Source organism: Achromobacter denitrificans NBRC 15125 (assembly GCF_001571365.1).
GTDB classification, from domain to species: domain Bacteria; phylum Pseudomonadota; class Gammaproteobacteria; order Burkholderiales; family Burkholderiaceae_B; genus Achromobacter; species Achromobacter denitrificans.
The window spans coordinates 53,947-163,413 of sequence record NZ_BCTQ01000005.1 but is presented as its reverse complement, the minus strand read 5'-3'; the positions used below and the strand labels follow the sequence as shown (position 1 = coordinate 163,413).

Below are 109,467 nucleotides of genomic sequence, written 5' to 3'. Positions count from 1 at the left end.
AAAAAGCCGTGGCGGGCAAGGCCGCGGCCTGAACCCCAGGACTTCGTCATGACCACGGGTATCGTCATCGTCGTGCACGCGCCTTTGGGCGCGGCGATGCGGGAATGCGCCAGCCACGTCATGGGCAACCTCGACGGCATGCTGGCCATCCACGATATCCAGCCCGCGGACCGGCCTGACGACCTGGCCCCCGACGTCCTGAAGGACATCCTGGAACAGGAGCACGGGGGCGGGGTGCTGGTGCTGACCGACCTGATCGGCGCCACGCCCGCGAACATCGCCAAACGGGCCGTCGCCGACGCCCAGGCGCAGGGTATCCAGTGCTGCGTGCTGGCGGGGCTGAATACCCCGATGTTGCTGCGCGCCTTGACCTATCGCGGCCTGCCCTTGGCCGAAACGCGCGAAAAGGCCTTGGCCGGCGGAGTGCAGGGCGTCTTGCGTGTAGACTGACGGGCGGAAAATTGCCCTATTATGTCGGCTGATATTTTTCAAGCCGGTGAGCGGTTCGACGTTTTGCTGCAAACCATACCGGGGCGCCCAGCCGCGGTCATAATATTTCCTATGCCTAATACAGACATCGTCATCAGCAATAAACTGGGCCTGCACGCCCGGGCGGCCGCCAAGCTGACGCAACTGGCCAGCAAGTTCTCCAGCGAGATCTTCATCTCGCGCGGCGCGCAGCGCGTGAACGCCAAGAGCATCATGGGCGTCATGATGCTGGCAGCCGGGCTGGGCGTGACGGTCAGGCTGGAGGCTTCGGGCAACGATGCCGAGCAAGCCCTTTCCGAAATTGAAACTCTGTTCGACAGCAAATTCGGTGAGCAGGAATAGAACGACTTCTGAATCCGCCGGCCTGAGCGCTCCCCAGGCCGGTTCGTCTACGACCCTCATGGACACACACGACGGGGCTGGCGGTGCCAGCCCCGTCGTGTGTCTTTACGGCAAAGGCGTCGCCAAGGGATATGCCATCGGGCGCGCCGTCGTCATGGGCGCCGCGGCCCTGGAGGTCGCGCACTACCGCATTTCGCCCGAGGACGTGCCGGCCGAAAGCAGCCGCCTGACCGAGGCCCTGGCCTCGGCCCAGCAGGAACTGCTGCAGCTGGCCGATACCTTGCCGGCCGACGCGCCGCGCGAGCTGGGCGCGATGCTGAACGTCCACAGCCTGTTGCTGGGCGATCCGCTGCTGGCCGAGCAAACGCTGGCCCTCATTGCCGATCGGCACTACAACGCCGAATGGGCGCTGACCACGCAGGGCCAGATCCTGGGGCAGCAGTTCGACGCCATGGAGGACGAGTACCTGCGCGAGCGCGGGGCCGACGTGCGCCAGGTCATCGAACGGGTGCTGCACGTGCTGGCGGGCTCCTCGGCGATCCTGCCGGACATGTCCCACATGGGGGGCGACGACGCGCTGGTGGTCGTGGCTCACGACATCTCGCCCGCCGACATGCTGCGGCTGCGCGGCGGCCGTTTCGCGGCCTTCGTGACCGACCTGGGCGGCCCCACCTCGCATACCGCGATCGTGGCGCGCAGCATGGGCGTGCCCGCCGTCGTGGCCATGGGCAACGTGCGCGAGCTGGTGCGCGACGGGGACATGCTGATCATCGACGGCGGGGCCGGCGCGGTGATCGTCAACCCGTCCGACCGCATCCTGCAGGAATACCGCCGCCGCCAGTCCGCCTACGCGGACGAGCGCGCCGAACTCAGCCTGCTGCGCGACGAGCCGTCGGTTACCCTGGACGGCATCGACATCGTGCTGCATGCCAATATCGAGCTGCCGGAAGAGGCCGCCCTGGCGCTGGCCTCCGGCGCCCACGGGATCGGGTTGTTCCGCAGCGAATTCCTGTTCATGGGGCGGCCGGACCTGCCGGGCGAGGAAGAGCAGTACGAAGCCTATTCCTCCGTCGTCAAGGTGATGGCGGGCCGTCCCGTCACGATCCGCACCCTGGACATCGGCTCGGACAAGACGCTGGACGGCGAGGCCACCGTGGCCACCAATCCCGCGCTGGGGCAGCGCGCCATCCGCTATTGCCTGGCGCGCCCGGAAATGTTCGCGACCCAGCTGCGCGCCATCCTGCGGGCTTCCGCCCACGGACCGGTGCGCCTGCTGATTCCCATGATCGCGCACATGCACGAGGTCGTGGCGACCAAGGCGGCCATCGAGTCCGCGCGCCGCGAACTCGACGCCCGCGGCCAGGCCTATGCGCCGCACATGGAAGTGGGCGCCATGGTCGAAGTGCCGGCCATCGCCATCGCGATCGAGCCTTTCGCCCAGGCGCTGGACTTCCTCTCCATCGGCACCAACGACCTGATCCAGTACACGCTGGCGATCGACCGCGGCGACCACGACGTGGCGTCCCTGTACGACCCGCTGCATCCGGCGGTGCTGCGCCTGGTCGCGCACACCATCAACGCGGGCGAGCGGGCCGGCAAGCCGGTAGCCGTGTGCGGGGAAATGGCGGGCGATTCGCGCATGACGCGATTGCTGCTGGGCCTGGGCCTCACCGAGTTCTCCATGCACCCGCAGCAGTTGCTGGACGTGAAGCGCGAAGTGCGCCGCGCGCATTCCAACGCCTTGCGCGTCAAGGTGGCCGCCGCCCTGAACCGCGCCTTGCCGGTGGACCTGGACGCGCTGGGTCCAGGCTGAAGCGCGCTTCGGCCGGGGAATGGAAAAAGCCCGAGACCATAAAGGTCTCGGGCTTTTTTACCGCTTCGCAACCACTCGCTGCCGCCCGGTCCAGGCCGCGATGGATCCGGCTCTGCCGGTCCATACGCGGCGCCCCCTTGAGGGGGAGGCGCCAGAGGCGCCTCGGGGGGGCTCAACTGTGATACGCCGATTCGCCGTGGCTCGTGACATCCAGGCCTTCGCGTTCCTGGTCTTCCGGCACGCGCATGCCGCACAGCGCATTGGCGATCTTGTAGGCGATCCAGGCCACCACGCCGGACCAGACGATGGTCAGCAGCACGCCTTCCAGCTGGACCCACAGTTGGTGGCCGATCATGCCGGGTTCGGCCAGGCCGGGGCCGCCGAGGATCTGGGCGTTGAACACGCCGGTCAGCAGGGCGCCGACGATGCCGCCCACGCCGTGCACGCCGAACACGTCCAGCGCGTCGTCGGCGCGCAGCAGGCGCTTCAGGCCATTCACGCCCCAGACGCAGACCGCGCCGGCAATCACGCCGATGACCAGCGCGCCCACCGGGCCGACCAGGCCGGCCGCGGGAGTGATGCCCACCAGGCCGGCAACCGCGCCGGAGGCCGCGCCCAGCATCGAGGGCTTGCCCTTGATGGCCCATTCCGTGAACAGCCAGGCCAGGACAGCGCCCGCGGTTGCGATCATGGTGTTGAAGAAGGCCAGCGTGGCGTTTTCATTGGCGGCCAGCGCCGAGCCAGCGTTGAAGCCGAACCAGCCCACCCACAGCAAGGCCGCGCCGACGAAGGTCATGGGCAGGTTGTGGGGCTGCATCGCTTCGCGGCCATAGCCCACGCGCTTGCCCACCACGTAGGCGCCCACCAGGCCGGCCACGCCGGCGTTGATGTGCACCACGGTGCCGCCGGCGAAGTCCAGGGCGCCCTTGGCGTTGAGCAGGCCGGGCGCCGTTTCGGACGCGAACCACACCATGTGGGCGATCGGCACGTAGGCGAACGTGAACCAGATCACGGTGAACACCAGCACGGCCGAGAAGCGGGCGCGTTCGGCGAAGCTGCCGACGATCAGCGCGCAGGTGATGCCGGCGAACGTGGCCTGGAACGAGGCGAAGAGCAGCTCGGTCAGGGTGTTCGACATGGAATACGCGCCGTCGGCCGGATTGAACATGCCGGAGAAGAAGGCGCGCGACAGGCCGCCGAAGAAAGCGTTGCCCTCGGTGAACGCGAGGGAATATCCGTAGATGAACCAGAGCACCAGGCCCAGCACGAACGTGCACAACACTTGCAGCAGCACCGACAGCACGTTCTTGCTGCGTACCAGGCCGCCATAGAACATCGCCAGACCAGGTACGGCCATCATCAATACGAGCAGGGTAGAGACGAGCAACCAGGAAATATCCGCTTTATCCATTTTCAGGCTCCAATGAGTCTTTCTTTATTCGTTCAGAGCGCCGCTTCGCCGGCTTCGCCTGTTCTGATCCGGATGACTTGTTCCAGCGGCGCGGCGAAGATCTTGCCGTCGCCGATCTTGCCGGTGCGGGCGGCCATTTCGATCGCCTCGATGACCTGGTCGACGAGGTGGTCGGGCACGGCGGCTTCGACTCGCAGCTTGGGCAGGAAATCGACGGCGTATTCGGCGCCGCGATACAGCTCGGTATGGCCTTTCTGGCGGCCGAATCCCTTGACTTCGGTAACGGTCAGGCCCTGGACCCCGATCCCGGATAGAGCCACCCGCACTTCGTCGAGCTTGAAGGGCTTGATGATGGCGATGATGAGTTTCATGGCATTTCCTCTCATGGTTGCACGTTGGCCCTGGCTATCAAGCAAAATCCATGCCATGTTGCGCAGCGCCGGGAGGAAAGCGGCGAGGCCCCTGAGTTGTGCGGTCTCGCACCGTGTTGGTGCGGCATGCACCGCGGCGCGGCGTCAAAGTGGTGCGGCCATGCGATGCGCAACATCTGCAACCAAATATGAGCCAAGCCCGCCATGTGTTGCGAATTGATGCGTCCACTATTTCGATTCATATCGGCAAATGCCCGTAAATCGCCTTTCGTCATGAACCCGGAAATCGGCCGCAAAGCCTTGTCGCACGGGGCTTTGGCGTGAAAGTCGCACGCCCGCGATTGCGTGCCGGAGCGGTCCCGAACCGCCCTCGTGTGCGCCTATGGCTGATACGAGGGTTTACACCCATCGGCTTGTTGCGCCGGGGCGGCTGAAGAAGAATCGACAACAGTTCATGCCGTTTCGGCGAATGGTCGGGGCCGCAGGCCGCGGTCCGACGCGTACCGGTGTTGGTAGGGGGTTGCCGCCATGGCAGCCCGGTTTTCTCCTGTGCTTTGAAGGGCGGTCACCGCATGCGGCCCGCCCTTTTTTTTGCCCGTCGCCTGGAGAGCCGCGAACCCTTGCGGGAGATGAGAGCGCATTGACATATCGGGAAATTCCGATATTATCGCTTCATGGACCTGCTCGAAGTATTCAAAGCCCTCTCGAACCGCACGCGCCTTGAAATCCTGAAAGGGTTGAAGGATCCCGTGAACAGCTTCCCGCCGCAGGACGAAGGGGACGTGCTGACGGTGGGCGTTTGCGTCAGCAGCATCCAGGAAGGCGTCGGGCTATCGCAGTCGACGGTGTCCGATTACCTCGCAACGCTGCAACGGGCGGGCCTGGTGGAAGCCAGGCGCATCGGCCAGTGGACCTACTACAAGCGGAACGAAGCAGCCATCAGCGCGCTTGCCGAGATCATCGGGAAAGAGCTGTAGATTTTTTTGCCCCTATATATCTGGAATTCCCGATATCCCTTTTTATCGAAATTAGGATCAACCATGAAAGCGATCGTATTGAAGTCATTTGGCGGCCCGGAATCGTTCGAGCTGCGCGACGTGCCCAAGCCCGTGCCGCGCGCGGGGCAAGTCCTGGTCCGGGTGCATGCCACCTCCATCAATCCCCTGGATTACCAGGTCCGGCGTGGCGACTATCCCGACCTGGTGCCGCTGCCGGCCATTACCGGCCACGACGTATCCGGCGTCGTCGAGGCGGTCGGACCGGGCGTGACGGCCTTCGTGCCTGGAGACGAAGTCTGGTACACCCCGCAAATATTCGAGGGGCCGGGTAGCTATGCCGAGTACCACGTCGCTGCCGAAAGCATCGTCGGGAAGAAGCCTGCGTCCCTGAGCCATCTTGAGGCGGCGAGCCTGACCCTGGTCGGCGGGACGGCGTGGGAAGCGCTGGTCGTGCGCGCGGCGCTGCGGGTGGGGGAGAGCATCCTGGTGCACGGCGGCGCGGGAGGCGTCGGCCACGTGGCGATCCAGCTCGCGAAAGCGATCGGTGCAAGGGCGTTCACCACCGTGCGCGACTCAAACATCGAATTCGCGCGCAGCGTGGGCGCCGATGTCGTCATCGACTACGAAAAAGAAGATTATGTCGACGCCGTCTTGCGGGAAACCGGGGGCCGCGGCGTCGATGTCGTGTTCGACACCATAGGCGGCAACGCCTTGTCGCGCAGCCCCGACGCGCTTGCGCAGTTGGGCCGGGTCGTCTCGATCGTGGACACCGCGCAACCGCAAAACGTTCTTCAGGCCTGGGGCAAGAACGCGAGCTATCACTTCGTGTTCACCAGGCAGAACCGCGGCAAGCTCGACGAATTGAGCGCATTGGTGGCGCGCGGCCAGCTACGGCCGCATGTGGGCGCGGTCTATCCGCTTGCCGACATTCCGCTCGCCCATGCCCGGCTGGAGCGTCCCAACAACGGCATCCAGGGAAAAATCGCGATTGCGGTCGAGCCGTAAGCGCGCGTCCTTATCTCTTCTTGCGCGACCGGAATGCCGCCACTTTCATCCGGTTGCCGCACACCGCCATGCTGCACCAGCGGCGCCGGTGCGACTTCGTCCTGTCGTGAAACATGAGCGTGCAGTCGTGCGCTTCACATTGCCGGACGAGATCCAGCGGCGCGTCGGTCAGCAGCATGACGACGGCCTGGGCAACGGGTTCGAGCAGGCTGGCGGCGTCCTCCTGGAGGCGCCGCCTTACCACTTTGAACGCGTTGCTCGCGCTGTCCCACTCCAATTCCTTCGAGCGACGGCCGGCCCTGAGAACGTGGTTGACGACGCTGGCGTCGGCCTCTCCCCCCAGCTTGGCCGCGTTCAGCAAGCATTTTGCGCTTTCACGCAATTGAAGGGCGAGCTTCATCAGGCCCTCGGGGGGCGCCTCGATGCCTTGAGGAAGCACGCCGGCCAGCTTCAACCATGCCAGCACGGCATGGTCGTCGGTGAAGCACTCGTGATGGGCCGGCCCCACGCCGAATTCACTGTTGATGAAGTCGAGCGCGAGGTCGTCACCCACGAACAGCGGGGCCTTCTGGGCGGTTGCGTTCTCAAGCATTCCGTCAATGTAACCCAAAAAAATGCATTTACCAGTTACCTATGGGTGATGTAACCTCTAAAACTCAATTTTAAGGTTACACGGAGATTTTACGATGGCTACGAATGAACTGCAGGGAGCGGCCGGCGCGGCCGCGGCGTCGTTGACGGGCGAAGCGCTTGCGGCGGGCCGCCAGGTCCACCACCGGTTCGAGCAGGTGGGGGATGTGAAGGTGTTCTATCGGGTGGCGGGCGACCGCCGGGCGCCGGCGGTGCTCTTGCTGCACGGGTACGCGGCATCGTCGTTCATGTACCGCAACCTCATTCCGCTGCTTGCGGACAGGTACTACGTGATCGCGCCGGATCTGCCGGGCTTCGGATTCACCGAGGCGCCCGCCCGCGGGCAATATGCCTACACGTTTGACCAGCTCGCCAGGACCATCGGGCAGTTCACCGAACAGTTGCGGCTGGAGCGCTACGCCATGCAAGTCTTCGACTACGGCGCTCCCGTGGGCTGGCGCCTCGCGGCGGCGAATCCGTCTCGCGTCAGCGCCATCGTTTCGCAGAATGGGAACGCCTATGAGGAAGGGCTGGGTCCGGGCTGGGCGCAGATCCAGGAGTATTGGAAGAAGCCGTCGCAAGCGAACCGCGATGCGCTGCGCGAGTTCTCCACGCCCGCCTCCATCGAGTGGCAGTATCTGGAAGGCGTCCCGGACGCCACCCTGGTCGCGCCCGATGCCATCGCGCTGGAGAGCTTCCTGGTGTCCCGGCCGGGCAATGCCGAGGTCCAGCTCGATCTGCTCCTGGACTACGCGTCCAACGTGGAGAAGTACCCGGAATTCCAAGCCTACTTCCGCAAGCACCAGCCGCCCCTGCTGGCGGTCTGGGGCAAGAACGATCCGTTCTTCCTGCCCGCGGGCGCCGAGGCCTGGAAGCGCGACATCCCTGGCGCCGACGTGCGCTTCTACGACACCGGCCACCTGGCGCTGGAAACGCACGGCGTCGAAATCGGGGCGGCCATCCGCGCGTTCCTGGACGAAAACGTGAAATGAAGCGCGGCAACGCTTGCGAGGCGTGGGGGGGCAAGACAAAAAGCGCCCCCTCGGGGGGCAGCAAGCAAGCGAAGCTTGCGCGGCGTGGGGGCTTTTTTTTTATTTTGCACCGGGTAGCGGCGGCCCGACGCACTACACTTGAGGCATCAAGAACATAGTGAGGCCGTCATGAACAATCGCACCCAGTGGATGGAAGACATCCAGAAGAACCTTTCCGACCTGATCGCCCGCAGCCCGGCCGCGGACGTGGAGCGCAACGTCCGCGCGATGATGACGCAGGCGTTCTCCAAGCTGGATCTGGTGACCCGCGAGGAATTCGACGTCCAGGCCGACCTGCTGGCCCGCACCCGCGCCCGCGTGGATCAGCTGGCCGCCCAGGTCCAGCAGCTGGAATCGCGCCTGTCCGCGCTGGACAAGTAGGCATGCCGCCGGCCGCGTGGCGGCCGGCCCGGCTCCGTTTTCCACGGTCGCCACGAGCGGCCGTTTTCTTTGGCGCGGGCCGCGGGCGCGGGACGCTTTTGTCCCTGCCGCGGCGGCAGCCTCGCGTTCTTTGCGGATACTGGCGGTTTCCGTCCGTCCCTGGAGACCGCCTTGACGCTAGCCGTTCTAGCCAGCCGTGCCCTTTGCGGCCTGGACACCCACGCGGTGCGCGTGGAGACGCATCTGGGGCCCGGGCTGCCCGGCTTCAACGTGGTGGGCTTGCCGGACACCGAGGTGCGCGAGAGCCGCGAGCGAGTGCGTGCCGCCATCCTCAATAGCGGCTTCGAATTTCCGCCGGGCCGCATCACCGTCAATCTCTCGCCGGCCGACCTGCCCAAGGAGTCCGGCCGCTTCGACCTGCCCATCGCCCTGGGCGTGTTGCTGGCGTCGGGGCAATTGGCCGCCCAGGCGGAGGGCGCCCCGGATGCGCGCGCGCCGGCTCCGGCGCTGGCCGACCTGGTGCTGGCCGGCGAGCTGTCGTTGACGGGGGCGCTGGTGCCGGTGGCCGCGCCGCTGGTCATCGCGCTGGGCGTGGCGCGCGAGGCGCCTGGCGCCACGCTCATCCTGCCGGCCGGCAGCGCCGAGCAGGCGGCCTGGGTGCCGGACCTGCGGGTGTTGTCCGCGCGCAGTCTGGCCGACGTGGCCGCGCACGCGGCCGGAGCCTGCCGGCTGCCCGATGCCATTCCCAGGCCCTGGCCGGCGGCGCCGCCGGCGGCGTGCCTGTCGGACGTGCGCGGCCAGCCGGGGGCGCGGCGGGCGCTGGAGGTCGCGGCGGCGGGAGCGCACAGCCTGCTGATGATCGGTCCGCCGGGCGCGGGCAAGAGCATGCTGGCCGCGCGCCTGCCGGGCTTGCTGCCGCCCCTGGCGCGGCGGGAGGCGCTGGAAGCCGCTGCGGTGGCGGCCCTGGCGGGCCTGCCCGACGCGCCGATGGGGCAGCCGCCGTTCCGGGCGCCGCACCATTCCGCGTCCGTCGCGGCGCTGGTGGGCGGGGGCAGCCGGCCGCGCCCGGGCGAAATCAGTCTGGCGCATCGAGGGGTGCTGTTCCTGGACGAGCTGCCGGAATTCAACCGCCGAACGCTCGAAGCCCTGCGCGAACCGCTGGAAGCGGGCAGGGTGATCATCGCCCGGGCGCTGCATTCGGCGCGGTTCCCCGCCCGGTTCCAGCTGGTCGCGGCCATGAACCCATGCCCTTGCGGCTGGCGCGGCCATCCGGCCCGGGCCTGCGCCTGCTCTCCCGACCAGGCGGCGCGCTATGTGGGCAGGGTGTCCGGCCCCTTGCTGGATCGCATCGATCTGCACGTGGCCCTGCCGCCCTCCGACCCGGATTGGATGAGCGGCCCGCCGGGCGAGCCCTCGGAGCCCGTGCGCGAGCGCGTGGCGCGTTGCCGCGAGCGCCAACTGGCCCGCCAGGGCAAGCCGAACGCCGCCCTGGAGGGCGCCGAACTGGACGAGCATTGCCGCATGGATGGCGAGGCCCGGGCCCTGCTGTCGCAGGCCATGCGCCGGCTGGCCGGGTCGGCCCGGGCCCTGCACCGGGCGCTGCGGGTTGCCCGGACTATTGCCGACCTGGACGGCGAGGAGCGGCTGGCGGCGTCCCACGTCGCCCAGGCCGTGCAATACCGGCGGCCGGGAGTATGATTGCCCGGGTCCCCGGGGCATGTCCCGCCCGGGAAGCGGCATCGCCGGCCGAGTCGGCCTGCCTGCTCGACAAACTCAGGGAAATCACCATATAATCAAAGGCTTTCCCGGATCTGGGCCGCTTTGGCGGCCTTTTTCGGGTGAAGCCGGCAGCGATGCCGGCGGGCAGCGCCCTTAGCCGGCGCGGGCCCAGGGTATATGCCCGAGGCGTCGGCCCCAAAGGCGCGATGCTCCGGTGATGTCCCCGGCAACAGCCCTGGAAGTACCTCAGAAGTGGCAACAGGTAGACCAAGTTTTGCCGTGGCGCCTGGCTTTCATCGGCCTTGCGCGCGTCAAGCACCTCGCGTCATATAAATCAACAATGCGTGTTTTAGTTTAGGGAATCAACATGCCCAAGATGAAAACCAAGAAAAGCGCCTCCAAGCGCTTTAAGGTTCGCGGCAGCGGCTCCATCAAGCGCGGTCAGGCGTTCAAGCGTCACATCCTGACCAAGAAGACCACCAAGGCCAAGCGTCAACTGCGCGGCTCGACGGCGGTCCATGAGTCCAACGTGGCCTCCGTCAAGGCCATGATGCCTTTCGCTTGATAAAGGAGATCTAATATGCCTCGCGTCAAACGCGGCGTAACCGCCCGCGCCCGTCACAAAAAAGTCATTGCCGCCGCCAAGGGTTATCGTGGTCGCCGCGGTAATGTGTTCCGTATTGCCAAGCAAGCGGTCATGCGCGCTGGCCAATACGCCTACCGCGATCGTCGCAACAAGAAGCGCACGTTCCGCGCTCTGTGGATCACGCGTATCAACGCCGCCGTCCGTGAGCATGGCGTCAGCTACAGCGTGTTCATCGCCGGCCTGAAGAAGGCTTCGATCGAACTCGACCGCAAGGTCCTGGCCGATCTGGCCGTGCGCGACAAGGCCGGCTTCGCCGCCATCGTGCAGCAAGCCAAGGCTGCCTTGGCTGCCTGATCGCGCGCTTTAACTCATCGCGCATCGCTGCAAACGGGGCTGTAATGGCCCCGTTTGCGTTTTGAAGGCTGGATTTCATGACTCAAACGGTTGACGACCTGGTCTCCCAGGCGCAAGAACGGTTCGCCGCGGCTCCTGACGCCGCCGCGCTGGAAAACGCAAAGGCTCGTTTCCTGGGCAAGGAAGGCGCGCTGACGGTGCTGCTGAAGGCCCTCGGCAAGCTCGATCCCGAGCAGAAGCGCGAGATGGGCGCCCGGATCAATCAGGCCAAGCAGAAGGTCGAAGAGCTCCTGAATTTGCGCCGCGCCGCGCTGGCGCAGGCGGAACTGGATGCCCGTCTGGCATCCGAAACCATTGACGTCACCCTCCCGGGCCGCGGCCGCGCGCCTGGCGGCATCCATCCGGTGATCCGCACCTGGGAACGAGTGGAAGAGATCTTCCGCTCCATCGGCTTCGACGTGGCCGACGGCCCCGAAGTCGAAAACGACTGGACCAATTTCACCGCGCTGAACAATCCGCTGGACCATCCGGCGCGGTCCATGCAGGACACGTTTTACGTCGACATGAACGACGCCGACGGCCTGCCGCTGCTGCTGCGCACGCACACCAGCCCCATGCAGGTGCGTTATGCCCGCATGAACAAGCCGCCCATCAAGGTCATCGCGCCGGGGCGCACCTACCGCGTCGACAGCGACGCCACGCACTCGCCCATGTTCCACCAGGTGGAAGGGCTCTGGATCGCCGAGGACATTTCGTTCGCCGACCTGAAGGGCGTGTACACCGATTTCCTGCGTTGCTTCTTTGAAAGCGACGATCTCGTCGTGCGTTTCCGCCCGTCGTTCTTCCCGTTCACGGAACCGTCGGCCGAGATCGACATGATGTTCACCTCGGGTCCGAACCGCGGCCGCTGGCTGGAGATCTCCGGCTCGGGCCAGGTGCACCCGCAAGTGGTGCGCAACTTCGGCCTCGATCCCGAGCGCTACATCGGCTTCGCCTTCGGTTCGGGGCTTGAGCGCCTGACCATGTTGCGCTACGGCGTCAACGATCTGCGCCAGTTCTACGAAGGCGATTTGCGCTTCCTGCGCCAGTTCAACGAATAACCCACGGCTGATCATGCAATTTCCCGAATCCTGGCTGCGTACGCTGGTCAATCCTCCGATCGCAACCGACGAACTCGCGCACCGGCTCACGATGGCCGGCCTGGAAGTCGAAGACACCGTGCCCGCCGCGCCCGCATTTTCGGGCGTGGTGGTGGCTCGCATCGTCGAAATCGCTCCGCATCCGGACGCGGACAAGCTGCGCGTCTGCCAAGTGGACGACGGCTCGGGCGAACGCCTGCAGATCGTTTGCGGCGCGCCCAACGCCGCGGCCGGCCTGACCGTGCCGCTGGCCCGCGTGGGCGCGGAGCTGCCCGGCGGCATGAAGATCGGCGTGGCCAAGATGCGCGGCGTGCAATCGTCGGGCATGTTGTGCTCGGCCCGCGAACTGGGCCTGTCGCAGGATCACGCGGGCCTGCTGGAACTGCCTGCCGAGATGACGCCGGGCCAATCGATCCGCGAAGCGCTGGACCTGGACGACACGCTCTTCACCTTGAAGATGACGCCCAACCGCGCCGACTGCCTGTCGATCCTGGGCGTGGCGCGCGAAGTCGCGGCCCTGACCGGCGCGCCGCTGTCGGTGCCCACCGCCGCCGCCGTCCCCGTGACGCTGGACGAACGCCTGCCCGTCAAGGTCGAGGCGCCTGACCTGTGCGGCCGTTTCGGCGGCCGCGTGATCCGCGGCGTCAACGCCCGCGCAGCGACGCCCGACTGGATGAAGACGCGCCTGGAGCGCGCCGGCCAGCGCTCGCTGTCGGCCCTGGTGGACATCTCCAACTACGTCATGCTCGAACTGGGCCGTCCGTCGCACGTGTTCGACCTGGATAAGATCCAGGGCGATCTGTGCGTGCGCTGGGCGCGCGAGGGCGAGACGCTCGAACTGCTGAACGGCCAGACCGTGACGCTGGACCCGCGGGTCGGCGTGGTGGCGGCCGGCGACCAGGTCGAAAGCCTGGCCGGCATCATGGGCGGCGAGGCTACCTCGGTCACGCTCGACACGCAGAACATCTATCTGGAAGCCGCGTTCTGGTGGCCCGAATCGCTGGCCGGCCGCGCGCGCCGCTACAAGTTCAGCTCCGAGGCCAGCCACCGCGGCGAGCGCGGCGTGGACTTCGCGACCATTCCGCAGCACATCGAATTCATCACGCGCCTGATCGTGGACATCTGCGGCGGCCAAGTCGGTCCGCTGGACGACCAGATCGTCAACCTGCCCAAGCGCGAACCCGTGCGCATGCGCCTGGCGCGCTGCCATCGCGTGCTGGGCGTGCCGGTCACGCAGGCCGAGGTCGCCAAGATCTTCGGCAGCCTGGGCCTGGAATACGCGATCGAAGGCGACGAATTCATCGTGACGCCGCCGTCGTACCGCTTCGACCTGGAACTGGAAGAAGACCTGATCGAAGAGGTGGCCCGCATCTACGGCTTCGAGAACATTCCCGCGGTGCCGCCGATGGCGCGCGCCAAGATGTACTCGCAGCCCGAGATCCGCCGCGGCGCGCACTTCCTGCGCCGCCTGACGGCCGCGCAGGACTACCAGGAAGTCGTGAACTACAGCTTCGTCGAAGCCGACTGGGAACGCGACTACGCCGGCAACGAGACGCCGGTGCGCCTGGTCAATCCCATCGCCAGCCATCTGTCGGTCATGCGCTCCAGCCTGATCGGCGGCCTGGTGGCCAACATCCGCCACAATGCCAACCGCAAGCAGTCGCGCGTGCGCGTGTTCGAACTGGGCCGCGTGTTCATGCGCGATGCGTCCGCCCAGGACGGTCCGCTGGAAGTGGCCGGCGTGCGCCAGCCCCTGAAGCTGGCCGGCGCGGCCTGGGGCCCCGCGGTTGAAGAGCAGTGGGGCGTTGCGACGCGCCACGTGGACTTCTACGACGTGAAGATGGATGTCGAGGCGCTGTTCGGCGCGCGCGGCAGCCGCCTGCGCTTCGCGGCCGCCGCCCATCCCGCGCTGCATCCGGGCCGCAGCGCCCGCGTCGAACTCGACGGCCGGCAGGTCGGCTGGATCGGCGAACTGCATCCGCGCTGGGCGCAGCAGGCCGACCTGGCGCATGCGCCCGTCGTGTTCGAACTGGACGTCACGGCCCTGTCCGAAGGCGAATTGCCGCAGGTGCGCGAACTGTCGCGCCAGCCCGTGGTGGTGCGCGATTTGGCGTTGTGGGTCGACGAGGGCGTGTCCGTGCAGTCCATGCTCGACACTGTCGCCGCGGCCGTCAAGGCGGACCCGCAGCTGGCGGTGGTGCAGGATGCGCAGCTGTTCGACGTGTGGCGCGAGAAGCCCCAGCACGGCGAGCCCGCGACCGAGAAAAGCCTTGCTTTCCGGTTCTGGCTACAGGACACTGAGGTCACGCTGGACGAAGCCAGGGTGGCCGATTGCCTGGCGCGCATCAAGGATGCCTTGGTGGCCGCGCATGGTGCGCGCCAGCGCGCTTGAACCATGGGGAACAGTATGCTTGCCGAGCCACGCACCCTGACCAAGGCCGAGCTGGCCGAACTGCTCTTTGAGCGGGTCGGCCTGAACAAACGCGAAGCCAAGGACATCGTCGATACTTTCTTCGAGGAGATCCGCGACGCCCTGGCGCGCGGAGACTCCGTGAAGCTCTCGGGCTTCGGCAATTTCCAGGTGCGCGACAAGCCGCCGCGCCCCGGCCGCAATCCCAAGACCGGCGAGACCATTCCCATCGCCGCACGCCGCGTGGTTACCTTCCATGCGAGTCAGAAACTCAAGAGCGTGGTGGAGCAGGCCGCGCCTGCTGCATCCGACGACGCCGCGGAGTGATACGCTTTGTCGGTAATTGTTATCGGCCCCAGACGTATCGCGGCATAAAATTCTCTTATGACACGTACAGAATCCACCGTTACCTTACCGCCCATTCCCGCCAAGCGTTACTTCACCATCGGTGAAGTCAGCGACCTGTGTGGCGTCAAGCCCCATGTCTTGCGGTATTGGGAACAGGAATTCACGCAGCTCAAGCCGGTGAAGCGGCGCGGCAACCGCCGCTACTACCAGCATCATGAAGTGCTGCTGATTCGTCGCATCCGTTCCCTGCTGTACGAGCAAGGCTTCACGATCAGCGGCGCGCGCAATCGCTTGGGCGACGCGCGCGACGTGCCGCACGATCAAGACGCGGCCGTGCGCTTGTCCGGCGCCGAGATGCAAGCCCTGCGCACCGAGCTGGGCAACGTCTCGACGATGCTGGCCGAAGCCTTGGGCACCGCGGCCAACGCGGCCGGCGCAAGCAATGCGAGCACCTCGTCCGCGGTCTGAGCGTCGCTTGAAGCGGCGCGTCGCGCCGCTTTGACTCATTGATTGAATGCAGTACCGGCAGCACGCATGCGCCTTCGGGTGCGGCGCGTTGCCAGCAGCGGTATCTTGCGCCCCGCGCGCGAGCGTCACGCAGGCGGTTGATGCGTGTGGCGAACGCGAGGCGCAAATTTTTTTGAGTATTCAGCACTTTTTTTGCACGAATGCGTGCAAACATTTTTTTGTTCTGCTATACTCTTTTTCTTTCGGGGCGTAGCGCAGCCTGGTAGCGCACTTGCATGGGGTGCAAGGGGTCGCGAGTTCGAATCCCGCCGTCCCGACCAGCAGTTCCAAAGGCCGTCAGTGAGAAATCACTGACGGCCTTTTCATTTTTGCTTGGCCAATGCGCCTGCGCAACGCGGCGCGATCTTGAGATCGTGGAGCCGGGCGCATGGCTTGGTTAAGATGAACTCCATTTCATTGATCCGGCAGCCCGATGGCTCTATTCCAACGCACGTCGCCAATTAAGAAAATACTCGCCGGCAAAATCACGCTTTTGCTGATCGTTTCCAATATTGCGGTGTACCTCGTGGCCGGTTACCTGGATACACGAGCATTCGAGAGCCTGAGCCAAACCTCGTTCTTGATCGACTGGGGTGGAAACGTACCGGCGTTGACCTTGTCCGGCGAGTATTGGCGCCTGTTCACCAGCATGTTCCTGCATGTCGGCTTTCTGCATCTGGCGATCAACATGCTGGCGTTGTGGTCACTGGGGATCATTCTTGAAGCACGCATGCGTTCCTGGGTGTTCCTGGGCGTGTATTTGCTGTCGGGCCTGTGCGGCAGCCTGGTCACGGCGCTATGGCATCGGGATGAATTTTTCCTCAGTTGCGGGGCGTCGGGCGCGATCCTGGGAATTTTCGGGGCGGCGATTGTTTATGGTTTGCATGACCGGCGGATGGGGCGGCCCCATATTCCTCCCGGCAATCTGCTGTTGAGCCTGGCACTGACCTTCGGCGCGGGCTTCGCGTTCGACGTCGACAATGCGGCGCACCTGGGCGGTTTGCTTGCGGGGGCGCTGCTCGCGGGCCTTGCGCTGTGCGCCGAACGTTTGCGGCCCGTGGCGGCAGCGGCGGTATTGGCCGGCGCTGGCATGATCGGCGCCGCGGCATTGGCCGTGGTGACGCTTGATAATCATGATCGCGACATGCAGCAGCAGATCGCCGCTGCGCGCTTTGAGCATACGCTGGGGAAGATGGGATTGCTGCAGTCCGCCAAAGCGCCCGCGAGCGCGCTGATTCTCGATGCGTGCGTCGACCGCGCGTTGTTCGAGGCGGCGCAAGGCGGATCCGCGGCGCCCGACCTGCGCCGGTGCATAAAGCCTGGCGACCGGGAGCAGGCCCTGCTGGCGACGTTCATGCCGCGGCGGTATCAAGATTGCCTGGCGCAAACCGTCGAGCTGCAGCAGCTGTACCCGGATGCGGCGGCGCGCAAGGCATTGGCCGGGGCAGAGCAATACTGCGCGATGCAGACTGGGATCTATGCCGCGCTCTTTCAGGAACAGCCCGTCGAACTTGAGGTGGAGAAGGCCTTGCAGACGCGCCTCTTGATGAAATTCCTGGTGGATGGGGGCAGGAAATTCCGGACTGATTCAGCGCCGTTGCAGGCGCAGGCGAACGCCATGCAGGGGATACTCCGACGGCCGGGTGAACTGGCGTCGGCCATCATCGGTCGATCGGGGTGCCCTTACTGGAGTTGCGCGCGATCGCGCTAGAGGCCGGGGGCGTCCGCAAGCAGGCAGCAATAAACGGGAGGACAAGGCGCATCGGCGTTCGTAGGATGCAGGCATCATTCATGTCTGGAGCTGGCGCCGATGTCTTTATCTCTTGCTGGAAAAGTGGCTTTGGTGACCGGTGCGTCCTCGGGCATCGGACGCGCGGTGGCGTTGCGCCTGGCAGCCGAGGGCGCGGCGCTGGTGCTGACCGCGAGACGCCGCGATCTGCTGGAGCGGGTGGCGGACGAGATCAGAGGCGCGGGCGGGCGCGCCTGCGTGTCGGCGGGAGATGTCGCGCAGCCTGAAACCCACAGGCAAGCGGTGCAGGATGCTCAGCGTGAGTTTGGTGGCCTGGATATCGCAGTGAACAATGCCGGCACGGCTGGCCCCATCAAGCCACTCGCGGAAGTCGGCTTGGATGAATGGGAGCGCACGTTGAGCGTCAATCTCACCGCGGCGTTCCTGGGGGCGCGCCATCAAATCCCGGCCATGTTGGAGCGGGGCGGCGGCGCGTTGGTCTTCGTATCCAGCTTTGTGGGGACGAGCGTGGGTTTGCCCGGAATGGCCGCATACGGGACGTCGAAAGCCGCGCTGATGGGATTGGTCAAGGGCATCACGGCAGACTACGGCGCGCAGGGTATCCGGGCCAATGCGCTCTTGCCCGGCGGAGTGGACACCGACATGGCTGGGAACCAGGAACAGAAAGACTGGGCCGCGAATCTGCACGCCATGAAGAGAATCGCGCGCGCCGATGAAATCGCTTCGGCCGCGCTGTTCCTGGCGAGCCCGATGGCGAGTTTCGTCACGGGGTCCGCGCTTTACGCGGACGGGGGCAACTCGGCGGTGAAATGAGCCGGCGGCCGATAGGCCGCAGCCTGGCCGGCGTCGCTCAATCGCGCAACACGGGCGCTTCGCTCGCGGCCTTTTCCCTGCGCGCAAACATGCTCAGGGCCTTCTTGAAATCCACGCCCAAAGGCCCGAGGCTGGCGTCCAGCGCCGCGGCATTGCGCGCCAGCTCATCGCGACCGGGCAGCTCGCCATTGACCGCCATGACCACCCGGTTGCCTGTTTGCAGATTGAAGAACGCTCCGAACACCGCGGCATAAGTCGCCGATTCGCGTTCGTAAAGCTGGCTTTCGGTGAAGGTGTTCGCCACCGCCACGCCGCCCGGCGCGAGAATGCCGCGCACGTGTTGCAGGAACTCCAGCGTCATTAGGTGTTCGGGGATGTAGTCGACGTCGAACGCGTCCAGCATCACGATGTCGTACCGCAGGCCTTCGCGATGGGCGCGTTCGATGTAGGCGCGGCCATCTTCCAGGAAGAGGCGTTGCGTGGGACTTTGCCGGTAGCCGAAATGGCGTCCGGCGACATGGCCTACGGCGGGATCGATCTCCACGGTATCGATGATGGCGTCGGGCAGCAGCGAGGCCAGGGTTTTCTGCAGCGTGGCGCCGCCCAGGCCGACGATCAGAATGTTCCGCGGTTTGGGATTGACATAGAGCGCGGTCATCATCATGCGGGTGTACGAAAACACCAGCCGCTCGGGATGCTCCAGACTCATGCAGGTCTGGCGGCCGACGTCATGCATGGAGTTGAAGTTCATGCAGCGTTCGCCGTTTTCCTCGAACACGAGCAATTTGCCGAACTGCGAGTCTTCTCTATGGATCAGCTGTGGGCCGCCGTTGCCGCGCAGCAGCAGCAATGCTGCGCCGGCAATGACGAGTATGAGCAGGACGCGGACGGCAAGGCGGAACATGGAACGGCAAGCGGCAAGTAGGAACGCGTCATGGTATCGCGCTCTCGCACCGTCGCGACGCGGCCTGGCGCATCCATGCCCTGCTTCCTGTGCATGGGGCGCAAGGGGGGCGCGGGTTCGACGCCCGCCATCCCGACCCGCAACGCCAAAGGCCGCCAGTGAGAAATCACTGGCGGCCTTTTCGTTTCCAGGCGCGTGAAGTTAATGCGTTTGAGTCGATGCGCTAGACGGGGGTGACGAGCAGTGCCGAAGTGTGCGGTGCTTGAGGCCCTGCGGTTCACGTCGTTCATGACGCGAAGCCGCGGGGTTCATGAGGCAAGGTTCGTCAGATGCGCTTCCTGGCGTTCCGGCTAATCGGATAGCCGTTGAAGATGCCGTCTTTTCAAGTCGGCCAGTCGGGCGTCGCTGCCTTCACGCCAACCCGCTTCCCACGATGCCAATTTGACTCGCCATTTGTGCGGGGACTCGCCCGTGTGGGCGGGCATGTTGGCTGCCTGCATGAACGGACACGCCGAAAGCGGGACTCCGTGTCTTGCAGCTTCCTGACCAGCTCGGTGGATGAGCTCATCCATTTTTGCCTCCTCTGGTAGAAAATGCCCTAGTCCAGAAGATGATCGCCGCTCCCTCGCGTGTCCAGCGTTGTTACTCCACGAAATGTGGTTGCGGATGAGGCAATGGCGACCGCGCCGCGATGGAAAAAAAGCGCCCGGGAAAGCCGGGCGCCAAAGGAGTGTGCGACGGTTCGTCGCGGCGATGCCGCAGCGCTCAAGGATGGTAAGGGTCCCCCGCAAGCCCTCGATGCCTGGCCGGCATGTGAGGAGGGGTGCGCAGCGCTGCTGCACGCAAGAGAGTTAGCAAGTAGTGTGCCGCTGGCTCTTTTCCGCGAGCACGCTTGAGGCGCTCCGGCGCAAACGCCATATCGATGGCGGAAATCCCCTCGCTGAGGGTTCATTGCGAACGCTTACATTGCTGTTACGAATGCCGGGCTAGGATTCGGGGACATAGACTGCCGGAGACAACCATGAGCTGTAAGACGTCCACCCCCGAACCGAACAAGCGCCGCTGGCCGTTTGGGTATGGCGAGGAAGAGTAGGGCAGCGGCGCGGCCGTAGCGCGTCATTTGCTCGGGGGGCGATGAGCCACCGCCACGGCGACCGTGCCGTCCGGAAGGCGGTATTTGCCGTCGCGCAGCCAGGTCACCGGCTCGCCGGTGGGCAGGGAGCAGATGTACTCCGGTTCCGGCGGCGCGGTGGTGCTGCGCTTGATGACCAGCCGCCGCTGCACGCGGCAGGTCGATCGGTCCGGCAGTTTGACGATGACGTCCGCGAGGCGGGTACTGGTAGCCATGATGTATTCCTCCTGGGCCGGCGGCTCGCCCGCGGGTGGCGGGCGTTGGGCGGCGTGTGTTCGCTTGGAGCTTTCATCTGTAGCACCGGCATTCGGATGAGCAGCATCCATCGTGAGGGCTATGGCAGCGGCGCGGAATCCGGCGCACGCGCGCGCCAGCCGGGGTGGCCGCGGCCTGGTCCGGATCCGGGGTTCGCGGAAGCACCGCTCGGCCGGCGGGCTGGCCACGCTCCTTCTTTCGGAGGCCGCCGAGTCTTGGGGTATCCCCCAAAAGCAGGCGTTCGGCCGAGCGGTATGAAATGTTGCGATAAGCACTGAAATAGTGTTGCGTCTAGGCATCGATACGGCAGGGCGGGTCGGACGGCGCGCCGAAGCTCCCGGTGGCGGCGGATACGGGGTGAATTCATCCGAGGGCGAATGACGGCATCGTGCTGGAGCGGCTAGCATTACGGACCCGCTTTTTTCGCCCTCACGCCGCAGAGCCGCAATACGATGTCCGACTCCCTGACCTTCCGCCCCGCCACCCCTGCAGACGCCGATCGCTGCTATGCGATCGAGATCGGTGCCTACGAGGGGGACGAAGCCGCCACCCTGGCCAAGATCGCGAAGCGCATACGCGAATATCCCGAAGGGTTCCTGGTCATGGAGCGGGAGAGGGCCGTCATTGGGTTCATCAACAGCGGCTGCGCCCATGAGGTGGCGATGGCCGACGACGCGTTCAAGGAGCTGGTCGGCCATGACGCGGCCGCGCCCAACGTCGTGATCATGTCGGTGGTGATCGATCCGGCCTTTCAGGGCCGCGGCTACGCGAGCGTGTTGATGCGCACGTTCGTCGAGCGCATGCGCGGCCTGGGCAAGCAAACCATCCATTTGATGTGCAAGGAGCGCCACGTGGAGCTGTATGCCCGCCTGGGGTACCGCTATGTACGCCCGTCGGCGTCCGACCACGGGGGCATGGCCTGGCACGAGATGGTGATGGATCTTTGACCGGTCCGCGCCGGGCGAGGGAAGGAGGGAGGCGTCCGCCGGCCCTTATTTCGCGACTTCGGCGGCCGCGTAGAAGCAGAAGCCGCTGTTGCGCACGGTCTTCACCGGCAAGGCCTGGCCGCTGAGCGATCCGATCCGGCGGCGCAGCCGCGACATCTGGGTGTCCAGCCGGCGCTGGTCGTAGTGCAGGTAGTCTTCGCCCAAGGCCTGGATGATCTCCGCGCGCGCCACGTTTTCCCCCGCGCGGGCCATGAGACACGACAGGACGATGGCGTCTTGCTGCGACAGGGGCACGGTCGGCGCGCCCGGGATGCGCAGGACGCGCGGCCCCATTTCGAGCCGCCAGCAGTCGGGCGGCGGAGATACCGGGATGCGGCGCAGGTCCAGCCGCCGCGCCAGGGACGCCAGGGTCGCGGCCAGCACGTCGAGGTCCGAGCCTTTGCCCAGGTAGTGGTCGGCGCCAAGTTCCAGTCCGCGGACCTGGTCGGCGCTGGTGTTGCGGGCGCTGAAGACGATGATGCCGACGGGTTCGCCGGCCTCGCGCAGCCGCCGTATCAATTCCAGGCCGCAGCCGTCCGGCAGGCCGATGTCGATGATGGCGAGGCGGTGATGGACGGGGTCGAACCCTCGTTCGAACTCTTCCAGGCTCGCCAGGCACAGCGGCGAATAGCCTAAATCGGCCAGAAAGTCCGCCAGTTCCTGCCGTAGCACTGGCTCGTCTTCAAGCACAATCACGCCCAACATCAATTTCCCCTCCCTGTTCGGCCTGATGAAACAGCACCGTTGCTTCGATTCCCTACTTCGGCGGCTCGCCTTGCGCCTGCTCGTCGCCATCGCGATGGGGGCGAGCCTGCCGGCGGCGGCGGCCGTGCTGCGTCTGGATGCGCAATCTCCCGTGCATGATACTGCCGGTTATCTGGAGCGCCTGGAAGACCGGGAGGGCACGCTGGACGCCGCCCAGGCCGACGCGGCGCAAGCGTGGGCGGCGATGCCGGGCAACCTGAACGCCGGTTTCACGCCCGCCACCATCTGGCTGCGCCTGACGCTGGACGTCGAGGAGCCGCTGCCCGAAGGCTGGATGCTGCGCCTGGGCAACGCATTGCTCGACGACGCGCGCGCCTACCAGCGGCGGCCCGACGGTTCCTGGAAGCTGCTGGGACACAGCGGCGAGGACGTCGACCGGGAGGACTGGCCCGTGGATTTCCGCAGCCCGACCTTTTTTTTCACGCCCGATACCGCCGGTCAGCAAGTAGTGCTCCTGCGGCTGCAGAGCAAGAACGCGATGATGAGCCGGCTGGAGGTCTGGCAGCGCTCGGCCTTCGATAACCGCTCGCGCCGGGAAGGCCTGCTGTTCGGGCTGTATGCCGGCTTCTACCTGCTGCTCATCGGCTTGCATGCCATCTTCTGGCTGGGAACGCGCGCGCCGATGAGCGGGCTGTTCCTCGCCTATATCGGCAGCTGCGTGTTCAACGAGGTGTTCTCGGCGGGGCTGGTCCAGCAGCTCAGCGGCCTGTCGGTGGCCTGGAGCGACCGCCTCCTGGGCGTCGGCATGGCCGCCGCGCTGCCCATCGCCCAGGCGGTGGCGCTGCGCCAGCTGGAACTCGCCCGCTGCTATCCGCGGCTGGCGAAATGGATGAACCGGGTATGCCTGGGCATCGCGGCCGTCTGCGCGGCGCTGATCCTGTCCGGCCATTACGGCATGGGCATGCAGCCGGTGCAGATGACGGCGCTGGCGCTGATTCCCATCCTGTCGGGCCTGGGGGCCTACCTGCTGTGGCGCGGATGGCGGCCGGCCCGGTATTTCCTGCCGGTGTTCGGCGTGTTCTACGTGGGCGTGGTGATCGGTTTCCTGCGCAATCTGCGCGTCCTGCCCGTCAATGCGTTCACCGAGCATGCCACGCTGCTGGGCACCATGGTGCACATGCTGCTGCTCAGCTTCATCGTCATCGGCCGCCACGAGCGCCAGCGGCGCGCGCGCGAGCTTCGGCAGGCCAATCTGGCGGCCGACCTGGCCCGCCAGCACAGCGAGCGCCTGGCGGTCGAGGTGGCCGAGCGCACCGCCGACCTGTCGGGCGAAATCCGGCGCCGGGAACGCGTCGAGGATGAATTGCGCCAGGCGCTGGAAGCCGAACGCCAGATCATGGCCGAGCAGCGCGATTTCGTGGCCATGGTGTCGCACGAGTTCCGCACTCCGCTGGCGATCATCGGAACCTCCGCCCAGCAATTGAACCGCAATCTGCAGAGCGCGCCGCTGGAGCGGAACCAGATCCGTTGCGACAACATCCGGGACGCGTCGTTGCGCCTGCTGGCGCTGGTGGACGAGTACCTGACGGAAGACCGCGTCCGGGAGTTGAGGAGCGAACCGCAGGAGGACTCCTGCGATCTGCGCGCCATGCTCGCCGACCTGGAACAGGCCTTCCCGCCCGGGCGCATCCATTGCGAGATCGATCCCGGCGTGCAGCCCATGCGCAGCGATGCCGGCCTGTTGCGCATCGCCTTGCGCAATCTGCTGGCCAACGCGGATCGCCATTCGTCGACCGACGACGAGATCCGGGTCGCGGTCCGCGAGCGGGAGGGCGCGGTGCGCATCGAGGTGTCCAACGCCGGCGCCCGCATTCCCGAGCCGGAGCGGGAACGCCTGTTCCAGAAATACTATCGGGGCCAGAACGCCCGGCTGCGGCCGGGAGCCGGCCTGGGCCTGTACCTGGTGCGCCAGATCGCCGCGCGACTGGATGGGTCCGTGGACCTCACCCGCATGGGCGGCGACGAACCGGTGACATTCCGGCTCAGCCTGTCCTACCGCCCCGTCTTCTGACCGGCCTCCCGCTACCCGGGTGCAGCCGGGTCGCCGCTCAGGTTTGCTCAGTTTCAATTCGATAGAAACCGGCATAATTAAAAATACTATTTACAAATTGTTATTCCGGTTGAAGGATTCGCGCGCTACCCGGCGGGCGCAGTACGTCGTTCAGCCGGCCACGCCGAGAACCGGAGCAACCGCATGGCACGCAGCACCCGAAACAAAGCACGACCCCATTCCCCTCTCGCGGCCGCCTTCCGGCCGCTGCCTCGCGCCCGTTCGGGCGCCATCCTGGCCTCGGCCGTGGCGGCCGCGCTACATGGATTGGCCGCGGCACCGGCCGCCGCCGCATCGCTCTGTGGGGACCCGAACACGACGGTGTCGGATACGCAGAATTCCCAATGCGATCTGTCCAGCAATTCGACGCTCACCGTGACCGAGACCGGCAAGATCCAGCCGATCCTGGGCACCACGGTGCTGGTTCAGGGCTCCAATGTCCAAATCTTCAACCATGGCACGCTTGCGCCCGGTTCGTTCGATACGGTCGACAACAGCCTCGCCATCGGTACCCAGTTGAACAACTATGGGACCATCGAAGGCGGTCCGGCCGGATCCGCGGTTCACAATAACCTGGGCGCGTCGATGGCCCTGCTGAACAACACCAGCCAGATTACCGCCCAGGGCACGTACGCGGTCAGGAACGATGGCGAGATCATCCAACTGAACAACAGCGGCATCATCCGCACCAACAGCTATCCGAGCTACGCCATCGGGAACTTTGGCCAGATCCGCAACCTGGAGAACGATGGGACGATATCGAGCTGGGGAGGAAACGCCCTCCACAATCTTCCCAGCGGCGTTGTCGTTACCGTGACCAACCGCAATGTAATGGACGGCAGGACGGGGGCGATCCTCAACGAGGGCCTCATCGGCGAGCTGGTGAACGACGGCACTCTCAAGGGGAACACGGGCGCCCTCACCAACTCGGCCACAGGCACGATCGGCGAGGTCATCAACCGCGGCACCATCCAGGCGATTCCCTTGCTGGGCTTCGTGGCCGCGCCGTTTCCCTCGACCGACGCGATCGTCAACGAAGGCGCCATCACCCGCGGCATCGGCAACTACGGCCTCATCGACGGCAATGTCAAGCTGGGCTCGGCGCAGCTGCGCCTGGAAGGCAACACGAGCCGCGTGACCGGCCACGTTTCGGGCGGCGCGGGCAGCTCGGTCGTGGTCAACGGGCAGTTCACGGCCGAGAACAGCTTCGCCGTGGACAGCTTCACCGTGGCCTCGGGCGCCCGCCTGAATTCGCAGTACTACCTGTTCGAAAGCCGCGCCAGGCCCTTCAGCAACCAAGGCCAGGTTTACGTACAACCGGGCGCCGTGACGACCGTCGTGGGCGACTACGTGCAGTCGCGCGACGCCAGCCTGGCGGTGGGCGTGTCGAGCGTTGTCGGCACGCCGATCTATGGCCGTCTGTCGGTGCTGGGCAGGGCCAGCTTCGAGCAGGGCACCGGCCTCTACGTCGACGTGGTCCGGGGCGATGCGCTGGCCAACCAGAAGGTGCTGACCTCGGTGATCTCGGCCACGACGCTGGAAGCGACCAACGACACCTTCGTCACGAAGGACAACAGCGAACTGTTCAATTTCAAGACGGTCGTCAATGCCGACGGCACCGTCGACCTGCGCGCGGTCCTGGACGAAGGCAACGGCCCCGACGTGATCGTCAGGCCGCCCGTCAAGCCGGATACGCCGTCCGTCGAGACGCCGCCCGCCCCGGCCCCCAGCCGCGCGGTTTCCAACCGCGTCTCGGCGCAGGGCTTCGGCCAGGGCATGGGCGCGGCGCGCGTGCTCGACGGCCTGCTGGCGAACACCGGCAACACCGGCGACATGGCCGACGTGGTGGGCGCGTTCGGCAGGCTGGCGAACCCGCAGCAGGTGGCGGATGCCGTCGCCCAGACGCTGCCGCTCATGAGCGCCAGCCTGAACCAGGTGTCGGTCAACGGAATGCAAGGCGTGAGCCGCGTGATCCAGGCCCGCCAGAACAGCCTGACCGGCCTGTCGTCGGGCGAGGAGTTCCTGGCCGACAAGCACCTGTGGTTCAAGCCGCTGGCCTCGTACGCGGATCAGGACAACCGCAATGGCGTGGCCGGCTATCGCGCGGACACCTATGGTTTCGTGCTCGGCGCCGATGCGAAGGTAGGCGAAGCCAGTCGCCTGGGGATGGCTTTCTCCTATGCGAGATCCGACGTCAAGGGCAAGTCCACGGCGGACACCAATAGCGCCGACATCGATGCCTACCAGCTTATGGCCTATGGCAGCCACGCCCTGAGCGCCTGGTCGAATGCGTGGGTCAGCTGGCAGGCGGACGTGGGCCTGAACGGCAACAACGGCCGGCGTTCCATGCGCTTCGGCGGAATCGATCGTGTCGCGAAGTCGGATTTCGACAGCACGACCGCCCACCTGGGCGCGGCGATCGGACGCGGATTCCAGCTGAGCGATGCCACCAGCTTCACCCCGTCGCTGCGCGCGGACTACTTCCGCATCCACAGCGAGTCGTATAAGGAAAGCGGCGCCGGCGCGCTGGACCTGCGCGTCGGTTCGCAGACCAGCGAGCAATTGATCACCATGGTCGAAGGCCAGCTGCAGCACCGGCTGACGGACCGCGCCGCGCTGGTCGCCAGCCTGGGCGTGGGCTACGACATGCTGGGTGAAGGCAACAGCATCGCGGCCAGCTACGTGGGCGGCGGCGCCGCCTTCCAGACGCCGGGCATGGAACCGGGACGCTGGATCGGCCGCGTGGGACTGGGCGTCGACTTCCAGGCCGCGGAAAACACGCAGATCACGGCGCGCTACGACGTAGAGGCCCGCAGCGGCCTGGCGGCCCAGACGGCGTCGATCAATCTGCGTTGGGCGTTCTGATGCGATGAAACCGCTGCTGTCCGCGTTCGCGCTGGGCTGCCTTCTGCTGTCGGGCTGCGCGAGCACGTCCGTGCAGGAGCGCCGCCAGGCCGCCGCGGCGGTGGCGCAGCAGGCGGGCTGGCAACGCCTGGAACTGGATGCGGGCGCGTTCGTGCTCGCGGCCTTCGCGCCGGCGGGGCTGGCCCAGGTTGGCGCATTGACGGTCTATATCGAAGGAGACGGCGCGGCGTGGGTGGATGGCGGCACGCCGTCGTTCGATCCGACGCCGCGCAATCCCCTGGCGTTGCGGCTGGCCATCGCCGACACGCGGGGCCAGGCGGTCTATCTGGCCAGGCCCTGCCAGTACGTCGAAGGACAGAGCCGCCGCCAGTGCGCGGCGCATTATTGGACCGCGGGGCGTTTCGCGCCCGAGGTCATCGACGCGAGCGACAGGGCGCTGGATCAATTGAAGGCCCGCTACGGGGCCGAGCGCCTTGAACTGGTGGGCTATTCGGGCGGCGGCGCGGTGGCCGCGCTGCTTGCCGCGCGGCGTCGCGACGTGGCGCGCCTGGTCACCGTGGCCGGCAATCTGGACACTCGGGCCTGGACCTCGGCGCTGGGCGTGAGTCCCTTGTCGGGCTCGCTGAATCCGGCCGACGCATGGCGCGCGCTGTCGACGGTGCCGCAGCGGCATTACGTGGGCGCCAAGGACCGCGTCATGCCGCCGGACATCGCGGCCTCGTATGCCGCGCATTTCCCCGCCGACCGAAAGCCGGAGATCGTGGCCGTTCCGGGATACGACCACCGGTGCTGTTGGGTAGAAACATGGCCGGCGCCGCCGGACGGCCTGCCGGGCATGGCGGCGGCGCGCCGCTAGAGCCACACCGTCGTGACGAGCACGGCGCATCCCGCCGTCGCGGTGGCGGCCATGATCGCGGCCAGCCGGAAGGCCAGCTTTCTTTCCTTGCGCCCCACATTGGGGTTCGCGTCGTTTGCCGATCGAAGCTGCTCCCACGTCCATGCGCTGCCGGCTTCCCGGCTGTGGGATGCGGCTGCCGCGTTCGCGCGGGCGCGGGACAGGCGGGTGAGCCTGAGCGCGGGATAGGCCAGGATCACGCCGGCCAGGAATAGCGCACAGGCGCCGATCGCGCCGGCGGTGTAGGCCGAGCCGCCGCGCGCGGCCAGGAGAATCGCGGCCGCCAGCAGGCCCACGGCATTCAGGCCGGCCAGCGCCTTGAGCGCCTGCATGCCCCAGACGCCGGTGGCTTCTTCGGAGAAATCGCCGACCGATTGCCAGTAGGCGGCATCCTTCGAGGCCGCCTGGAAAAAGAACTCCAGGTCCCGGAGCAAGGCATCGCCGCGCCTATCGGCGACGGGGGTGTCCTGATGCCATTGGACGGCGAAATTCCGGCTTCGGCCCGCATCCGCGTGATGGGCGGCGGCCCAGGTTTGCGCGAGGCGCACTGCATCGTCGAGCGTGATTTCACCTGCGCGCGCGGCACTGTCTTTCATGTCGGTTATCCCCATATATGGGATAGTTTAACGGCCTGGCACAGGCTGCGGGATGCGTTGGGTCAAGGGGCAACGCCGCGGGCGCAATGGCGGATTTCGAGCAGGCTGTTGCTGCGTTGGGTGATGACCAGATCCGTGCGTCGCCCGCCCAGGCCGAGGACGGAAAGGGCCGCGGCTGCGAGCAAACCCATCCAGGAAGGGACGAGGAGCAGCGCGTCCCAGCCCGACAGGCCAGGGTTGTCGGGCCGCTTGCGCACCTGAGTCGTCAGGCCATGCTCCCGGCAATGCGCTTCGATCGCCGCCACGGTTGCGGCTATGTCGCCGACGTTTTCCAGGAAGAACCGTTCGCGGCCGAGCAGGATGCGCGCAAGCTCGCCGGGCGGCAGGCGGTTCAGGAAATAGGTGCGCGGGCTGCTGGCCATGGCGGGTTCCTGTGGTGCGCAACCCGCGGCGTGATGGGGGAATCGGATTGCGGCGGGCTGGCGTAGTCTAGCGGCTTTCCGGCCTGCATCCGCGGCCAGGCATCCGCGCTTTCCCTAGTATCCGTCATATTTTTTATACGATTATCATATTTTCAACGCCGACGCCTCGCGCCTCGGCGCACACAGCCGAGGCAACGCGGGCTGGCAATGATGAACGTTTTCGGACAGAAACTTCCTTATGCCTACTTCAGCTTCTCGATCCCTGTTGAAAAAAGACCCGGTCGCGCCCGTCCAGGCGGAACCTAACCTGACCGACCGCGTCACCGAAATGCTGCTGGAAGAGATTACCAGCGGAGATTACCGGGTCGGCGAAGTGCTGCCGCCCGAACAGATCATCGCCACCCGCATGGGCGTTTCGCGCACCGTGCTGCGTGAGGCGGTGTCGCGCCTGAAGGGCGACGGCATCGTGCAAAGCAAGCAGGGGCGCGGCCTGACCGTCATGCAGACGGCGCGGCCTTCGGTGTTGCGGATGCAGGCGGCCGATATCGGCGATGCCGACCAGGTGCTGCGCATCGTCGAACTGCGCCGGGGCTTCGAGATCGAGGCCGCGCAGCTCGCGGCGCAGCGGCGCAGCGAGGAAGACCTGGCCGCCATGCGCCAGGCCTTGCGCAAGATGGGCGATGCCATCGCCACCGGCGACGTGGCGGTCGGCGTGGACGCCGACATGGAGTTCCATCGTTGCGTGGCGCGCGCGACCCGCAACGAACACTACCTGAATTTCTTCGATTTCCTGGCGGTGCTGCTCAAGAAGAACCTGCGCGTTTCGCGCTCGCGGTCGGCCAAGATCGCCGGCCGCGGCGCGCAGGCGCAAAAGGAGCACGAGGCGCTGTTCGCCGCCATAGAGAAAGGCGATGTGGAGCTTGCGAGGCAGCAGGCGCGCACGCACGTCGACAACACGGAAGCACGACTGCGCACGGCGGCAGCCACGGCGGAAAAGCCGTAGCCCTCCGATTGCGGGCAATCTCCAAGGGGAAGTGGCGATGGGGCGTAAATCGATAGACGAACTGGTGCGCGCGGATGAAGGGCTGATCAGCCGTTCCATCTTCGTCGACGACGAGATCTTCCAGCAGGAACTGCAGCGGGTGTTTTCGCGCGCCTGGCTGTTCGTGGGGCACGAGAGCCTGGTGCCCAATCCGGACGACTACTTCGTCTCCCGGATGGGCACCGAATCGGTGATCCTGACGCGCGACCGGCAGGGCCAGATCCAGGTCATGCTCAATAGCTGCGCGCACCGCGGCATGAAGCTGTGCCGCTACGATCACGGCAATAACAGGACCTTCACCTGTCCGTATCACGGCTGGAGCTTCTCCACCGACGGCAAGCTGGTGGAGCGGCCGGGCGAACTGGTCGGCGTGCCGGGCCACGCCACGCATTACAAGGGCGAGCTGGACAAGAAGCAGTGGGGCCTGAAGACCGTGGCGCAGGTGGTCAACTACAAGGGCGCGGTGTGGGCGACCTGGGACCCGGACGCGCCGCCGTTCCTGGACTACCTGGGCAATATGCGCCTGTACCTGGACGCGGCGCTCGACCATCGCGATGGCAGCGCGGGCGGCTCGGAAGTCATCGGCGGCGTGCAGAAGTGGCGGGTCAAGTGCAACTGGAAATTCGCGCCCGAGAACTTCATCGGCGACCTGTACCACGACATCAGCCACCGCTCCGTCGACATCGTCGGCATCGGGCCGGGCGGGGGCAGGGGGCGGCGCGATCCCTCGGCCACGCGCTCGGCCATCTGTTTCCCGGAGCTGGGCCACGGGCTGCTGGGCCGCTTGCCGTTCTACGAGGAAGGGCCTTACGCGCCGCAGTATGCGCGTTATCCGGAAGTGGAGGCCTACTACCGCGAAGTGCATGAGCGGCGCGAACGCACGCTGGGTTCGGCCATGCGCGTGCAGACCAGCGTGGGCACGATTTTCCCGAACATGTCCTTCCACGGGCGCCAGCCCCGCACCCTGGCGGTGTTCCACCCGATCAGCCCGACCGAGATGGAAATGTGGCGCATGTACCTGGTGGACAAGGACGCGCCGGAAGCCGTCAAGGAAGCGGCGCGCCATTACTTCCTGCGCTATTCCGGCCCGGGCGGCATGACCGAATCCGACGACATGGAGAACTGGACCGGCGCCACCGAGGCCAGCATGGGCACGATGTCGCGCGAACTCTATTTCAACTACCAGATGGGCGTGGGGCACGCCGAGCCGGTGCCCGAGATTCCCGGTTGTGCCGTCAACGGCGAATACACCGAGGAAAACGCCCGCATCTATTACCGCCGCTGGGCGCAATTCATGAACGGCTTGTCCTGGGACGAGCTGATGGCCGGCGCCGCGCGCGCCCAGGAGAAGGCGGCATGAACGCGCCCACCGACAACGCGCCGGCCGCGGCGCAGGATGCCAGCATCGACGATATGCAGGTCTGGTGGCAGGTGCAGCGCTTCCTGCACTACGAGGCCGACCTGCTGGACCACCGCGAGTTCGACGCCTGGCTGGAACTGCTGGACGAGGACATCAGCTACCGCATGCCGCTCACGCGCAACGTGCGCCGGGACGCCATGGCGCAGGAGTATTCGGGCCCGCGCGACGCCGCGTGGTTCGACGAGGGCATCGATACGCTGCGCCAGCGGGTCGCCCAGATCCGGACGGGCATCCATTGGGCCGAGGAGCCGGCCTCGCGCGTATCGCACCTGGTGACCAATATCCGCGTGCTGGGGGTGGAGCCGGACGAGGGCGGGGGAGAGCGCGTGCGGGTGCGATCGCGCTTCCTGATCTACCAGAACCGGTTGCAGGCCGAGGTCAGCCTCTTCGTCGGCAAGCGCGAAGACGTGCTGCGCCGCCGCGACGGGCGCTGGAAGGTGCTCGCGCGCGAGATCCACCTCGACCAGAACGTCCTGCTTTCCAAGGCGCTCACGATCTTCTTCTAGCGCCCGGCCCGTTCGGCGCCGGCCCGTCTGCCGGAGTTCGATGGTTTTCTTTCCGATCAGGGGCCGTCCGCTGAGGGCGAGACGCGCCCATCCCAGGAGTCGCAGCATGCATAGACGTACTGTACTGAAAGCCATCGCCGCCGCGGCCGCGATGGGATCCGCGGGCGTGGCGCGGGCCGGCGAGGCGGCCTATCCGTCCAAGCCCATCAGGCTGATCGTGCCTTATCCGCCGGGCGGCGTCACCGACGTGGCCGGCCGGCTGGCCGGAGAGATCCTCAGCAAGAAATTCGGGCAGCCGGTGGTGGTGGAGAACCGCCCGGGCGCCAACGGCATGATAGGCAGCCAGCACGTGGCGGCGGCGCCGCCCGACGGCTATACGCTGTTGCTCAACGGGCTGGGCGGCATGGTGCTGCCCATGGCCACGGTCACCGGGCTGCCGCTGGACATGTCGCGCGCCTTCACGCCCATCGGGCAGATGGCCGAGTTCATCAACGTGCTGATCGTGCGCGCGGATTCTCCCATCCGCAGCGTCGACGACCTGATCGCCGCGGCGCGGGCTCGCGGCAAGGATGGGCTGAACTACGGCTCCAACGGCATCGGCACCTCGGTGCACCTGACCACGGCGTTCTTCGCGCAGCGCACGGGCACCGAGCTGCTGCACGTGCCCTACAAGGGCAGCGGCGAAATGCTGATCGACGTGGTGAACGGCAACCTGGATTTCAGCTTCAGCAACCTGCCGCCCGTGATGGGGCTGATCCGCAAGGGCTCCATCCGCGCGCTCGCGGTCACCAGCAGCTATCGCAGCAATCAGCTGCCCGACGTGCCGACCATGGCGGAGCAGGGGGTGGCGGATTTCGACGTGACCAGCTGGCTGGGCCTGTACGGGCCTGCCGGCCTGTCGCCGGTCGTGGTTCAGACGCTGAGCGCGGCCTTGCAGGAAGGCATGGGCCAGGCCGCGTCGCGCGAGACGCTCAGCGCCGCCGGCTTCGAGCCCAAGTCGTCTTCGGCGGACGCCTTCGCCGAGTTGAACCGGGCGGAGTTGGCGCGCTGGAAGCAGGTCGCCGGCCGCGCCAACGTGTCCTTGAAGTTCGGAGCATGAATCGCATGGAAGACCAAACCCGCCTCACCCACGTGCATACGGCGATCATCGGCGCGGGCCACGCGGGCGTCGAATGCGCCTGGGCCTTGCGCGCCGCCGGCGTCGAGGGCGACGTCGCGCTGTTCGGCGCGGAAGCGCACGCGCCCTATGAGCGGCCGCCGCTGTCCAAGGCCCTGCTGACGGGCGCCACCAGCGAGGAGCGCATCGCCTTGCGCGCCGATGGCGCCTACGAAAAGCTGCGCGTGACCATGGTGGCGGGCGATCCGGTGGAGCGCCTGGATACCGCCGAGCGCGTGCTGCACACGCGTTCGGGGCGTCGCGTGAGCTACGAGCATTGCGTGCTGGCCACCGGCGCGCGGGCGCGCGATATCGCGGGCGTGGCGGGCGAGGGCGTATACGCGGTGCGCGGCCTGGACGATGCGCGCCGCTTGCGCGAGGCGCTGCGGCCCGGTTGCCGCCTGCTGGTGCTGGGCGCGGGATACCTGGGCCTGGAGGCCGCCTGCTCGGCGCGCAAGCTGGGCGCCGAGGTCCTGGTGCTGGAGCAGGGCGGCAATGTCATGGGCGGGAAGGTGTCCGAGCCGACCGCGGCGCGCATCGGCGTCTTTCATCGCGATGCCGGCATCGAGATCCGGCACGGCGCGGCGGTGGCGCGCTGGGAGCGCATGGAGGCGGGCTGGCGCGCGCATCTGGCCGATGGCGGCGTGGCCGACGCGGACCTGGTGCTGGTGTCGATCGGCGCGATCGCCGAAACGGCGGTGGCCGAGGCGTCCGGGCTGATCTGCCTGGACGGCGTGGTGGTGGACGAATGCTGCAGAACGTCCGCGCCTGACGTATACGCCATCGGCGATTGCGCCAGCGCCTTCCGTGGCGAGCTGCGGCGCCATGCGCGCATAGAAAGCGTGCAGAACGCGCTGGCCCAGGCTCGCATCGCCGCCGCCGCCATCGCCGGGAAAAACCCGCCCGCGCCCCGGCCGCCGACCTTCTGGTCCGAGCAGCACGGGCGCCGCCTGCAGATGGCCGGCCTGGTGAATCCGGCCCAGCCCAGCCGCGACGTGCTCCTGCCCACCGCCAAGGGATGGCTGGTGGAACGCTATCAGGAAGGCCGGCTGGCCGCGATCGAAGCCGTGGACAGCCCGGTGGAATTCATCAAGGGCGTGCCGCGCATCGGCACGCCGGAATCCCTTACTTGAAAAGGTGGTCGACATGCCCTCTGCCGTATTTGAATTGCCCGACGGGGCCGAACGGGTGCTGGACGTACCCGACGACTGGTCGCTCATGGAAGCCGCGCGCCGAGATGGCCTGGAAGGCATCGTCGCCGAGTGCGGCGGGGGCGCCATCTGCGGCACCTGCCACGTACAGGTGGACGCGGCCTGGTTCGGCCGCCTCGATCCGCCGGGCATGGCGGAGGAGGCCCTGCTGGAGGTGGTGCCGGAACGCTGCGCGACCAGCCGCCTGTCCTGTCAGGTGATCATGACGCCCGAGCTGGACGGCATCCGCCTGCGGGTGCCTTCCGCGCAGCTCGAACTGTAGCCGCGGCAGCAAAAAAAGGAGCCGCCGACATGGCCGACAACAAATCCCTCAACCTCGTCGATCTGCAGCCCGGCGCGCGCGTGCGCATGGCCGACGGCGCGGTCGCCGAAATCGTAGAGAACCCCCAGGACGGATTCTGGCTGATCGTCCGCTACCTGGATCATCCCTCGGATTCCTCTCTCGTCGGCGCCGGTGAACAACAAGTGTTCGCCACCGACGTCGAATCGATCGAACCCTGAACCACACGGAGCCGTAATGAACCAAAAACCCAAAATCATCGTGTCCGCGCCGCTGCCCGCCGATCTGCGCGAGCGCGTCGCCGCCGTCTGCGACATCGTCGACGTGCCCGTCGGGCAGAACCCCGCCGACGTCGTGCCGGCGGCGCAGCGCGCCGAGATCGCAGGCATGGTCTGCACCATGCGCACGCGGGTCGACCAGGCGCTGCTCGACGCCTTTCCCGCGCTTACCGTCAGTTCGAACTTCGCCGTGGGCTTCGACAACGTCGATGTCGACGCGGCCACGCGCCGCCAGGTGCTGATCTGCAACACGCCGGGCGTGCTGGACGGCGCGGTCGCCGACGTCACGATAGGTCTGATGCTGTGCCTGGCCCGCAACCTCGTGGCCGGCGACGCGTTCGTGCGCAGCGGCGCCTGGACCAAGGGCGCGTTCCCGCTGACCACCGATATCCGCGGCAAGACGCTGGGCCTGCTCGGCATGGGCCGCATCGGCAAGGTGGTGGCGCGCACCGCCCAGGCGTTCGACATGAAAGTGATTTACCACAACCGCCGCGAGGATCCGTCGGTCGGCAGCCTGGCCAGCTACGTCGGGCGCGACGAGCTGTTCAAGTCCTCGGACGTGCTCAGCGTCCATATCCCGCTCTCGGCCGAGACGCGCCATTCCGTGGGCAAGCGCGAGTTCGAGCTGATGAAGCGGACCGCCTACGTCATCAATACGGCGCGCGGCCCGGTGCTGGACGAGGCGGCGCTGGTCGACGCGCTGCGCGCGGGCACCATCGCCGGCGCGGGCCTGGACGTGATGGAGCAGGAGCCGCTGCCGGCGTCCAGCCCCTTGTGCGAACTGCCCAACGTGGTGCTGCAGGCGCACGTGGGCAGCGCCACCCACGAGACGCGCCGCGCCATGATCGATCTGGCCGTGGCCAATCTGCTGGACGCGCTGGGCAAGCGCAAGCCGCAAGCCATGGTCAATCCGCAGGTGTGGGAGGCCCGCGCCTGATCGTCGCGGCGTCGCGGGCGGGCATCGGGGACGCGAGGCGCGTCCCCGATGCCTTTTTGCCTGGGCTTACTTGCCGCCGTAGGCGACCACGATGCCGGCGCGCTGGGCGACTTCGCTCCAGCGCTTGAATTCCGCCGCCGAGAAGGCCTGGAATTCCGCGGCGTTGCGCAGCTTGGGCTCGAATCCGGCGCCGATGATGCGGGCCTGGAATTCGGGCGTGGCGAGCCCCTTGACGATGACGTCGGACAATTGGGCGATGATGGCCGGATCGACCTTGGCGGGGGCGTACATGCCCAGCCAGCTGGTCACGTCGAAGTCCGTCATGCCTTGCTCCTGCATGGTGGGCACGGCGGGCAGTTGCCTGGCCCGGTAGGCGCTGGTGACGGCCAGGGCCTTCAGGCGCTTGCCTTCCACCATGGCCAGCGTCGGCGGAAGGTTCATGAAACAGATGTCGAGATCGCCGTTGGCCGTGCCCACCAGCGCATCGGCCGCGCCCTTGTAGGGAACGTGGTCGAACTTCAGGCCGGTGCGCATGGCGAATAGCTCCGCCGTCATCTGCGACGAACTGCCCACGCCATTGCTGCCGTACAGCGGCTTGCGCTTGCTGGCGCGCAGGTACTCGACCAGTTCCGGCACCGAATTGGCGGGGTGGTCGGTGCGCACCACCAGCGCATTGACGAACTCCGCTACCTGGGCGATGGGCCGCAAGGCCGTGGGGATGTCCAGCGGGAGGCCCTGCAGCGTCGCTGGCGGCAGCACATTGTGGCCGAGGCCGCCGGTGGTGAGGGTGTAGCCGTCCGGCTTGGACGCGGCGGCGGCCTGCATGCCGATCACGCCGCCCGCGCCGGCGCGGTTCTCGATCACGACGCTCTGGCCGTACTTGGCGAACAGCAGGTCGCCTACCAGCCTGCCGGCAAGATCGGTCGCGCTTCCGGGGGTGGAAGAGACAATGATCTTGATCGTTCGGGACGGGTAGGGCCCGTCCTGGGCCCAGCCTCTGCCTGTCAAGGCCAGGCCGGCCGCGGACCCCATCAGTTTCAACGCACTGCGACGCTTCATGACGACTTCCCCTTGGGTTGGTTTTTGCTACACCACGTGCTGCTCCGATTCTTGGGTTCGACTTTGTACGATAAACATATTTATCGAAAAGGTACGTGCAGCGGATGGGCGTGGAAATTGCGGCTTACCCTAGGGTGCGGCGCGTGCTGTTACGGCTCCGATTTCGTCGCTCTGTGTCTGGCGGCGGCGGCGTCGGGGGGGCACACTTCGCCGGTCGCCGCCACTTCCGCGCGGCCGGAAAGGATGTTCCATGCGCTACCGTTACGTCACCGCCGATGTCTTCACCCGCGACGCCTATGGCGGCAATCCGCTGGCGGTCGTGCTCGACGCCCAAGGGCTGGATGGCGCGCAGATGCAGCGCATCGCGCGCGAATTCAATTATTCGGAAACCAGCTTCGTGCTGCCCCCCGAAGATGTCGCGCATACCGCCCGGGTGCGCATCTTCACGCCGGATCGCGAAGTGCCGTTCGCCGGCCATCCCAATGTGGGCACGGCGGTGGTGCTCGCGCGCGAATGGCAGGCGGCGGGCCGCCCGGTGCCCGAAACCTTCGTATTCGAGGAGGCGGCGGGACTGGTCCGCATCGCGCTGAGGTCCGGCGAGCAAGGCGTGGATGGGGCGCGGCTGCGGGCGCCGCAGCCGCTCTCGCGCGGGGGCACGGCGTCCGCCGCCGCGGTGGCGCGGGCGCTGGGGCTGGAGCCGGCCGACATCGATACGTCCTCGCATCCGCCGCAAGTGGTCTCGGTGGGCCTGGCGTTCCTGGTCGTGCAACTGGCCAGCCGCGACGCGCTGCGGCGCGCCGCGCCCGATGTGCAGGGCTACGCGGCGCTGCTGCCGCTGGATGGCGTGAAGTCCATCTACGCGTACACTACGGACACGGCGGCGGAGCCGCAGACGGACCTCCAGGCCCGCATGTTCACGGGGCGCATGACGGAAGATCCGGCCACCGGCAGCGCAACGGCGGCCGTCACGGCCTTGCGCGCGGCCTTGAGCGGCGGCGCCCTGCGCCTGCGGGTCGGGCAGGGCGTGGACATGGGCCGCCCCAGCCTGCTGTCGGCCGACGCCGAGCCGCGGCCCGACGGCGTATGGGCAGGGGTGGCGGGGCAGGCGGTGGCGGTGATGGAGGGCACGCTGCCGACGCCCATGCCGGCCTGAAGGCGGCGTGGCCGCTTGGCGGCAACGGGGAGGCTCCTGTATGCTTGCAGCCATGGAAGCACTGCCTGTCGCGCCCTTGTCCGGCGCCTCTCTCCGACGAATCGCTCGACGCCTGCGTTGAGTGGCTGGTCGCATCCCGGCGCTGAGTCTTCAGCGCCTTTTCCGAAAGCCACGATGCTCCTCGTGGCTTTTTGTTTTCTGGTTCGTGCTTCCCGCTGCCGAGGCGTATCGCAAGGCTTTCGTTTCCCTCAAGAAGGAACGAAGCATGAGCTCTCAAGACATCGCCATCCGGCCCTACCATTCCACGGACGAAGCGGCGATCATCCAGTTGTGGCGCGACTGCGGCCTGACACGGCCCTGGAACGATCCGCGCAAGGACATCGCCCGCAAGCTGACGGTGCAGCCGGACCTGTTTCTGGTGGGCGAGGCGGAAGGCGCGATCGTCGGGACCCTGATGGGCGGGTACGACGGCCATCGGGCATGGATCAATTACCTGGCGGTGTCGCCGGCGCACCAGCGGCGCGGCTACGCGACGGCGCTCATGCGCGCCGTCGAGCGCAAGCTGCTTGAATTGGGATGCCCGAAGATCAACCTGCTGATACGGTCGGGTAATGTCGCGGTGCGGGGCTTCTATGAAACGCTGGGGTTCCAGGAGGATGAGGTCATCAGCCTGGGCAAGCGCCTGATCCCGGACCTTTGAGGGGCAGGCGCCCGGGGCCGGGCGCCTGCCGGGCCGTCAGACCGCCACCGTCAGGTACACCGCCTCGCGGCCGACGATGGGCATGCGCGTGGGCATGAAGATGGTGCAGTCGTCGCAGGGCGAGCGGATCTCTTCGGTGCCGTTCATGGCGATCAGTTCGTCCTTGGCGTAGGTTTCGAAGCCGATGACCGGGCGCGTGAAGGTGAAGTCGGCCGACTTCACCATGTGCACTTCCAGGAGCCGGTAGCGGCGCGGCGCGGGGGGCGGCGAGGCGTCGGCCGGCGTATCGATCAGGCCCAGGTGCGCCAGGAAACGCAGCGTCACGTCGGTGGCGAGCGTGGCGGCGGACTGCGCGAAATGCTGGCCGCATTCGACCACCAGCGAGCCGCCGCTGTCCGACGCCGGATCGCCGTGGCGGCCGTAGCCCATGACGCCCGTGCCCGGGAAGATGCCCGGGGGCATCACGAGGTGGACTTCCGGCGCGCCGACGGCGCTGGCCAGCGCGGTGTTGCGGTCCATCTCGGTATAGACCCAGAACGGCTGCACCGGCGCGCGCGTGGAGTGGATGTCCAGCACGTAGTCGGCTGCTTCGAGCACCGGCCGCAGTTCGCGGGCGCGGCGCAGCTCGGGGCTGTCTTCGGGGCCGTCGAGCATGTCGGCCGACCAGATACGGTTCAGGTTGTGCACCAGCTGGCGGTTTTCATAGGGCTGCTCGATATCGAAGGCCTCGTAGGCCTCGACGTGGGCGAAGCTCACGGTCAGCGTGCCGATCTTCGGCCGCACGCCGGTATCGAGCAGGTGGGTCGCGGCCACCATGCCGCAGATTTCGTTGCCGTGCGTGATGGCGTTGATCAGCACGTGCGGGCCGGGGCGGCCGGACTCGAAGCGGTGCACGTAGGGAATGCCCACGTTGCCTTCGCGGTAGGCGGAGAGGTCGCGCGGCAGGACTTCCAGCGGCGAGGTATCGGGTTCGAAAGCAGGATTGTTCATGGGTGTCGGGCCTATTCAGGACGGATGCCGGCGCGGTCGATCAGGTCTTTGTACAACGCCAGGCGCTCGGACATCATGGCGGTGAACTGCTGGGGCGTCTGGTCCTCGGGGGGCAGGGCGCCGGCTTTTTCCAGGGATCGCGGCATGCCGTCCTGCGTGGCGACGCTGCGCACGGCCGCCAGCAGCGTGTCGATGATCTCCGGCGGCGTGCCCGCCGGCGCGGCCAGGCCGATCCAGGACATGGAGTTCAGCACCGGGTAGCCCAGTTCGGCGAAGGTGGGCACGTCGGGCAGGGAGTCCAGCCGCTTGGGCGCCGCCACGGCCAGCGCGCGCATCTTGCCGACCTGGATGTGGGGCAGGAAGGGCGCCAGGTTGTCCAGCGCGAATTGGGCCTGGTTCGACAGCAGCGCGTTGATCAGCGGGGCGCCGCCGCGGTAGGGCACGTGCACGGCCTGCAGCTGCAGCGTGTTTTTCAGCAGTTCCGCGTTGAGCTGGCCCATGCTGCCGATGCCCGCGGTCGCGTAGTGCAGCTGGTCCGGACGGGACTTCAGCAGCGCCACGAATTCCGCGAAGTTGGCGGCGGGCACGTCGGCATTGGTCACCAGCACATTGGGCGTGCGAGACAGCTGCGAGATCGAAACGAAATCCTTGATCGGGTCGTAGCCCAGGTCGTTGCGCATCAGCGGGTTGGCCAGGTGCGAGCTCTGCGAGGAGGCGACCAGGGTGTAGCCGTCCGGGTTGGCGCGCGCGACGCGCTTGCTGCCGATGGCGCCGCCCGCGCCGTCGCGGTTTTCGATGATGACGGTAGTGCCCAGCGCCTTGCCCAGCGATTCCGCGTAGATCCGGCCGATCAGGTCGACCGAGCCGCCGGCCGGAAAGGGGACGACCAGCGTGATGGGGCGCGAGGGGTAGGTGTTCGCGCGCGCGCTCAGCGGCAACAGGGCGGCGCCCAGGCCTGCGGCGATCAGGCTGCGGCGGGTCAGGGACGGCCCCTGGGGGTGATGCTTCATGAAAGTCTCTTGTAGTGACGGCGTGTTTGGTCTATTTTGCAATGAACATTGCAGGATGAAATATAAGATGCAATGCTCGTTGTGAGATTTGGGGTTATCACCTAGGCCCCATCCGGAAGACAGCCCGCGCGGGCACCCGGCCCCGGCCGCCATCATGGATCCGCCTCCGTATGAACCTGAACCAACGCATCGCCGGCTACGGCAGGAAACTCAGCAAGACCGAACGCCTGCTGGTCGAGGAAATGCAGGCGCGCTATCCGCAAGGCCTGCTGGAATCGGCGACCGCCCTGGCCAAGAAGGTGGGCACCAGCGCGTCCACCGTGGTGCGCCTGCTGGCCAAGCTGGGCTACGAAAGCTATGCGCAGGCCCAGATGGAGGCGCGTGCCGAAGTGACGGCGCGCCTCGCGTCGCCGGGCGAGCGGGCCGACGCGGTCGCCGCGGACACCCCGTCGGCGCGGGCCTGCCTGAACAACGCCTTGCTGCACGACCAGCACAATCTGAAGGAAACCTTCGCGTCGATCGACGTGGCGGCGTTCGAGGCGGCGGTGCGCCTGCTGACGCAGCGCAAGGCCAGGGTCCACGTCCTGGGTTTGCGGCAGGCGGCGCCGCTGGCCAGCCACGTGGCGCTGTACCTGAACATGTGCCTGCCCGCGGTCAGGCCGATGATGGCGCCGGGGGCCCTGTCGCTGGAAGACCAGCTGCTGTGGATCGACGACAGCGACGTGCTGTTGGCCTTTACCTTCCGGCGCTATTCGGTCGCCACGGCGGGGGCGGTGCAGTATTTCCGCCAGCGCGGCGGCAAGGTGGTGCTGTTCACCGACTCGGCTTCGGCGCCCGCCGCCGCGTCGGCGCATCACGTGCTGGTCGCGCGCAGCTCCGGCGCCTCGCCCTTCGATTCCTATACCGCGGCGTTCTCCGTCTGCAATGCGCTGCTCGCGGCGGTCGCGCAGCGCCGCAAGCAGGCGCTGGGCGACGCGCTGGAGCGCGGCGAGGGGCTGTGGGACGCCCAGTGGATACGGCAGCCGGGCGGCGAGTAAAGCGCGCCTGCGGCCTTCGCCGCCGCCTGTCGCGCAAACCGCGCGTCGGCCCGTAAAACGGGCGTTTCCGGGCCGTTTCCGGGGCTTGCAAGATGCGCTCGCACTAGGCTGTCTAGTACGTCATAACCCCTTGAAAACATTGCTTTGCAAGGCGATTTATTTTTGGCATATTGCGGCCGGACGAGTACATTTCGGAGAGTGGCATGAACGCGTGGCCGCGGCGTGATATCGATGGCTTCCAGGTGGAATGCCAGGTCGTCAGGCTGGGCGACGGCGTGCTCGCGATCGAAGTGGCTGTCTGCAGGACGGAAGGGCGGGAAGATGCGCCGCGACGCTGGTCGCTGCCGCGCTTCGTCACCTTCGCGGACGCGACGATCGCGTTGCGCCATGCCGAACTGGTGCTGTCGGGCATCGTCTCGGTCGACGAGTCCACGGGCGAGCCGCGCTACGGCATTTTGTAGCGGCGGGTTCGTCCAGCTGGCGGCATCGGGCGGGTTTTGTTGCGTTTGGCCACAATCATGGGTCTTGCGCTTGCGAATTTGCCCGGTACATTGGTAGCTGGTGACAACAAAAAAGGAGAGTTCCATGTTTGATACTTTTCCTGTCTTGCGTCGCGCCGCCGTGGCCGTGACGATCGGCGCGGCTGGCTTGCTGTTCGTCGGCTGCACCACCACAGGCCCGAAGTCCTCCGCGACGGCGAGCGAGAAGCGTCAATCGCTCAACAGCGCGGCGGATGCGACGCTGGGCAAACTGTACGAGGCCTCGCCCCAGTCGAAGGAGCTGGTCGCGCGCGCCAGGGGCATACTGATCTTTCCCGATGTGCTGAGCGGCAGCTTCATCGTCGGCGCGGAGCATGGCAATGGCGTGCTGCGCGTAGGCGGCGCCACCGCCGGCTACTACAGCACTACGGCGGGTTCCGTCGGCTTCCAGGCCGGCGCGCAGTCCAAGGCCATGGTGATATTGTTCATGACCGACGATGCGCTCGCCAAGTTCCGCGCCAGCAGCGGCTGGACCATCGGCGCCGACGCCACGGTTGCCGTCGTCAATGTCGGCGCTACCGGGCGCATCGACACGAACACGGCGCAGCAACCGGTCGTGGGGTTCGTGATGAACAACGGCGGCCTGATGGCGGGCGTGTCGTTGGCCGGCACCAAGATCTCCAAGCTGGATCTTTGATCGCGCCTTCCTGGCAATGCAAAACGCCGCGGATGTCCTCCGCGGCGTTTTGCATTCCGGCCCCCGGGGCCGGAGGTCAGCCGATCAGCGTATCGCCGTTGTTGCGCACCGCGCTTTCGCGCTGCATTTCGGCGGCTTCGATGTTCGGGTCCAGGCCACGCCAGCGTTTGATCCGGCCGCGATCCTGTTCGGGCTCCCAGCCCAACAGGCCGTAGCGCGTGATTTCGATTTCACCCGTGTCGAATTCCACTTCGTAGTAGCCCTGACGATCGGGTAGCGTGCCGCCAGGGAACCAGTCGGTTTCAGGCATGGTTTGCTCCTTGCTAGACGATGGGAGGGAGCGGCGCGGGCCGAGCGGCCCGCGCGGCGCTTTCATTGTGGGCTGGGCCGGACGATCCCGCAAGCGGCGCGGCGCTCGCGGTTGGCCGGCGTCAGGCCAGCGGCACCGCGGTGGTGTAGAGCACCTGCTTCAAGGCGAAGCTCGAACGGATGCTGGCCACGCCAGGGATGCGGGTGATGTGTTCGACGATGAGGCGCTCCAGGGCGTCGACGTCCGGCACCAGGGCGCGGATCAGGTAGTCGGCGTCGCCCGACATCAGATAGCACTCCATGATCTCGGGCAGGACGGCGATTTCGCGCTCGAACACGTCCAGCGCGGCCTTGCGCTGCTTGTCCAGCGATATCTGGATGAACACGTTGACCTTCAGCCCCAGCTTGCGCGCGTTGAGCAGCGTGACGCGCCGGTCGATCAGCCCCTCGGCCTCCAGGCGGCGGACGCGGGCCAGGCAGGGCGAGGCCGACAGGTTGACGCGTGCCGCCAGCTCGACGTTGGTCAGGCGCGCATCGCGCTGGAGTTCGTTCAGGATGCGGATGTCAGTGGCATCCAGGTTGATTTCCGGCATAAGTCACCTACGGATCTTCAATAAGCAGTTCGGATGTGCCGAGTATGCCGGGTATTGCAGTAAATTGAGGTGAAATATGCTGGGGTTTACCCTATAGACTATTCCTTCGTTTGGCCGGTCGGCCAAAACGCGGAATTTTCATGCGGTAAATCGAGCAGTAATGAGTCAGCAAAGCACGTTGGGCAGGTTCCTGCCATTGGTGGGCGCGGTGGCGATCTGGGGCGGCAATTGGCCCGTGATGAAACTGGGGCTGGCCCACATGAGCCCGCTCTGGCTGGCCGCCAGCCGCTTCGGATCGGCCGCGGCGATCAGCGTGCTGGTGCTGGGCCTGCTCGGGCGCCTGCGCCTGCCCACGCGCCAGGAGTTGCCGCTGGTGGCGGGCGTGGCATTGCTGCAGATGGGCGCGTTCACGGCGTTGGCGTTGTGGGCCATGCAGTACGTGGCGCCCGGACGCGCGTCCGTGATCGCGTACGCCACCTCCATCTGGGTGATCCCGTTGTCTTCGCTGGTCCTGAAGGAGCGCCTGAGCCTGGCGCAATGGCTGGCGACGGCGCTGAGCTACGCCGGCATCGCCGTCATCGTCGCGCCGGCCTTCAGCCCCTGGCAGGCGCATACCGTGATCGGATTGGCGATGCTGCTGGGCGCGTCCTTCGCGTGGGCCTGCAACATCATCCAGCTGCGCGGCAACCGCCACATCCGCCTGGGCGCGGACATGATTCCGTGGCAGACCGCCATCGCCACCGTGCCCCTGGCCGCGCTGGCCTGGCTGCGCGATGGCGCGCCGACATTCCTGGCCGTGCCGGATGCGTGGCCCGTGATTCTGTACACGGGGCCGCTGGCCACGGCGCTGACCTTCATCGTGGTGCTGGGCATGACGCAGAAGATGCCGCCGGTGGCGACCTCGATCGCGATGCTGTGCGTGCCCGTGATCGGGCTGATCGTGTCGTCGCTGGTCTTCCAAGAGCGCATTTCGGCCGACCTGGCGCTGGGCCTGGGCTTGATCGGCGCGAGCGTCGCCGCGTCCGCCGCCGCGGCGCGCTACAAGCGGCCGCTCGTGCTGCGGCCGTCGTAAGGCGCGCCGGCAGAAGGGAGCCGGCCAGTACGGGCCGGCCGCGAGCCTGCAAACGCGCAAGCCGGCATGCACGGCCGCCGTTCGGCCCCGACTGGCCCTAGAATGTCAGGCGCCGGGGAGGGCCCGGTTCATAACGGGCTTGCGGCAACAATGGATTCTTTGTATGTGCTGGTCGTGGCGGGCGCCATGACGGCGGGTTTCGTCCAAGGCCTTTCCGGCTTCGGTTTCGGCATGGTGGCCATGTCGTTCTGGGCCTGGACGGTGGATCCCAAACTGGCCGCCGCCATGACGGTGTTCGGCGCGCTGACGGGGCAACTGGTGGCCGCGTTCAGCGTGCGCCGCGGATTCTCCATGGGCCGCCTGCTGCCGTTCATCGCCGGCGGTCTGCTTGGCATTCCGCTGGGCGTGAAGCTGTTGCCGCATCTGGATCCGCTGGTGTTCAAGACCTTCATCGGCGGGCTGCTGGCGGTCTGGTGCCCGATCATGCTGTTCGCGACGCGCCTGCCGCGCATCGCCGTGGGCGGCAAGCTGGCCGACGGCGTGGTGGGCGCGATGGGCGGGATCATGGGCGGCATCGGCGGCTTTACCGGCGTGATTCCGACGCTGTGGTGCACCTTGCGCGGATTCGACCGCGACGTGCAGCGCGCGGTGATCCAGAACTTCAATCTCTCCATGCTCATGGTGACGATGGCGAGCTACGTGTTCACCGGCCTGGTCACGCGAGACATGCTGCCCCTGTTCGGCATGATCCTCCCGGCGATGCTGCTGCCGACCCTGTGGGGCACGCGCGTCTACGTCGGCATCAGCGACCTGGCGTTTCGCCGCATCGTGCTGGGCCTCCTGACCGTCTCGGGCCTGGCCCTGCTGGCTTCGTCGGTGCCGAAGCTGCTGGCCTAGCGCGCGCCTCCGGGGACGCCGCGGCGGCATGCTATCGTTAGACGGTTATAGAGAGAGTCACGCATGGCATTGCATCGTTTCGAGAAGGGCGAACTGGGTCATTGGTTGCGCGTCGTCGCCGACAACGGCGAGCCGGGCGCCGAGCAGACCGAGGTTCCCGCGCACGTCGCGACGGCGCTGGAAACCCTGCGTTGCATCGCGGCCGGCCCGGACGGGCGTTGGCTCATCACGGAAAAGGGCAAGCTTGCCCTGCGCATGGAAGAGCCGGGCGCCATCCACCTGCGATAGCGCTATCCGATCCGGCGCGTCCCCGCGGCTGTCTTCGGCCCGCGCCCCGTTTTCCATCCTGTTTTCCTGGCGGCTTGCCGCGTTTTGTTGCGTCTTGATCGTTTCAGGCACCGGATTTCGCACAATTTGCGAATGTTTTCGCAGTATGTCGCGCACTTGCGATGAATCTGCGGGGGATACGGGAATCTCCTGAGACGGAATGCGCGATTTGGTCGCTTTCAGCATATCGCGGGTCCGGCGTCGCCAGTAAGATGAACTTTGCGTGGCGTTTGCAGGTCTATTCATTTGCGTGGGAAAACTGCTCCCCGCAACGTCACGCGTGGTTCACGCGTTTAGGTAACCGACTGGGAGGTAGCACATGCAGCATCGTGACCAGGAAGTACTGATCGACGTTTCCACGGCGGCCATGGATACCGGCGGATATGGCGTTTTGCTGACGGTAACGGCCGAGGGCGGCACCGAGGTGGATGCCGCGTTTTCCCACTTGGGCAACTGCGCTTCGTTGGACGAAGCACGCGATCGCGCGGAAATCTTCGCGCAGAATTGGGTTGAGGAAAATATCTTCCGATAGGGCTTTGTTCCCTGGACGGAGTTGATCCGCAGGACCGGTCTGTGTGTGCATGAAGCTTCGGAGAATGCTCGGTTTGCGACGAAGATTTCGGTTATCGTTGCTGCTCCAAAACCTGGGGCCCCGACTGGGCATGCGCCGTTCCAAGATGACTGCCGCACAGACCTCTTCCACTCTCGCGGCGCACGTCCGCGCACTGCGCCAGCACTTCGATTCGGTCGTCCTGCCCTTGTGGCTGGGGCCGGGATTCAACACCGCGACGGGCCTGCCTTTCGAATCGCTGGATTCGGCCTCGGGCCTCGCGCTGCCGGCCACGCGCTACCGCGCCATGGCCTGTGCCCGCCAACTGTACGTTTTTTCCGAGGCGCCGGGCGATGCCGCAGGCAAGCACGCGGACACGCTTTTCGACTCGCTGGTTCGCGTGTTCCGCGACGACAGGCATGGCGGCTGGCGCTATAGCGTCGACGCCGAAACGCGTCCCCTCGACGAAACCCAGGATCTGTACACCCACGCGTTCATCGTCTTGGCTTGCGCGGCCTATTTCCGCCGCAGCCGCAATGCCGGCGCGCGCAAACTCATGCTGGCCACCGCGTCGACCATCGAGGCGCGCTTCAAGACCACCGACTCGCTGTACCACGCCGCGCTGAGCCCGGACCTGGGCCAGGCCCTGCGCCCGCCGGCGCAGAATCCCATGATGCACCTGACCGAAGCGTATCTGGCGGCCGCGCAGGTGGCCGAGCCGGCGCTGTTCGCGCAGCACCTGCGCAGCCTGGCGCAAGGCATCAGCCACCGCTTCGTCCATCCGCCGACGCAATGCATCTCCGAAGAGCGGCAGGGCACGGCCGGCAACCGACTGGAACCGGGGCACCAGTTCGAATGGCTGTCGCTGGTGCACGAGGCGGCGCCGGTGTTCGAAGGGCTGGACCTGGCGGAATCGCTACCGCGGGCCGTGCAGTGGTCGCGCCGCCACGGGGTGGACGCGGGCGGCGTGGTGGCGTCCCTGAACGAATCGGGCGCCGTGATCGACGACACCCGGCGCATCTGGGCGCAGACCGAATACCTGCGGGTGCTAGCGGTGCTGGGCGACCTGCCGGCGCTGGAGGCCGGGCTGGGCGTTTTCAGGGAGCGTTTCCTGCATCCCGGCGGCTGGTACGAATGCCTGGACGCGGGCGGCGCGGTGCAGCGGACGGACATGCCGTCGACCTCGCCGTACCACCTCCTGACCTGCCTTGCCGCCTTGCCGGGCGTTGTTTAATTGTGGCGTTAACAATTTTTTGCGGCGTTATAGACATAAATTGATAGAAAAGCATTGGTGAAATCCCTTACAATTTAGTAACTATGTTTGTGGGGAAGCATCAATGAGCGTTATGTGCTTGGCTTGCCAACGCATTAACCCGGGGCTTGCCGGCGTCGCGCCGCATGCTCATCTCGGACATCAAGGATTCACCAACCCGACGCAGAAAGGCCGGGAAGAAAGTCGTGAAGACCATTTCCGCTGCTTGAATTGCGGCGCTAAATGGCTGCGCGAAACCGACAAGTGGGGCGTCGACCTGGGATTCAAGCTCGCGCCTTGACCCTCGCGTCCCACCCTGCAGACGGGCTCCGAAAGGAGCCCGTTTTCGTTTCATCTGGAAGCAATTTCGGAGCGGGCCGGGATACCGGGTGTTTCCAGCCTGCCGGCGCCGGGCGCCGAGTTCAGGCGGCGGACCCGGCGGCCAGCACGTCCGGGTCCCGGCCAGCGACGTCCAGCAGCCACAGGCGGAAACAGGCCAGCGCGTAATGGTCGCGTCGCTGGGCCGGGGCGCAGAGGTGGTAGCCGCGGGCGATGCGGATGGGCAGGTCGGGAAACGGCGCGGCGACCCGTCCGGCGAGCAGATCGTCGCGGACCAGGCAGCGCTGCAGCACGGCGATGCCCATGTCGGCCATGACGGCGCGCACCAGGATGGACACCTGGTCGAAGCCGTTGGCCAGCTTGACCGACTCCCGCGGCACGCCGGCCGCGGCGAACCATTGCGCCCAGTTGTCCCTGCCGTTCGAGTGGTAGAGCAGCGCTTCGCCCAGCAGGCCGGCGGGGGTGCTCCAGAGGCCTTGCGCCCGACGCGCCGCCAGCCGCCCGGGGTGGCAGATCACGACCATTTCGCGTCCGATCACGTAGTCCGCCTGCCAGCCGGGCCATTGTTCCGGCGTGCCGGACAGGATGCTGGCGTCGGGCGTGGCGCCGGAGAAGTCTTCGTTGCGGCGGTAGGCGGCGAAGCTGAGCTGGATATCCGGGTGGCGCTGGTGGAAATCCGGCAGGCGGGGCACCAGCCAGGCGCTGGCCAGCGTGGGGACGGTGGACAGCGTGAGGCGCAGCCGGCGGTCGTCGGCGCGCAGTTCGGCGCTCAGCGTCTCGATCGCCAGCAAGGGCGCCTGGGCGCCCTCATAGAGCCGACGGCCGGTGTCGGTGAGGGTCAGGCCATGGGCGTTGCGATGCATCAGGGGCTGGCCGAAGTGCGCTTCCAGCCGGGAGATGGCTCGGCTGACCGCGCCCTGGGTCACGCACAAGGTTTCGGCCGCCTGCGTGAAGCTGCCCAGGCGCGCCGCGGTCATGAAGGCATGCAGTTCGGACATGGACGGCGACTGCAGGCGCATCTAGCATGACCTTTGGTAATGAAAGAGTGCAATATAGTCGTTTGAAAGGGGACCGTAAAGTTTGGACACTGGCGACCTTGTCGATAGACCTTCCTCCTTCGGAGCCATCCCCATGTCCCGCCGTTTCTTCGGCCGGTCCGCGCGCTTCGCGCTCGCCGGCTTGTTCGCCACCCTGACTTTCGCCGGCGTCGCCCAGGCCGCCGACTATCCCGCCCGTCCGATCAAGCTGGTGGTGCCGTTCGCCGCCGGCGGATCGACCGACATCGTGGCCCGCCTGGTGGCCGAGTACGCGGGCCGCGACCTGAAGCAGACCATCGTGGTCGAGAACAAGGCCGGCGCGGGCGGTTCGCTGGGCATGGAGCAGGTGGCGCGCTCGACGCCGGACGGCTACACCATCGGCATGGCCACGATGAGCACGCACGGTTCGAACCCGGCGGTGTTCCGCAAGATGAACTACGACCCGGTCAAGGACTTCGTGCCGGTGGCCAACGTGGTGGCGGTGCCCAGCATCTTCGCGATCAACCCGAACGTCCCGGCCAAGAACATGGCCGAATTCGTGGCGCTGGCCAAGGGCCAGCCCGAACGCTACAGCTTCGCGTCGCCGGGCGTGGGCTCGCTGGGCCACGTGAACATCGAGAATTTCATGATGCTCTCCGGCATCAAGCTGCTGCACGTGCCGTACCGCGGCGCGGGCCCGGCCTTGAACGACGTGATGGGCGGGCAGGTGGACGCGATCACCGACAACCTGTCCTCGACGCTGCCGCAGGTGCAGGGCGGCAAGTTGCGGCCGCTGGCCGTGCTGGGCGCCGAGCGCTCGCCGCTGCTGCCCGACGTGCCGACCTACATCGAGCTGGGCTACCCCGACATGGGCACGGGCGGCTGGTTCGGCCTGGTCGCGCCCGCCGGCACGCCGCAAGCCGTGGTCGACCGCCTGAACCAGGCCGTCCGGGCCGCGCAGCAGGATCCGGAATTCCGCAAGAAGGCCGAGGACGTAGGTGGTACGCTGGTGCCCACCACGCCCCAGGAATTCCAGGCGCAGATCGAGCAGGCCCTGGCCCGCTACGCCAAAGTGGCCAAGACCGCGAACATTCAGGCTGATTGACGATGACCCACGCCGACTTCGACGCAGTTTCCGTGCATGAACCGGCAGGCCCGGCATTGCCGCTGGTCTGCGATTCGCCGCATAGCGGCGAGCGCTATCCCGGGGATTTCGGGGCCGCGGCCAGCCTGGCGCAGTTGCGCCAGGGCGAGGACACGCACGTGGACGCGTTGTGGTCGGCGGCGCCCGGGCTGGGCGCGACGCTGATCGCCGCCAACTTCCCGCGCGTCTACATCGATCCCAACCGCACGCTGCGCGACCTGGATCCGGAACTGCTGGCGGAACCCTGGCCCGAAGCCCTGGATCCGGGCGAAAAGACCCGCCTGGGCAAGGGCCTGATCTGGCGCCGCATGGACAAGGCGACGCCGATCTACGACCGCAAGCTGACGCTGGCGGAAGTGCGGCACCGCATCGAGGCCTATTACGAGCCCTACCATGCGGCCCTGTCGCGGGCCATCCAGCAGGTGACCCAGCGCTTCGGCGCGGTCTGGCATCTCAACCTGCACTCCATGCCCAACGACGCCTATGAGCGCCTGGGCCGCGAGAGCGAGCATCCGCTGGCCGACTTCGTGCTGGGCGACCGCGACGGCCAGACCTGCGAGCCGGAATTCATCGCGCTCATCGAAGCGGCGCTGCGCGACAAGGGCTATACGGTGGCGCGCAACGATCCGTACAAGGGCGTGCAACTGATCGCCCAGATCGGCCAGCCCGCCTTGAACCGGCACAGCCTGCAGGTGGAGATCCGCCGCCCGCTGTACATGGACGAGGCCACGCGTGAGCGCAATGCCGGTTTCGAGCCGCTGCGGGCCGACCTGTCGGACGTGCTGGCCCAGGTGGCGGCCTACGTGCGGGTGCGCCAGGCCGCGCTGGCTTAAGTTTCCTGGCGGCGGGCCGTAGTCGGTAACAGGAGCCGCGCCGCGTTCGGCAGCGGCCATACGGAGCCGCCATGGCTGAGAAGATCATCAACGGGTTCTCGGTGGTCGCGTATGCGACGCAACCCGAGGGCCGCACGCCGCCGCGCGCGTTCCTGGAAACGCGCCGGCTGGGTAGCAAGCCCGACGCGGAGCCCCGCGAAGAAGACGGCCGGGACGACGATCCGGCGTCCGGCAATCAGGCATTCGAAATCTTCGCGAGCCGCCGTTTCCGCAGTACCGTCGAAGCCATGTCGGCCGCGCGCAATGCGCTGGACCGCGTCGGCGCCGTGGACGCCGACGGCGTCCCCGACCATCTGCCCGAATAAGGCAGGGGCTGCCCGCCGGGGCGGCCGGAAAAATCCGTTCAGGTCAGCGTGCTGCGCATCAGGATGTCGATCAGCGCGCGGGTGGGCCGATTGGGAGCGGGCGCGGAAATCACGATGAATTCCACTTGCGGCAGCGCCGGCAACTGCGCCGCGCCGGTGGGCGCGGCCAGCCCCAAGGTGGCCAGGTGCGAGGGTTGCACGGTGATGCCCAGGCCCGCGCGCGCGGCCGCCTGGCAGCCGGCGTAGCTGGTGCTCGTGCACACGATCTGCCAACTGCGCCCGGCGCGCGCCAGCGCGTCGAGCGCGAGCGCGCGCGTGACGCTGGGTTCGCGCAGCAGGATCAGTGGAAGCGGCAGGTCGGGCGCCACGCGCAACCCCTCCTTGGCCTGCCACAGCAGGGCCTCCTTGTGCAGGGTCTGGCCGCGGCGGTCGCCGCGGCGCCGCTTGCCGATCATGACGTCCAGCGCGTTGTCGTCCAGCAGCTTGTAGAGCTCGCTGGTGACGCCGATGGTCAGGTCCAGCTCCACTTCGGGATGCGCCAGCCGGAACGCGGCCAGCACGTCGGGCAGCGGCCCCATCGCCAGGTCGTCGGAGGTGCCCAGCCGCACCCGGCCGCGCAGGCGCGGCGCGTCGAACAGGCGTTCGGCGCGTTCATGCGCATCCAGGATGATCTCGGCGTGCACCAGCAGGCTGCGGCCGTCGCTGGTGAGCGCGAGCGAATGGGTGTCGCGCAGGAACAGGCGCCGGTTCAGCGCCTGTTCGAGCTGGCGGATGTGTTCGCTGACGGTCGGCTGCGTCAGGCCCAGCCGCCGCGCGGCTTCGGTAAAGCTGGGAGCCGCCGCCGCGGCGGCGAAGGTCTTGAGCCACAGGGGATTGAGCATGGCGCGCCGTCATAGGATATTCCGATGACAGTTAAAGTACCCAGTGGGCTTCACGATGACAAGAGGCGCGCCTATAGTTTTCCGCAAGTCCCACGGAAATCCTTGCCATGCGCCGCTTTCTTCCCGACCAGTTCACGCTGATCCTGATCGCCACCGTCGTCTTCGCCAGCTTCTTCCCCGCCGTGGGCAAGGGGGCATCGTTCATGATGGTGGCCAGCAACGTGGCGATTTCGCTGCTGTTCTTTCTGCACGGCGCGCGGCTGTCGACCGACGCCATCGTGGCGGGCGTGAAAGACCTGCGCCTGCACGCGCTGATCCTGGCCTGCACCTTCCTGCTGTTTCCCGCGCTGGGGCTGGGCCTGCGGGCCTTGTTCCCGGGGCTGCTGACGCCGGCGCTGTGGTTGGGCGTGCTGTTCGTGTGCACGCTGTCGTCCACGGTGCAGTCCTCCATCGCGCTGACCTCGATGGCGCGCGGCAACATCCCGGGCGCGATCTGCGCGGCCACCGCATCGAACCTGCTGGGCACGGTGCTGACGCCGCTGCTGGTGGCCGTGCTGCTACATCGCCAGGGCGGCGGCCACGGCCTGGCCGACGCCGGCCGCATCCTGCTCCAGCTGCTGGTGCCGTTCGCGGCGGGCAGCTTGTTGCGGCCCTGGATCGGCGCCTGGGCCCAGCGCAACAGCCGCGCGTTGGCCAAGGTGGACCGTAGCTCCATTCTGCTGGCGGTCTACACCGCGTTCAGCGAGGCCGTGGCGCAAGGCATCTGGCACGCGTTTCCGGCGATCGACATGGCTTCCATGGTGCTGGTGAACGCCTTGCTGCTGGGGGCGGCGCTGGTGATCACGACCTGGGTGGCCCGCAGGTTGGGGCTGTCCAAGGAGAATGAGATCACGCTGGTCTTCTGCGGCTCGAAGAAATCGCTGGCGTCAGGCATTCCGCTGGCTACCGTCCTGTTCGGTACCTCGCAGATGGGAATCGTGGTGCTACCGCTGATGATTTTCCACCAGATGCAGCTGATGGTCTGCGCGGTGCTGGCCCGCCGCTACGCGGAGCGCGAGCCGCCCGCGTCGGTCGCCGCGGCGGGGGCCTGAGCGCGGTCGGCCGGCGGGCGGGCCCGGGGCGCCGGCCCGGTCTTCAGGCCGCGTCTTCCAGCGGGCGGATCTTGCCGGCCGGCTGCCAGTAGACGCCATCCTCGCGCTCTTGGACCGACAGCGCGGTCAGGCGGCCGTTCTTGCAGGGGCCGCCCACGCACAGGCCGGTGTCCGGCTGGTAGGTGGCGCCGTGGCGCGCGCACATGAGCAGGTCGCCGGCCCGCGTGAAGAAGCTGCCTTCCCAATCCAGTTCCACGCCGACGTGGGCGCAGCGGTTCAGGTAGCCGTGCACGCGGTCCTGGTAGCGCACGAAGAACGCCGTGGTGCGCCCCGCGCCGTCGGCGACGGGGACCTTGACGCCCAGGCCGCCATTGACGAGATCGGTGGCGGCGCAGACGCGGACTTCGGGGGCGGTGGAGGTGTCCTGCATGGGAGGCCTGGAAAGCAAAGGGTGCGATAGTCGGACAAAGGGGGCGGGCTTGTCAATCCGCCGGGGCGGCCTGGGCGCGTTCCTGCTGGCGCGCCCACATGCCGGCGTAGGTGCCGTTTTGCGCCAGCAGCTCCTGGTGGCGGCCGCGTTCGATGATGCGGCCTTCGGCCAGCACGATGATCTCGTCAGCGTCGGCCACGGTGGACAGGCGGTGCGCGATGATCAGGGTGCTGCGTCCCTGGCTGACTTCCCGCAGGTTGGCCTGAATCTCGCGCTCGGTATGGGTGTCCAGGGCGCTGGTGGCCTCGTCGAACAGGAAGATCGCGGGGTTCTTGAGCAGGGTGCGGGCGATCGCCACGCGCTGCTTTTCGCCGCCGGACAGCTTCAGGCCGCGTTCTCCCACCATGGTCTCGTAGCCGTCGGGCATGGCCATGATCAGATCGTGGATGTGCGCCAGGCGGGCGGCTGCCTCGATCTCCTCGTCGCCCGCTCCCGGACGACCGTAGCCGATGTTGTAGCGGATGGTGTCGTTGAACAGCACGGTGTCCTGGGGCACCACGCCGATCGCGGCCCGCAGGCTGGACTGCGTGACCTCGCGCACGTCCTGGCCGTCGACGAGGATGGCGCCGCCGTCGGCGTCGTAGAAGCGGAACAGCAGGCGCGCGATGGTGGATTTTCCGGCGCCCGAGGTGCCCACGACGGCCACGGTCTTGCCCGCGGGGATGGTGAAGCTCACGCCCTTGAGGATGGGCCGGCGAGCGTCGTAGCCGAAGCGCACGTCGCGGAATTCCACCTCGCCGCCGGTCACGCGCAGGGGCTGGGCCTGCGGACGATCGGCCACTTCGCGGTCCTGGCCCAGCAGTTCGAACATGCGTTCCATGTCCACCATGGCCTGCTTGATCTCGCGATAGATGAAGCCGAAGAAGCTCAGCGGGGAGTACAGCTGCAGCAGGTAGGTGTTGACCAGGACGAAATCGCCCAGCGTGTAGCGGCCGTCGGCGATGCCGGTGGCGGCCATCCACATGACCAGGGTCAGCCCGGCCGAGATGATGGCGGCCTGGCCGACGTTGAGGATGGACAGGCTGACCTGGCTGCGCACGGCGGCGCGCTCGTACCGGGTCAGCGAGGCATCGTAGCGGCGGGCCTCGTGTTCCTCGTTGCCGAAATACTTGACGGTCTCGTAGTTGAGCAGGCTTTCGATGGCCTTGGTGTTGGCCTCCGAGTCGGTCTCGTTCATCTGGCGCCGGAACTTGGTGCGCCATTCGGTGACCGCGAGCGTGTAGCCCATGTACAGGATGACGGTCGCGCCGGTGGCCAGCGCCAGCCAGGCGTCGAACATCTTCCACAGCACGATGCAGACCAGCCCGATTTCGAAGAAGGTCGGCAGGATGTTGAAGAGCAGGAACGACAGCAGCGTCTGGATGCCTTTGGTGCCGCGTTCGATGGCGCGGTTCAGCCCCCCGGTCTGGCGCGCCAGGTGAAAGCGCAGGGCCAGCCCGTGCAGGTGGCGGAAGATCTGCAGCCCGACCGCGCGGATCGCATGCTGGCCGACCCGCGCGAAGAGGGCGTCGCGCAGTTCGGAAAACAGCAGGGAGAACACGCGGGCGGTGCCGTAGGCCAGGATCAGGCCCAGGGGCACCGTGACGGTGCCCGGCGCGCCCTTGCCCAGTTCGTCCACTGCCTGCTTGTACAGCAGGGGGACGTAAACCGTGGCCGCCTTGGCGGCGAACAGGCACAGCAGCGCGGCGACCACGCGGACCTTCAGCCCCGTCCTGCCCGGCGGCCAGAGATAGGGAAAGAGGGTACGCAGCGTGTGGAAATTGCCGCGGTTCTTGGGCTGCGTTTCAGCAGGAGTCATGAGGCGTGGAGGTTCCTTTTAGTGTTAACAGGCCCTAGGTTGCGCAGGGCTGGCCACGGGGCGGCGGGCCGGGTGAACGGCATTATCGGACAGGCGCGGCATTCCTGCCCGCCGCGGGGCTGGCCAGGGCGGGAACGGGCATGGGGGTATTATCGGGATCATGGCCCCGGGAATGGGAAGCCTTTCCCGGGGGCCTCCAATCCGATGTCGCGACACGGGCGCAGCCTGGCGGGCCCGCTTTTTTACTGTTCCAACCAAGGATAGAGTCCGGCTGCCCCTTGGTTGCGCGATCTGGCGCGTATTCGCCGCGCAAGCGTCGCGTTGCAAGCTACGGAGGGTCTTATGGCGAAGGTACCCGCAATGAAATTGAACGACGGCGGCAAGATTCCGCAGCTGGGCCTGGGCGTGTGGCAGGTGCCGGACGAGCAGGCGGCCGCCAGCGTAAAAGAGGCGTTGGCGGCAGGCTACCGTTCGGTGGACACCGCGGCCATCTACGGGAACGAGGCCGGCGTGGGCGCGGGACTGCGCGCTTCCGGCGTGGCGCGCAAGGATCTGTACATCACCACCAAGCTCTGGAACGACCGGCACGGCTACGACGACGCCCACAAGGCGATGGACGAAAGCCTCGGGAAGCTGGGCCTGGCATACGTGGACCTGTATCTGATCCATTGGCCGGTGGCGGGCAGCGAGCAGTTCCTGGAAGCGTGGCGCGCCATGATCGAAATGAAGGAAGACGGCCGGGCGCGCTCGATCGGGGTGTCCAATTTCACGCAGGCCAACCTGGAGCGGCTGATCGACGCGTCCGGCGTCACGCCGGCGGTGAACCAGATCGAACTGCATCCGGGCTTCACCCAGCGCGGTCTGCGGGCCTTCCATGCCCGGCACGGCATCGCGACGGAATCGTGGAGCCCGCTGGCGCAGGGGGGCGTGGCCAAGGACAAGACCATCGCGGAAATCGCGCAGAAATACGGCAAGTCGCCCGCCCAGGTGACGCTGCGCTGGCATTTGCAGAGCGATCTGATCGTGATTCCGAAATCGGTCACGCCGGCCCGCATCCGCGAAAACATCGACGTCTTCGACTTCGAGCTGTCGCCGGCGGACATGGCCGCCATCGACGGGATCCCGCAGGGCAAGCGCCTGGGGCCAGACCCGGAAACGTTTTCGTAGGATGGGTAGAGCGCGAGAATTCCGGCAGAAGAACGCCATTGCCGAGCGCGCGAAACCCATGCTGCCGCAATCGCTTGTTTTCCGGCGGATGCGAGGCACAATCGGCTCATGGCCGCATGGGTTTCGCGCGCTGGGCAGCCGTGTTCTGGCTTAAGAACTCTCGCGCTGCACCCATCCTACTGGCTGGCGCCGGACCCGGAAACGTTTGTAGGATGGGTGGAGCGCGAGATTTTCGGCCCAAGAAAGCAATCGCCCAGCGCGCGCAACCCATGCTGCCGCAATCGCTTGTTTTCCGGCCGATGCGAGGCACAATCGGCTCATGGCCGCATGGGTTTCGCGCGCTGGGCAGCCGTGTTCTGGCTTAAGAACTCTCGCGCTGCACCCATCCTACTGGCTGGCGCCGGACCCGGAAACGTTTGTAGGATGGGTGGAGCGCGAGATTTTCGGCAGAAGAACGCCATTGCCCAGCGCGCGCAACCCATGCTGCCGCAATCGATTGTTTTCCGGCCGATGCCAAGCACCGTCTGCCCATGGCCGCATGGGTTTCGCGCGCTGGGCAGCCGTGTTCTAGCTTAAGAACTCTCGCGCTCCACCCATCCTACGCGGGAATGCCCAGTAGCGCACGATCACTGCCAGCAGGAGGGCCAGGGCGGCCCAGGACGCCCAGTGCCAGCCGCCCGTGCCGAGCAGGGCGGCCATCAGGCCGAACACGCTGAGCACGCCCAGCACGATCGGCCAGCCCCATACGAACAGGAAACCTCGGGTCGATTTGGTCATGCGGGCGTCCTGTCGGGGAGGGCGGCGGCCTGGTGTTTGCGCACGAGCTCGGCGATGCGCGCCTCGGTGGCGCGGCGGCGCGCCAGCCAGAGATAGAGGCCGCTGACCAGGACGATGATGGTGATGACGTCCAGCAGCGCCCAGATGATCTTCAAAGGCATGCCGGCGTAGTCGCCGAAGTGCAGCGGACGCGAGAGTTCCAGCGCGGTCAGGTACCAGGGCATGCGCGCCACGGTCGTCAGTTCGCCGGTCTTGCCGTCCACCAGGACGGGCGTGTTCAGGCGCGAGGTCAGCGGCGAGTCGCCGCGCATCCAGGCGATGTAGTGGTGGGGGCTGCCGAAGGCGTTGCCCGGGAAGGAGATGAAAGAGACTTCGCTGTCGGGCATGGCCTTGCGGGCCGTGTCGGCGGCGAGCTGGGCCGAGGCCAGTTCGGTGGGCACGCCCGCGCCCTTGTAGGGCTCCAGGATGCGCACCAGCTCGGTGGACTGCCACAGGCGGAAGAGCGGCGTGGACAGTTCGTTGATCACGCCCGTGACGCCCACCACGAAGGCCCACACCAGGGTCACGATGCCCAGCAGATTGTGCAGGTCCAGCCACTTCAGGCGGGTGGAGCGGCTGGCGCGCACCGTGCCGAATTCCAGCTTCTTCATGAAGGGGCCGTAGAGCACGACGCCGGAGACGATGGCCACGCAGAACAGCAGGCCCATGAAGCCCAGGAACAATTCGCCCGGCAGGCCGGCGAACAGATCCACGTGCAGGGCCAGCATGATGCCCATGAAGGAGAAGCGGTCCTGGGTGTAGGGCGGGCCGTCCAGCAGCACGTCGCCGGTGCGGCCGTCCATGCGCACGGCATGGCCGGACGCCTGGCCGTCGCCGGGCTTTTTCGCCATGCCCACGTAGACCTGGGGCTCGTCGGGATCGAAGTACAGGTAATCGACGACTTCGCCCGGATACATGGCGAGGGCGGTGCCGACCAGCTTGTCGAGGTGGGCGGGCGGGGTCGAGGCGGGCACGTCCGACAACGGTTTGCCGTCGTCCAGCCAGTGTTCGATCTCATGATGGAACACCAAGGGCAACCCGGTCAGACAGATGATGAGCAGGAAGATCGTGCAGACCAGGCTGGTCCATTTATGGACGAGATACCAGGTTTTGATGGTGGACGCGGCTGTCATGGAGCGGGCAGGGGCGATTCACGCGGCCCTTTAAGCCGCGAGTAGGGAAAGTTGGAACATTATCACGAATAATATCGATTCTCGTCACGTAATTTTTCCGGGGGAAATCGGATGGTCATGGGGACGGATCGAAAGCGGGTTAAAAAGAAGTATCGAGCATAGACACGGTGGTAGTTCCGCATCATGGAGCAGCGTTTTCTCAAAGTTCCGCGCAACGAGCATGGCCGCGATTTCGCGGTGGGCGACTTGCACGGCCATTTTTCCCGCCTGGAGGACAGCCTGGGCCAGTTGGGCTTCGAGCCCTCCCGGGATCGCCTGTTCTCGGTAGGCGACCTGGTGGACCGCGGCCCCGAGAGCGAGGCCGCGCTGGATTGGCTGGCCCGCCCCTGGTTTTATGCGGTGCAGGGCAACCACGAGGACTACGCGATCCGCCACGTGCGCACGGGGCGGGTGGACGTGGAGAACTGGCGCGGCTACGGCGGCGGCTGGTTCCTGGACCTGCCGCCGGAGCGGCAGCAAGTCTACGCCGAGGCGTTCGCCCGGTTGCCCATCGCCATCGAGGTCGAGACCTCGGCCGGCGCCGTGGGCCTCTTGCATGCGGATTGCCCGGTGCTGTTCTGGCCGCGGCTGGAATCCGCGCTGCAGGACCGCTACAGTCGCACCAGCGCGGCCTGCCAGTGGTCGCGGGAGCGCCTGCGGCAGATGGACAGGACCGGCATCCAGGGCGTGCGGGCGGTGGTGGCGGGCCATACCCCGGTGGCCGCGCCGCTGGTGCTGGGCAACGTGTACCACATCGACACCGAGGGCTGGCAGTCGGGCTACTTCACCTTCCTGGAGCTGGAATCGCTGCAGGCCTGGCCGCGAGAGGTCGTGACCGAAGCCTGAGGGAGCCCGCCTGCGCGGCGCGCCGCGCCAGCCGCTAGAGCGGCCGGGCGGGGACCGCGACGGCGCCGTTGACCGCGCCGGACTGCGCCGGCGCGTCGGCCTCGACGCGCGGCACGGGGATGGGCGGGAAGAACGGCGCGTTGCCGGCCGGCGCGCTGTCGGCGCGGGGCACCGGAATGGGCAGCGCCTGCGGCGTCTGCAGCGGCGCGTCGGGCGGCAGGGCGCCACCGGCAGGCGGCGTGGCCCCGTCCGAGGGCGGCACGAACCCGCCAGCGGGCGGCAGCGGCTTGACCGAGGTATCCACGCCGTCCGTCGAGCGGTTGTTGTTCAGGAAATCCGTCAGGGCGTCGCCCGAGGACAGGTCCAGCGAGGCCACGGCCTGGCCCGGCGGGAACTCCGCGAAATAGTATTCGCCGTTGTCCACCAGCAGCCCGTCGGGGCGCGCCGCGGGCTTGCTTTCGGGAATGCCCTTGAGCGCCGGCTGCATGTAGTCCAGCCAGGTGGTCAGGGCCAGGCCGCTGCCGAACTCGTTGGTGCCCAGCGAGCGCGGCTGGTCGAAGCCCATCCACACGGTGGTGGCCAGCGCGGGCGTGAACCCGGAGAACCAGACGTCCACGGCCTCGTTGGTGGTGCCGGTCTTACCGCCCACGTCGTTGCGCTTGAGCACCTGGTGCGCCCGGGCTGCCGTGCCGTTGACGGTGACGCCGCGCAGGATGTCGTCCATGACCCAGGCGGTGCGCGGGTCGATCGCGCGGGCCTGCTCGTCGCCGGCCACGACGGGTTGCGTCTTCATCAGCACGTTGCCGGAACGGTCCGTGACGTGGTCCACGAGGTAGGGCGTGACGCGGTAGCCGCCATTGGCGAACACGCTGTAGGCGTTGACGACCTGCAAGGGCGTGGCGCCGCCCGCGCCCAGCGCCAGCGGCAGCACGGCCGGCCAGCGGGATTTATCGAAGCCGAAGCGGGTGAGGTAATCCTGCGCGTACTGCGGCGTGATGGCCTGCAGGATGCGGATCGACACCATGTTCTTGGAGCGCACCAGGCCCTGGCGCAGCGTCAGCATGGGCTCGTACTTGTTGCCGTCGTTCTTGGGCTGCCAGGCCTTGGATCCGGTCTGCTCGGCGGTCAGCATGAAGGGCTGGTCCGAGATCTGGGTGGCCGGCGTGAGGCCGCGCTCCAGCGCCGCCGCGTAGACGAAGGGCTTGATGTTGGAGCCCGGCTGGCGCCATGCCTGGGTGACGCGGTTGAAGCCGCCGCGGTTGTAGTCGAAGCCGCCGACCATGGCGCGGATGGCGCCGTCTTGCGGCGCCATGGACACCAGCGCGGCCTGCAGCGCCGGCATGTTGATGATTTCCCAGTTGTCGCCGTTCTTGTGCAGGTAGACCACCGAGCCGCGGCGCAGGCGCTGGCCGTCGGCCGCCTTGGGATTGAGCGCGCGGGCGACGACCGCCAGGGCCTTTTTGTCGGAGATCGTGATGATGTCGCGCGCGCTGCGGGCCAGCGTCACTTCGGTGGGGCTGGCGGCCAGCACCACGGCGGTCAGCAGGTCTTCGCTGTCGGGCGTCTTTTCCTGCACGCCGTCCAGGATCTCGTCGAGCGCGGCCGGGTCCTTTTCGACGTCGGCGGGCAGGTCGATCTGGTCTTCGGGGCCGGGGTAGGGGGCGCGGCGCGTGTAGTCCAGCACGCCGTCGCGCACGGCGAGGTAGGCGGCTTCCTGGTCCTTGGAATCGATGGTCGTGTAGACGTCGATGCCCTTGGAATAGGTTTCTTCCTGGAACACGCCGTACATCAACTGGCGGGCGAGTTCGGCGGGGTATTCGCCGTGGATGGCGAAGCCGCGCGCGCTCGTGCCGTCCGCGCCGCGGATGGTCAGGCGCTGCTTGAGGGCCTCGTCGGCCTGCTCGGGCGTGAGGTAGCCGAGCGTCTTCATGCGGCCCAGCACGTAGTGCTGGCGGATCTCGGCGCGCGGGAAGTTGGTGATGGGGTTGAAGCGCGAGGGGGCCTTGGGGATGCCGGCCAGCATGGCGGCTTCGGCCGGGGTCACCTCGGACAGGGGCTTGCCGAAATAGGTGCGCGAGGCGGCGGCGAAGCCGTAGGCGCGGTGGCCCAGGTAGATCTGGTTCATGTAGAGCTCCAGGATCTGGTCCTTGGAGAGCTCAGATTCGATCTTGAAGGTCAGCAGCAGTTCGTAGAGCTTGCGCGAATAGGTCTTTTCCGACGACAGGTAGAAGTTGCGCGCCACCTGCATGGTGATCGTGCTGCCGCCCTGGGTCTTGGACTGCTTGACGATGTTGGTCAGCACGGCGCGCGCCACGCCCATCCAGTCCACGCCGCCGTGGCTGTAGAAGCGGTCATCCTCGGCGGCCAGCACCGCCTGGCGCATCACGGGCGGGATTTCGTCGAAACGCAGCACGTTGCGGTGCTCTTCGCCGTATTCGCCGATCAGGACCTTGTCCGCCGTATAGATGCGCAGCGGCACCCGGGGGCGGTAGTCCGTCATGGCATGCAGGTCGGGCAGGCTGGGCCAGGCCAGGGCCAGCGCCAGGCCGAGCAGGACGGCGCCGCACACGCCGGCGCCGGCGGCGGCGATGCCCGTCTTGACGAGAAGTCGTTTCCAGGGGAAACCCGGTTTGCCGCCCGGGGTGGCGGGAGATTGCTGGGGGGAGCTCATTGCTGGCGATTCTAGGACAGAACGGTATAGACCGCCCACTGGGCAATAAGGTTTCGGTAACCAAACTTGTATGGCCTGCCGTGACAAACGGCAAGGCCGGTTGCCGCGGCGCGGGGGCTCAGCCCTTCGGGGGCGGCCGCAGGTAGCGCTGGGGCGGAGCGCCCAGGGCGCGGTGGAACATGGCCGAGAACGCGCTGGGGCTGCGATAGCCCAGCTCGGAGGCGATCCGCGCGATGGGCTCGCCCAGGGCCAGGCGGCAGACGGCGTCGGCCAGCCGCACCTGCTGGACCCACTGGCGGTAGTTCAGGCCCAGCTCGGCCTGGAACAGCCGGATGAGCGTGCGGGCGCTGGCGCCGACTTCGCTGCCCCAGTCCTCGATGCCCCGCTGCAGGCCGGGCCGGTCCAGGATCGCCGCGCAGATGGTCTGCAGGCGCCGGTCGCGCGGCCAGGGAATCTGGATGGGCGCGACGCGGGCGGCCGACAGCTCGGACAGGGCCAGGGCGGCGATCTGCTCGGCGCGGCCGCCCAGCGGATAGTCGATGGGTTCCGCGGTGAGCGCCAGGATCAGCTCGCGCAGCAGCCCGCTGACCTCGATCACCTGGCATTGCGGCCAGTAGCGCCCGGCGACCTCGGCCTGGAGATAGAGCGAGCGCATGGAGACGGCGCCCACCATGTCCACGCCGTGCGGCACGCCCGCCGGCACCCAGAGCGCGCGCAGCGGGGGCAGGGCCCAGAAGCCGCTGGGGGTGGTGACGCGCATGATGCCCTCGACGGCGTAGATCAGCTGGGCGCGGGGGTGGGAATGGGTGCCCGTCTGGGTGCCGGCCGGGAATTCCTTGGCCATGGCCGTGACCACGCGCGGCCTGTCCTGGTAGTCCTGGGCATTGATGCTGCGGGCGGGGTCGAGCGGGGCGGGGCGAGCGGGCATGGTTGTCACTTCCGGCGTAAGGATGAGCAGGCCGCTAAAAGGCTGATGGGCCTATTTTGTCATTTATACGACGAAAATTGGCAGATCGGGCCGGCGCCGGATTCCTACACTGTCCACAGGTCCCGGCGCATGCGCCGGGCAGGCCATACTTTCCAACCCCAGAGACCATGACTCCCGCCCAGACTCCCGCCGCCGTCGCCGACGGCAGTACCGCCCCGCCCGCGCCCGCGGCGGCCGCCGCCTCGGATCCGTCCACCGCCTTCAAGGTGCTGGGGGCGATCAGCGTGGCGCACCTGATGAACGACATGATCCAGTCGATCCTGTTGGCCATCTACCCCATGCTGAAGGATTCCTTCAGCCTGTCGTTCGCGCAGATCGGGCTGATCACGCTGGTGTACCAGCTGGCGGCCTCGCTGCTGCAGCCGTTCATCGGGTTCTATACGGACCGCAACCCCAAGCCGTATTCGCTGCCGGTGGGCATGGGCTTCACCCTGGTGGGGCTGCTGATGCTGTCGGTCGCGCCGTCGTTCGGCTGGCTGCTGGTGGCGGCCGTGCTGGTGGGCACGGGCTCTTCGGTATTCCACCCGGAGTCGTCGCGCGTGGCGCGCATGGCCTCGGGCGGCCGCCACGGGCTGGCGCAGTCGCTCTTCCAGGTGGGCGGCAACGTGGGTTCGGCGCTGGGGCCGCTGCTGGCCGCGCTGTTCATCATTCCGCACGGCCAGCGCAGCGTGGCGTGGTTTTCGCTGGCGGCGCTGTTCGGCATCGTGGTGCTGACGGGCATCGGGCGCTGGTACAGCGCCAACCGCGTCCGGCTCAAGCCCAAGGCGCGGCGCGAAGGGGCGGGCAACGGCCTGTCGCGCCGGCAGGTGGGGATCGCCCTGGGCGTGCTGGGCGTGCTGGTGTTCTCCAAGTATTTCTACCTGGCCAGCCTGAACAGCTATTTCACGTTCTATCTGATCGACAAGTTCGCCTTGTCGGTGCGCGAGGCGCAGCTCTACCTGTTCCTGTTCCTGGCCGCGGTGGCGGTGGGCACGGTGGTGGGCGGCCCCGTCGGCGACCGCATCGGCCGCAAGATCGTGATCTGGGTGTCGATCCTGGGCGTGGCGCCTTTCACGCTGCTGCTGCCGTACGCGAACCTGTTCTGGACGGGCGCGCTGGTGGTGGTCATCGGCATGGTGCTCGCGTCGGCCTTCTCGGCCATCGTGGTCTACGCGCAGGAGCTGGTGCCGGGCAAGGTGGGCATGATCGCCGGCCTGTTCTTCGGCTTCGCCTTCGGCATGGGCGGCGTGGGCGCCGCCGCGCTGGGCAAGCTGGCGGACGCCACGAGCATCGGCTACGTGTACCAGGTGTGCGCCTATCTGCCCTTGCTGGGCGTGGTGGCGATCCTGCTGCCCAATGTCGAGAAGGCGCGCGCCTGAAATGCAGCGGGCGGGACCGCGGTCCCGCCCGTTCCGCCTCGGTTGCCTCAGCCTGCCTGCAAGGCGCTGAGGAAGGGACTGCGGCTTTCGATCCCGGTGATTTCCCCTTCCGCGCCGTGATGGATCACGGCGCAGCGCGTGGACCGCAGGCGCGAGAGCTGCGCCGGCGTGAGGGCGAAGCTGAGCGCCAGGCGGCGGTCGCTCAGCGGCTTGATCGCCTTGCGGCGGTCCTTGCCGGAAAAGCGGCGGTGGTTGTAGATCGCCCAGGCCACCAGCACCACGGCGTTGGCCGCCGCCAGCAGGGCATAGCCGGACAGCGTGCGCATGGTGGGCACGAAGGCGGGCCAGGGCGACAGGCCGGGGCCCTGCGCCGCATCGGTCAGGATGGCGAGAATGCCCGCCCCGAACAGGTAGACGAAGGCGAACCAGCCGATGCCGGTCAGGACGAGGTCGAAAACATAGCCCGCGCGGGAGCGTTGCGTCGTGATGATCATGATGCGTCCGGTGATTTGATGCCCCGGTCCGGGCTGGTCCAGCGCGCGCGCTGGGCCTGCTTGCGGAGCATGACTTTGGGGAAGCTGACCAGGGTGGTGAACAGGCTCACCATCCAGAAGGCCAGCGGATACCAGATGACCCAGTACAGGGCCCGCGGCAGGCCGGGCTCGTAGCGGCGGTCGATCAGGATGCTGATGACGAATTGCAGCAGGCACACCACCGCCAGCATCATGCCGGTGAAGGCCGGGGGCATCAGGCTGGCGATGTGCATGTTGTTGGGCAGGCTGACCACCTGGCTGACGGCCCACAGCAGCACCGAGATGCCGAAGGCGAAGGCCCAGGCGGTGGACAGGCAGAATTCCGCCACCAGGGGCCACAGCCGGCGATGGCGCCAGCTCCAGATGGACCGCAGGTTCTTCAGGAACACCTCGGCGCCGCCCTGGGCCCAGCGCAGTCGCTGCTTCCACAGCCCGCGCAGGGTTTCGGGCATCAGGATCCAGCACAGGCCGCGCGGCTCGTAGAAGATCGACCAGTGGTCGCGCTGCAGCTTCCAGCTGATGTCGATGTCCTCGGTGATCATGTCCAGGCTCCAGTAGCCCACCCGGTCCAGCGCGGCGCGACGGAACGCGGCGACCACGCCGGACACGGTGAACACCTGCCCGTAGACGCGCTGGGTGCGCTTGATCAGCCCGATGATGGAGGAGAATTCCCCCACCTGGATCCTGCCGATCATGGTCGAGCGGGTGCGGATGCGCGGGTTGCCGGTGACCGCGCCCACGCGCGGATTGTCGATCAGCGGCGCCACCAGGTAGGCGGCCGCGTCGGGGTCCAGCATCGCGTCGCCGTCGATGCAGATCAGGTATTCGCTGCGCGCCGCCAGCGCGCCCATGCGCAGCGCCATGGCCTTGCCCTGGTTCTGCGCCAGGTGGACCACGCGCAGCCGGTCATGGACGGACGCCATCCGGTCCAGCATGTCCGCCGTGCCGTCGGTGGAGCCGTCGTTGATGGCGATGACCTCGATATGCGGATAGTTCTGCGCCAGCGCGGCCAGCAGGGTCTCCTCGCCATGGTCCGCCTCGTTGAAGCAGGGCACCAGGATGGAGACCAGCGGGTTGCCCGCCAGCGTCGGCGGCTCGCGGTCCTTGCCCCATTTCCAGTGGCGCTCCCAATGCCACCAGAAATAGAGGCCGCCCGTCATCCACATGCCGGACATGAACAGGGGGTAGAAGAACACGAAGCCCAGCAGCGCCTCGCCGGTCAGCATCAGGGTGAAGCCGAAGGGCGCGCCGAGCACCGCGAGAAGAATAATCAGGGCGATCAGTCGGTCTATCATCGGATGGGATACCAGGCTTCGGAAATGGCGGGCCGGATGCCTTGCAGCCGGGGCTGGTCTTGCGAGAAATCGTCGGGGTAATAGCCGAAGCTGCGGGCGCCGCGCAGTTGCAGCCGCGCCATCCAGCCGGCGAGCACGTCCGTGTCGATGGGGGTGGACTCGGGGCGGCCGGGGCCGGTGCGCCAATCGCGCGCCTGCAGTTCGAACACGGTCTTGTCGAGCGCGCCGGGGCGCCGCGCGACGGCGTCGACCAACCGGTCCAGCCAGGCATGCTCGCGGGCTTCGGGCACGTTTTCCATGCGCGGCATCGCCATGGGCGCGGTCCAGTCGTAGGCGCCCAGGAAGTCGTCCAGGTTCTGCGCGAACCAGGCTTCGCTGGCGGGATTCAGGATGGGCTCGGCGAAGATATTGCGGGCCGTCAGGATCTTCGGTCCGCGCACCGCGCGCACGCGCTCGGCGAGTTCGGCCGTGAAGTCGATCAGGGCGCGGCTTTTCAGGCGAGTCCAGCGCTGCATGGTGTCCGGGTCCGCGCGCAGTTCGGCGATCGAGCCGGGCAGGCCGGCCTGGCGGTAGGCCGCCAGCGCGCCGGGGCTGGCGTCTTCGAAGTCGCCGAGCACGGCGTCGTCATGGAACAGCACGCCGTCGAACAGGGTGTAGCGCGCCAGGTCTTCGTACAGGTCGCCGATGCGCTGTCGCGCGACCGGATCGAACGGCGAAAGGCGGCGGTACTGGTCGGCGTCCGGCGCCGGCGCGGCCTCGGGATGCGCCGGGTCCCAGCGGGTGACGCGGGCGATGGAGGGATCCAGGTCGACCGCCAGCACCGGCATCCAGGCATAGACGTTCACGTGCGCCCGGTTCTTCAGCTGCCAGGCGACCCGGTTGAACAGGTCGGCGCGCATGGGCAGCCAGCGGTTCGGGAAGTACACGGACCGGACCAGTCCGTCGGCCTCGGGATCCGCGAACGCCTGCAGGAAGACCGTGTTGATCTGCATGTCCACGACGCGCTGCACCAGCTCGCCGAGGTTGCGGTCGGCCTGGGCCGGGTCCGGATCGTAGAGGTAGTCCAGGTCCACGTGGGCCACGCGCATCATGGGCACGGACTCGATGCCGCCGATGCTGTCGGCGAAAGACCGCAGCGTCGGGTCGTTGGACAGCAGCAGGCGTGGCGTCGACATCAGGCGCGAGACCCGGCTCGGGCCGTCTTCCAGCGTCAGGGCGAGGCGGTAGCCGTGCTCGCCGGCGATCTTCAGCGTGGAGCCGCCCTCCGCGCCGTAGGGCCAGACCCATACGCGCGGCGCCTTGCCGGTGACGCGGCGGATCTTGTCGGTGATGGCGGCGACATCCCGCCCCATGCGGGCCTGGAACTGCGCTTCCGTTTCGTACTGGCGGTTGCGGCTGTCGTAGGCGCGGATGGCGGCGGCCGGTTCGGTGTTGCCCTGCGGATTGGCCAGGGCGCCATAGTGCGAGGCGTCCGTGTGCGCGGCGATCTCCACCAGGCCCGAGCGCGAGATCTCGCGGATCTCGTTCCAGTCGAGGAAGCGGTCGCGCGGCTGCGGGCTGCCGCCGAAATCCACCTGCCGGTTCGCCGGCGTGTCCATCCACATGCCGACCGGCGCCAGCAGGGCAGGCCAGCGGTAGGCCTTCAGGATGGGCAGGACGCGGGTATAGAAGCTGCGGTAGCCGTCGTCGAAACTGAGCAGCACGGCGCGGTCGGGCAGGGGCTTGCCGCCGTCGCCAGCTTCCAGGATCTGGTCCACGGACACGGCCTGGTAGCCGTTCTCGCGCAGCCAGGCCAGTTGCTCGACGAGGCGGTCGGTGCGCACGCTGAGGAAGCCCTGGTCGGGGTCTTCGTCTTCGACGTCGTGGTAGGCCAGGGCCAGGAACTGGCCGGATACCCAGGGCTGGTCGACCGGCGCGACGGCGCGCTCGGACGGCGGGGTATAGACGGGAATGTCCTTGGCGCAGGCGGTCAGCACCAGGATGACCAGCAACAGCAGGCCGGCCAGAAGGACGCGGGTATGGGTTCTAAGCATGGAAGGCGGTCTCAGAAGCGGTAGGCAAGGTCGAACACGATGCGCAGCTCGCGCTCGCGGTCGCCGTCGTACGGGCGGCTGATGCCGGTGATCATCGCGCCCATGTCGAGGACGTCGTTGGCGCGATAGCGCTGGCCGTAGCCCAGCGCGAACACGCCGCCGGTGCCGTGGTCCTGCTGCGTGTAGGTGCCCGCGCCGACGGTGCCGATCTGCTCCCAGGCGGTTTCGTAGCGGCGATACAGGGTATGGGTCAGCCGCAGGCCGGGCAGCAGCATGAGGTCCGAGCGCGGGTTGAAATAGGGCACGTCGCTGCCGCCGCTGTTGCGTTGCGTGGAGATGTCGAATTCCAGGTCGGCCTTCAGGTGCGGCGCGGTGTAGACGCGCTCGCGTCCGTTCAGGCCGAGGGACCAGCGGTCGTTGCCGTCGCTGAAATGCGAAGGCGACAGGGCCAGCGTCCATTCGCGGCGCTCGTTGGCGCGCCAGCGTACGAAGCCGGACAGGCTGTTGGACGAGACCCCGCTGGCCAGGGCGCGCAGCGGCGTCTCGCGCGACATCCATTCGGCCGAGCCGCCCACCTGCCAGTGGTCATCCACGTCGTAGGCGGCGGTCAGGCGCAGCCCGGGCTTCACGCCATGGCCATAGTCGTGGGTAGAGACTTCGCCCTCGACGGTCAGGTCGCGGCCGCGCCATTCCACGCCGGTGCGCACCCAGCGGTAGTTGCCGCGGCCTTCCTCGAAGTCTCCCGCGGCGTAGCCGCCGCCGCCGAAGACGCGCCAGTTGTAGTCCAGCGGCTTCGAGTACACCACGGCGTCGATGCCGAAGTCGCCGCTGCCCGAGACCGGGCTGTCCGACGCCAGGCCGCGGTAGCCGGTGATCCGCAGCTCGGCCTTGTTGTGCACTTCCCAGAGCCGTGCGAGGCGGCGCGAGCTCAGGTTCTCAGGCGAGCGCGAGATCGTGTCCTGGCTCAAGGCCTCGGCCTGGCGCCATTCCTGCAGTTCGAGCGCGCCGAAGCCCTGGCCGTTCTCCACGCCCACGTTGCGCGGCGTCAGCGTCTCGGCCATTTTCAGCGAGCGTTCCGAGGCGCGGGGCAGGGAGCGCGCGCGGTAGGTCGCGGCAAGCTGGGCGAGCAGGGTGGAGTTGTTGGGCGCCTCGCGCACCATGTCTTCCAGGCTGCGCTGGGCGGTTTCGGCGTCGTCGGCCATCAGGCTGGCGGCCGCGTCGGTCTGCAGACGTTCCAGCTTGAGGTCGTTGGGGATGCGGCTGGGCTGGCCCTTGGCGTAGACCCAGGCCGGATAGTCGTCGCGGGTGGAGGCCAGGGTGTCCGTGGCTTCGTCGAACGCTTCGGCCTCGGCCAGCGAGTAGTACAGGCCGGTTTCGTTGCTCAGGCGATCCACCGGATCGTCGTCGCGCAAGGCGCCGTCCGCGGCGACCTGGCGGTAGATGTCGCCGGCCTTCTCGGGCTCGCGCAGATACAGGTAGGCCGACGCCACGTCGTTCAGGGCGTAGCGGGGCACCTGCGCGCCCTCGGCCCGCAGCGCCTCGTATTCGCGCGCCAGGTCCGCCATGCGCACGCGGGCATGCAGGGCGTGCAGGCGGTCGATGCGCGCGCGCAGCACGTCGTCGCGGGCCGCGTCGCCCAGGTCGCGCCAGGCGGGAATCAGCTCGTCATAGCGGGCCAGCGCCCGGTCGGCGATGACGAAGCGCTCGGCTTCGTTGCGCGTGGGCATGGAGGCCAGTCGCACCTGCTGGGCCACGGCATCGGCTTCCAGGCGCCGCATCGACGCGGCGTCGAACAGGCCGGGATGCTCGTAGGCGCGCGCCAGCGCGACGTCGGCCATGCGGGCGCGTTGCAGCGCGCGGATGTATTCGCGCTGGACGTAGGGCGTGTCCGGCGCGATGTCTCGCGCCTGGTCGGCCTGGTGCAGGGCGTCGAAGGGGCGGTTCTGGCGGGCGTGGACGTAGGCGAGCGCGAGGCGGGCGTCGACGTTGCGCGGCTGGCGCGCGACCCACCGTTCGCCGGCGGCCAGCGCGGGCTGGGCCTGGCCGGCGTCGGCCAGCGTCATGATTTCGCCGGCCTGGAAGGCGGGCAGGCCGGGGTGCAGGCGCAGGCCCGCCCGGTACGCGGCCAGCGCCTCGGGCCAGCGCTGAAGGTCCCGGTAGGCGCGCGCGGCGGCCAGTTGCACCTCGGCGGGAGGCGTGGCGCCGGCGGGCAGCATTTCGTAGGCGGCGGCCGCCTCGGCCGGCCGGCCGGCCCAGCCGGCGATCACGATACGGTCCTGGATGGCCCGCTGGCCGGCGGCCGGGCCCTGTTCGCGCAGCATGGCGAGCGCGGGCTCGTACTCGCCGGCGCGAGCCCGGGCAATCAGGCTGTCGTAGTCAGGGGACGGGCTGGACAGGGCCAGGGCCGGCGCCAGCGCGGCGCAGGCGGCCAGCAGGCTCAAGCCTGTCCCGGCTCGGGGGGATGGCGGCCGGCTGGCGGCGCGCCGCGTTGCCCGCCGGTCGGCGGCGGTCCCTGAGGGTCTTCCTTTGCATGGCATCTGTAGTACTTCCGCAGTTGCGACTAAGGGCGTTCGCAACCCCCGCCGCATGCGCGCCGCGCCCGGCAAAGACGGCCGGGCGCGGCGCGGGCGCACAGCGCCGGCGACGGAGGTGGAAACATGGGTTCTGATTGCGCGGCGCCCGCTTCGGGGACCTTCGCACTCGCGCAACGGGAGTGCATGGCTAGTACGCGCCACGCCCGTGGGGCGTGGTCGCGGCGCTCTGGCGGCGCCGTCGACAGGGATGGACTTTAGGTGGTTTTAGAAGATTTAACTGTCAATTACTGCAAAGGATGAGCTTGCAAGGCCGGCCTTGGCGTATTCTTCGTCGCTCATGCCGCGCGCATCTCGAGCGGGCGGCGGAGATTCAGGATGGACGGGCAGGCGAGGACCGGCAGCCCTGTGCGCATGCGCGTCCATTCGCCGTTGAGGTAACAAAAAGCATCAATAATGCTGAGGTGTAACGCGTTCCGCGGTGCGGACCCCAGGACAACGGCAATTCCGAAAGGCGGCGGACGCCCCTAAAGCGCGAGCCGGCAAGAAACATGACGACTTCCTTATTCTTCCTGATGTGGGGCCTGGCGACGGCACTGGCATTGCCATTGCTCGTGCCATTCCGCGCAAGCGAGGTGGGAGGCATCAGGGCCTTCATGGCCGCCAATGCGCTGGCCGTGCTGTCCCTGCTGGTCTACGCGGCCGCCGGGATCGTGCCGCCGGGCGTCTACGTGATCGTGTCGAACGCCGCGTGGGTGGCCGCGCTCAGCCTGGTGTACGTCGGCGTGCGGCAGTTCTTCGGCCTGAGTCCGCACATGCTGGGCGCGGCCGGCGTGGGCCTGCTCTGCATCCTGGCGTTCGCGCTGATGCTCTACGGCGAGGACGACCAGCGCGGGCGCATCCTGCTGTTTTCCACCTTTACCTGCCTGGGCGCGCTGGCAACGGGCCGGGTGATCTTCCGCCAGCGGCGGCGGCTCAAGACCCGCGGCGTGATGCTCTACCTGATGCTGGCGATTTTCGGGCTGGCGGCGCTGCACGCGCTGCGGCTGGCGGTCTATACCGTGGGCGGGCAGGCGCCGGCGTCGATGCTGGATCCTTCTCCATGGGCCTTGTTCTTCATCGTTTGCGGGGCGGTCACGGTGCCCGCGCTGTTCCTGGCGCTGCTGCTGCTGGTGCAGACCAGCCTGTCCGAACAGATGCAGGCCGCGCTGACCTTCGACAGCCTGACCCGCGCCTATTCGCGGCGCAGCATCCTGGACGAGCTCGAACGCGAATTGCAGCGCTGCCGGCGCGTCGGCGGGAAGCTGGCCGTGCTGCTGCTGGACATCGACCACTTCAAGTCCATCAACGACCGTTACGGCCACGCGGGCGGCGATACCGCGCTGCGCCACTACGCGCAGGTCGTGCAGCGGGCGGTGCGCGCCACCGATCGCTTCGGCCGGCTGGGCGGCGAGGAATTCGTGCTGCTGATGTACGACTGCGACCCCGCCCGCGCGCTGGTGCAGGCGCAGCGGGTCTGCGACGCCTTGCGCGACGCGCCGCTGCAGCTGCAGGGCGCCGAGGTTCCGATGACCACCAGCGGCGGCCTGGCCTTGTTCCAGCGGGGCGATACCGCCGACGGCATCCTGGTGCGCGCCGACGCGGCGCTCTACCGCGCCAAGCAGCAGGGCCGCGACCGGGTGGAAATGGCTTCGATCGGCCGCGCCCCGGGCCGCGCGCCGCAGCCCGATAATCCGGCCGACGCCGCGGCCGATGGGATTGCGACGGCGCTTGCCGCCGGGGTTGACGATGTGATCGTCGATGGGGCGGCCGATGCGCCGGCCGCCCGCCAGGGGGCGGCGTCTACGGCTTGAGGTGTTCCGTCAGGAACTTCTCCATGGCCTCGTAGAACTCGAACTTGTTCTCGTCGTTGTGGAAGCCGTGGCCTTCGTTGTCCTTGACCATGTATTCCACCTCGACCCCGCGCGCGCGCAGCGCCTGGACCATCTGGTCGCTCTCGTCCTTGTTGACGCGCGGATCCTTGGCGCCCTGCGCCACGAACAGCGGCGTCTTGATCCTGTCGGCATGCAGGGCGGGCGAGGTTGCGGCGAGGCGTTCGCGGTCGCGCTCGGGGTCGCCCACCATGTCCTGCATCTTGGCCAGCATGGGCTTCCAGTACGGCGGAATGGACTTCATGAACGTGAACAGATTGGACACGCCCACGTAATCGACCGCGGCCGCGTAGAGGTCCGGCGTGAACGCGACGCCGGCCAGCGTGGCGTAGCCGCCGTAGCTCGCGCCGTAGATGCCGATGCGCTTGGGGTCGGCGATGCCTTGCGCCACCAGCCACTGGACGCCGTCCGTGATGTCGTCCTGCATCTTCAGGCCCCATTGGCCGAAGCTGGCTTCCCAGAAGGCGCGGCCGTAGCCGGTGGAACCGCGGAAATTCATCTGCAGCACGCAGAAGCCGCGGTTGGCCAGGAACTGTACTTCCGGGTTGTAGCCCCAGCCGTCGCGCGCCCACGGGCCGCCGTGCGGGTTCACGATGCAAGGCAGGTTCTTGGGATCGCGGCCGGCGGGCAGCGTCAGGTAGCCGTGGACGGTCAGGCCGTCGCGCGTCTGGTAGCTGATGGGCTGCACGCGCGACATGTCCGCTTCGGGGATCGCCGGGTTGATGTCGGCCAGCTTGGTCAGGGTATCGGCGGCGGCATCGTAGATGTAGCGCGAACCCGGGGTGCGGTCGTTGTAGGCGGCGACGATGAATTTGTTTTCATCGCGGTTGGAGCCCTGGATCGCGAATTCGTAGCCCGTTAGCTTGGCCGACAGTTTCTTGAAGAGCGTCTCGGTCTCGGCGTCGAAAAAGCGGTATTGCGGCTTGTCGGTCTGGTAGGCGGCCAGCGTCAGCACGCGGCGCTTGCGCGAATAGGCCGCGGCGTCGAGGTCTACCGTGTCGGGGGTGAAGATGGCTTCTTCGACGTCGGGCGCGGCCGGGTCGATGACCACCAGGGCCAGCTTGTCGCGGCCGCGGTTGGAGAGGGCGTAGAACTTCTTGTCGTCGAAGGTGAAGAACGCCGGGCTTACGCTGGTGCGGTAGTCGGTGGTGATCAGCGCGCGGAACTCGGAGGCTTCGTCGTCGCGGTAGAGCAGGGTGGTGTTCAGCCCGTCGCTGGCGACCGCCGCGCGCACCTTGCCGGCGTGGTCGGTCTGCCAGCCGACGATGTTGCCCGGGTTCTGCGCCACCAGCACGGCGGCGCCGGTATGCACGTTGACGCGGTAGACGTCGAAGACTTCCGGGTCGCGCTGGTTGTGGCTGATCAGGACGTGGTCGGGATCGTCTTCGAGGTCGTCCTCGATGCCGGCGCGCACGCCCTCGTAGGGCGTCAGGTCGGTGATCTTGCCGGTCTTGGCGTTGACGGCCAGCACGTGGAAGTTCTCGTCGCCGCCGAAGTCCTTTTGGTAGAGCACCACGTCGGCGCCCTTCCAGAAGAAGTTGCTGATGTCGCGCGCGGTTTCACTGGTCAGCTGGCGCGGATCCCCGACCGGGGTGCTGCCCTGCAGCGGCTGCACGTAGATGTTCATGCGGGCGGGGTTGCCGTCCACGCTGGTGGGCTGCATGAAGCCCAGCGTCTTGCCGTCGTCGGCGAGCCGGAAGAAGCCGCGTTCGGGGTTGCGGAAGAAATCCTTCAGGGGGTAGGCGCGGGGCGGTTGCGCGGCGCTGGCGCCCAGCGAGGCGCCGACGATGCTTGCGGCCAGGACGGTGCGCTTCAGGAATGAGAACAAGGGGGGACCTCCGAGGTTGCTGCGGCCGCGGGCAGGGCCGGCTGCCGGTTGGTCCACCGATAATGCCATAGCGGCGCCGGGGGTGTCGAACCGCCGGCGCGGAGCGCGCGCTACTGCGGCTCCAGCCCCGCCGCCTTGATGATCCCGGCGTATTTCGTCATCTCCGTGCCGATGAACGCCTTGAAGTCCGGGGGAGACTTGTACGAGATGGCCAGCCCCTGGCCTTCCAGCTTTTCCCGCACATCGGCGGCCTGCAGCGCCTGGGCCACGTCGGCGGAGATCCGGTCCACCAGGGCGGGCGGCATGCCGGCGGGGCCGAACAGGCCGAACCAGTTGGAAATGTCGAAATCGTCCAGGCCGACTTCCCGGGCGGTGGGCGTCTTCGGCAGGATGTCCTGGCGCCGCGGTCCGGCCACGAACAGGGGGTGCAGCTTGCCGGACTGGATGTGGCTGATGATGGCCGGCGCGGTGGCGAAGAAAATATCGATCTGGCCGCCCACCAGGTCGGCCACGGCCAGCCCCGTGCCGCGATACGGCACGTGCATCAGGTTCATGCCCGAGCGCACGCGCAGCAGTTCGCCCGCCAGGTGCTGCTGGCCGCCCGTGCCCGGAGATCCGAAGACGATCGAGGCCTGGGCCGCCTTGCGCTTCATCTCGTCGTAGCTGTCGACCGGCAGCTTGGGGCCGCTTACCAGGATCAGCGGCGCATCGGCGACGAGGGCGATGGGCTGCAGATCCTTCATGGGGTCGTAGCGCATCTGCTTGTAGACGAGCTTGTTGATGGACACCTCCGGCGTATAGGCCAGCAGCAGGGTGTAGCCGTCGGGCTTGGCGTTCACCACCTGCTCGGCCCCGATCATGCCGCTGGCGCCGGACCGGTTCTCGACGATGACCTGCTGGCCCCACTTGGCCGTCAGCTTCGCGCCCAGGACGCGGGCGATCACGTCGGTCGCGCCGCCGGGCGTATAGGCCACGATCAGGCGCACCGGCTTGTCCGGAAACGACTGGGCCTGGGCGAACAGGGGAAGGCAGGCGGCGGCCAGCATTCCGGCGATTTTCATTCCGATACGAAGCATGCGATGACTCCTGGCGATGGAAGAGGGGAAATCAGGCGCGCTGGATGAGCAGCAGCGCATGGCCCGGACGGTCCCGGCGGGCCCAGGCCTCCTCGCCCTCCAGCGCCTCCTGGGCGAGCAGGTCGATGACGCGCTTGCGGGGCGTGGCCGAGGCGTGGCCGCGCAGCGCGGAGGCGGGGCCGTAGGCGAGTTCGTACTCCTGGCTGCCGGCGCGGAAGCGGCAGAGGCGGGAATCGGCCGGGCCGTCGATCCGCTCGACCGAGGCCGGACCCGGCGCGTTGAACACGGCGTTGAGCGCGGCCAGGGCCAGCCCGGCGGGCCGCGGGTCGTAGCGGCGGTTGATCAAGCCGTTGCGCGGGAAGTAGCCGCGGTCCACGTCCATGAAGGTGTCGAAGGAATAGGTCACCGCGTCCGAGGCGCGGGAGGCCAGGAAGGCTTCGGCGACCAGGGCGGCGATGGCGGCGTCGTCCGCGTTCGCCGAGGCCAGGCGGTCGGCCAGCTTCACGCCCACGTTCACCGTCATGCCCCACGCGCGGGCCCGCTGCGCCAGTTCCCCATGCGCGGCGATGAGGTCCGATCCCCAGTCCAGGCGGACGGTGATGCCGTCGATGTGCCCTTGTTCCAGGTGCGCAGCCAGGGCGGGTTGCGCCGCCTCCAGTTCGGCGGCGCGCAGCCCGGTGTTGACGAAATGGCTGTAGTGCTTGCCGTCGAAATGCGCGTCGTCTTCGCCGGTGCGGATCTTGCCGTAGATGAGGCGGGCGGCGGTGTGGCCGCGCAGCCGCGAGAGCGCGGGCCCGGCGTCGCGCAGCGCCTGCGCGTTCAGGTTGATCTCGATGGCGGCGATGGCGATGCCGTGTTCGCGCGCCCGGTCCAGCAAGCCGGTGTCGGGGATGCCGAGCGAGGTCAGGATGAAGCGATGCCCCACGTCGGTCATGAGGCGGGCCCGGCGCAGGGTCTGCTCGTTGTGCAGGTCCTGCGTGGGAATCTTGAGCGTGCGCAGCCCCATTTCCCACATGGCCATGAGCGGGTAGTCGTTGCGGGCGAGCTTGCGGCCGAATTCCTGGACGCCGCCGGTGCAAGGGATCTCGACGATTTCGGCCCAGGGGTGCCGCAACTCGACCGCGAGGCCTTCGCTGGCGGCGGTCTTGGTGTGGACGGTGGGCAAGGTCCGGGCCGGGGCTTCACCGCCGGTTTCGCCGCGCATGGCGCCGTGCGTGCGGATCAGCTTGGCCACATGCCCGCGCTCGTGCACGTCGACGATGAAGTAGCCGAATTTCTCGACGTCGCCACGGCCGAATTCGTCGGCCGGCGGCACGCGGTAGAACTCGGAGTAGTCATGCCGCAGGAAGGCGGTGGAGGGCAGCATGTACATCTCCGCGCCGCCGATGACGTCGTACCAGAAGTTGTGGACGTGGCCGGCGAAGACGGCCTCCACCTTGGGATTCTCCAGGCGCGACAGCAGCCAGCCGCGGCCGGGCTCGTCGATGTTGTCGTAGGAGCCGCGCTCCCGCGCGTCATGCAGGTAGGGCGGGTAGTGCAGCGACACGAACACGCGGCCGCCGGCGCCGGCCAGCTGCGCGTCGATCCAGGCGCGCTGCGCGTCGTCCGCCGCCAGCCCGGAATTGAACAGCAGCGCGTTGACGAAGAGGAAGCGGACCTCGCCGTGGTCCACCGCATAGTAGTCCGCGCCGAAGACTTCGCGGTACTTGTCCAGGTAGCTGTCGCAGACGATGTCGGCCGGCATCCAGTCGATGCGCTTGTCGCCCACGTCGTGGTTGCCGGGGACGAGATGCAGCGGAATGTCGATTTGGCTCGCGATGGCCTTGAAGCGGCGCGCCGCCTCGTCGAAGGAGGGCATGCCGGGCACCGGATGAACGATGTCGCCCAGGTGGATGGCGAACGCGGGGGCCGGATCCAGGCGGGCGATGTCGGCGAAGACGTGCCGGGCGCGGGCGTTGGCGCGCGCATTGGTGGCGAACGGCGAGGCGCAGGTGTCCTCGGATTCGTTGACGTGGGTGTCCGCGACGACGGCGAAGCTGAACAAGCGGGCGCCCTGCGGCTGCCTGGAAAACTGCGGTTCGGTCATGGCTGCTGCCTTTTCAATTTCAATAAATGGAATTCAAATCTAACTATCGAACGGACAGTTTGTATTTCGGCAGGCGATATACTGTCAATGCTCCGGAACCCTAGGTCGATATGCACTCGAAAACGCCGCTCAATTACGAACTCGAATCCCGCGCGTCGCTGGAAGCGCACCCGCGGTTCGCGTCCACGCTTTCCAACGGACTGGACGTGCTCAAGTGTTTTTCAGCGTCCGAGCCGCTGCTGGGCAACAAGGAGATTTCCGAAATGCTGGGCCTGACGCGCCCGACGGTGTCCAGGCTGACTTTCACGCTGGTGGGGCTGGGCTATCTGCGCCGCGACGAGCGCACCGGCAAGTACTCGCTGGGGCCCGCCGTGCTGACGCTGGGCTATCCCTTGCTCGTGCACCTGACCCTGCGCCAGCTGGCGGCGCACGACATGGTCGAGCTGGCGCGCTATGCCAAGGGGCCGGTTTCCATGGCGATTCGGGACCGCCTGCAGGTGGTGTACGTGGAAACCGTCCAGGACGGCGCGTCCAACGCCTCGCGGCCGGATATCGGCTCGGCCCGCCCCTTGCTGCGCACGGCCACGGGACGGGCCCTGCTGTACGCCCAGACCGTCGAGGAGCGCGCGCTGATCTGCGGCCGGCTGGCCGAGGAATTTCCCGAGGAATGGGAGCGCTTCGCCCCGGCGCTGCAGCCCGCCTACGACGAGATCGACCAGCACGGCTTCTGCGTGGTCAGCAAGGACTGGCGCGCCGAGCTGTGCGGCATCGCCACCCCGATGCGCTACCGCTCCAACGACCTGCCGCTGGCCTTCAACGTGACCATCCCGGCCGACGGCCTGGACGAAAAGTACGTGTACGAAACCCTGGGCCCGCGCCTGAGAACCCTGGTCAAGAACCTGGAGTACCGCATCGGGATCCTGTAGGCGGCCCGGGGGCCGGTCGCGCCGGGCCGATATGCGGGATAATCGCGGGCACTGATCTGGAGATACACATGTACAGGAATCTGGTCGCGGCATCGGCGCTGGCCGTGGGTCTGGCGGGCTGCTCGATGGGCATTTCGCAGAACGGCTCGTCCCCGCGCAGCGAATTCAAGGCGCCGGTGGCTTTCGAAGACGCCTACGCGACGGCGATCCGGCAATCCCGCGATTGCCTGCGCAGCGCCGACGACGCCTACCGCGTGGTGGCGGACTTGAACGAAAGCGCGCGCTCGGGCGTGGTGCGCGTGCTGGCGCCCTACAGCGACACCGAGATGTCGCGCGTCGAACTGAAGGCCGCCGGCGCCAAGAGCACCGACGTGCGCGTCGCGATGTGGGGCAAGGGCACCTGGGACGCCGCCGCGATGCGCGCCATGCAGGATGCCGTCTATTACAGCCTGGTGTCGTGCAGCAGCTACATGCCGCTGGATCCGCGGCCCAAGGTCAAGCCCTCGCGCGACCTGCCGGACTGACCCGAGGCGCCGGGCGCGTCAATCGCCGCCCGGGCGGCGGCGGATGATCTTGAACGTGGCGGTGGCGCGTGCGACCAGTTCGCCGTCGGCGCGCCGCACGTCGCCCTCGCAGAAGGCGATGGAGGCGCCGCGGCGCAGGCAGCGCCCCTCGATGGTCAGGTCGCCCGTGCCGGGCGACAGGAACGACGTATTCATATCGATGGTGGCCATGCCTTCCAGGCCGTCGGCCGAGCCGCGCGCGGCCGCGCTGAGCGTGAAGTCCAGCACGCTCATCAGCGTGCCGCCGTGCACGTCGCCGCGGCTGTTGGTGAGGTCCTCCCGCCAGGGCAGGGTGGTGCGGGCATAGCCTTGCTCGATGTGTTCGGGCACCAGGCCGAGGAAATGCATGAAGGGAATGGTGAGGCCGAAGTAATCGGTCTGGGCAGTTGCGGATGCAGTCATGGAACCGTGAGGGACGGGAAGGGATAGCGGGTTGTCGCCGGTCATAATATATGCTTTTGCCTCGGGATTTCAGGGTGTCTGAGCCGCGCAAGATCGTGCATGTGGACATGGACGCGTTTTACGCGTCCGTGGAGCAGCGCGACAATCCGGAACTGCGGGGCAAGCCGGTGGTGGTGGCCTGGACCGGCCCGCGCTCGGTCGTCTGCGCCGCCTCGTACGAGGCGCGGCGCTTCGGCATCCATTCCGCCATGTCCGCGGCGCGGGCCGAACGGCTCTGTCCGCACGCGGTCTACGTGCCGCCGGACTTCAATCGCTACCGCGAGGTGTCGCGCCAGGTCCGGCAGATATTCGCCCGCCACACCGACCTGATCGAACCGCTCTCGCTGGACGAGGCCTACCTGGACGTCACCGTCAACAAATGCGGATTGCCGTCGGCCACCGAGGTGGCCCAGGTCATCCGTCACCAGATCCGCGAGGAAACCGGCCTGACCGCTTCCGCCGGGGTGGCGCCCAACAAGTTCCTGGCCAAGATCGCGTCGGACTGGAACAAGCCCGACGGCCTCTTCGTGGTGCGGCCCGGCAAGGTGCTGGCCTTCCTGCAGCCCTTGCCCGTGCGCAAGGTGCCCGGAGTGGGCAAGGTCACGCAGGCGCGCCTGGAGCAATTGGGCATCCATACGGTGGGCGACCTGGCCACGCACAGCGCGCAGGAACTGGAGCATTATTTCGGGCGCTACGGCCGCCGCCTGTACGAGCTGGCGCGCGGCATCGACGAGCGCGAGGTGCAGACCGACGCGCCCTTGCAGCAGGTCTCCGCCGAGACCACGTTTTCGCAGGATGTCCGCCTGGAGGCGCTGGGCGAAGCCATCGAGCGCATGGCGCAGAAAGTGTGGGACCAGTCGTTGAAGAAGGGCGCGCTGGGCCGCACCGTGGTGCTCAAGCTCAAGACCGACCGCTTCCGCATCCTGACGCGCAGCCAGACCAGCCCGAACCCGCCCGGCTCGGCGGCGGAGCTGGCCGCCGTGGCGCAACTGCTGTGCGAGCGCGTGGAACTGCCGCCGGAGACGCTTTACCGGCTGGCGGGGGTGGGGATGAGCAATTTCGCCGATCCGGTGGAGTTGTCGCGCCAGCCGGACCTGTTCGGCGGCGCCTTCTGACGCGCTGCCCGGGCCCGCGGCCCGGAACCTGACCGGCCCGCGCGCGGCGGGCCGGCCCGGCGATCGATCAGGCCAGGCGGGCCTTCACTTGCTGCGACAGCGCCGTCATGTCGGCGCGGCCGGCCAGCGACTGCTTGAGCAGGCCCATGACCTTGCCCATGGCGGGCGCGCCGGTCACGCCTTGCGCGGCCACTTCGGCCAGCGCGGCGTCGATGGCGGCCGACACCTCTTCCGGCGTGGCGGCCTGGGGCAGGAATTCCTGCAGCACCACCACTTCGGCCTTTTCCTGCTCGGCGGTTTCGGTGCGGCCGGCCTGTTCGAACGCGGCGATGGACTCGCGGCGCTGCTTGACCTGCTTTTCGATGATGGCGGTGATCTCGGCGTCGGTCAGGTCGCGGCGCTCGTCCACTTCCTTCTGCTTGACGGCGGCCAGCAGGAAACGCAGCGTGGCCAGGCGTTCGGCGGCCTTGGCGCGCATCGCTTCCTTGACGGAATCGGAGAGGCGGGTCTTGAGCGTAGCAGTGCTCATGGGTGAACCTTTTGAGTGGTGTTGCGGCAATCGACAAGTGTAAACCGGCGGCTCCCGATTCGCCCCGGGGTGCCGGCTGGCCGCAGTCACCCGGCGAGCGGCTGGCGCCCGCCGCGGCGGCCGCGGCCGGATCGCGCGCGGGCTTTTCATCGGGCTTTTAAAAGATGTATTATAAATATATGTTTAATGGCGAGCACGATCGCATCACAAGGAGCAGTAGATGTTGAGTCCCCAAATCCGCGCCCTGGTCAAGGGCACGGCCCCCGTTCTCAAGACGCATGGCGTCGCGCTGACCCGGCATTTCTATGCCCGCATGTTCCAGCACAACCCCGAGCTCAAGCACGTTTTCAACCAGAGCCACCAGGTGGGCGGCGAACAGCAGCAGGCGCTGGCGGGCGCGGTCGCGGGCTATGCCGAGCACATCGACGATCCTTCGGTGCTCATGCCCGTCGTGACGCGCATCGTGCACAAGCACGTCAGCCTGGGCATCCGCCCCGAGCACTATCCCATCGTGGGCAAGCACCTGCTGGCCTCGATCCGCGAAGTGCTGGGCGATGCCGCCACCGATGAACTGGTGGACGCCTGGGCCGCCGCCTACGGCCAGCTGGCCGACCTGCTGATCGCCGAAGAGGCGCGCCTGTACGGCGAATCGGCCGCCAAGCCAGGTGGCTGGACGGGCTGGCGCGCGTTCCGGGTGGTGGGCAAGCAGCGCGAAAGCGCCGAAATCACCTCGTTCTACCTGGCGCCCGCCGACGGCGGCACCGTGCCGGCCTACCAGCCCGGCCAGTACGTCTCCGTGCGCCTGTACGTGCCCGAGCTGGGCCTGATGCAGCCGCGCCAGTACAGCCTGTCGGATGCGCCGGGGCAGGACCGCCTGCGCATTTCGGTCAAGCGCGAGGCCGGCAGCGGGCAGGCGCCGGCGGGCCGTGTTTCCAACGCCCTGCATGACCGCCTGGAAGAGGGCGGCGTGCTGGACGTGGCGCCGCCCCAGGGCGATTTCCATCTGCGCGAAGAGGGCTCCGCGCCCGTCGTGCTGCTGAGCGGCGGCGTGGGCCTGACGCCCATGCTGTCCATCCTGAATCATCTGGTGCGCCTGAACGACGACCGCCAGATCCGCTTCGTGCACGGCTGCCGCAACAGCTCGGTGCATGCCATGAAAGAGCATGTCAACAGCATCGCCGCCGAACGCGGCAACGTGCGCAAGGCGGTGTTCTATGAGGAGATCGGCCACGGCGACCAGCAAGGCCGCGACTACGACCACGCGGGCCGCGTGGACCTGCACGCCATCCGCGAAGAGGCCATCGTTCCCGGCGCCGACTACTACCTGTGCGGCCCGGCGGGCTTCATGCGCGCCCAGCGCCAGGCCCTGACCAGCCTGGGCGTGGCCGAGGACCGCATCCATGCCGAGGCCTTCGGCAGCGGGGGCGCGCCCGCCTGAGCGGTGTATCCTGGCGGCCTGCCGCTCCGGGCCGCCGGGGCCTTTCCCGATCCTAGCCATGCAACTGACCCGATTCACCGACTTCGGCCTGCGCATCCTGATGTACCTGACGCAATGCCGCGACCGGCCCTCCGCCGTCACCATCCCGGAGATCGCCGACCGCTTCGGCGTGTCGCGCAATCACCTGGTCAAGGTGGCGCACTTCATGGCGCAGCGCGGGTGGATCGACACGTCGCGCGGCAAGGGCGGCGGCCTGCGCCTGGCGCAGCCCGCCGCCGGCTACCGGCTGGGCGACCTGATCCGCGAGCTGGAGCAGCAGGGGCCGCTGATCGATTGCCGCGAGCCGCCCTGCGCGCTGGACGGCTCCTGCCGCCTGTCGGGCGTGCTGGCGCAGACCCTCCAGGCCTTCTACGACGCGCTCAACGGCTACACGCTGGCCGACCTGGTGCGCGACCCCACCGCCGCCGCCATCATCCGCCTGCACCGCGCCGCCTGAGGCGGGGCATGATGTTTTGTTATGGCTGCTGCGGCGTTTGGCATTTGCCGGACGCGCCGCGCGCGTTCCAGAATAGGGGAACTTCCCCGTTTTCTTGGATTCAAGTATGCGCGTTTGCGTGATCGGTGCCGGCGTCGTGGGTGTCACGTCGGCGTATTTCCTGGCGCGCCAGGGCCACGACGTGGTGCTGGTGGACAGCCAGGCGCGTCCCGCGGAGGTGTCCAGCTACGCCAACGGCGGGCAGCTCAGCTATAGCTACGTGGCGCCCCTGGCCGGCCCGGGCGTGCTGCCCAGCGTGCCCGGCTGGCTGTTGCGCGAGGATTCCCCGCTGCGCTTCCGGCCCCGGCTGGATCCCCATCAATGGCGCTGGTGCCTGCAGTTCGCGCTGGCGTGCCGCGAGTCCGTGGCGCGGACTTCCACCGCCCAGTTGTCCGGCCTGTCCTATCTCAGCCGCGACGTGATGCACACCCTGCTGGAACAGGAAAACCTGGATTTCGGCCATCTGAAGAACGGCAAGCTCATCGCCTACCGCAGCCCGGCCCTGCTGGAGAAGGCGCGCAAGCTGGTCGAGTACCAGGCCGCGCATGGCGCGCAGCAGCAGGTGCTGGACGCGGCCCGGACCCTGGCGCTGGAACCCGCGCTGGCGGGCATGGGCGGCAGCCTGGCCGGCGCCATTTTCACGCCCAGCGAAGAAGCGGGCGATTGTCGCCAGTTCACCGAAGCGCTGTTCGAGCGCCTGCAATCCCTGGACAACGTGCAATGCGCGATGTCCAACCCGGTGTCGGGCCTGCAGCGCGAAGGCCGCCGCATCGTGGCCGTGAATACCCGCGACGGCGACATCGGCGCCGACGCCATCGTGCTGGCCACCGGCATCGGCACGCGCGCGCTGCTCAAGCCGCTGGGCCACGACGTGCCGCTGTATCCCCTGAAGGGCTACAGCCTGAGCGTGTCCCTGGCCGACGACGACCCCGTGGCGCCGCGCATCAGCGTGACGGACTACGAACGGCGCATCGTCTACGCGCGCGTGGGCGGCGTGCTGCGGATCGCGGCCATGGTCGACATCGGCAGCGCCGACGCCGACATCGATCCGGCGCGCATCGCGCTGCTCAAGCGCCAGGTGCGCGAGGCGTTTCCCGGGCTGGACCTGAGCCAGGCCATCCCCTGGGCGGGCCTGCGTCCGGCCACGCCCACCGGCAAGCCCCTGATCGGCCGCAGCCACGCCGCGGACAATCTGTGGCTCAACATCGGGCAGGGCGCGCTGGGCTTCACCCTGGCTTGCGGCAGCGCCGCGCTGCTGACCGCCCAGATGGCGGACCTGCCCTTGCCGCTGGATCCGGCGCCCTTCCGCCCGTGAGGGCGGATGTCCATTTCACGATAGCGGCTGTCTTTTCATCGGCAGACGGACTGATCCGGGCTCAATAGGATAGCGATCCTCCCTACGCGAGCAGCCTTCGGGCGGCTTGCGGGGAGCCGATACCCATCCTTCGAGCGAGACCGTCATGTCCTATCTGTTCCCGTTGTTCGCCATTCTGTTCTGGGCGGGCAACGTCATCGTTTCCAAGATGGCCGCCAGCGCCATCTCGCCCACCGCCATCACGTTCTACCGCCTGGTGCTGGCGCTGTGCATCATGGGCCTGTTCACGGCGCGCCCGGCCTGGCGCAACCGCAAGACCCTGCTGCGCCACTGGCCCAAGCTGGCGCTCTACGGCGCGCTGTCGTCGGCGGTATTCCAGGCGCTGTCCTATCGGGCGGCCGAAACCACGACGGCCACCAATATGGCCATCCTGACCGCGCTGATCCCCTTGCTGAGCATGCTGCTCAGCGTGGTGATCCTGCGTGATCCGCTGACCCTGGGCATGGCCGCGGGCGGCGCGCTTTCGTTCCTGGGGCTGCTGTACCTGGTGGGCCAGGGCGACATGTTGAGCGTGTTCCAGCAGGGCATCCACGCGGGCGACGGCCTGATGCTGCTGGCGGCCTTGTCGTACGCGCTGTACGGCGTGCTGCTGCGCCATTGGAAGGTGCCGGTGCCGGCATGGCAGTCCACCTTCGTGCAGTCGATCTTCGCGCTGCTCTACATGCTGCCGCTGTACCTGCGCGTTCCCGCGGCGCAGGCCGCCCTGGACATGAACACCGTTCCGCTGATCCTGTACGCCGGCATTTTCTCTTCGGTGCTCCTGTCGTTCCTGTGGATCGAAGGCGTGCAGCGCCTGGGCCCCAACCGCTGCAGCATCTTCATCAACCTGCTGCCCCTGTTCACCGCGCTGGCCGCCTTCGTCCTGCTGCGCGAGCAATTGCGCATGTACCACCTGCTGGGCGGCGCGGTGACGCTGGCGGGCGTGCTGCTGGCGCAGACGGTACAGCGCCCGCTGTTCGGCCGCGGCCGGACGCTCGCGCGCGCCTGAGCGGCTTGCTCCTTCACTGGCGTTCAAGACGCGCCCGCGCCGCGCCGCCATAGTGATGCGCTTTGAAGGGAGAGCCCATGAGCATGTTCCAAAGAACCGCGATCGCGCTGGCGCGCAACCCCGTGGCGGGACGGGCGATGCGGGCCCTGGCGGCGCGCAGTTCGCTGGCCGGCCGCTTCGTCGGCGGGGCGGACGTGGAGGCGGCGGTGCGGACCGCGGCCAGGCTGCGCGAGGCCCACGGCATCCGGGCCTCGCTGTTCTATCTCGGCGAATACGTGGCCGACCTCCAGGCCATCGAGCACAACGTCGCCCAGGCGATCGGCGCCTGCGAGGCGCTTGCGGCCGCGGGGCTGGACGCGCACGTGTCGGTCGATCCCACCGCCATCGGCTACATGCACAGCGACGCGCTGGGGCAGGACAATGCCGGACGCATCGGCATGGCGGCGCGCCGGGCCGCCGGCGCGGGCCGCGACTGGCTGGTGCTGGACATGGAGGACGCCGGCATCCTCGACCGGACCTGCGCCTTGCATCGGGACCTGCTGGCCGCCGGGGTACCGGCCGGACTTACCTTGCAGGCGCGGCGGCGCCGCACGCCGGAAGACCTGGCCTGGGCCATCCGGCAGCGCACCGCGCTGCGGTTGGTCAAGGGCGCTTTTCCGGAGCGCGCCCTCGACCACGCCGGGCGCGCGCGCGTGGACCAGGCCTATCTGGACGCCGCGTCCATCATGCTGTCGCGGGAGGCGCGGGAGTCGGGCTTCTATCCCGTTTTCGGCACGCACGACGACCGCCTGGCCGGCGCCATCATGGCGCTGGCGCGCGAGCGCGGCTGGGATCCGGACGCCTTCGAATTCGAAATGCTCTACGGCGTGCGCCCGGACTGGCAGCTCGCGCTGCGCGCCTTGGGCTATAACGTCAGGGTCTATCTGCCGTTCGGCGGCGACTGGTGGCCCTACGCCATCCGCCGGGTGGGAGAGAATCCTCGCAACGCGTGGCTGCTGGCCCGTTCCCTGACGCCGGACGGGCGCTATTTCGGGTAGCCGCCAGCAGCAGGCGCATACATGGCGGTTTCCCAACACATCTGGCATTGCGGCGCGGGCCTGCCCGGCGACGTCCTGATCGCGGACCTGCGGGCCTATCGCTATGCCCCGCATTTCCACGACGCCTGGTCCGTGGGCGCCATCGCGGCGGGCCGCTGCGCCTTCACGGTGCATGGGCGGGCGCAGTCGGCGGGCGAGGGCGAGTTGGTGCTGATCGCGCCGGGGCAGGTGCATACGGGCGGCACGTCGGACGCGCCGCTGGCCTACCGCATGGCCTACATCGATCCCGCCTGGTTCGCCGACCACGAGCGAGCGCTGTTCGGCGGCGGCGCCTCGCTGGCCGGGCCCGTCATCGCGGATGCCGCCTTGTGCGGCCGATGGCTGGATGCGCTGACGCCGGATCCCATCGCGGACGGCCTGCGCCGCGAGCGCATTTCGGCCGCGCTGTTCGGCCTGCTGGCCTCGCACGGCCGGCCGAAGCCCGCGGCCGGGACCCGGGCGCCCGACGTGTGCGAGTTGCTGCGCGAACGCATGGCGGCCGATCCGGCCTGCGCGCCCGACCTGGAGGCGCTGGCGCAGGCGCAGGACCGCCATCGCACCACGCTGGTGAAGCAGTTCGCCCGGCGCTACGGCCTGCCGCCGCTGGCCTGGCTGCGCAATTGGCGGGTGGCGCGCGCCCGCGTGCTGCTGCGCGAAGGCCTGCCGCTGGCGGAGGCCGCGCAGGCGGTGGGCTTCGCCGACCAGGCCCACCTGACGCGCGTGTTCAAGCTGGTCTACGGCAGCACGCCGGGGGTGCTGCGCAAGGCCGGTTCGGGCGAGGGCCAGACGTTGCGGTCGCGGGGCGTTTCGAGCCGGTAGTCGGAATACTTGAGCGTGAAGAAATCGGCGCCCAGCCGCTCCGCCGCCTCCAGCGGCCGGCGGGGATCGGCCGCGACCTCTCCGCGCAGATTGCCTACGCCGTGCACGTAGCCGACGAAATCCGAGTGCGTGTAGCGCGCGTATTCCTGGACCTGGTGCACGATGCCCAGCGCCGCGCCGGGATAGGTCTCTTCCGACGCCACCGCCAGGCCCAGGCGCTTGCCGGCCATGCGGGCCTTGGCCTGTTCCGCCTCGGGGCTGGCGCCGGCATAGTGGCTGAAGGACCGGTCGAAGAAGGCCTTGGTCTGCGCCGACATCCCATACCAATAGATGGGCGTGCAGATCAGCACGCCGTCGGCCGGCAGGAAGTGTTCCAGGAACAGCTCCGCATAGCGGTCGGCCGGCGCTGGCGCATGCCGCAGGTCGGGCAGGAAGCCCTGGATGTAGTCGTCCAGGAAAAGCAGCGCGGCGGACAGGCCGGCGGCCTGCGCGCCGCGCAGCGCGGCCGCGCCCAGCGCCGCGCTGTTGCCGTCGCGCCGGGGGCTGCCCACCAGGATCAGCAGGCGCTTGTCGGGATGATGTGAATTCATGCGAGATTCCTTTTGTGCGGATTCGATGTTCCATGCGGAAAGGAAAATATAGGAGTCCGGCGCAAGGGACGACAAATGATCATTCCTGCACTAAGATGAATTAATTTCATGTGAATGGCAGGGGCCATGTTCGCCACGCTTCCCGTTACCTCCTTGCGCACCTTCGAGGCGGCGGCCCGGCTGCGCAGCTTCAAGCTGGCCGCGGCCGAGCTTGCCGTTACGGCCACGGCCGTCTCGCATCAGGTCAAGGCGCTCGAACGGCATGTGGGCGTCGCGCTGTTCGAGCGCGTGCCGCGCGGCGTTCGGCTGACCGACGCCGGCGCGCGCTTGTTCGCCGGCGTGCATGGCGCGCTGCTCGACGTGGCCCAGGCGCTGGACGCCCTGCGGCCGGCGCCGGCCTCGGGCGCGCTGACGGTCTCCACCACGCATTCGTTCGCGGCGCTTTGGCTGGTGCCGCGGCTGGGCCGCTTCTACGAGGCCTGCCCGCAGTACCAGTTGAACTTGAACGCCAGCGCCGAGCCCGTGGACCTGCTGCAGGACGCCAGCGTGGACGTGGCCGTGCGCTACAGCCGCCAACGCTTTCCCGATCTTCGCGCGGCCTGCGGGCTGCAGGAATGGTTCGGCGTTTACGGCGCGCCCGCCCTGGTGGCCCGGCAGGGCCGGCGCCCGCCCGCGCTGGTGACGGTGCGCTGGCGCGATTCCCTGCTGTACGAGCAGGGCTGGCAGGACTGGTGCGACGCCGCCGGGCTGCCGGCCTGGCGCGAGCCGGCGGCGCTGCATGCCTACGCCGAGGAACACTATGCGCTGCAGGCCGCGATCGCGGGGCAGGGAATGGTGCTGGCCAGTTCCGTGATGGTGTCGGACAGCGTCGGCGCGGGCACGTTGGTGGCCTACCGCCCCGAGGTTCGGGTGGAGGGCGCCGCGTATACGGCGCTGTGCGCGCCGGGCCGCGAACGCCATCCGCCGGTGAAAGCCTTCCTGGCGTGGCTGTGCCGGGAATTCGAGGCCGAATCATGAGGCAGATTCCCCAGCTGATGCGCAGCGGCAGCCTGAGCGGCTATGTCGAACTGGTCGAATCGCTCGGCCGGGATCCCTATGCCTTCATGAAAGCGGTGGGGTTGCAGGCGCAGTTCCTGGATGATCCGGAGATGCCGATTTCCAGGGACGCCGTGCGCGAGTTGCTGGAGATCACCGCCCGCGCCACGCGCACGGAAGACCTGGCGTTGCGCATGGCGGCGCGGCGCAAGCTCTCCGCGCTCGGGCCCATCAGCCTGGTGCTGAGGGAGGAACCCACGCCAAGGGCCGCCATCGACACCCTGTGCCGCTATTTGCGGCTGGTGAACGCTTCGCTGATCATCCGCGTCGAAGACACGGGCAACGTGGTGGTCATCCGGGAGGATCTGCTGCCCACGCCCGGGCTGGCGATGCGCCAGTCGGTCGAGCTTGCCGTGGGCACCATGTTCCGCATCCTGAGTGAATTGATCGGGCCGCGCTGGCAGCCGCTGGACGTCTGTTTCACGCATCGTCCGCCCGCGGACGTCTCCGCGCATCGGGCCTTCTTCAGGCGCAGCGTCAAATTCAATCAGGAGTTCAATGGCCTGGTGTGCCTGGCGAGCGATCTGTCCAGGCCGCGCGAACCCGGAGACCAGGTGGCGGCCGACCTGGCAAGAAAATACCTGGAAGCGGCGCTGACGGATCGCGGTGAAAGCGCCCAGGAGACCTGCCGCCGGATCATATTGGCGCTGTTGCCGACCGGCGCCTGCAGCGCGCCTGAGGTTGCGCGGTTCCTGCACATCGACCGCCGCACGCTGCACCGCCGGCTCGACGCGGAAGGGCTCAGTTTCAGCCGCGTGCTGGACCAGGTGCGTTCGGACCTGGCCAGGCACCATTTGCGCGAGAGCGACCTGCCGCTGGGCGAGGTGGCGGAGTTGCTGGGCTTTGCCGGGCCCAGCAGTTTCGGCCACTGGTTCCACGGCCTGTTCGGATGCAGCGCGACCCAGTGGAGCAATCAGGCCCTGTCCCAAAATAGCAAATTTGTGTCCCAAAATAGCAAGTGATTGCGCCCTGCGCGTCCGATACTTGTTCCCACAGGCCAGATAGTGCGCAGCGCCCGGTCCGCAGCAACGTTGAACCGGACACGAGGCAGCCGGCGCGTCTGTCCGACATAAGAAAGGAGACAAGCATGAGACTGCAGCGATTTGCACGGCCCGCGTTGGCGCTGATCGGATGGTCGTTGGCGTTTGGCGCCTGGGCGTTGGGCGACAAACCCTTGCGCGTCATCGTCCCGGGGCCGGCGGGCGGCACGGTGGATATCGCCGCCCGCGTGATCGGACAGCAGATGTCCATGGATATCGGCCGGCCCGTCATTATCGAAAACCGGCCGGGAGCAACCGGATCCATCGGGCTCAGCGCCATGCTGAAGGCCGACCCCGACGGCGATACGATCGCGCTCGGGCCGAGCAACATGCTGGTCGAGGCGCCGCAAGTGATGAAGGTGCCTTATGACCCGCTGACGGACATCGTCACCATCGCCAGGGTGGCCTTGACGAGCTACGCGCTCGTGAGCTCCGCGAATTATCCGGCCCAGGATTTCCAGAGCCTGGTCGAGCATTTAAAGACGCGCAAAGGCAAATCCTCCTTCGCCAGCTACGGAACGGGCACGGTGTCGCAGTATTCGGGGCTGATCTTCAGCAGCCAGACTGGCCTGGACATGCAGCACGTGGCGTATCTCGGATCCCCGCCGGCGCTGCAGGACGTGATCGGCGGCCAGGTCGACATCATGTTCGATGGCATAGTGACTTCCTTGCCTTTGATCAGGAGCGGCAGGCTGCGCCCGTATGCCGTCGCCGGGAAGAACCGGTCCAGGTATCTCCCCGACGTGCCGACGATGAGCGAACTGGGCTATCCGGAAATCCAGTTCCAGGGGCAGGTGTGCTTCTACGGTTCCAGCAAGCTTTCGCCCGAGGTCCTGGCGAAGCTCCAGGCGACCATCGCCAAGGCGGCCAGCGTGCCCGCCGTGCAGCAGAAGCTGAGCGACGTGGGTCTGGAGCCTGACGTGAGCACCGACACGGCTGCGCTGCTGGCGGAAAACAGGCAGCTGTTCCAGCGCAACGCCGCGATCGTCAAGAAATTCGACATCCGGGCGAACTGACCCGCCCGAAACCTCTCCCCGTGCGTTGCAACGGCGCGTGCTCGCGCGCCGGTATCGCCGCGCGCGCCCGATGCCGCAGTCCATCCGATTTCCAAGCAGTTCGGCATACGCCTTCCTTTTTCCACTTTCAGTCGGAGCACCCTCGCCATGAACTTTCTCGACGGCCACCTGTATCCCGAGAACCAGCAGCCCTTGATCATCACGGCCGCGCCCTACGCGCCGGGCTGGATTCCTTCGGACTTTCCGGAAGATATTCCGATCACGATGCAAGAGCAGATCCAGAAGGCGGTGGATTGCTACGAAGCCGGCGCCACCGTGCTGCATCTGCACGTGCGGGAAGCGGACGGCAAGGGCAGCAAGCGCCTGTCCATGTTCAATGAACTGATCGCGGGAGTGCGCGAAGCCGTGCCCGAAATGATCATCCAGGTTGGCGGTTCCATCAGCTTTGCGCCCGAAGAGGGGCAGGCGGCCAAATGGCTGAGCGACGACACGCGGCATATGCTGGCGGAACTCGACCCGAAGCCCGATCAGGTCACGGTGACCGTCAACACCACGCAGATGAACGTGACCGAACATGCCGGCATCGACGACTTCAATGGCGTTTCCCGCGGATTTCCGCAGCTCTATTCCACCTACAAGGACATGATCGTGCCCGCGAATCCCAGCTGGGCCGAGGAGCACATCCGGCGCCTGACGGCCGCCGGAATCCAGAGCGAGTTCCAGGTATACAACATCAACAGCTTCGAGACGATCGAGCGGATGATCCGCCGTGGCATCTACAAGGGCCCCTTGGTGATGAACTGGGTGGCCATCAGCGGCGGCATGGATCAGGCCAACATCTACAACCTGGCCAACATGCTGCGCGCCGTGCCCGACGGCGCGGTGGTCACGGTGGAAAGCTCCGTGCTCAACGTGCTGCCCATCAACATGATCGGCATCGCCCTGGGTCTGCACGTGCGTTGCGGCATCGAAGACGTGCTCTGGAACCAGACACGCACGGGCAAGATGAGTTCCGTCGAGCAAATCCGGCAATTGGTCCGCATCTCCGGCGAGTTCGGCCGTCCCATCGCGACCGCGCAGCAGGCGCGGGACATCATGAAGATCGGCGTTTTCTACGAAACGGCGGAAGAGACGCTGCAGGCCAACGGCTTCGCGCCCAACCGCAACGGCGGCAACCAGGGCTTCCTGCGCAAGCCGGCCTGACGCCGCCGACGCAGGCAGTTCGACCTCCCGGGCCCGGCCCGCGCATCGCGCGGCGGCCAGCAATCTCAATCATGGGATGAATGGATGATGGCATCATTGACCCGCAGACAACTCTTACTCGGCGCGGCGGCAACGCTGGCCACCCGCCTGGCCGGCGCCCAGGACGCCAAGGACTGGCCGGCGCGGCCGGTCAAGGTGATCGTCCCCGGCGGCGCGGGCGGCGTGCTGGATACGCTGGCGCGGCAACTCTACGCCCGGCTCCAGGAAACGCTGGGCCAGCCCTTCGTCATCGAGAACCGTCCGGGCGCGAACGGATTGATCGGTTCGGCCGCGGTCAAGAATGCCGCGCCGGACGGCTACACGATCTTGCACAGCACCGCATCGTCCATGGTGATGGCCGAGGCCTTGAATCCCGCCATTCCGGTCAAGGCCTTGCGGGACCTGGAGCCCGTGGCGCTGTCTTCCGTGGGCGGCGTGCTGCTCGTGGCGCATCCGTCGGTGCCGGCCAGGACGCTTCCCGAACTGGTCGAACTGCTGCGCGGCGATCCCGACAAGTACCCCTCCTATGGAAGCTGGGGGATTGGCTCGAACGGGCACCTGACCATGGAGTGGATCAAGCAGCGGGCGGGCCTGCGCATCAATCACGTGCCCTACAAGACCACGCCCGCCTTGCTGGCGAACGTCGTGTCGGGCGAGCTTCCCATCGGTTGGCTCGATGTCGTGTCTCCGCTGGGCTTCATCGCGCAGGGAAAATTGCGCGGCATCGCCTTGACCGGCACGGTGCGCAGCCCCAGGCTGCCCGAGGTCGAAGTCTTGTCCGAGCAGGGCTATCCCTTCACCGCGGCGGGCTGGCAGGGCATTTTCGCGCCGAAAGGCACGCCACCGGAGATCGTGGAGCGCCTGCATGTCGCCATCAACCACGAGCAGGTGCAGCCCGCGTTCAGGGACGCGTTGCGCCAGGCGAATGTGCCGCCGGCCGAGGCCGTGAGCCGCCAGGCCTTCGTGCAGACGATGAAGGACGACCTGGCGACCTGGAGGAAGGTCGTCGTGGACGGGAACATCCAGCCGGAGTGAGGCCGAAAAACCATGAATATCGCTTCTCATGCGGACAAGATCGGGCGCCTGTTGCGGCTGCGTGACCGGCTGGACCCCCTTGGGGATTTCGAGCTCTGGTACTGGACCAGCCTGACGGCGGGGACCAATATCTGGAACGCCTCGCTGCACGCGACGGGGCTGACCAGCGAGGATCGGGCGTTTGCCACGATCCCCGGCGTGCACGTCGTGCCCCTGGCCGATGGAAGCTGGCGGCGGGAGCTGCGCGGTCCGGGCGATGTGAGCCATGTCGGTTGGCCGGCGATTCCCGGGCGCATGCCGGAGCCGGTCCGGCGGCTCGAAGCCGCGCTGCATGCGCTGGAAGCGCATCGCGATCCCTGTCTGCGCGGCGATCGCGCGCCGACGCAGGCGATCGTCGATGCCTGCGATACCGCGCTATCGCAGGCGATTTCCGTCTATCGGTCCCTGGTCCGTCCGGAGGCACGCGCATGACCCCGGAAAATCACCGCGCCAAGGCGGAACGGATAGAGCGGTCGCTCGCCCGGCTCACGGATCTGGATTGGGAGATCCGGATCGAGGCGGCGATGCTGGCGGGCACGCATTGGGTCAATTACGCGCTGCACAGGATCGGCGTCAGCGAGAGCGGCGAAGACATGGTGCATGCGTCCATGTGCATGGTCAGCGTGCTTCGCAAGTACAGGCTTGCCGAACCGGCGCTGATTGCCCAACTCGAAGAGATCGAGGAGCTGCGTCCCTTGTACGTCCGTGGAGACATGGAAGGCGGCGCGAATGCGGCGGCCAGGGCGTTGGAATTGCTGGAGGCGATCGGGGCGCGGGCTCGCGCGCTTGCCTGAGCCGATCGCCGGGGCCGCGGCTGGATTGACGGGCGCCGAGCGGCGCTTCTAATATCGTCCCCAATTTGTCGCAATGCAGGCCGCCAACCATGAACCGATTCCATGAAATGGCCGTCTTCCTGGCCGTGGCCGAGGCGCAAAGCTTCGCCGCCGCCGCCCGGCGCCTGGAGATGTCGGCGCCCACCGTCACGCGCAGCGTGGCCGCGCTGGAGCGCCGGCTGGGTGCCTTGCTGCTCGTGCGCACCACCCGGAGCCTGCGCCTGACCGAGGCGGGCCAGCGTTACGCTGCCGACTGCCGCCGCATCCTGGAAGACGTGGAGCAGGCCGACGACGCGGCCGCCGGCGCGATGGCCGCGCCGCGCGGCGCCCTCAGCATCACCGCGCCCGCCTTCTTCGGCGAGTTGCACGTGATGCCGGCCGTGCTGGGCTACCTGCGCGCGCATCGCGAGGTGTCGGTGCGCACGCTGCTGGTGGACCGGGTGGTGAACCTGCTGGACGAAGGCATCGATGTGGCCGTGCGCATCGGCGCCTTGCCGGACTCATCCCTGACTGCGGTGCCGGTGGGGCAGGTGCGCCGCGTGGTCTGCGCCGCGCCCGCTTTCCTGCGTGAGCATGGCAGGCCCGAGGATCCCGACGCGTTGCAGCGCTTCTGCACCGTGACGGCGGCGCTGGAAGGGCGCGGGCCGCAATGGCGTTTCCTGCAGGACGGCGAGCCCCGGCGCGTGCGGGTGGATTCGCAGCTCACGGTCACCTCGTTCCAGGCGGCGGTGCTGGCGGCCTGCGAAGGCTGGGGCCTGACCCAGGTGGTGTCCTACCAGGTGGCGCGGCACCTGGCCAGCGGGGCGTTGGAAGTGGTGCTGCGCGACTACGAACTGCCGCCGCTGCCCGTGCACGTGGTGTACCCGGAAGGCCGCAAGAGTTCGGCCAAGGTGCGCAGCTTCGTCGACTTCTGCGTCGAGGCGCTGCGGCGCGACCTGGCCACGTTGCCGGCCTAGCGCCCGCGCCGGATCTCGCCGCGCGCGGGCGCCGGGCCGGCTTTCTTTCACGCGGCGCAAGAGTGTCTTGCCGAGGCTGGCCGTTCCCCCGCGGCCGGCGTCGGTCCAAGATGGGGCTTGTCTCCCACTTGGAAGAACCCCCATGCGCACCGCCCCGCCTTCGACCCTGACGTTCTACAGTTTTCCGCTGTCCGGCCATGCCCACCGGGTGGCCCTGATGCTGTCCCTGCTGGACGTGCCGCACCGGACGGTGGACGTGAACCTGCGTAGCGGCGAGCAGAAGCAGCCCGCCTTCCTGGCGCTGAACGCGTTCGGCCAGGTGCCGGTCATCGACGACGGCGGCACCGTGGTGGCCGATTCCACCGCGATCCTCGTCTATCTGGCCAGGCGCTACGGCGGCCAGGCGTGGCTGCCGGACGATCCCGCCGGCGCGGCCGCGGTGCAACGCTGGCTGTCGGTCGCGTCCGGGCCGTTGGCGGGCGGGCCGGCCGCGGCGCGCCTGGTGACGCTGTTCGGCGCGCCGCTGGACGCGGAAAGCGCCGTGGCCCGCGCGCACGCCTTGCTGGCGGTCATGGACGGCGAACTGGCCGGCCGCGATTTCCTGGCGGGCGCGGCGCCCACCATTGCCGACGTCGCCTGTTACGCCTATGTGGCGCACGCGCCGGAGGGCAATGTGTCGCTGGACGGCTATCCGGTGGTCCGAGCCTGGCTGGCCCGCATCGAAAGCCTGCCGCGCTTCGTGCCCATGGCCGCCTCGTCCGTGGGCCTGCGGGCCGCCTGAAGGCGGCCGCCGCGGCCGCAAGGAGCGCAATCATGCAAGCATCTCCACCCCTCATCGATACGCCGTCGCCCTGGCACGCGGGTGAAACCCTGCTGCAACGCCACGCGGGCGTGGCCGAACGCATGGAGCAGGCCGGGCGCAAGGTCATCCGGGACTACATGCCCGATCAGCACCGCGAGTTCTTCGCGCAGTTGCCGTTCCTGGTGGCGGGCGCGGTGGACGGGCAGGGCGATCCCTGGGCCGGCGTGCTGGAGGGGCTGCCCGGTTTCGCGTCCTCGCCCGATCCGCGCATCCTGCGCGTGGCCGCCTTGCCCGACGCCGACGATCCGTTGCTGGCCGGCCTGGGGCCGGACCGGCCGGTGGGCGTGCTGGGCATCGAGCTGCACACGCGCCGGCGCAACCGGGCCAATGGCCGGGTGTCGGCCTTGGACGGCAAGCGTTTCGACGTGACCGTGGCGCAGTCCTTCGGCAACTGCCCGAAATACATCCAGACGCGGGAATTCCATTTCTCTCGCTCGCCGGCCCTGCGTTTCCCCGGCGCGCCGCGGGAGCGCGACGGCCTGGACGCCGCGGCGCGCGCGCTGATCGCGCGGGCCGATACCCTGTTCGTGGCGAGCTACGCGGACGCGGGCGAGCGCGCCGTCGACGTGTCGCACCGGGGCGGCAAGCCGGGTTTCGTCCGCGTGGACGGCAATGTGCTGACTATTCCCGATTTCTCCGGCAACCGCTACTTCAATACGCTGGGCAATATGCTGCTGAACCCGCGCGCGGGGCTGCTGTTCATCGACTTCGAGCGCGGCGACGTGCTGCAGCTGTCGGGGCGCGCGGAAGTGATCCTGGACAGTCCGGAGATCGCGGGCTTCGAGGGCGCCGAAAGGCTATGGCGGGTGCATGCGAGCCGGGTGGCGTTCCGGCCCGGCGCGCTGGCCTTGCGCTGGCGTTTCGATGCGTATTCGCCGGCCTCGCTGGCGACCGGGCAATGGCCGGCGGCGGAACCGGAAGGGCCGGCGCGCGGCCCGGCCTAGTTCGTCGGCGCCGTCTTCTGCACCACGGCGTCCTCGGGCCCTAGCGGGCGGCCGTCCTGCGCCCGGACTTCCAGCCGGCGCACCGGCTGGCCGCGCTTGCGGTCGATCAGCGTGGAATGGGGTTCGGCGGGGCCGTAGTAGTGGTCTTCGCCCCATTGGCGCAGGCCGACGATGACGGGGAAGAGCGCGCGGCCCTTGTCGGTCAGCACGTACTCCTGGTAGGCGCTGCCGTCGGAAGCGGGGGCCACGGCCAGGATGCCGTGGGCGGCCAGCGTGCGCAGGCGGTCGCTCAGGATGTTCTTGGCCACGCCCAGGCTTTTCTGGAATTCCCCGAAACGCCGCAGTCCGTCGAAGGCATCGCGCACGATCAGCAGCGACCACCAGTCGCCGATCGCATCCAGCGACCGGGCCACCGGGCAGGCGGCGCCTTCAAGACTTGTGCGTTTAACCATGTCGGGTCCTTGCGGTGGAGGGAGGTCGATGACGGGCGGCAACGGCGCAAAGCGGATTTTTCGGTTGCATTATAAAACCGTAAAACCTAGTATTCTGGTTTTGTAATGAAACCAGAAGGAGATTGCCATGCCTGACCCATCCGACGCGCCGGTCCCGGAGGCCGGCCCCATGCCCCGCTCGTTGGTCCTGCTGCTGGCGGTGGCCTGCGCCCTGAGCGTGGCCAACGTGTATTACGCGCAGCCGCTGCTGGATGCGATCGGCCGGGAGTTCGGCCTGGCCGAAGGGGCGGTGGGCATCGTGGTGACGGCCACGCAGCTGGGCTGCGCCCTGGCCCTGCTGTTCGTGGTGCCGCTGGGCGACCTGCTGGACCGCCGCCGCCTGATGATCGGGCAACTGGCGCTGCTGGTGCTGGCGCTGGCCGCCGTGGCGCTGGCGGCGAACACGCCCTGGCTGTTGATCGGCATGGTGGCCCTGGGCCTGCTGGGGACGGCGATGACGCAGGGCCTGCTGGCGCTGTCGGCGGCCTTGGCCGCGCCCGGCGAGCGCGGCCGCGTGGTCGGGGCGGCGCAGGGCGGCGTGGTGATCGGCCTGTTGCTGGCCCGCGTGCTGGCCGGCGTGGTGGCCGACGCCTGGGGCTGGCGCGCCGTTTACGTGGTGTCGGCGGTCCTGGCGGCCGCGCTCGCGGCCGTGCTGGCCCGCCGCCTGCCGCGGCGCAACCTGCCCACGGTGAAGCTGGGCTACTGGGCGCTGTTGGGTTCGCTGTATCGCCTGCTCGCGACCGAGCGCGTCTTGCGCGTGCGCGGCATGATCGCCTTGCTGATGTTCGCCGCGTTCAGCGCGTTCTGGACCGCGCTGGTGCTGCCCCTTAGCGCGCCGCCGCACGCGCTGACGCACACCGCGGTGGGCGCGTTCGGGCTGGTGGGCGTGGTGGGCGTGCTGATGGCCGCGCGCGCGGGTCGGCTCGCCGACGGCGGGCACGGCGAACGCACGACGGCGGCGGGGCTGGCCCTGCTGTGCCTGGCGTGGGCGCCGATCGCCCTGCTGGAGCAAAGCCTATGGGCATTGGCGCTGGGCGTGCTGGTGCTGGACGTGGCCATGCAGGCCCTGCACGTCACCAACCAGACGATGATTTTCAGTATCAGCGCGCAGGCCCACAGCCGGCTCGTGGGCGGCTACATGATGTTCTACGCCGCGGGCAGCGGCCTGGGCTCGATCGCGGCGACCGCGGTCTATGCGCAGGCCGGCTGGCTGGGCGTGTGCGTGCTGGGCGCGGGTATCAGCCTGACGGCGCTGCTGTTCTGGGCGGCGACGCTGCCGCGCGGCGCGAGCCCGCGGTTCGTGTAGGATGGGTGAAGCGCGAGAGTTCTTGAGCAAGAAAACCGCCCTCCAGCGCGCGCAACCCATGCGGCCGTGGGCAGACAGTGCGCTCCAGCGGCCGGAAAACACCCTCTTGCGGCCGCATGGGTTGCGCGCGCTGGATACTTGAGTTCTTGCCCAGGAACTGCCGCGCTCCACCCATCCTACGGCTGTACCTCATAGTCCTTCGAGCCCAGCACGACGGCCGCCAGGCCAGGCGCCTGGCTCAGCTTGTGCAGCGCGTAGCACTGCGCCGTGGCGATCTTGGCATCGTGGAAGGCCGGGTCTTCCTGGCGCAGCGCCAGGCTGCTCAGCAAGGCCCGCGCCATCTGCCAGCCGGCCAGCGTGGTGCCCGCCAGCTGCAGGTAGGGCACGGCGGCGCCGAACACGGCATTGGGATGGCCGGCGGCATTGGCCAGGATGAAATCGACCGCGTCGGACAGCGCCGCGCGCGCCCGGCGCAGGGGCGCGAGCACGAGCAGGGCGGCGGGATCGCCGCTGGCTTCCAGCGTCTGTTCGGTCCGGCCGACCTCGGCCAGCAGGGCGCGAGCGACGGCGCCGCCGTCGCGCAGCGTCTTGCGGCCGACGAGGTCGTTGGCCTGGATGGCGGTGGTGCCTTCGTAGATGGTGAGGATGCGCGCGTCGCGGTAATACTGCGCGGCGCCGGTCTCTTCAATGAAGCCCATGCCGCCGTGCACCTGCACGCCCAGGCTGGCGACGTCGACCGACATCTCGGTGCACCAGCCCTTGACGATGGGCACCAGGAATTCCTGCACGGCCAGGTGCCGCTTGCGCGTCTCGGCGTCGGGGCTGGCGTGGGCCAGGTCGGCGTGGCCGGCGGTGACGTAGGCCAGCGCGCGGCCGGCTTCGGCGAGGGCGCGCATGGTGCCCAGCATGCGGCGCACGTCGGGATGCTGGATGATGGGCACGGCGTCGCGCGAGGAACCGTCCACCGGGCGGCTCTGCACGCGGTCGGCGGCGTAGGCCAGCGCATGCTGGTAGGCGCGGTCGGCAACCGCGATGCCCTGCACGCCCACGGCGTAGCGGGCGGCGTTCATCATGATGAACATCGCGTCCAGGCCGCGGTTTTCCTGGCCGACCAGATAGCCCAGCGCGCCGCCGGCGTCGCCGAACTGCAGCGTGCAGGTGGGGCTGGCCTTGATGCCCAGCTTGTGCTCGATGGACACGCAGTGCACGTCGTTGCGCGCGCCGAGCGTGCCATCTTCGTTGACCAGGAACTTGGGCACCAGGAAGAGGGAAATGCCCTTCACGCCTTCGGGGGCGTCGGGCAGGCGCGCCAGCACGAGGTGGACGATGTTCTCGGCCAGGTCGTGCTCGCCGTAGGTGATGAAGATCTTGGTGCCGGAAATCCGGTAGGTGCCGTCGCCCACGGGCTGCGCGCGCGAGCGGATCATGGCCAGGTCGGAACCGGCCTGGGGCTCGGTCAGGTTCATGGTGCCCGTCCACCGGCCTTCGATCATGGGGCCGATGTAGCGCTCGCGCAGTTCGGGCGAGCCCGCGGTCATGAGCGCCTCGATCGCGCCGTTGGTCAGCAGCGGACACAGGGCGAACGAGAGGTTGGCGGCGTTCAGCATTTCGGAGCAGGGCGAGCCGATCAGGCCGGGCAGGCCCTGGCCGCCGTATTCGACAGGATGCGAGAGGCCCTGCCAGCCGGCCTCGGCATACAGGCGGAAGGCCTGCTTGAAGCCGGGCGAGGTCGCGACCGAGCCGTCGCGCCAGGTGCTGGGCTCGCGATCGGCGGCGTGGTTCAGCGGCGCCAGCACGTCGCCGGCGTAGCGGGCGGATTCCTCCAGCACGGCCTGGGCGGTGTCGGGAGTGGCTTCCTCGAAGCCGGGCAGGGCCGCCACTTCGGGCAGGCCGGCCAGGTGGTTCAGCACGAACAGCATGTCTTTCACGGGGGCTTGGTACGTCATTGCGTCGGAGCTCCTGGATGGGGTTGGGCGCGGGCCGGGGAATCAGGCTTTCTTGCCGGGGTCGGCCACGTCGATCGCCGTGGTCGCGCCGACGGCGGCGCGCAATTCGAATTTCTGGATCTTGCCGGTGGAGGTCTTGGGCAGTTCGCCGAAGCGCACCGCGCGGGGCACCTTGAAGCCCGGCAGCAGCAGCTTGCAGTGCGCGATGATCTCTTCGGCGGTGGCGGTGCAGCCCGGCTTCAGCTCGACGAAGGCGCAGGGGGTTTCGCCCCACTTGGGATCCGGCATGGCCACCACGGCCACCGCCGCCACGGCGGGGTGGCGGTAGAGCGCGTCTTCGACTTCGATGCTGGAGATATTCTCGCCGCCGGAAATGATGATGTCCTTGCTGCGGTCCTTGATGCGCACGTAGCCGTCGGCCGTCATGACGCCCAGGTCGCCGGTGTGGAACCAGCCGCCGGCGAAGGCCGCCTCGGTGGCGCGCTCGTTTTTCAGGTAGCCCTTCATGCAGATGTTGCCGCGGAACATGACTTCGCCCACGGTCTGCTCGTCGGCCGGCACCTGCTCCATGGTGTCGGGATCGCGCACCGATACGCCGGCCTGCAGGTGGTAGCGCACGCCCTGGCGCGCGTTGAGCAGGGCGCGCTCCTCGTCTTCCAGCGCATCCCAGGCGTCCTGGCGCGCGCAGACGGCCGCGGGTCCGTAGACTTCGGTCAGGCCGTAGACGTGGGTGAGCTCGAAGCCGATGTCGCGCATCTTGGCGATGACGGCGGGCGCGGGCGCGGCGCCGGCGACCATGGTGCGCACAGTGTGGCGGATGCCCTCCCGCATTTCCACGGGAGCGTTGGCCAGGGCGCTCTGCACGATGGGCGCGCCGCAGTAGTGCGTCACGCCTTCTTCGCGGATCAGGTCGAAGACCGTCTTGGGATCGAACTTGCGCAGGCACACGTTCACGCCCGCGCGCGCCGCGATGGTCCAGGCGAAGCACCAGCCGTTGCAGTGGAACAGCGGCAGGGTCCACAGATAGACCGGATGCTTGGGCATGTCCCATTCGAGAATGTTGCTGACCGCGTTCAGATAGGCGCCGCGGTAGTGGTAGACCACGCCCTTGGGGTCGCCGGTGGTGCCGGACGTATAGTTCAGCGCGATGGCGTCCCATTCGTCGGCGGGCGGCTGCCAGTCGTAGCGAGCGGGGGCGGCGGCGAGGAAATCCTCGTAGTCGACGGCGCCGGGCAGCGTGGCGGGCGCCGTGTCCAGGTCATGCACCGAAATGACTTTCAGGTGGGGGAATTCGGCGCGGGCGCGCTGGGCGACTTCGGCGTATTCCGTGTCCACGATGAGCGCTTGCGCCTCGCCGTGGCCCAGCATGAACAGCACGCTGGGCGTGTCCAGCCGCGTGTTCAGCGTATTGAGCACCGCGCCCAGCATCGGCACGCCGAAGTGGGCTTCGACCATGGCGGGAATGTTGGGCAGCATCACCGCGACCGTGTCGCCGCGCCGGATGCCGGCCTGCGCCAGCGCGCCGGCCAGCCGCTGCGCGCGTTCGTAGGTCTGCGCCCAATTGCGCCGCACCTTGCCGTGGACCACGGCCAGCCGCTGGCCGTAGACTTCGGCGGCGCGGGCGATGAAATCCACGGGCGTCAGGGCTGTGTAATTGGCCTCGCGGCGCGCGAGGCCTTGGTCGAACATGCCGCTCATTGTTGTCTCCTGCGGGGCGCGTGCGCGTCCCTCGTTTCTTTGTGCGGGAACGGCTTTTTTGCGTAGCCGGCCCCGGCGCTTGCCCTAGCGTATCTCCGGCCCGAAAATGCAGTCTGTCGCCTGCATGACAGACTGCCGGCGGCCGCGCGCATCCCCTGTTTTACACGGTTATTCCCATGTCCGACGTTTCAAACATCGTTTCCGCCGACGAGCTGGCGGACCTGTTCCGCGCCCGCGCCTGGTTCGGGGCGCTGGAAGCTTCGCACCAGGACCTGGTGCTGGCCTCCTCGCGCGCCGAGCGCGTGGAAAACGGCGCATGGATCGCGCGGCGCAACGCGCCGTCGGACTACTGGCTGGGGGTCCACACGGGCCTGCTCAAGCTGGCCATCTACAACGAATCGGGCCGAAGCTGCACGTTCTCGGGGGTGCCGCCGGGCGGCTGGTTCGGCGAAGGCAGCGTCATCAAGCGCGAACTGCGGAAGTACGACGTGGTGGCCATCCAGCCTTCGCTGGTGATGCTGGTGCCGGCCGCCACCTTCCATGCGCTGCTGTCGGCCAGCCTGCCGTTTTCGCATTTCGTGATCGGCCAGCTCAACGACCGCATGGGCGAGTTCATCGCGTCCATCCAGAACCACCGCCTGCTGGACGCGGATGCGCGGGTGGCGCAATCGCTGGCGCAGCTGTTCAATCCGCGGCTGTACCCGTCCACCGACCTGACGCTGGCGATTTCGCAGGAAGAACTGGGCTACCTGACGGGCCTGTCGCGCCAGCGGGTCAACCAGGCGCTGCAGGCCCTGGCGGACCTGGGCATCCTGGCGCTGGCCTACAACCAGATCAAGGTGCTCGACCTGGACCGCCTGCGGCAATACGGGCTGGACCAGCTCTGAGGGCGCGGTCCAGCGCCGCGCGCGCCAGGATGCGGGTGGAGTCCAGGGTGGGCAGGGCGGAATTGCCGTCGTCCAGCACCAGCGGCAATTCGGTGCAGCCCAGCACCACGGCGTCGCAGCCGGCCTCGCGCAGGCGCTCGATGATGCCTTGCAGCCGCGCCACCGAGTCGGGCTTGAACACGCCGTACACCAGTTCGCCCATGATGATCCGGCCCAGCAGCGCCCGGTCGTCGGGCGACGGCCGCAGCCAGTGCAGCCCGCGCGCGTCCAGCTCGTCGGGGTAGACCGCGCTGTCCACCAGCCAGCGGGTGCCCAGGATGCCGATGCGGCGGTAGCCGCGCGCCTGCGCTTCGGCGGCGACTTCCCCGGCGATGTGCAGCCAGGGCAGCGGCGAGCGCGGCAGCACGTGGCCGAGCGCCTGGTGGATGGTGTTGTCCGGGCAGATCAGGAAATCCGCGCCGGCGCGGGCCAGCTTGTTTGCCGAGGACAGCATCAGCGCGCCGACGCCTTCCATGTCGTCGCGGTCCAGGCAGTCCACGTAGTCGGCCAGCGAGTGCGTGTGCAGCGAAATCTCGGGATGGGCATGCGGGCCCAGGCGCCGCGCGCCCTCGGCGCACAGGGTGCGGTAGCAGAGCGCGGCGCCTTCGGCCGAGCAGGCCACGATGCCGACGTGCAGGGGCGGGGGCGTCATGGGGCGGCGTCCTTGTTCAGCCCGCGCACGTGGCGGGCGATGAGGCGGAAGCTGTCCGCCATGGCGACCTGTTGTGCGGCGGGCAGCTGCGACAGGAACAGTTCGTCGACGGCGGGGCCGTAGACCTTCCACATCTCGCGCCGCAGCGCGCGGCCCTTGGGCGTGAGCCGGGCGTAGGTGGCGCGCCGGTCTTCGTCGCTGCGATAGCGCTCGACCAGGCCTTCGGCTTCGAGGCGGTCCATCAGGCGCGTGAGGTTGTAGCGCGCGATCACCATGCGCTCGGCGATCTCGAACATGCGCGCGGCGCCTTCCGGCGCGCGTTCCAGCGCCCAGAGCGCGTCGTACCACGCCAGCGGCGGCAGGCTGGCGGCCGACAGCCGTTTCTCGATTTCCTCCACTACCAGCGCGTGCGCGGTGAGGAAGAGGCTCCACGCATCCGGCTTGCCCGTGGCCATGCGGTCGGTTCCTTAGAAAGAATGGGGAAATGCTGCGCGATTGTAAGAGGGGAACGCGGGCGGATCGGGGTCAAAAAAACCCTGAGACGGTGGTTTGTACCCGAAACCGTTGCGGTCAAAAGAACCCTGTTCTAGGCAATGCCTTGATTTTGAATGGGAATTTTCTGGCACGGATTTCGCATAAGGGTACGTACCCCACTAACCGCAACACTGGAGGGCGTTCCCATCATGGGTCCGTATCGGAAATTATGGTTCACGCTGATCGCCGTGCTGGCGATCACATTCGCATTGCTGGGATTCTATGGCGGCGAAGTCTACCGACAGGCCCCGCCCATTCCCGGCCAGGTCGTGACGGCCGACGGCACCCGCCTGTTCGGCCGCGACGACATCCTCGACGGCCAGACCGCCTGGCAATCGGTCGGCGGCATGCAGCTGGGATCGGTCTGGGGACACGGCGCGTACCAGGCGCCCGACTGGACCGCGGACTGGCTGCACCGCGAACTGTCGGCCTGGCTGGACCTTGCCGCGCGCGACGCGCACGGCAAGGACTACGCCCAGCTGACCGCGCCCGAGCAGGGCGCGCTGCGCGAAGCCCTGAAGGCCGAGTACCGCGCCAACCGCAGCGACGCCGCGACCGACACGCTGACGGTGAGCGCGCGCCGCGCCCGCGCCATGGCGCAGACGGCCGCCTACTACGACCAACTGTTTTCCGACGCGCCGGCCCTGCATCGCAGCCGCGAAAGCTACGCCATGAAGGAAAACACCCTGCCCAGCGCCGAGCGGCGCACGCAGCTCACGCACTTCTTCTTCTGGACGGCGTGGGCCGCGGCCACCGAGCGCGAAGGCAAGCCGGTCACCTACACCAACAACTGGCCGCATGAGCCGCTGGTCGGCAATACGCCCAGCGCCGAGAACGTCATGTGGTCCATCATCAGCGTGGTGGTGCTGCTGGCCGGCATCGGCCTGCTGGTGTGGGCCTGGGCCTTCCTGCGCGGCAAGGAGGAAGCGGAACCCGAGGCGCCCGCCAAGGATCCGCTGACCACTTTCGCGCTGACGCCGTCGCAGCGCGCGCTGGGCAAGTACCTGTTCCTGGTGGTCGCGCTGTTCGGCTTCCAGGTGCTGCTGGGCGGCTTCACCGCCCACTACACGGTCGAAGGGCAGAAGTTCTACGGCATCGACGTGTCGCAATGGTTCCCGTATTCGCTGGTGCGCACCTGGCACATCCAGAGCGCGCTGTTCTGGATCGCCACCGGCTTCCTGGCCGCGGGCCTGTTCCTCGCGCCGCTGATCAACGGCGGGCGCGATCCGAAATTCCAGAAGGCCGGCGTGGACATCCTGTTCTGGGCGCTGGTGGTGGTCGTCGTCGGATCGTTCGTCGGCAACTACCTCGCGATCGCGCAGATCATGCCGCCGGACCTGAACTTCTGGCTGGGCCACCAGGGCTATGAGTACGTGGACCTGGGCCGCCTGTGGCAGATCGGCAAGTTCGCGGGCATCTGCTTCTGGCTGGTGCTGATGCTGCGCGGCATCGTGCCCGCGCTGCGCACCCCGGGCGGCGACAAGAACCTGCTGGCGCTGCTGACGGCTTCGGTGGGCGCGATCGGGCTGTTCTACGGCGCCGGCTTCTTCTACGGCGAACGCACCCACCTGACGGTGATGGAGTACTGGCGCTGGTGGATCGTGCACCTGTGGGTGGAGGGCTTCTTCGAAGTCTTCGCCACCACGGCGCTGGCCTTCATCTTCTCGACGCTGGGCCTGGTCTCGCGCCGCATGGCCACCACCGCCAGCCTGGCCTCGGCCTCGCTGTTCATGCTGGGCGGCATTCCGGGCACTTTCCACCACCTGTACTTCGCCGGCACCACCACGCCGGTGATGGCGGTGGGCGCAAGCTTCTCGGCGCTGGAAGTGGTGCCGCTGATCGTGCTGGGCCACGAGGCCTGGGAGAACTGGCGCCTGAAGTCGCGCGCCGCGTGGATGAACGACCTGAAGTGGCCGCTGATGTGCTTCGTGGCGGTGGCGTTCTGGAACATGCTGGGCGCGGGCGTCTTCGGCTTCATGATCAACCCGCCCATCTCGCTGTACTACATCCAGGGCCTGAACACCACGCCGGTGCACGCGCACGCGGCCCTGTTCGGCGTGTACGGCTTCCTGGCGCTGGGCTTCACGCTGCTGGTGCTGCGCTACATCCGTCCTCAGTACGCGCTCAGCCCCGGCCTGATGAAGCTGGCGTTCTGGGGGCTGAACCTGGGCCTGGCGCTGATGATCTTCACCAGCCTGCTGCCCATCGGCCTGATCCAGTTCCACGCGAGCGTGAGCGAAGGCATGTGGTACGCCCGCAGCGAAGCCTTCATGCAGCAGGAAATCCTGCAGACGCTGCGCTGGGGCCGCACCTTCGGCGACGTGGTCTTCCTGCTGGGCGCCCTGGCGATGGTGCTGCAGGTCATCCTGGGCCTGATGAGCGGCAAGCCCGCCGCCAGCGAGCCGCGCCTGCAGGCCCGGCCCGCCCGCGGCTGAGGCCGCGGCCTTCCGCCCTCATTGCGCCAGCGCAAAGAGGGCGGAAGCGCCCGCCGGTCCAATGGAGGCAGGTCCCGGGGCGCTCCGCCCCGGGCGCAACCGGAGTCCGATCCGTGCGCCGCCTGCCGATCGCCGCGATTCTCTTGTCCTTGACCGCATGCGGGCCCGGAGGGCCCGCCATGCCTTTGCCGGAGGTGCTGCGCCTGCCGGCGGGCGAGGTGTCCTACCGGCCGCCCGGCGAAGCGCTGCGCGCGGGCCAGCCGGTGACGCCGGCGCCGCTGACCGCGCGCTATCCGGGGGGCGTGTCCATCATGAAGCGCCAGGTCAGCCAGGCGGAGTACGCGGCCTGCGTGCGGGCCGGCGGCTGCAAGCCGCTGGACGCGGCGCAACGGGACGCCGCCGCGCCCGACCTGCCCGCGGTGGGCATCAGCTGGACCGACGCCTCCGCCTACGCCGCCTGGCTGTCGGGGGGCACCGGGCAGCGCTGGCGCCTGCCCACCTACGCGGAATGGGTCTACGCGGCCGGCGCGGCCTATCGGGAGGAACTGCCCCTGCCCGACGGCGACGATCCCGCCCAGCGCTGGCTGGCCGAGTACGACGCGCAGAGCCGGCGCGGCCAGGAAGACGTCGAGGTGCGTCCGTTCGGCGCGTTCGGCGTCAACGACCGAGGCCTGCTGGATATGGCGGGCAGCGTGTGGGAATGGACCGGCGACTGCCATGCGCGGCGCATCCTCGATGCGCCCGCCGGCGATGCGGACGACGGCAGGAATTGCGGCATCCGCGTCGCGGCGGGGCGCCACATCGCCTATCTGCCGGACTTCATCCGCGATCCCAAGGGCGGCGCCTGCTCGGTCGGCGTGCCGCCGGCCAACCTGGGCCTGCGGCTGGTGCTGGACCCGGCGGGCTAGCTAAACGCGCGTCACATGAATTGCGCTACGGCCTCGTGTTCCGGCCGGGCCGCCTTGGCGGGCGCGCCGTCGATACAGGAGGCGCAGCCTGCGCAATCCGGGGCCGCCTCGGCCTGGCCGGACACGCGCGCCAGCGCCGCGTGCGAGCGCAGCACGATGCGCTTGCGGCTGCCGTCGACGATGCCGCGCTGGCGCCAGTCGCTGAGCAGGCGGCTGACGGTGTGCAGCGTGGTGCCGGTCATCTCGGCGATGTCCTGGCGCGTGATGGGAAAGCCGATGCCGATGCCGCCGGCCGTCGGTTGCCCGGAGCTTTCGACCAGGCGCAGGATCGTGCGCGCCACCCGCTGTTCCACGTCGTCGGTGGACAGTTCCTGGATGCGCAGGTGCGCGTCCTGCAGGCGTTGGCCCATGGTCTGCAGCGCCATGGCGCTGAGCTGCGGATGGTTGCCCACGAAGCTTTCCCAGAAGGCATCCGGCCAGGCGAGGCACACGCTTTCCAGCACGGCCTGCACCGTGGCCGGATAGCGCGATTGGCGCATGGCGCGGGCCAGGCCGAACATGTCGCCCGGATTGACGTAGCGCACCACGACCTGTTCGCCGTCGGCGGTGATCTGCGCAACCTTGAGGCTGCCGCTGAGCAGCACGAAGAAGTGCGAGGCCATTGCGCCCTGGCGATAGGCGGTGGCGCCGGCGACCAGCCGGCAAGGCTGCGCGCCGCGCAGCGCGGACTTCAGCTGCGCGTCCGACAAGGGCCTGAAGAGCTCCAGGTTGCGCAGCAGGGCGTGGCAAAGGGGCGACGGCATGGCGGTCCTAAAAGACGGAGGGATCTCCACGCACCCATGGTGACACCGCCGCCGCGCGCTGACAATGCGCGCGGCGCGCGGGCTTGCCTCGGAGTTTGCGC

At 67.8% G+C, this 109,467-nt stretch carries 109 protein-coding genes and 1 tRNA gene (1 of these 110 only partly in view); 72 read left to right on the top strand and 38 right to left on the bottom strand.

Annotated elements, in window-relative coordinates:
- From gshB to ptsP, 4 genes are all read left to right on the top strand, one after another.
- Window positions 1-32, top strand: the 3' end of a protein-coding gene (gshB, locus tag ADE01S_RS06555) for a glutathione synthase (protein ID WP_062680710.1). 937 nt of this gene lie to the left of the window's left edge; the window shows 32 of its 969 coding nt (coding positions 938-969); the start codon falls outside the window, past its left edge; the stop codon is at window positions 30-32.
- A gap of 16 nt (window positions 33-48) precedes the next feature.
- Entirely contained in the window at window positions 49-450 is a 402-nt protein-coding gene (locus ADE01S_RS06550) for a PTS sugar transporter subunit IIA (RefSeq protein WP_062680708.1), read from the top strand.
- Window positions 451-561: 111 nt separating this feature from the next.
- Window positions 562-831, top strand: a complete 270-nt coding sequence (locus tag ADE01S_RS06545) for an HPr family phosphocarrier protein (protein WP_043545224.1) — start codon at window positions 562-564, stop codon at window positions 829-831.
- A 58-nt stretch (window positions 832-889) separates the two neighbouring features.
- The gene (ptsP, locus tag ADE01S_RS06540) at window positions 890-2,644 is read left to right on the top strand and encodes a phosphoenolpyruvate--protein phosphotransferase (RefSeq protein ID WP_062680706.1); all 1,755 of its coding nucleotides are present in this window, start codon (window positions 890-892) and stop codon (window positions 2,642-2,644) included.
- 172 nt (window positions 2,645-2,816) lie between these two features.
- Here the strand turns inward: ptsP and amt are convergent, their stop codons facing one another.
- Window positions 2,817-4,055, bottom strand: a complete 1,239-nt coding sequence (gene amt, locus ADE01S_RS06535; RefSeq protein ID WP_062680704.1) for an ammonium transporter — start codon at window positions 4,053-4,055, stop codon at window positions 2,817-2,819.
- Between the two features lie 32 nt (window positions 4,056-4,087).
- Complete coding sequence (locus ADE01S_RS06530) at window positions 4,088-4,426, bottom strand: P-II family nitrogen regulator (RefSeq protein WP_043545226.1); 339 nt, start codon at window positions 4,424-4,426, stop codon at window positions 4,088-4,090.
- Between the two features lie 674 nt (window positions 4,427-5,100).
- Here ADE01S_RS06530 and ADE01S_RS06525 point away from each other — a divergent pair.
- Both ADE01S_RS06525 and ADE01S_RS06520 read left to right on the top strand, forming a co-directional pair.
- Window positions 5,101-5,403, top strand: a complete 303-nt coding sequence (locus ADE01S_RS06525; RefSeq protein WP_062680702.1) for an ArsR/SmtB family transcription factor — start codon at window positions 5,101-5,103, stop codon at window positions 5,401-5,403.
- Window positions 5,404-5,466: 63 nt separating this feature from the next.
- Entirely contained in the window at window positions 5,467-6,429 is a 963-nt protein-coding gene (locus tag ADE01S_RS06520; protein ID WP_062680700.1) for a zinc-dependent alcohol dehydrogenase family protein, read from the top strand.
- 10 nt (window positions 6,430-6,439) lie between these two features.
- Here the strand turns inward: ADE01S_RS06520 and ADE01S_RS06515 are convergent, their stop codons facing one another.
- Window positions 6,440-7,021 carry a CGNR zinc finger domain-containing protein gene (locus ADE01S_RS06515; RefSeq protein WP_062680698.1) on the bottom strand — a complete coding sequence of 194 codons (582 nt, stop codon included), beginning with the start codon at window positions 7,019-7,021 and terminating at the stop codon, window positions 6,440-6,442.
- A 94-nt stretch (window positions 7,022-7,115) separates the two neighbouring features.
- On the opposite strand from ADE01S_RS06515, the gene ADE01S_RS06510 reads away from it, so the two are divergent.
- From ADE01S_RS06510 to ADE01S_RS06455, 12 genes are all read left to right on the top strand, one after another.
- Window positions 7,116-8,051: an alpha/beta fold hydrolase gene (locus ADE01S_RS06510; protein WP_062680697.1), complete on the top strand. Its 936-nt coding sequence runs from the start codon at window positions 7,116-7,118 to the stop codon at window positions 8,049-8,051.
- Between the two features lie 168 nt (window positions 8,052-8,219).
- Entirely contained in the window at window positions 8,220-8,471 is a 252-nt protein-coding gene (locus ADE01S_RS06505) for an accessory factor UbiK family protein (RefSeq protein ID WP_043545227.1), read from the top strand.
- Between the two features lie 171 nt (window positions 8,472-8,642).
- Window positions 8,643-10,169: a YifB family Mg chelatase-like AAA ATPase gene (locus tag ADE01S_RS06500; protein ID WP_062680695.1), complete on the top strand. Its 1,527-nt coding sequence runs from the start codon at window positions 8,643-8,645 to the stop codon at window positions 10,167-10,169.
- A gap of 388 nt (window positions 10,170-10,557) precedes the next feature.
- Window positions 10,558-10,755: a 50S ribosomal protein L35 gene (gene rpmI / locus ADE01S_RS06495; protein WP_006218740.1), complete on the top strand. Its 198-nt coding sequence runs from the start codon at window positions 10,558-10,560 to the stop codon at window positions 10,753-10,755.
- Between the two features lie 15 nt (window positions 10,756-10,770).
- Window positions 10,771-11,130, top strand: a complete 360-nt coding sequence (rplT, locus tag ADE01S_RS06490) for a 50S ribosomal protein L20 (RefSeq protein ID WP_006218741.1) — start codon at window positions 10,771-10,773, stop codon at window positions 11,128-11,130.
- A 77-nt stretch (window positions 11,131-11,207) separates the two neighbouring features.
- Window positions 11,208-12,230, top strand: a complete 1,023-nt coding sequence (gene pheS / locus ADE01S_RS06485) for a phenylalanine--tRNA ligase subunit alpha (protein WP_062680692.1) — start codon at window positions 11,208-11,210, stop codon at window positions 12,228-12,230.
- A 13-nt stretch (window positions 12,231-12,243) separates the two neighbouring features.
- A complete protein-coding gene (pheT, locus tag ADE01S_RS06480) occupies window positions 12,244-14,661 on the top strand; it encodes a phenylalanine--tRNA ligase subunit beta (protein WP_062680690.1) in 2,418 nt (805 codons plus the stop codon).
- A gap of 3 nt (window positions 14,662-14,664) precedes the next feature.
- Window positions 14,665-15,006, top strand: a complete 342-nt coding sequence (locus ADE01S_RS06475) for an integration host factor subunit alpha (protein ID WP_087881462.1) — start codon at window positions 14,665-14,667, stop codon at window positions 15,004-15,006.
- 57 nt (window positions 15,007-15,063) lie between these two features.
- Entirely contained in the window at window positions 15,064-15,495 is a 432-nt protein-coding gene (locus ADE01S_RS06470) for a MerR family transcriptional regulator (RefSeq protein WP_062680685.1), read from the top strand.
- A gap of 243 nt (window positions 15,496-15,738) precedes the next feature.
- Window positions 15,739-15,815 (top strand) — tRNA-Pro (locus tag ADE01S_RS06465).
- A gap of 152 nt (window positions 15,816-15,967) precedes the next feature.
- Window positions 15,968-17,245 carry a rhomboid family intramembrane serine protease gene (locus ADE01S_RS06460; RefSeq protein ID WP_062680683.1) on the top strand — a complete coding sequence of 426 codons (1,278 nt, stop codon included), beginning with the start codon at window positions 15,968-15,970 and terminating at the stop codon, window positions 17,243-17,245.
- 99 nt (window positions 17,246-17,344) lie between these two features.
- Complete coding sequence (locus ADE01S_RS06455) at window positions 17,345-18,097, top strand: SDR family oxidoreductase (protein ID WP_062680681.1); 753 nt, start codon at window positions 17,345-17,347, stop codon at window positions 18,095-18,097.
- 37 nt (window positions 18,098-18,134) lie between these two features.
- On the opposite strand, the gene ADE01S_RS06450 is transcribed toward ADE01S_RS06455, so the two are convergent.
- The 3 genes from ADE01S_RS06450 to ADE01S_RS06445 all read right to left on the bottom strand — a co-directional run bounded on the left by ADE01S_RS06450 (window position 18,135) and on the right by ADE01S_RS06445 (window position 20,348).
- Window positions 18,135-19,001, bottom strand: coding sequence for a spermidine synthase (locus ADE01S_RS06450; protein WP_062680679.1), 867 nt, complete (start codon window positions 18,999-19,001; stop codon window positions 18,135-18,137).
- A gap of 350 nt (window positions 19,002-19,351) precedes the next feature.
- On the bottom strand, window positions 19,352-19,573 hold the full coding sequence (locus ADE01S_RS32285) for a CrpP-related protein (protein ID WP_353848690.1): 222 nt from the start codon (window positions 19,571-19,573) through the stop codon (window positions 19,352-19,354).
- Between the two features lie 544 nt (window positions 19,574-20,117).
- Window positions 20,118-20,348 (bottom strand): hypothetical protein, encoded by a 231-nt coding sequence (locus tag ADE01S_RS06445; RefSeq protein WP_062680677.1) that lies wholly within the window; start codon window positions 20,346-20,348, stop codon window positions 20,118-20,120.
- A gap of 492 nt (window positions 20,349-20,840) precedes the next feature.
- Between ADE01S_RS06445 and ADE01S_RS06440 the strand changes: the two genes are divergently transcribed.
- Window positions 20,841-21,335 (top strand): GNAT family N-acetyltransferase, encoded by a 495-nt coding sequence (locus ADE01S_RS06440; RefSeq protein WP_062680675.1) that lies wholly within the window; start codon window positions 20,841-20,843, stop codon window positions 21,333-21,335.
- Window positions 21,336-21,380: 45 nt separating this feature from the next.
- Here the strand turns inward: ADE01S_RS06440 and ADE01S_RS06435 are convergent, their stop codons facing one another.
- On the bottom strand, window positions 21,381-22,079 hold the full coding sequence (locus ADE01S_RS06435; RefSeq protein WP_062680674.1) for a response regulator transcription factor: 699 nt from the start codon (window positions 22,077-22,079) through the stop codon (window positions 21,381-21,383).
- 25 nt (window positions 22,080-22,104) lie between these two features.
- Between ADE01S_RS06435 and ADE01S_RS06430 the strand changes: the two genes are divergently transcribed.
- The 3 genes from ADE01S_RS06430 to ADE01S_RS06420 all read left to right on the top strand — a co-directional run bounded on the left by ADE01S_RS06430 (window position 22,105) and on the right by ADE01S_RS06420 (window position 27,910).
- A complete protein-coding gene (locus ADE01S_RS06430; RefSeq protein WP_062680672.1) occupies window positions 22,105-24,150 on the top strand; it encodes a sensor histidine kinase in 2,046 nt (681 codons plus the stop codon).
- 183 nt (window positions 24,151-24,333) lie between these two features.
- A complete protein-coding gene (locus tag ADE01S_RS06425) occupies window positions 24,334-27,054 on the top strand; it encodes an autotransporter family protein (RefSeq protein WP_082775722.1) in 2,721 nt (906 codons plus the stop codon).
- 4 nt (window positions 27,055-27,058) lie between these two features.
- Window positions 27,059-27,910, top strand: coding sequence for a hypothetical protein (locus ADE01S_RS06420; RefSeq protein WP_062680668.1), 852 nt, complete (start codon window positions 27,059-27,061; stop codon window positions 27,908-27,910).
- Here the strand turns inward: ADE01S_RS06420 and ADE01S_RS06415 are convergent.
- Window positions 27,907-28,545, bottom strand: a complete 639-nt coding sequence (locus tag ADE01S_RS06415) for a hypothetical protein (RefSeq protein ID WP_062680666.1) — start codon at window positions 28,543-28,545, stop codon at window positions 27,907-27,909. The genes ADE01S_RS06420 and ADE01S_RS06415 overlap by 4 nt on opposite strands.
- A 62-nt stretch (window positions 28,546-28,607) precedes the next feature.
- A complete protein-coding gene (locus ADE01S_RS06410) occupies window positions 28,608-28,967 on the bottom strand; it encodes a hypothetical protein (RefSeq protein ID WP_062680665.1) in 360 nt (119 codons plus the stop codon).
- Between the two features lie 238 nt (window positions 28,968-29,205).
- On the opposite strand from ADE01S_RS06410, the gene ADE01S_RS06405 reads away from it, so the two are divergent.
- The 8 genes from ADE01S_RS06405 to ADE01S_RS06370 all read left to right on the top strand — a co-directional run bounded on the left by ADE01S_RS06405 (window position 29,206) and on the right by ADE01S_RS06370 (window position 35,797).
- Window positions 29,206-29,970, top strand: coding sequence for a FadR/GntR family transcriptional regulator (locus ADE01S_RS06405; RefSeq protein ID WP_062680663.1), 765 nt, complete (start codon window positions 29,206-29,208; stop codon window positions 29,968-29,970).
- 37 nt (window positions 29,971-30,007) lie between these two features.
- Window positions 30,008-31,369, top strand: a complete 1,362-nt coding sequence (locus ADE01S_RS06400; RefSeq protein WP_062680661.1) for an aromatic ring-hydroxylating oxygenase subunit alpha — start codon at window positions 30,008-30,010, stop codon at window positions 31,367-31,369.
- Complete coding sequence (locus tag ADE01S_RS06395; protein ID WP_062680659.1) at window positions 31,366-31,935, top strand: 3-phenylpropionate/cinnamic acid dioxygenase subunit beta; 570 nt, start codon at window positions 31,366-31,368, stop codon at window positions 31,933-31,935. The genes ADE01S_RS06400 and ADE01S_RS06395 overlap by 4 nt, the downstream gene beginning before the upstream one ends.
- A gap of 106 nt (window positions 31,936-32,041) precedes the next feature.
- Window positions 32,042-33,034, top strand: a complete 993-nt coding sequence (locus tag ADE01S_RS06390) for a Bug family tripartite tricarboxylate transporter substrate binding protein (RefSeq protein ID WP_062680658.1) — start codon at window positions 32,042-32,044, stop codon at window positions 33,032-33,034.
- A 5-nt stretch (window positions 33,035-33,039) separates the two neighbouring features.
- Window positions 33,040-34,224: an NAD(P)/FAD-dependent oxidoreductase gene (locus tag ADE01S_RS06385; RefSeq protein ID WP_075873428.1), complete on the top strand. Its 1,185-nt coding sequence runs from the start codon at window positions 33,040-33,042 to the stop codon at window positions 34,222-34,224.
- Window positions 34,225-34,237: 13 nt separating this feature from the next.
- Window positions 34,238-34,564: a 2Fe-2S iron-sulfur cluster-binding protein gene (locus tag ADE01S_RS06380; protein ID WP_062680656.1), complete on the top strand. Its 327-nt coding sequence runs from the start codon at window positions 34,238-34,240 to the stop codon at window positions 34,562-34,564.
- 29 nt (window positions 34,565-34,593) lie between these two features.
- Window positions 34,594-34,803: a hypothetical protein gene (locus tag ADE01S_RS06375; RefSeq protein ID WP_062680654.1), complete on the top strand. Its 210-nt coding sequence runs from the start codon at window positions 34,594-34,596 to the stop codon at window positions 34,801-34,803.
- A 16-nt stretch (window positions 34,804-34,819) separates the two neighbouring features.
- On the top strand, window positions 34,820-35,797 hold the full coding sequence (locus ADE01S_RS06370) for a 2-hydroxyacid dehydrogenase (protein WP_062680652.1): 978 nt from the start codon (window positions 34,820-34,822) through the stop codon (window positions 35,795-35,797).
- A gap of 66 nt (window positions 35,798-35,863) precedes the next feature.
- Here the strand turns inward: ADE01S_RS06370 and ADE01S_RS06365 are convergent, their stop codons facing one another.
- Window positions 35,864-36,856, bottom strand: coding sequence for a Bug family tripartite tricarboxylate transporter substrate binding protein (locus ADE01S_RS06365; RefSeq protein ID WP_062680650.1), 993 nt, complete (start codon window positions 36,854-36,856; stop codon window positions 35,864-35,866).
- A 250-nt stretch (window positions 36,857-37,106) separates the two neighbouring features.
- On the opposite strand from ADE01S_RS06365, the gene ADE01S_RS06360 reads away from it, so the two are divergent.
- Window positions 37,107-38,009, top strand: coding sequence for a PhzF family phenazine biosynthesis protein (locus ADE01S_RS06360; protein WP_062680648.1), 903 nt, complete (start codon window positions 37,107-37,109; stop codon window positions 38,007-38,009).
- A 265-nt stretch (window positions 38,010-38,274) separates the two neighbouring features.
- A complete protein-coding gene (locus ADE01S_RS06355; RefSeq protein WP_062680646.1) occupies window positions 38,275-38,709 on the top strand; it encodes a GNAT family acetyltransferase in 435 nt (144 codons plus the stop codon).
- A gap of 36 nt (window positions 38,710-38,745) precedes the next feature.
- Here ADE01S_RS06355 and ADE01S_RS06350 read toward each other — a convergent pair whose 3' ends face one another.
- Window positions 38,746-39,699, bottom strand: a complete 954-nt coding sequence (locus ADE01S_RS06350; protein ID WP_062680644.1) for a M14 family metallopeptidase — start codon at window positions 39,697-39,699, stop codon at window positions 38,746-38,748.
- An 11-nt stretch (window positions 39,700-39,710) separates the two neighbouring features.
- Entirely contained in the window at window positions 39,711-40,709 is a 999-nt protein-coding gene (locus tag ADE01S_RS06345) for a Bug family tripartite tricarboxylate transporter substrate binding protein (protein WP_062680642.1), read from the bottom strand.
- Window positions 40,710-40,879: 170 nt separating this feature from the next.
- On the opposite strand from ADE01S_RS06345, the gene ADE01S_RS06340 reads away from it, so the two are divergent.
- The 3 genes from ADE01S_RS06340 to ADE01S_RS06330 all read left to right on the top strand — a co-directional run bounded on the left by ADE01S_RS06340 (window position 40,880) and on the right by ADE01S_RS06330 (window position 42,922).
- On the top strand, window positions 40,880-41,746 hold the full coding sequence (locus ADE01S_RS06340) for a MurR/RpiR family transcriptional regulator (protein WP_062680641.1): 867 nt from the start codon (window positions 40,880-40,882) through the stop codon (window positions 41,744-41,746).
- Window positions 41,747-41,949: 203 nt separating this feature from the next.
- Complete coding sequence (locus ADE01S_RS06335) at window positions 41,950-42,207, top strand: hypothetical protein (protein WP_062680639.1); 258 nt, start codon at window positions 41,950-41,952, stop codon at window positions 42,205-42,207.
- Between the two features lie 124 nt (window positions 42,208-42,331).
- A complete protein-coding gene (locus ADE01S_RS06330) occupies window positions 42,332-42,922 on the top strand; it encodes a BPSL1445 family SYLF domain-containing lipoprotein (RefSeq protein WP_062680637.1) in 591 nt (196 codons plus the stop codon).
- 76 nt (window positions 42,923-42,998) lie between these two features.
- Here the strand turns inward: ADE01S_RS06330 and ADE01S_RS06325 are convergent, their stop codons facing one another.
- Together ADE01S_RS06325 and ADE01S_RS06320 are read right to left on the bottom strand one after the other, a co-directional pair.
- The gene (locus ADE01S_RS06325) at window positions 42,999-43,232 is read right to left on the bottom strand and encodes a hypothetical protein (RefSeq protein ID WP_062680636.1); all 234 of its coding nucleotides are present in this window, start codon (window positions 43,230-43,232) and stop codon (window positions 42,999-43,001) included.
- A 121-nt stretch (window positions 43,233-43,353) separates the two neighbouring features.
- Complete coding sequence (locus tag ADE01S_RS06320; protein ID WP_062680634.1) at window positions 43,354-43,824, bottom strand: Lrp/AsnC family transcriptional regulator; 471 nt, start codon at window positions 43,822-43,824, stop codon at window positions 43,354-43,356.
- A gap of 160 nt (window positions 43,825-43,984) precedes the next feature.
- Here ADE01S_RS06320 and ADE01S_RS06315 point away from each other — a divergent pair, with 160 nt between their 5' ends.
- The 6 genes from ADE01S_RS06315 (at window position 43,985) to ADE01S_RS31130 (ending at window position 48,223) form a co-directional block, all read left to right on the top strand.
- On the top strand, window positions 43,985-44,896 hold the full coding sequence (locus ADE01S_RS06315) for a DMT family transporter (RefSeq protein ID WP_062680632.1): 912 nt from the start codon (window positions 43,985-43,987) through the stop codon (window positions 44,894-44,896).
- A 150-nt stretch (window positions 44,897-45,046) separates the two neighbouring features.
- Window positions 45,047-45,793 carry a sulfite exporter TauE/SafE family protein gene (locus ADE01S_RS06310; protein WP_062680630.1) on the top strand — a complete coding sequence of 249 codons (747 nt, stop codon included), beginning with the start codon at window positions 45,047-45,049 and terminating at the stop codon, window positions 45,791-45,793.
- A 63-nt stretch (window positions 45,794-45,856) separates the two neighbouring features.
- On the top strand, window positions 45,857-46,081 hold the full coding sequence (locus ADE01S_RS06305) for a hypothetical protein (protein WP_062680628.1): 225 nt from the start codon (window positions 45,857-45,859) through the stop codon (window positions 46,079-46,081).
- Between the two features lie 358 nt (window positions 46,082-46,439).
- Window positions 46,440-46,652, top strand: coding sequence for a hypothetical protein (locus ADE01S_RS06300; protein WP_006218759.1), 213 nt, complete (start codon window positions 46,440-46,442; stop codon window positions 46,650-46,652).
- A 145-nt stretch (window positions 46,653-46,797) separates the two neighbouring features.
- Window positions 46,798-47,904, top strand: a complete 1,107-nt coding sequence (locus ADE01S_RS06295; protein ID WP_062680793.1) for an AGE family epimerase/isomerase — start codon at window positions 46,798-46,800, stop codon at window positions 47,902-47,904.
- Window positions 47,905-48,007: 103 nt separating this feature from the next.
- The gene (locus ADE01S_RS31130; protein WP_042792993.1) at window positions 48,008-48,223 is read left to right on the top strand and encodes a hypothetical protein; all 216 of its coding nucleotides are present in this window, start codon (window positions 48,008-48,010) and stop codon (window positions 48,221-48,223) included.
- Window positions 48,224-48,344: 121 nt separating this feature from the next.
- Here the strand turns inward: ADE01S_RS31130 and ADE01S_RS06290 are convergent, their stop codons facing one another.
- Window positions 48,345-49,280 (bottom strand): LysR substrate-binding domain-containing protein, encoded by a 936-nt coding sequence (locus ADE01S_RS06290; RefSeq protein ID WP_062680627.1) that lies wholly within the window; start codon window positions 49,278-49,280, stop codon window positions 48,345-48,347.
- Between the two features lie 112 nt (window positions 49,281-49,392).
- On the opposite strand from ADE01S_RS06290, the gene ADE01S_RS06285 reads away from it, so the two are divergent.
- The 3 genes from ADE01S_RS06285 (at window position 49,393) to ADE01S_RS06275 (ending at window position 51,619) form a co-directional block, all read left to right on the top strand.
- Window positions 49,393-50,382, top strand: coding sequence for a Bug family tripartite tricarboxylate transporter substrate binding protein (locus ADE01S_RS06285; RefSeq protein ID WP_062680625.1), 990 nt, complete (start codon window positions 49,393-49,395; stop codon window positions 50,380-50,382).
- Window positions 50,383-50,384: 2 nt separating this feature from the next.
- A complete protein-coding gene (locus tag ADE01S_RS06280; protein WP_062680623.1) occupies window positions 50,385-51,254 on the top strand; it encodes an N-formylglutamate amidohydrolase in 870 nt (289 codons plus the stop codon).
- Window positions 51,255-51,325: 71 nt separating this feature from the next.
- Window positions 51,326-51,619: a hypothetical protein gene (locus ADE01S_RS06275; protein WP_062680621.1), complete on the top strand. Its 294-nt coding sequence runs from the start codon at window positions 51,326-51,328 to the stop codon at window positions 51,617-51,619.
- Between the two features lie 38 nt (window positions 51,620-51,657).
- Here the strand turns inward: ADE01S_RS06275 and ADE01S_RS06270 are convergent, their stop codons facing one another.
- Window positions 51,658-52,500: a LysR family transcriptional regulator gene (locus ADE01S_RS06270; RefSeq protein ID WP_062680619.1), complete on the bottom strand. Its 843-nt coding sequence runs from the start codon at window positions 52,498-52,500 to the stop codon at window positions 51,658-51,660.
- Between the two features lie 107 nt (window positions 52,501-52,607).
- Between ADE01S_RS06270 and ADE01S_RS06265 the strand changes: the two genes are divergently transcribed.
- Window positions 52,608-53,591, top strand: coding sequence for a bile acid:sodium symporter family protein (locus tag ADE01S_RS06265; RefSeq protein WP_062680617.1), 984 nt, complete (start codon window positions 52,608-52,610; stop codon window positions 53,589-53,591).
- Between the two features lie 43 nt (window positions 53,592-53,634).
- Here the strand turns inward: ADE01S_RS06265 and ADE01S_RS06260 are convergent, their stop codons facing one another.
- Together ADE01S_RS06260 and ADE01S_RS06255 are read right to left on the bottom strand one after the other, a co-directional pair.
- Entirely contained in the window at window positions 53,635-54,021 is a 387-nt protein-coding gene (locus tag ADE01S_RS06260; RefSeq protein ID WP_062680615.1) for a Rieske (2Fe-2S) protein, read from the bottom strand.
- 52 nt (window positions 54,022-54,073) lie between these two features.
- Window positions 54,074-55,879 (bottom strand): ABCB family ABC transporter ATP-binding protein/permease, encoded by a 1,806-nt coding sequence (locus ADE01S_RS06255; protein WP_062680613.1) that lies wholly within the window; start codon window positions 55,877-55,879, stop codon window positions 54,074-54,076.
- A gap of 342 nt (window positions 55,880-56,221) precedes the next feature.
- Between ADE01S_RS06255 and ADE01S_RS06250 the strand changes: the two genes are divergently transcribed.
- Window positions 56,222-57,046: an aldo/keto reductase gene (locus ADE01S_RS06250; protein WP_062680611.1), complete on the top strand. Its 825-nt coding sequence runs from the start codon at window positions 56,222-56,224 to the stop codon at window positions 57,044-57,046.
- Window positions 57,047-57,613: 567 nt separating this feature from the next.
- Here the strand turns inward: ADE01S_RS06250 and ADE01S_RS06245 are convergent.
- Together ADE01S_RS06245 and ADE01S_RS06240 are read right to left on the bottom strand one after the other, a co-directional pair.
- The gene (locus ADE01S_RS06245; RefSeq protein WP_062680609.1) at window positions 57,614-57,823 is read right to left on the bottom strand and encodes a hypothetical protein; all 210 of its coding nucleotides are present in this window, start codon (window positions 57,821-57,823) and stop codon (window positions 57,614-57,616) included.
- Window positions 57,820-58,995, bottom strand: coding sequence for a PepSY-associated TM helix domain-containing protein (locus ADE01S_RS06240; RefSeq protein ID WP_062680607.1), 1,176 nt, complete (start codon window positions 58,993-58,995; stop codon window positions 57,820-57,822). The genes ADE01S_RS06245 and ADE01S_RS06240 overlap by 4 nt, the downstream gene beginning before the upstream one ends.
- A 183-nt stretch (window positions 58,996-59,178) precedes the next feature.
- Between ADE01S_RS06240 and ADE01S_RS06235 the strand changes: the two genes are divergently transcribed.
- Entirely contained in the window at window positions 59,179-59,880 is a 702-nt protein-coding gene (locus ADE01S_RS06235; protein WP_062680605.1) for a metallophosphoesterase, read from the top strand.
- Between the two features lie 34 nt (window positions 59,881-59,914).
- On the opposite strand, the gene ADE01S_RS06230 is transcribed toward ADE01S_RS06235, so the two are convergent.
- Both ADE01S_RS06230 and ADE01S_RS06225 read right to left on the bottom strand, forming a co-directional pair.
- On the bottom strand, window positions 59,915-62,551 hold the full coding sequence (locus ADE01S_RS06230; protein ID WP_062680604.1) for a penicillin-binding protein 1A: 2,637 nt from the start codon (window positions 62,549-62,551) through the stop codon (window positions 59,915-59,917).
- Between the two features lie 118 nt (window positions 62,552-62,669).
- Window positions 62,670-63,479, bottom strand: a complete 810-nt coding sequence (locus ADE01S_RS06225; RefSeq protein ID WP_062680603.1) for an AraC family transcriptional regulator — start codon at window positions 63,477-63,479, stop codon at window positions 62,670-62,672.
- A gap of 167 nt (window positions 63,480-63,646) precedes the next feature.
- Here ADE01S_RS06225 and ADE01S_RS06220 point away from each other — a divergent pair, with 167 nt between their 5' ends.
- Window positions 63,647-64,897, top strand: a complete 1,251-nt coding sequence (locus ADE01S_RS06220) for an MFS transporter (RefSeq protein WP_062680602.1) — start codon at window positions 63,647-63,649, stop codon at window positions 64,895-64,897.
- A gap of 47 nt (window positions 64,898-64,944) precedes the next feature.
- Here the strand turns inward: ADE01S_RS06220 and pgaD are convergent, their stop codons facing one another.
- The 4 genes from pgaD to pgaA are packed head-to-tail and all read right to left on the bottom strand — an operon-like array spanning window position 64,945 to window position 71,199.
- The gene (gene pgaD / locus ADE01S_RS06215) at window positions 64,945-65,391 is read right to left on the bottom strand and encodes a poly-beta-1,6-N-acetyl-D-glucosamine biosynthesis protein PgaD (RefSeq protein WP_062680601.1); all 447 of its coding nucleotides are present in this window, start codon (window positions 65,389-65,391) and stop codon (window positions 64,945-64,947) included.
- A complete protein-coding gene (gene pgaC, locus ADE01S_RS06210; protein WP_062680600.1) occupies window positions 65,388-66,725 on the bottom strand; it encodes a poly-beta-1,6-N-acetyl-D-glucosamine synthase in 1,338 nt (445 codons plus the stop codon). Before pgaC ends, pgaD begins: the two co-directional genes overlap by 4 nt.
- Window positions 66,722-68,758 carry a poly-beta-1,6-N-acetyl-D-glucosamine N-deacetylase PgaB gene (gene pgaB / locus ADE01S_RS06205; protein WP_062680599.1) on the bottom strand — a complete coding sequence of 679 codons (2,037 nt, stop codon included), beginning with the start codon at window positions 68,756-68,758 and terminating at the stop codon, window positions 66,722-66,724. Before pgaB ends, pgaC begins: the two co-directional genes overlap by 4 nt.
- An 11-nt stretch (window positions 68,759-68,769) precedes the next feature.
- Window positions 68,770-71,199, bottom strand: a complete 2,430-nt coding sequence (gene pgaA, locus ADE01S_RS06200) for a poly-beta-1,6 N-acetyl-D-glucosamine export porin PgaA (RefSeq protein ID WP_242663435.1) — start codon at window positions 71,197-71,199, stop codon at window positions 68,770-68,772.
- Window positions 71,200-71,840: 641 nt separating this feature from the next.
- On the opposite strand from pgaA, the gene ADE01S_RS06195 reads away from it, so the two are divergent.
- On the top strand, window positions 71,841-73,142 hold the full coding sequence (locus ADE01S_RS06195; RefSeq protein ID WP_082775719.1) for a GGDEF domain-containing protein: 1,302 nt from the start codon (window positions 71,841-71,843) through the stop codon (window positions 73,140-73,142).
- Here ADE01S_RS06195 and ADE01S_RS06190 read toward each other — a convergent pair.
- The 3 genes from ADE01S_RS06190 to ADE01S_RS06180 form a co-directional block, all read right to left on the bottom strand.
- Window positions 73,132-75,048, bottom strand: coding sequence for a S9 family peptidase (locus ADE01S_RS06190; protein WP_062680598.1), 1,917 nt, complete (start codon window positions 75,046-75,048; stop codon window positions 73,132-73,134). The genes ADE01S_RS06195 and ADE01S_RS06190 overlap by 11 nt on opposite strands.
- A gap of 110 nt (window positions 75,049-75,158) precedes the next feature.
- Window positions 75,159-76,124, bottom strand: coding sequence for a Bug family tripartite tricarboxylate transporter substrate binding protein (locus ADE01S_RS06185; protein WP_062680597.1), 966 nt, complete (start codon window positions 76,122-76,124; stop codon window positions 75,159-75,161).
- Window positions 76,125-76,155: 31 nt separating this feature from the next.
- A complete protein-coding gene (locus ADE01S_RS06180; protein WP_062680596.1) occupies window positions 76,156-78,210 on the bottom strand; it encodes a metallophosphoesterase in 2,055 nt (684 codons plus the stop codon).
- 110 nt (window positions 78,211-78,320) lie between these two features.
- On the opposite strand from ADE01S_RS06180, the gene ADE01S_RS06175 reads away from it, so the two are divergent.
- Entirely contained in the window at window positions 78,321-79,136 is an 816-nt protein-coding gene (locus ADE01S_RS06175; RefSeq protein WP_062680595.1) for an IclR family transcriptional regulator, read from the top strand.
- Between the two features lie 68 nt (window positions 79,137-79,204).
- Complete coding sequence (locus ADE01S_RS06170) at window positions 79,205-79,660, top strand: BPTD_2524 family lipoprotein (protein WP_062680594.1); 456 nt, start codon at window positions 79,205-79,207, stop codon at window positions 79,658-79,660.
- Between the two features lie 18 nt (window positions 79,661-79,678).
- Here ADE01S_RS06170 and ADE01S_RS06165 read toward each other — a convergent pair whose 3' ends face one another.
- Window positions 79,679-80,101, bottom strand: a complete 423-nt coding sequence (locus tag ADE01S_RS06165; protein WP_062680593.1) for a PaaI family thioesterase — start codon at window positions 80,099-80,101, stop codon at window positions 79,679-79,681.
- Window positions 80,102-80,151: 50 nt separating this feature from the next.
- Here ADE01S_RS06165 and dinB point away from each other — a divergent pair, with 50 nt between their 5' ends.
- Window positions 80,152-81,255 carry a DNA polymerase IV gene (gene dinB, locus ADE01S_RS06160; protein WP_062680592.1) on the top strand — a complete coding sequence of 368 codons (1,104 nt, stop codon included), beginning with the start codon at window positions 80,152-80,154 and terminating at the stop codon, window positions 81,253-81,255.
- A gap of 67 nt (window positions 81,256-81,322) precedes the next feature.
- Here dinB and ADE01S_RS06155 read toward each other — a convergent pair whose 3' ends face one another.
- Window positions 81,323-81,784, bottom strand: a complete 462-nt coding sequence (locus tag ADE01S_RS06155; protein ID WP_062680591.1) for a GatB/YqeY domain-containing protein — start codon at window positions 81,782-81,784, stop codon at window positions 81,323-81,325.
- A gap of 220 nt (window positions 81,785-82,004) precedes the next feature.
- Here ADE01S_RS06155 and hmpA point away from each other — a divergent pair, with 220 nt between their 5' ends.
- The 6 genes from hmpA (at window position 82,005) to ADE01S_RS06125 (ending at window position 88,015) form a co-directional block, all read left to right on the top strand.
- A complete protein-coding gene (gene hmpA, locus ADE01S_RS06150) occupies window positions 82,005-83,222 on the top strand; it encodes an NO-inducible flavohemoprotein (protein WP_062680590.1) in 1,218 nt (405 codons plus the stop codon).
- A gap of 58 nt (window positions 83,223-83,280) precedes the next feature.
- A complete protein-coding gene (locus tag ADE01S_RS06145) occupies window positions 83,281-83,718 on the top strand; it encodes an Rrf2 family transcriptional regulator (protein ID WP_062680589.1) in 438 nt (145 codons plus the stop codon).
- A gap of 106 nt (window positions 83,719-83,824) precedes the next feature.
- Complete coding sequence (locus tag ADE01S_RS06140) at window positions 83,825-85,072, top strand: D-amino acid dehydrogenase (RefSeq protein WP_062680588.1); 1,248 nt, start codon at window positions 83,825-83,827, stop codon at window positions 85,070-85,072.
- A gap of 145 nt (window positions 85,073-85,217) precedes the next feature.
- Entirely contained in the window at window positions 85,218-86,120 is a 903-nt protein-coding gene (locus ADE01S_RS06135) for a DMT family transporter (protein ID WP_062680789.1), read from the top strand.
- 77 nt (window positions 86,121-86,197) lie between these two features.
- A complete protein-coding gene (locus ADE01S_RS06130) occupies window positions 86,198-87,157 on the top strand; it encodes a proline dehydrogenase family protein (RefSeq protein ID WP_062680587.1) in 960 nt (319 codons plus the stop codon).
- A gap of 21 nt (window positions 87,158-87,178) precedes the next feature.
- Window positions 87,179-88,015 carry a helix-turn-helix transcriptional regulator gene (locus ADE01S_RS06125; RefSeq protein WP_062680586.1) on the top strand — a complete coding sequence of 279 codons (837 nt, stop codon included), beginning with the start codon at window positions 87,179-87,181 and terminating at the stop codon, window positions 88,013-88,015.
- Here the strand turns inward: ADE01S_RS06125 and ADE01S_RS06120 are convergent.
- Window positions 87,931-88,605, bottom strand: coding sequence for a flavodoxin family protein (locus ADE01S_RS06120; protein WP_062680585.1), 675 nt, complete (start codon window positions 88,603-88,605; stop codon window positions 87,931-87,933). The genes ADE01S_RS06125 and ADE01S_RS06120 overlap by 85 nt on opposite strands.
- A gap of 126 nt (window positions 88,606-88,731) precedes the next feature.
- Between ADE01S_RS06120 and ADE01S_RS06115 the strand changes: the two genes are divergently transcribed.
- The 10 genes from ADE01S_RS06115 (at window position 88,732) to ADE01S_RS06070 (ending at window position 97,667) form a co-directional block, all read left to right on the top strand.
- A complete protein-coding gene (locus tag ADE01S_RS06115) occupies window positions 88,732-89,622 on the top strand; it encodes a LysR substrate-binding domain-containing protein (protein ID WP_062680584.1) in 891 nt (296 codons plus the stop codon).
- On the top strand, window positions 89,619-90,662 hold the full coding sequence (locus ADE01S_RS06110; protein ID WP_062680583.1) for an AraC family transcriptional regulator: 1,044 nt from the start codon (window positions 89,619-89,621) through the stop codon (window positions 90,660-90,662). The genes ADE01S_RS06115 and ADE01S_RS06110 overlap by 4 nt, the downstream gene beginning before the upstream one ends.
- 125 nt (window positions 90,663-90,787) lie before the next feature.
- Window positions 90,788-91,756 carry a Bug family tripartite tricarboxylate transporter substrate binding protein gene (locus tag ADE01S_RS06105; RefSeq protein WP_062680582.1) on the top strand — a complete coding sequence of 323 codons (969 nt, stop codon included), beginning with the start codon at window positions 90,788-90,790 and terminating at the stop codon, window positions 91,754-91,756.
- Window positions 91,757-91,903: 147 nt separating this feature from the next.
- Entirely contained in the window at window positions 91,904-92,959 is a 1,056-nt protein-coding gene (locus ADE01S_RS06100; protein WP_062680581.1) for a beta-keto acid cleavage family enzyme, read from the top strand.
- Window positions 92,960-93,043: 84 nt separating this feature from the next.
- Entirely contained in the window at window positions 93,044-94,033 is a 990-nt protein-coding gene (locus ADE01S_RS06095) for a Bug family tripartite tricarboxylate transporter substrate binding protein (protein ID WP_082775718.1), read from the top strand.
- Window positions 94,034-94,045: 12 nt separating this feature from the next.
- Window positions 94,046-94,504, top strand: coding sequence for a hypothetical protein (locus ADE01S_RS06090; RefSeq protein WP_062680579.1), 459 nt, complete (start codon window positions 94,046-94,048; stop codon window positions 94,502-94,504).
- The gene (locus tag ADE01S_RS06085) at window positions 94,501-94,866 is read left to right on the top strand and encodes a hypothetical protein (protein ID WP_062680578.1); all 366 of its coding nucleotides are present in this window, start codon (window positions 94,501-94,503) and stop codon (window positions 94,864-94,866) included. The genes ADE01S_RS06090 and ADE01S_RS06085 overlap by 4 nt, the downstream gene beginning before the upstream one ends.
- A gap of 89 nt (window positions 94,867-94,955) precedes the next feature.
- On the top strand, window positions 94,956-95,861 hold the full coding sequence (locus tag ADE01S_RS06080) for a LysR family transcriptional regulator (protein ID WP_062680577.1): 906 nt from the start codon (window positions 94,956-94,958) through the stop codon (window positions 95,859-95,861).
- A gap of 142 nt (window positions 95,862-96,003) precedes the next feature.
- Window positions 96,004-96,642 carry a glutathione S-transferase family protein gene (locus ADE01S_RS06075; RefSeq protein WP_062680576.1) on the top strand — a complete coding sequence of 213 codons (639 nt, stop codon included), beginning with the start codon at window positions 96,004-96,006 and terminating at the stop codon, window positions 96,640-96,642.
- 32 nt (window positions 96,643-96,674) lie between these two features.
- Window positions 96,675-97,667: a pyridoxamine 5'-phosphate oxidase family protein gene (locus ADE01S_RS06070; protein ID WP_062680575.1), complete on the top strand. Its 993-nt coding sequence runs from the start codon at window positions 96,675-96,677 to the stop codon at window positions 97,665-97,667.
- Here the strand turns inward: ADE01S_RS06070 and ADE01S_RS06065 are convergent.
- Window positions 97,664-98,119 carry a winged helix-turn-helix transcriptional regulator gene (locus ADE01S_RS06065; RefSeq protein ID WP_062680574.1) on the bottom strand — a complete coding sequence of 152 codons (456 nt, stop codon included), beginning with the start codon at window positions 98,117-98,119 and terminating at the stop codon, window positions 97,664-97,666. The genes ADE01S_RS06070 and ADE01S_RS06065 overlap by 4 nt on opposite strands.
- Window positions 98,120-98,246: 127 nt before the next feature.
- Here ADE01S_RS06065 and ADE01S_RS06060 point away from each other — a divergent pair, with 127 nt between their 5' ends.
- Window positions 98,247-99,464: an MFS transporter gene (locus ADE01S_RS06060; protein ID WP_062680573.1), complete on the top strand. Its 1,218-nt coding sequence runs from the start codon at window positions 98,247-98,249 to the stop codon at window positions 99,462-99,464.
- Window positions 99,465-99,640: 176 nt separating this feature from the next.
- Here the strand turns inward: ADE01S_RS06060 and ADE01S_RS06055 are convergent, their stop codons facing one another.
- Both ADE01S_RS06055 and ADE01S_RS06050 read right to left on the bottom strand, forming a co-directional pair.
- Window positions 99,641-101,410: an acyl-CoA dehydrogenase gene (locus ADE01S_RS06055; RefSeq protein WP_062680572.1), complete on the bottom strand. Its 1,770-nt coding sequence runs from the start codon at window positions 101,408-101,410 to the stop codon at window positions 99,641-99,643.
- 42 nt (window positions 101,411-101,452) lie between these two features.
- On the bottom strand, window positions 101,453-103,108 hold the full coding sequence (locus ADE01S_RS06050; protein WP_062680571.1) for an acyl-CoA synthetase: 1,656 nt from the start codon (window positions 103,106-103,108) through the stop codon (window positions 101,453-101,455).
- A 176-nt stretch (window positions 103,109-103,284) separates the two neighbouring features.
- On the opposite strand from ADE01S_RS06050, the gene ADE01S_RS06045 reads away from it, so the two are divergent.
- The gene (locus tag ADE01S_RS06045; RefSeq protein WP_062680570.1) at window positions 103,285-103,995 is read left to right on the top strand and encodes a Crp/Fnr family transcriptional regulator; all 711 of its coding nucleotides are present in this window, start codon (window positions 103,285-103,287) and stop codon (window positions 103,993-103,995) included.
- Here the strand turns inward: ADE01S_RS06045 and ADE01S_RS06040 are convergent.
- Complete coding sequence (locus ADE01S_RS06040) at window positions 103,943-104,686, bottom strand: aspartate/glutamate racemase family protein (RefSeq protein WP_062680569.1); 744 nt, start codon at window positions 104,684-104,686, stop codon at window positions 103,943-103,945. The two genes, ADE01S_RS06045 and ADE01S_RS06040, sit on opposite strands and share 53 nt — an antisense overlap.
- Complete coding sequence (locus ADE01S_RS06035; protein WP_062680568.1) at window positions 104,683-105,141, bottom strand: MarR family winged helix-turn-helix transcriptional regulator; 459 nt, start codon at window positions 105,139-105,141, stop codon at window positions 104,683-104,685. The genes ADE01S_RS06040 and ADE01S_RS06035 overlap by 4 nt, the downstream gene beginning before the upstream one ends.
- A gap of 228 nt (window positions 105,142-105,369) precedes the next feature.
- Between ADE01S_RS06035 and ADE01S_RS06030 the strand changes: the two genes are divergently transcribed.
- The gene (locus tag ADE01S_RS06030; RefSeq protein ID WP_062680567.1) at window positions 105,370-107,655 is read left to right on the top strand and encodes a nitric-oxide reductase large subunit; all 2,286 of its coding nucleotides are present in this window, start codon (window positions 105,370-105,372) and stop codon (window positions 107,653-107,655) included.
- A 179-nt stretch (window positions 107,656-107,834) separates the two neighbouring features.
- Window positions 107,835-108,563 (top strand): formylglycine-generating enzyme family protein, encoded by a 729-nt coding sequence (locus ADE01S_RS06025; protein ID WP_242663436.1) that lies wholly within the window; start codon window positions 107,835-107,837, stop codon window positions 108,561-108,563.
- Between the two features lie 11 nt (window positions 108,564-108,574).
- On the opposite strand, the gene ADE01S_RS06020 is transcribed toward ADE01S_RS06025, so the two are convergent.
- Window positions 108,575-109,366 (bottom strand): Crp/Fnr family transcriptional regulator, encoded by a 792-nt coding sequence (locus tag ADE01S_RS06020; RefSeq protein WP_062680565.1) that lies wholly within the window; start codon window positions 109,364-109,366, stop codon window positions 108,575-108,577.
- Window positions 109,367-109,467: the final 101 nt, after the last annotated feature.

Coding starts and splice junctions, on each gene's coding strand:
- ADE01S_RS06050 (WP_062680571.1), bottom strand. CDS start 103,108: ATGAGCGGCATGTTCGACCAAGGCCTCGCGCGCCGCGAGGCCAATTAC.
- ADE01S_RS06380 (WP_062680656.1), top strand. CDS start 34,238: ATGCCCTCTGCCGTATTTGAATTGCCCGACGGGGCCGAACGGGTGCTG.
- ADE01S_RS06515 (WP_062680698.1), bottom strand. CDS start 7,021: ATGCTTGAGAACGCAACCGCCCAGAAGGCCCCGCTGTTCGTGGGTGAC.
- ADE01S_RS06375 (WP_062680654.1), top strand. CDS start 34,594: ATGGCCGACAACAAATCCCTCAACCTCGTCGATCTGCAGCCCGGCGCG.
- ADE01S_RS06395 (WP_062680659.1), top strand. CDS start 31,366: ATGAACGCGCCCACCGACAACGCGCCGGCCGCGGCGCAGGATGCCAGC.
- ADE01S_RS06350 (WP_062680644.1), bottom strand. CDS start 39,699: ATGAACAATCCTGCTTTCGAACCCGATACCTCGCCGCTGGAAGTCCTG.
- ADE01S_RS06305 (WP_062680628.1), top strand. CDS start 45,857: ATGGCATTGCATCGTTTCGAGAAGGGCGAACTGGGTCATTGGTTGCGC.
- ADE01S_RS06470 (WP_062680685.1), top strand. CDS start 15,064: ATGACACGTACAGAATCCACCGTTACCTTACCGCCCATTCCCGCCAAG.
- pgaD (WP_062680601.1), bottom strand. CDS start 65,391: ATGATCATCACGACGCAACGCTCCCGCGCGGGCTATGTTTTCGACCTC.
- ADE01S_RS06030 (WP_062680567.1), top strand. CDS start 105,370: ATGGGTCCGTATCGGAAATTATGGTTCACGCTGATCGCCGTGCTGGCG.
- ADE01S_RS06415 (WP_062680666.1), bottom strand. CDS start 28,545: ATGAAAGACAGTGCCGCGCGCGCAGGTGAAATCACGCTCGACGATGCA.
- amt (WP_062680704.1), bottom strand. CDS start 4,055: ATGGATAAAGCGGATATTTCCTGGTTGCTCGTCTCTACCCTGCTCGTA.
- ADE01S_RS06220 (WP_062680602.1), top strand. CDS start 63,647: ATGACTCCCGCCCAGACTCCCGCCGCCGTCGCCGACGGCAGTACCGCC.
- ADE01S_RS06410 (WP_062680665.1), bottom strand. CDS start 28,967: ATGGCCAGCAGCCCGCGCACCTATTTCCTGAACCGCCTGCCGCCCGGC.
- ADE01S_RS06095 (WP_082775718.1), top strand. CDS start 93,044: ATGATGGCATCATTGACCCGCAGACAACTCTTACTCGGCGCGGCGGCA.
- ADE01S_RS06235 (WP_062680605.1), top strand. CDS start 59,179: ATGGAGCAGCGTTTTCTCAAAGTTCCGCGCAACGAGCATGGCCGCGAT.
- ADE01S_RS06385 (WP_075873428.1), top strand. CDS start 33,040: ATGGAAGACCAAACCCGCCTCACCCACGTGCATACGGCGATCATCGGC.
- ADE01S_RS06430 (WP_062680672.1), top strand. CDS start 22,105: ATGAAACAGCACCGTTGCTTCGATTCCCTACTTCGGCGGCTCGCCTTG.
- ADE01S_RS06075 (WP_062680576.1), top strand. CDS start 96,004: ATGCGCACCGCCCCGCCTTCGACCCTGACGTTCTACAGTTTTCCGCTG.
- ADE01S_RS06055 (WP_062680572.1), bottom strand. CDS start 101,410: ATGACGTACCAAGCCCCCGTGAAAGACATGCTGTTCGTGCTGAACCAC.
- ADE01S_RS06440 (WP_062680675.1), top strand. CDS start 20,841: ATGTCCGACTCCCTGACCTTCCGCCCCGCCACCCCTGCAGACGCCGAT.
- ADE01S_RS06435 (WP_062680674.1), bottom strand. CDS start 22,079: ATGTTGGGCGTGATTGTGCTTGAAGACGAGCCAGTGCTACGGCAGGAA.
- ADE01S_RS06525 (WP_062680702.1), top strand. CDS start 5,101: ATGGACCTGCTCGAAGTATTCAAAGCCCTCTCGAACCGCACGCGCCTT.
- ADE01S_RS06120 (WP_062680585.1), bottom strand. CDS start 88,605: ATGAATTCACATCATCCCGACAAGCGCCTGCTGATCCTGGTGGGCAGC.
- ADE01S_RS06110 (WP_062680583.1), top strand. CDS start 89,619: ATGAGGCAGATTCCCCAGCTGATGCGCAGCGGCAGCCTGAGCGGCTAT.
- ADE01S_RS06105 (WP_062680582.1), top strand. CDS start 90,788: ATGAGACTGCAGCGATTTGCACGGCCCGCGTTGGCGCTGATCGGATGG.
- ADE01S_RS06175 (WP_062680595.1), top strand. CDS start 78,321: ATGCACTCGAAAACGCCGCTCAATTACGAACTCGAATCCCGCGCGTCG.
- hmpA (WP_062680590.1), top strand. CDS start 82,005: ATGTTGAGTCCCCAAATCCGCGCCCTGGTCAAGGGCACGGCCCCCGTT.
- pheT (WP_062680690.1), top strand. CDS start 12,244: ATGCAATTTCCCGAATCCTGGCTGCGTACGCTGGTCAATCCTCCGATC.
- ADE01S_RS06255 (WP_062680613.1), bottom strand. CDS start 55,879: ATGACTCCTGCTGAAACGCAGCCCAAGAACCGCGGCAATTTCCACACG.
- ADE01S_RS06125 (WP_062680586.1), top strand. CDS start 87,179: ATGGCGGTTTCCCAACACATCTGGCATTGCGGCGCGGGCCTGCCCGGC.
- ADE01S_RS06250 (WP_062680611.1), top strand. CDS start 56,222: ATGGCGAAGGTACCCGCAATGAAATTGAACGACGGCGGCAAGATTCCG.
- ADE01S_RS06145 (WP_062680589.1), top strand. CDS start 83,281: ATGCAACTGACCCGATTCACCGACTTCGGCCTGCGCATCCTGATGTAC.
- ADE01S_RS06195 (WP_082775719.1), top strand. CDS start 71,841: ATGACGACTTCCTTATTCTTCCTGATGTGGGGCCTGGCGACGGCACTG.
- ptsP (WP_062680706.1), top strand. CDS start 890: ATGGACACACACGACGGGGCTGGCGGTGCCAGCCCCGTCGTGTGTCTT.
- ADE01S_RS06275 (WP_062680621.1), top strand. CDS start 51,326: ATGGCTGAGAAGATCATCAACGGGTTCTCGGTGGTCGCGTATGCGACG.
- ADE01S_RS06425 (WP_082775722.1), top strand. CDS start 24,334: ATGGCACGCAGCACCCGAAACAAAGCACGACCCCATTCCCCTCTCGCG.
- ADE01S_RS06345 (WP_062680642.1), bottom strand. CDS start 40,709: ATGAAGCATCACCCCCAGGGGCCGTCCCTGACCCGCCGCAGCCTGATC.
- ADE01S_RS06320 (WP_062680634.1), bottom strand. CDS start 43,824: ATGCCGGAAATCAACCTGGATGCCACTGACATCCGCATCCTGAACGAA.
- ADE01S_RS06135 (WP_062680789.1), top strand. CDS start 85,218: ATGTCCTATCTGTTCCCGTTGTTCGCCATTCTGTTCTGGGCGGGCAAC.
- ADE01S_RS06240 (WP_062680607.1), bottom strand. CDS start 58,995: ATGACAGCCGCGTCCACCATCAAAACCTGGTATCTCGTCCATAAATGG.
- ADE01S_RS06270 (WP_062680619.1), bottom strand. CDS start 52,500: ATGCTCAATCCCCTGTGGCTCAAGACCTTCGCCGCCGCGGCGGCGGCT.
- ADE01S_RS06550 (WP_062680708.1), top strand. CDS start 49: ATGACCACGGGTATCGTCATCGTCGTGCACGCGCCTTTGGGCGCGGCG.
- ADE01S_RS06505 (WP_043545227.1), top strand. CDS start 8,220: ATGAACAATCGCACCCAGTGGATGGAAGACATCCAGAAGAACCTTTCC.
- ADE01S_RS06130 (WP_062680587.1), top strand. CDS start 86,198: ATGAGCATGTTCCAAAGAACCGCGATCGCGCTGGCGCGCAACCCCGTG.
- rplT (WP_006218741.1), top strand. CDS start 10,771: ATGCCTCGCGTCAAACGCGGCGTAACCGCCCGCGCCCGTCACAAAAAA.
- ADE01S_RS06405 (WP_062680663.1), top strand. CDS start 29,206: ATGCCTACTTCAGCTTCTCGATCCCTGTTGAAAAAAGACCCGGTCGCG.
- ADE01S_RS06020 (WP_062680565.1), bottom strand. CDS start 109,366: ATGCCGTCGCCCCTTTGCCACGCCCTGCTGCGCAACCTGGAGCTCTTC.
- ADE01S_RS06295 (WP_062680793.1), top strand. CDS start 46,798: ATGACTGCCGCACAGACCTCTTCCACTCTCGCGGCGCACGTCCGCGCA.
- ADE01S_RS06340 (WP_062680641.1), top strand. CDS start 40,880: ATGAACCTGAACCAACGCATCGCCGGCTACGGCAGGAAACTCAGCAAG.
- dinB (WP_062680592.1), top strand. CDS start 80,152: ATGCTTTTGCCTCGGGATTTCAGGGTGTCTGAGCCGCGCAAGATCGTG.
- ADE01S_RS06260 (WP_062680615.1), bottom strand. CDS start 54,021: ATGCAGGACACCTCCACCGCCCCCGAAGTCCGCGTCTGCGCCGCCACC.
- ADE01S_RS06520 (WP_062680700.1), top strand. CDS start 5,467: ATGAAAGCGATCGTATTGAAGTCATTTGGCGGCCCGGAATCGTTCGAG.
- pgaB (WP_062680599.1), bottom strand. CDS start 68,758: ATGCTTAGAACCCATACCCGCGTCCTTCTGGCCGGCCTGCTGTTGCTG.
- ADE01S_RS06080 (WP_062680577.1), top strand. CDS start 94,956: ATGAACCGATTCCATGAAATGGCCGTCTTCCTGGCCGTGGCCGAGGCG.
- ADE01S_RS06155 (WP_062680591.1), bottom strand. CDS start 81,784: ATGAGCACTGCTACGCTCAAGACCCGCCTCTCCGATTCCGTCAAGGAA.
- pheS (WP_062680692.1), top strand. CDS start 11,208: ATGACTCAAACGGTTGACGACCTGGTCTCCCAGGCGCAAGAACGGTTC.
- ADE01S_RS06060 (WP_062680573.1), top strand. CDS start 98,247: ATGCCTGACCCATCCGACGCGCCGGTCCCGGAGGCCGGCCCCATGCCC.
- ADE01S_RS06225 (WP_062680603.1), bottom strand. CDS start 63,479: ATGCCCGCTCGCCCCGCCCCGCTCGACCCCGCCCGCAGCATCAATGCC.
- ADE01S_RS06530 (WP_043545226.1), bottom strand. CDS start 4,426: ATGAAACTCATCATCGCCATCATCAAGCCCTTCAAGCTCGACGAAGTG.
- ADE01S_RS06460 (WP_062680683.1), top strand. CDS start 15,968: ATGGCTCTATTCCAACGCACGTCGCCAATTAAGAAAATACTCGCCGGC.
- ADE01S_RS06090 (WP_062680579.1), top strand. CDS start 94,046: ATGAATATCGCTTCTCATGCGGACAAGATCGGGCGCCTGTTGCGGCTG.
- ADE01S_RS06170 (WP_062680594.1), top strand. CDS start 79,205: ATGTACAGGAATCTGGTCGCGGCATCGGCGCTGGCCGTGGGTCTGGCG.
- ADE01S_RS06365 (WP_062680650.1), bottom strand. CDS start 36,856: ATGAAGCGTCGCAGTGCGTTGAAACTGATGGGGTCCGCGGCCGGCCTG.
- ADE01S_RS32285 (WP_353848690.1), bottom strand. CDS start 19,573: ATGGATGAGCTCATCCACCGAGCTGGTCAGGAAGCTGCAAGACACGGA.
- ADE01S_RS06330 (WP_062680637.1), top strand. CDS start 42,332: ATGTTTGATACTTTTCCTGTCTTGCGTCGCGCCGCCGTGGCCGTGACG.
- ADE01S_RS06355 (WP_062680646.1), top strand. CDS start 38,275: ATGAGCTCTCAAGACATCGCCATCCGGCCCTACCATTCCACGGACGAA.
- ADE01S_RS06285 (WP_062680625.1), top strand. CDS start 49,393: ATGTCCCGCCGTTTCTTCGGCCGGTCCGCGCGCTTCGCGCTCGCCGGC.
- ADE01S_RS06390 (WP_062680658.1), top strand. CDS start 32,042: ATGCATAGACGTACTGTACTGAAAGCCATCGCCGCCGCGGCCGCGATG.
- ADE01S_RS06100 (WP_062680581.1), top strand. CDS start 91,904: ATGAACTTTCTCGACGGCCACCTGTATCCCGAGAACCAGCAGCCCTTG.
- ADE01S_RS06370 (WP_062680652.1), top strand. CDS start 34,820: ATGAACCAAAAACCCAAAATCATCGTGTCCGCGCCGCTGCCCGCCGAT.
- ADE01S_RS06025 (WP_242663436.1), top strand. CDS start 107,835: ATGCCTTTGCCGGAGGTGCTGCGCCTGCCGGCGGGCGAGGTGTCCTAC.
- ADE01S_RS06545 (WP_043545224.1), top strand. CDS start 562: ATGCCTAATACAGACATCGTCATCAGCAATAAACTGGGCCTGCACGCC.
- ADE01S_RS06115 (WP_062680584.1), top strand. CDS start 88,732: ATGTTCGCCACGCTTCCCGTTACCTCCTTGCGCACCTTCGAGGCGGCG.
- ADE01S_RS06445 (WP_062680677.1), bottom strand. CDS start 20,348: ATGGCTACCAGTACCCGCCTCGCGGACGTCATCGTCAAACTGCCGGAC.
- ADE01S_RS06360 (WP_062680648.1), top strand. CDS start 37,107: ATGCGCTACCGTTACGTCACCGCCGATGTCTTCACCCGCGACGCCTAT.
- ADE01S_RS06475 (WP_087881462.1), top strand. CDS start 14,665: ATGGGGAACAGTATGCTTGCCGAGCCACGCACCCTGACCAAGGCCGAG.
- ADE01S_RS06310 (WP_062680630.1), top strand. CDS start 45,047: ATGGATTCTTTGTATGTGCTGGTCGTGGCGGGCGCCATGACGGCGGGT.
- ADE01S_RS06325 (WP_062680636.1), bottom strand. CDS start 43,232: ATGCCTGAAACCGACTGGTTCCCTGGCGGCACGCTACCCGATCGTCAG.
- ADE01S_RS06045 (WP_062680570.1), top strand. CDS start 103,285: ATGTCCGACGTTTCAAACATCGTTTCCGCCGACGAGCTGGCGGACCTG.
- ADE01S_RS31130 (WP_042792993.1), top strand. CDS start 48,008: ATGAGCGTTATGTGCTTGGCTTGCCAACGCATTAACCCGGGGCTTGCC.
- ADE01S_RS06400 (WP_062680661.1), top strand. CDS start 30,008: ATGGGGCGTAAATCGATAGACGAACTGGTGCGCGCGGATGAAGGGCTG.
- ADE01S_RS06040 (WP_062680569.1), bottom strand. CDS start 104,686: ATGACGCCCCCGCCCCTGCACGTCGGCATCGTGGCCTGCTCGGCCGAA.
- ADE01S_RS06230 (WP_062680604.1), bottom strand. CDS start 62,551: ATGAGCTCCCCCCAGCAATCTCCCGCCACCCCGGGCGGCAAACCGGGT.
- ADE01S_RS06265 (WP_062680617.1), top strand. CDS start 52,608: ATGCGCCGCTTTCTTCCCGACCAGTTCACGCTGATCCTGATCGCCACC.
- ADE01S_RS06290 (WP_062680627.1), bottom strand. CDS start 49,280: ATGCGCCTGCAGTCGCCGTCCATGTCCGAACTGCATGCCTTCATGACC.
- ADE01S_RS06455 (WP_062680681.1), top strand. CDS start 17,345: ATGTCTTTATCTCTTGCTGGAAAAGTGGCTTTGGTGACCGGTGCGTCC.
- ADE01S_RS06420 (WP_062680668.1), top strand. CDS start 27,059: ATGAAACCGCTGCTGTCCGCGTTCGCGCTGGGCTGCCTTCTGCTGTCG.
- ADE01S_RS06280 (WP_062680623.1), top strand. CDS start 50,385: ATGACCCACGCCGACTTCGACGCAGTTTCCGTGCATGAACCGGCAGGC.
- ADE01S_RS06065 (WP_062680574.1), bottom strand. CDS start 98,119: ATGGTTAAACGCACAAGTCTTGAAGGCGCCGCCTGCCCGGTGGCCCGG.
- pgaC (WP_062680600.1), bottom strand. CDS start 66,725: ATGATAGACCGACTGATCGCCCTGATTATTCTTCTCGCGGTGCTCGGC.
- ADE01S_RS06300 (WP_006218759.1), top strand. CDS start 46,440: ATGCAGCATCGTGACCAGGAAGTACTGATCGACGTTTCCACGGCGGCC.
- ADE01S_RS06035 (WP_062680568.1), bottom strand. CDS start 105,141: ATGGCCACGGGCAAGCCGGATGCGTGGAGCCTCTTCCTCACCGCGCAC.
- ADE01S_RS06070 (WP_062680575.1), top strand. CDS start 96,675: ATGCAAGCATCTCCACCCCTCATCGATACGCCGTCGCCCTGGCACGCG.
- ADE01S_RS06140 (WP_062680588.1), top strand. CDS start 83,825: ATGCGCGTTTGCGTGATCGGTGCCGGCGTCGTGGGTGTCACGTCGGCG.
- ADE01S_RS06450 (WP_062680679.1), bottom strand. CDS start 19,001: ATGTTCCGCCTTGCCGTCCGCGTCCTGCTCATACTCGTCATTGCCGGC.
- ADE01S_RS06335 (WP_062680639.1), top strand. CDS start 41,950: ATGAACGCGTGGCCGCGGCGTGATATCGATGGCTTCCAGGTGGAATGC.
- ADE01S_RS06245 (WP_062680609.1), bottom strand. CDS start 57,823: ATGACCAAATCGACCCGAGGTTTCCTGTTCGTATGGGGCTGGCCGATC.
- ADE01S_RS06165 (WP_062680593.1), bottom strand. CDS start 80,101: ATGACTGCATCCGCAACTGCCCAGACCGATTACTTCGGCCTCACCATT.
- ADE01S_RS06185 (WP_062680597.1), bottom strand. CDS start 76,124: ATGCTTCGTATCGGAATGAAAATCGCCGGAATGCTGGCCGCCGCCTGC.
- ADE01S_RS06315 (WP_062680632.1), top strand. CDS start 43,985: ATGAGTCAGCAAAGCACGTTGGGCAGGTTCCTGCCATTGGTGGGCGCG.
- ADE01S_RS06510 (WP_062680697.1), top strand. CDS start 7,116: ATGGCTACGAATGAACTGCAGGGAGCGGCCGGCGCGGCCGCGGCGTCG.
- ADE01S_RS06180 (WP_062680596.1), bottom strand. CDS start 78,210: ATGACCGAACCGCAGTTTTCCAGGCAGCCGCAGGGCGCCCGCTTGTTC.
- rpmI (WP_006218740.1), top strand. CDS start 10,558: ATGCCCAAGATGAAAACCAAGAAAAGCGCCTCCAAGCGCTTTAAGGTT.
- ADE01S_RS06085 (WP_062680578.1), top strand. CDS start 94,501: ATGACCCCGGAAAATCACCGCGCCAAGGCGGAACGGATAGAGCGGTCG.